This window comes from Ruegeria sp. HKCCA4008, assembly GCF_013033125.1.
Classification (GTDB): Bacteria; Pseudomonadota; Alphaproteobacteria; order Rhodobacterales; family Rhodobacteraceae; genus Ruegeria.
Window position 1 is genome coordinate 225,992 of record NZ_WQDM01000001.1, and the last position, 113,226, is coordinate 339,217.

A 113,226-nucleotide genomic window follows, 5' to 3' on the forward strand; every position below is an offset into this window, starting at 1 on the left:
AAGGTGCCCATCTGGTCGAACCAGGAATACTGGCGATAGGCCGAATAGATGCCGATGGGCAGCGCGATCAGGATGGCGACAACATAGGCGGTGCCGACAACCCACAGGGTCTGCGGGATACGCTGAACGACGATGTCCATGACGGGCGAGCGGGTCTGCCAGGATATCACGCGCAGGTCACCTGCGGAAAAACTGGTGCCGAAGATGTGGTCGATCAGAACCTGCGGTTCGATCCAGAAGAATTGCACGATCCATTTCCAGAACCGGATATGCATCGGCTGGCCAAGGCCAAGCGCCTCGCGCATCTTTTCCTTGACTTCGGGGGGAACGGTGAGAGGAACCTGTGCCATCGGATCGCCGGGTGCGAGTTCGAGGAGCAAGAAGATGACGAGGCTGATGAACAGCAGCGTTGGAACGGCCAGCACCAGTCGTCTGATTGTGAAATTAAGCATTAAGAGGCGCCTTTATATGCGTCTTCTTGTTGGGGTGGGATGCAAATGACCGCGCCCCGATAACGATCGGGGCGCGGTTTTGCAAGGTCAGTGCTTAGGAACCGGTCTTGCGGTACCAGTCCGCAATATTCCACAGCTCGCTGTCCCAAACGTTCAGGACAACGCCACCCAGGGTGTTTGCATGCGCCGACAGGCGACCACGGTGAACCAGCGGGATCATGCCACCATTCTGAACCATGATGTCATTCAGCTGCTTGGCGATTTCCGCACGCGCTTCCAGACCAGCGGTTTCGGCCAATTGAGCGTGCAGCTTGTCGAACTCTTCGTTGCAGAAGCGGCTGATGTTTTCGCCCTGCCACTGCGTCTCGGGACGCGGTGCCTTGTCGCACAGACCGTTGCCCAGATAGGACTGCGGGTCGGTGCCGTTGAAGGTGTTGGCGTACATTTCAACGTCGGCATAGAACTTCTGGAACGTGTCGGGCGAGCCCGGGTCACCACCGAAGAAGACCGATGCGTTTATGTTGCGCAGTTCGGTTTCAATGCCGATCTGGCTCCACCATTCCTTGATCAGCGCCTGGAAGTCCTGACGGACAGCGTTGGTCGAGGTCTGATAGACGATCTTCAGCGGAACGCCGTCCTTCTCGCGGACGCCGTCGCCGTTGGTATCGACGATGCCGGCATCATCCAGCAGTTTCTTGGCGCCTTCGATATCCTGCGTGTCGCAGGTCATCGAGGTCGAGTTGAACGCGGCAGGGGCCGGAACCCAGTTGCAGGTCACTTTACCAGCCTGACCATAGCCGATTTCCACCAGCAGCGGACGGTCGATGGCCATGGACATGGCTTTGTAAACGGCCGGGTCCTTCAGGAATGGGTGCGGATGCTTGGCCGTCGAACGCTCGCCTTCCGGCAACTCGGGCGACGGGTTGGTCTGGTTCAGCATGATGCGCTCGACCAGCGGGCCGAAGCCTGCAACCGGCGTACCTTTGCCACCTTCCTGCATCTGTGCGATCACTTCCGGAGCCAGTTGCAGGTTCCAGGCATAGTCAAATTCACCGGTTTCCATGACGGCACGACCTGCAGCCGTCGCGTCACCGCCGCCTTTGAAGGTCACGGTCGCGAAGGCAGGTTTTGCCGGATCACGATAGTTGTCGTTGGCCTTGAAGGTGATCACGTCGTTCGGTTTGAACTCGGTGACGACAAAGGGGCCGGTGCCGATCGGGTTGAAGTTCTGTTCGGTGCATTCCGGGGCTTTGGCGCCCATGCAGTTTTCGAACTGGGCCTTTTGAAGGATCGGGCTTTCACCGCCGACGAACGGGCCATAGGGGAAGGGGGTCGGTGCGTCGAAAGTGACCTTGACGGTCAGGTCATCAACAGCTTCGACCGAGGTGACGCCTTCGAACTTGGTCACCTGCGCGCAGCCACCTTCCGGGTGCATACAGTAATCGGCGGTGAACTTTACGTCAGCAGCGGTGAACGGAGAGCCGTCAGACCATGTGATTCCCGGTGCGATTTTCCATGTGATCGACGTCAGGTCTTCGCTGACACCGCCATTTTCCACGGTTGGGATTTCTGACGCCAGATATGGCACCATGTTGCCGTCCTGGTCGTAGCGGGCAAGTGGCTCGATCACCAGCGAGGCTGATTCCACGTCTTTCGTACCGCCGGACAGGAACGGGTTCAGGATCGACGGAGCCTGCCAATAGATGATGCTGACATTGCCGTCCGAACCGCGCTCGGCAAAGGCCATCGGGGCCATTGCCGTGCTTGCGATCGCACCAAGCAAAAGGGTTTTGATTTTCATAAGTCACTCCCGAATTGGACACGTTCGTGTCTCGATTATCTCCGCAAGGCCTGCGGGTTTGGCGTTGCCGCTTCGGGGTAAGTTTTTGATCAATAAAGATAATAGCGCTAACGACATAAATCGGCGCTGCCTCCCCAAGGCGGTTACGTTGGGTATCGAAACAGAACTTGAGAAAAATGCAAGTGGTGCCGTCGCGAAAATGTGTAATGGGTTTGACTTTTCCCGGCGGCCCGCCGTAGCGTTCGGCATTCAGAACAAGAATAACCTCGTCAAGGGAGCGCGCACGTGCTGGATCAGCCTATTGCTCAAATCAAAAAACTGCGGGTGGAGTTTCAGACAAAAGACGGTCCCGTTGTTGGTGTTGAGGACGTCTCGTTCGAGGTCAAACCAGGCGAAACCGTTTGTATCGTTGGCGAATCGGGCTCGGGGAAGTCGGTTTCATCGTTGTCCTTGATGCGTCTGGTCGAGTTCGGTGGCGGCGAAATCGCGGGCGGTGAATTGCTGTTTGATCGTCGTGATGGCGAAGAAATGGACTTGGCCAAGGCCGATCAGGATCTGATGAAGCAGATTCGCGGCAACGAGATCGGGATGATCTTTCAAGAGCCGATGACCGCGCTGAACCCCGTTTTCACCGTGGGCCGCCAGTTGACCGAAGGTCTGCGCATCCACAAGGACATGACGAAAGCGCAGGCCGAGGAACGGGCGCTGGAATTGCTGCGTCAGGTTCGTATCCCAGAGCCCGAGCGCCGTTTGAAACAATATCCTCATGAGTTGTCGGGCGGGATGCGCCAACGTGTTGTCATTGCGATGGCGATGGCTTGTGAGCCGCGCCTGTTGATTGCCGACGAACCCACTACGGCGCTGGACGTGACAATTCAGGCCGAGATTCTGGCCTTGATGGACCGCCTCAAGCGGGAAACCGGAACTGCGGTGATGTTCATCACCCACGACATGGCCGTGGTTGCCCAGATGGCTGACCGCGTTGTTGTGATGTTCCGCGGCAACAAGGTCGAAGAAGGCACGGTCAAGGAAATCTTTGAAAACCCGCAGCACGACTATACCAAGGCGCTGCTGGCCGCGGTGCCGAAACTGGGCGAGATGCAGGGTAAATCTGCGCCCGAGCCGATGAAGCTGCTGGGGGTCGAAGGGCAGAGCATTGCGCCAATTCCGGGTACGGAAGAGGTTCTGCTGACCGTCAAGAACCTGACGACACGGTTCCCGGTCAAAGGCGGGCTTTTGCGGCGCACGATTTCGAACGTTCATGCGGTCGAGGATGTCTCGTTCACTCTGAACAAAGGTCAGACGCTCAGTCTTGTCGGGGAATCCGGTTGCGGCAAGTCTTCGGCGGGGCGTTCGATCCTGCGGCTGGTTGAGCCGTTGGCGGGCGAGATTGATCTGGACGGCGTCGACATCATGAAGCTTGATCCATCCGGTTTGCGCAAGGCGCGGCTGGACATGCAGATGATTTTCCAGGACCCGTTCGCCTCGCTGAACCCGCAGATGCAGCTGGTCGACCAGGTCGCCGAGCCGATGCGCAATTATGGTGTGGCGTCGGGATCCGAACTTCAGGATCGTGTGGCACAATTGTTCGACAAGGTGCAATTGCCGCGCAGCTTCATGCGTCGCTTCCCGCATGAAATGTCGGGCGGTCAGCGTCAGCGGATTGCCATTGCCCGCGCTTTGGCCCTGAATCCCAAGCTGATCATTGCGGATGAGGCGGTCTCGGCCCTTGACGTGTCGGTGCAGGCGCAGGTTCTGAACCTGATGATGGAATTGCAGTCCGAGCTGGGCCTGTCGTACCTGTTCATCAGCCACGACATGGCCGTGGTCGAACGGGTCAGCCACTATGTCGGGGTCATGTATCTGGGGCGCATTGTCGAACTTGGGCCCCGGGCGCGGGTGTTCGAGAACCCGCAGCATCCCTATACACAGGCGCTGATGAAGGCGGTTCCGATCGCGGACCCGAACAAGCGGAAATCGGAAAAGGATCTGAATTTCAAACCGATCCCTTCTCCTATTCATCCCACCAACTACACGCCGGAACCTTCGCAATATCAAGAGGTTGAGGCAGGGCACTTCATTCTGACCACGGACAGCGGGTATTGACCCCAATGGCGAAACGCCTGACCCCGCTTGAGATCATGACACAGCTGATCTCATTTCCGACCGTAAGCCGTGATACCAATCTGCCGCTGGTGGATTGGGTTCAGGACTACTTGCAGGGCCACGGAATCGAAAGCCACCGCTGGCCGGATCCGGACCAACCGCACAAGGCCGCGATCTTTGCGCATGTTGGTCCGATGGAACAAGGCGCGGTGGTTCTGTCCGGTCACACGGATGTCGTGCCGGTGGACGGTCAGCCGTGGGACACTGATCCTTTCACGGTGACCGAGAAAGACGGCAGATACTTCGGTCGCGGCACCTGCGACATGAAGGGGTTTGACGCCTTGGCCATCTGGGCCCTGGTCGAAGCACACCATGCCAATATCAGCCGGCCGCTTCAGTTGGCGCTCAGCTTTGACGAAGAGGTCGGATGCACCGGTGCACCGCCGATGATTGAAGCAATGCAACAGGTTCTGCCCAAGGGATCGGCAGTGATAGTGGGTGAGCCGTCGATGATGCAGGCGGTAACGGGGCATAAGGGCGGGTTCGGCATCGATACACATATCGTCGGGTTCGAAGTGCACAGCTCGATTATGCACACTGGCGTGAACGCTATCATGGCGGCGGCGCCTTTGATCGATTGGGCAAATCACAGAAATGCCGAAAGCATGGCTGCTGAGCAGAGCGAAATCGCGGCTGTATTTGATCCGCCTTGGACAACCTGTCATGTCGGCATGATTGAAGGCGGAACCGCCCATAACATCACCGCCAAAGACTGCACTTTCATGATGGATTTCCGCACGGTGCCGGACGAAACGCAGGCTGAATGGCGCGATGCCTATATCGAACAGGTCCGCCAGGTCGAAGCTCGGATGCAGGCCGTTCACCCCGATGCGCGCATCGAACTGTCTGAGCATTTCGCGATCCCGGGGCTGGTGCCCGAACAGGACGGAGAAGCCGAAGCTTTGGTGCGCGCCCTGACCGGGGACAACGCCAGCCACGTCGTCAGCTATGGGACCGAGGCGGGGCAGTTTCAGGCGGCCGGGTACTCAGCGGTGATCTGCGGCCCCGGCGATATCGCGCAGGCTCATCAGCCGAACGAGTTCATATCGATCGCGCAGTTCGAAGCTGGGCATGGGTTCATGCAACGATTGGTTGAAAGGCTGAGCGCGGCGTAACATCCAACGTGGCTTCAGTGGTTCAGGGGAGGGTCTTGAGATGCCTGTCAAAAACAGACTTGCAGAGATGCATGGCGATATTACCAAGTGGCGCCGCCACCTGCACGCACATCCTGAACTGATGTATGACGTGCATGAAACGGCTGCTTTCGTAGTCGAGCGTCTCAGGGAATTTGGTGTGGATGAGATCACGCCGGGAATTGGCAGGACGGGTGTCGTGGCCGTGATCCGGGGACGGCAGGATACGACCGGGCGCGTGATCGGATTGCGCGCCGACATGGACGCATTGCCGATCGAAGAAGCGACGGGGTTGGACTATGCCTCGACCGTATCGGGCAAGATGCACGCCTGCGGGCATGACGGGCATACCTCGATGCTGCTTGGGGCCGCCCAGTACCTGGCTGAAACCCGAAACTTCGATGGCACCGTTGTTCTGATTTTTCAGCCCGCCGAAGAAGGTGGCGCAGGCGGTCTGGCCATGTGTCAGGACGGCCTGATGGATCGCTGGAGCATTGATGAGGTCTATGGCATGCACAATATGCCGGGGTTGCCGGTGGGCGAATTCGCGATCCGACCCGGCGCCTTGCTGGCCTCATCTGATGAGTTTGAAATCACGATCACCGGCAAGGGCGGACATGCCGCTGCACCGCATGATGCGGTAGATACCACGCTGGTGGCCTCGCATATCGTCGTGTCGTTGCAATCCGTCGTGGCGCGCACCGTCGATCCGATCAAACGCGTGGTGCTGACTGTGGGTACGTTTGAAACGGACAGCGTCGCGTCGAACGTGATCGCGCATACCGTCCGCTTGCAGGGGACCGTCCGGACACTCGACCCCGAATACCGCGCCATTGCAGAAGAGCGCGTGCGCAGGATCGCCGAGGATACGGCCTCGGCCTTCGGCGCAAAGGCGGATGTCGTCTGGACGCCCGGCTATCCTGTGACTGTGAACTCCGAGGCCGAAACGGCATACGCTGCCGAGGCGGCCGAGGCCGTGGCGGGCAAGGTCAATGACAGCACTGATCCGATCATGCCGTCGGAAGATTTCGCCTACATGCTTGAAGAACGGCCCGGAGCTTACATCTTTATCGGGAACGGGGACACGGCGATGTGCCATCACCCGGAATACAATTTTGACGACAATGCGATTCCCGCCGGTTGCAGTTGGTTTGCGGAGATCGTGGAACGACGATTGCCTGTGGCATAATTTGAGGGAGAGTGACATGCCGATCAAAAACCGCCTTGCAGAGATGCACGAAGAGATCACAGGCTGGCGGCGTGACATTCACCAACACCCGGAAATTCTGTACGACACGCACCGCACCAGCGCGCTGGTGGCGGAAAAGCTGAAGGAATTCGGCTGTGATGGGGTCGTTACAGGCATCGGTCGTACCGGCGTGGTCGGGGTCATTCGGGGAAAGAGCGACACGCAGGGCCGGGTGATTGGCCTGCGCGCCGACATGGATGCGCTGCCGATGCAGGAACAGACCGGGCTGGACTATGCCTCGAAGACATCAGGCGCGATGCATGCCTGCGGGCATGACGGGCATACCGCCATGGTTTTGGGGGCGGCAAAGTACCTGTCTGAGACGCGCAATTTCGATGGCACTGCAATCGTGATCTTTCAGCCTGCCGAAGAGGGCGGGAATGGTGCCGAGGCCATGTGCAAGGACGGTCTGATGGACCGGTTCGGCATTCAGGAAGTCTATGCGATGCACAACGTACCGGGCCTGCCGACCGGGCAGTTCGCGATCCGTTCGGGCCCTTTGCTGGCCGCAGCGGACGAGTTTGATATCCATCTTGAAGGGCGCGGCGGTCACGCTGCAAAACCCCACGAGACGGTCGATACGACGGTGATGCTGTCGCAAATGATCGTGGCATTGCAGACGATCGTGTCGCGCAATGCCGATCCGATCCTGCAAGCCGTGCTGTCGGTGACGTCTGTCGAGACGTCATCGAAAGCGTTCAACGTGATCCCGCAATCGGCGCAGATACGCGGCACGGTCCGAACCCATTCCAACCAGATGCGAGATCTGATCGAACAGCGCCTCAAAGAGGTCGCCGAAGGGATTGCAGCAACATTCGGTGGTTCCGTGAACGTCAATTACTCGCGCGGCGTTCCGGTGACGATCAATGCCGAAACTCAGACGGGATATGCGGCAGAGGCCGCAGTCTCGGTCGGGGGCAGCTGCATCGAGGCACCGATGGTGATGGGGGGCGAGGATTTCTCGTTCATGCTGGAGGAACGGCCCGGAGCCTTCATCGTTCTGGGCAACGGTGACAGCGCCGGGTTGCACCACCCTGAATACGATTTCAACGACGAGATCATCCCGATCGGATGCTCGTGGTTCGCAGAAATGGTCGAGCGCCGAATGCCGGCGGCTTGAACTGAATTAGGAGAGAATAGACATGCCAGTCAAAAACCGCTTTGCCGAATTGCAGGATGAGATCACCGCCTGGCGACGGGATCTGCACCAAAACCCTGAAATCCTGTTCGAAACGCACCGCACCAGCGCAATTGTGGCCGAGAAGTTGCAGGAGTTTGGTTGCGACGAGGTCGTCACCGGCATCGGGCGTACAGGCGTTGTTGGCGTGATCAAGGGCAAATCGGACAGCAGCGGCAAGGTGATCGGTTTGCGGGCGGATATGGATGCGCTGCCGATCCATGAGGCGACGGGGTTGGACTATGCCTCGAAAACGCCGGGCGCCATGCATGCCTGCGGCCATGATGGCCACACGGCGATGCTGCTTGGTGCGGCGAAGTACCTGTCTGAAACCCGAAATTTCGATGGCACGGTTGTTGTGATCTTCCAGCCTGCCGAAGAGGGCGGCGGCGGTGGTCGTGAAATGTGCGAAGATGGCATGATGGACCGCTGGAATATTCAGGAAGTCTACGGCATGCACAATTGGCCGGGACAACCTGTGGGCAAGTTCGCCATCCGTCCCGGTTCCTTCTTTGCCGCAACCGATCAGTTCGACATCACTTTCGAAGGGCGCGGCGGTCATGCTGCCAAGCCGCATGAAACAGTAGATACCACGGTACTTGCTGCGCAGGCGGTGTTGGCGCTTCAGACGATTTCGTCGCGCAATGCCGATCCGATCGATCAGGTCGTGGTGTCGGTGACGTCGTTCGAGACCTCGTCGAAAGCGTTCAACGTGATCCCGCAGACTGTTCAGATCAAGGGTACCGTGCGCACCATGAGCAAGGATATGCGGGATCTGGCCGAAAAGCGGATCAATGAGATTTGCAACGGTGTGGCGGCAACGTTCGGAGGCACCGCCGATGTGACCTACATCCGCGGGTATCCGGTGATGGTGAACAGTGAAGAGCAGACAGAGTTTGCAGCAGCTGTTGCCCGGTCGGTATCTGGTGATTGTGATGATGCGCCTTTGGTCATGGGCGGCGAGGATTTTGCCTTTATGCTGGAGGAGCGCCCAGGCGCCTATATTCTAGTGGGTAACGGCGATACGGCCATGGTTCACCACCCGGAATACAACTTCAACGATGAGGCGATTCCCGCCGGGTGCAGCTGGTGGGCAGAGATCGTCGAGCAGCGGATGCCGGCGGCCTGATGGGGCGGGTGGGGGCTCTGCCCCCACACCCCCGGGATATTTTTGGCCAGATGAAGAAGGATCCCGCCTACTTACGTCAGGTCGAGCGAACGGCACAGCGTTTCCACGACGGAGTCCAGTGCGTTGCTTTGCGTCTTGACGCAGGATTGGGCGGCGCTGCGGGCCCGGGTCAGGGCTTGGTCGTCTGAAAGCCAATGGTCGACCGCCGCAGAGAGATCTGTTTCGGTTCGAACCTCGATGGCGCCACCGGTTTTGATCAACGGCGCGAAAGTTTCAGCAAAATTGAAGTATCCGGGGCCGGTTATCACGGCGGCTCCGGCCTGGGCGGGTTCGAAAGGGTTGTGGCCGCCGATATTTTTAAGGGAGCCGCCCAGGAACACGATGGGAGACAGAGCGTACCATGTGCCGGTCTCGCCCAGTGTATCAGCGACATATACCTGGGTTTCGGTTTTGATCGGGGAAGTTTCTGATCGGAACGCGGCGTTGAGATCGGAGGCGTCCAGTAGTTTTGCGATATCGCCGCGGCGCTCTGGGTGGCGGGGGATCAGCAACAGCAGCAGATCGGGCCAGCGTTCCAGAAGTGATTTATGCGCGGCCAGAACGATTTCCTCTTCACCGGCATGGCTTGAACTGGCGATCCACACAGGTCTGCCAGAAATCTGAGAACCGATGTCTTCGAGCGTGCCGTGGTCTATGGGAAGAGGGTCTGACATGGCCTTGAGATTGGTGCCGGGCCGGACGCGACCGGCAGGGGCACCCATGGCTGCCAGGTTGGCTGCGGTTTTGTCGTTTTGCGTCAGGAACAGGTTGAACTTGTTCAAAACGAACCGCGCTGTTCTGGGGCGTTTTTTCCAACCGGCAACGGACTTGTCCGACAGTCGTGCATTCAGAAGGGCCAGCGGAACGCCGCGTTTGGCGCTTTCGACGATCAAACGCGGCCAAATCTCACTTTCGACGAAAACCCCGCCCTCTGGTTGCCAATGGTTCAGAAAGCGCCGGACCGGGCCTGCCGTGTCAAGCGGCGGGAATTGATGCCGTGTACGGGGCGGCAGGCGTTTTTCGATCAGAGCCGCTGAGGTCGGGGTGCCCGAGGTGATCAGAAACTCTGCCTCGGGCAGGCGGTCTGCTAGCCGTCTGATCAGGCTGAGAACCGAAAGGCTTTCGCCGACGCTGGCGGCGTGGAACCAGACCAAACGCCCATTTGGTCTGGGCAGGCTGGCATGGCCAAGGCGTTCTTGTTGCCGCTTATCAGGTACGTTTGCTGCCCGCAGCTTGTTCCGAACGACCCGCCATATCAGAGGCGCGGCCAGAGATGTGAGGGCGCAGTACACATGGTACAACGCCGTGGGGCGGCCGTCGTGATCCGGCATATCAGCCGCCTGTATGGCTCATGTGACGGCTCATCCGGCCATCGACGGCTTGGCGGGAATAGTCGAAGTCATGCCCTTTTGGTTTGAGATTGATCGCAGATCGGATCGCGTCTTCAAGTGGCCGTTCGGTATCGGGATGATCGCGCAGGGCGCCGCGCAGGTCGGCCATGTCTTCCTGACCCAGGCACATGTAGAGTTCGCCCGTGCAGGTCAGGCGGACCCTGTTGCAGCTTTCACAGAAATTGTGCGACAGCGGCGTTATGAAACCGATTTTCTGGCCGGTTTCCTCGAGCCGCACGTAACGGGCCGGGCCACCGCTGCGTTCGGCCAGATCGGTGACCGAATAGCGGTTTTCGTATTCTTTCCGCACGTCCTTGAGCGACCAGTACTGATCCAGGCGGTCTTCGTTGCCGATATCGCCCATGGGCATGACTTCGATCCAAGTCAGATCCATATCCCGCTGGGCGCACCATTCCGTGATTTTAGGAAGTTCGGGCTCGTTGAACCCTTTCAGGGCAACGGCGTTTATCTTGATCCGTAGTCCAGCTTTTTGCGCGGCGTCGATTCCGTTCAAAACCTGTTTCAGGCGACCCCAGCGCGTCACCTTGGCAAACTTGTCATCATCCAGAGTGTCCAGCGAGACATTCACCCGACGCACACCGGCCGCATACAGGTCTTCGGAAAATCGGTGCAGTTGCGAACCGTTGGTTGTCAGCGTCAACTCCTTCAATGCACCGCTGTCCAGATGACGTGTCATCGAATTGAAGAACGTCATGATGTTGCGACGCACCAAAGGCTCACCACCCGTAATGCGCAGCTTTTCGACCCCCATTCTGACGAAGGTCGAACACATCCGGTCCAGTTCCTCCAATGTCAGCAGGTCTTTCTTGGGCAGAAAGGTCATGTTCTCGGACATGCAATACACGCAGCGGAAGTCGCAGCGATCCGTGACGGAGACGCGGAGATACGTGATGGCGCGGGCAAACGGGTCGATTAGCGGAGCTGTCATGCCATATAGGTAAAGCTGGAACATGGCCGCGACAAGGGCGAACTGCGCTTTGCGCTGGAACAGGTAGGCGCAGGGTTGTAGGTTTCTGGCATGAAGAAAATACTTGTTTTGACATGCGTAATGACGGCCGGATGCGACGCCGTGCAGTCAACGACGGACCGAGTGTTCGGCGGGGGCGACGCGCCCGCCCAGACGGTGTCTGACACGGAAACGGGCACAGCAGTTGCCGAAGAGGTGTTGCAACCCGAACCGGTTTCCGCGCGCCCGAACTGGGTTGGCGCGAAAACCACCATCGCCGGGCTTGGGGATCCGACCACTCCGGGGCGCTGGATGCAGACGCCGTTGGTGGACAGCGAAGTTACAGCGCGTGTCGTCGTGCCACGGACCGGGGCGCAGGCCTATATCACGTTGGTCCCGGTTTCCGGTCCGGACAGCAGCGGCAGCCGCTTGTCACTGGACGCCATGAGGGCCCTGCTGGTGCCCTTCGACGAACTTGTCGAGCTTGAGGTCTATGTGAACTGATTTTTCAGGTATTTGCCTGCTTCGCGGCGGGCAAACGGCTTCATGGCATCACCGTGCTGTTTCAGAAAGGCGATCACGCGTTCCGGGTCATGTTTGGACAGTTCACGCAGCCACCAGGCGATGGATTTCTGGATGAACCAGTCGCGGTCTGAAACATATCCCGCAGCCCAGCCAAGGATGCGATCACGGCGGTGCAGATCGTCGGGCTTGGGGTGGTTCTGTTTGGTCCAGGGCAGGGTTGCGACCAAGGCCGCGCGCCGGGTCCACATGTGATCGGACCGGGTCCACAGTTCAACCTCGTCCAAGCGCTCGGGATCTGCTGAAAGCCGTTTTTGCATCGCCATGCACGCGTGGTCCGCAACGGCCCATGCATCGAAATCCGGCAGCCAGCTTTGAAGCAAATTCCAAACCGCCGCATCCGGTCGGATGCGTGCCTGAGTCAAAAGCTTGGATGCAGCAAGTCGCCCCTCGTGGATGTTGCTTTGCCATAGCCCGTCCGCCAATGCGGCCCGCGCCGGTACGTCCAGTTCTTTCCGCCACGCCTTGGTCAGGTCGTTGAGAACCGGGTTCGCGACGCCCAGATAGATGCGATCCGCCTTGTGGTAACTGGCCATCTGGGTCGCGCGCTCGGGGTCACCATGCGCTTTGATCTGATCGAGATATCCACTCAGCATTGGGCTCACGTCGGTACGCCGGTTGGCTTTCCATCAATCGTATGGCTGTTCCTTTCCACCCAATACGAGCGGATGTCCTCGTCTGATTTTCCATCCACCCATTTCTGCATTGTATCGCGGTCAGATTGGAACTCCATGAAAGGCACGGCATAGCCGCAAGAGGTCTGCACCATGTCGATCGAATGGTCATAGATCTGCCGTGCGCTTCGGTGATCAGGAAATAGACCGGCAAGGTCGTCCCATCCATCATCCCCGACATGCAGGCAACGTGCCGTGCCATAGGTGCGCAGGATCATCGGACGTGTGGTGAAGGAACACCACATCAGCGTCATCCTGTTGATCTGCAAAAGATGCCCCGCCGTTTCATTGCCACTGCCGGTCAGGTTCATCCAGACGATGCGGTTCGGCCCCAATACCCGCAGCGAATCCATTCCCTTGGGGGAAATATTGACACGACCTTCGGCCCCAGCGGTGCCGACGAAGAACATGTGCTGATCTTCGATGAACTTTTGATGCGCTTCCTCAAGCTGTGGGAACTGCTTGGCCATAATTCACTCCACCGTGACCGACTTTGCCAGATTGCGCGGCTGATCCACATCGGTGCCCTTGGCAACCGCCGTGTGATAGGCCAGCAATTGCGCGGGAACCGAATACAGGATCGGTGCAAGACTGGTGTGAACATGCGGCATGCGGATGGTGCTCCAGACGCCGTCGCCGGCCTCGTCAATGCCGTCATCATCAGAGACCAGGATCACCTTGCCCTTGCGCGCCATCACTTCCTGCATATTCGACACGGTCTTGTCGAACACGGTGTCACGGGGTGCCATGACAACCACGGGCATATGCTTGTCGATCAGGGCGATGGGGCCGTGTTTCAACTCTCCTGACGCATAACCTTCGGCGTGGATATAGCTGATTTCCTTCAGCTTCAGCGCGCCTTCCATTGCCAGCGGATACATCAGGCCACGGCCCAGAAACAGGACGTCGCGCGCCTCGGACAGGCGTTGGGCGGCTTTGCGGATTGCCCGGTTCTGATCGAGTGCGGCGTTCAGCACGGTCGGCAACCCGCGCAGCGCGGCGGCATGATCGGCGATGTCCTCATCCGTCATCGTGCCCCGGTCTGCTGCGGCCTTGAGCGCCAGCATCAGCAGCACGCTCAACTGGCAGGTGAAGGCTTTTGTCGACGCCACTCCGATTTCGACACCGGCATGGATCGGCAAGGCGATATCGCTTTCGCGTGCAATCGAGCTTTCGGGCACGTTGACGACCGAAACGATCTTGTCTGCCTTGCCCTCACAATACCGCAACGCGGCCAGCGTGTCGGCGGTTTCGCCCGACTGGCTGACGAAAAGCGCCAGTGTTCGATCCGTGATCGGAGGTTCGCGATAGCGGAACTCGCTGGCGATATCGACCTCGACCGGCATCTTGGCCAGTTGCTCGAACCAGTATTTCGCGGTCAGGCAGGCGTAAAACGCGGTGCCGCAGGCCACCATGGTCAGACGGTCCAGCTTGCTGAAATCCAGATCGGCGTCGGGCAGTGCAACGCGGTCACCGCCCGTGGGCAGGTAGGACCGGATCGCCTCTGCCACGACGATGGGCTGTTCAGCGATTTCCTTGGCCATGAAATGCTTGTGCTCGCCCTTGTCCGCACGCGCATGATCCAGCTTGATCTTGCGCTTTTCCCGGTTTGCCAGCTCACCGGCTTCGTTGCGGATTTCAAGCGACGTTCGGGTCAGAACCGCGCGGTCGCCTTCTTCCAGATATGTGATCTGGTTGGTCAGAGGCGCCAGGGCGATGGCGTCAGAGCCCACATACATCTCGCCATCCCCATGTCCGATGGCCAGTGGTGATCCCTTGCGGGCCGCCACGATCAGGTCGTCCTCTCCGTCGAACAGAAAGGCCAGCGCAAAGGCGCCTTCCAACTGGTCGATCGTCTTGAACGCGGCCTCAACCGGGGACAGGCCCGAGTTCAGGTGGTGTTCCGTCATGAGGGCAACCGTTTCCGTGTCGGTTTCGGTTTGGAAATCAACGCCATGTTCGGCCAGTTCGGCCCTCAGGTCGCGATAGTTTTCGACGATGCCGTTGTGAACGACGGCCACAGGACCCGCCTTGTGCGGATGTGCATTGTTGACCGACGGGGCGCCATGCGTGGCCCAGCGGGTATGGCCTATGCCGGATTTTCCGGGAAGAGGATCATGCACCAGAAGGTCGCTGAGGTTGACCAGCTTGCCAACCGCGCGCCGCCGGCCCAATACGCCGTCGTTGACGGTTGCTATCCCGGCGCTGTCATAGCCGCGATATTCAAGCCGTTTCAGGGCTTCTACCAGAATAGGGGCGGCCTCGTGCTGCCCCAAAACACCTACTATTCCACACATACCTCAGGCCTTTTTATCGCGGCGAGCCTTTTTCGCCTTCAACATATCAAACAATTTGCGCGCATATCCGGGCTTGTTTTCCTGCTTGGCCCGCGCAACAGCCAGCGCATCAGGGTCCACATCCCTGGTCACGACAGTGCCCGTCGCGGTCATCGCGCCGTCGCCCACTGTGACCGGCGCCACCAGCATGGTGTTCGAGCCGACAAAGACATTCTCACCAATCGTGGTCTTGTGCTTCATCACGCCGTCATAGTTGCAGGTGATCGTGCCCGCACCGATGTTGGTCGCTGCGCCAACCGAAGCGTCCCCGATATAGCTGAGGTGATTGACCTTCGCGCCTTCGGCGATTTCGGCATTCTTGATCTCGACAAAATTGCCCACCCGCGTGTTTTCGGCCAGTTCGGCACCGGGGCGCAGGCGCGCGTAGGGGCCGACGACAGCGCCCCGGCTGACATGGCAGCCCTCAAGATGCGAAAAGGCGCGGATCGTTGCGCCGCTTTCGACCGTGACGCCCGGGCCGAACACCACATTCGGTTCGATCACCGTATCGCGCCCGACCACCGTATCCGCGGCCAGATACACCGTGTCAGGCGCCATCAACGTGACGCCCAGTTCAAGCAGCTCGCCACGGGCGCGTGCCTGAAATACGGCATCGGCGGCCGCCAGATCGGCGCGAGAGTTCACGCCCAGCGTCTGCGCCTCGTCGCACGCGACTGCGGTCACGTTCAGCCCACGGCGGCGCGCAATTTCAACCACGTCGGTCAGATAGTATTCGCCCGAAGCGTTGTCGTTTCCGACCTCGTCGATCAGCGAAAACAGCAGCTGCGCATTGCAGGCCAAAAGTCCTGAATTGCAGAATGTTATGGATCGTTCTTCATTCGACGCATCCTTGAATTCGACAATGCGTTCCAGCACGTCGCCATTCATAACCAGCCGGCCATAACGGGCAGGATCGGCGGCCTCGAAGCCCAGGATCACCAGATCGTTGTCAGCCCGAGCGGCGATCATCCTTTCCAGCGTGTCGGGCTGCAGGAACGGGGTGTCGCCGCAAAGAACAACCACATCACCTTCGAAGCCGCTCAATGCGCTTCGGGCCTGGGCGACCGCATGGGCCGTACCCAACTGGTCTTCCTGCACGGTGATCTGCGCCCCTTCATCCTCGGCCCGTGCAACCTTTGCCACGGCTTCGGACCCGTGGCCGGTGACGATCACGGTATGTTCGGGCGACAAGACAGATCCGGCGCGCATCGCATGGATCAGCATCGGAACCTGAGCGATGGGATGCAGAACTTTGGGAAGGTCCGAATTCATCCTGGTGCCTTTTCCGGCGGCAAGGATGACGAGGGCAGTGGTCATGAATTCGTTTTCTCTTTGTGTTTTGTTGCCGTCCGTTTTATCCGCTGAGGTCAAAGGCGCAAGCCGTTCGGCCATCAAACAAGATTGCCGATTGAAACAGGATACGGCGAAAACCTGCCGAGCAAGGGGGCGAAATGCGCACCGTCATCTTCGATCTGGACGGCACTTTGGCGGACACGTCCGGCGATTTGCTGGCGGCCGCGAACCATTGTTTCCGCAAGATGGGGCACGGGGATGTACTGGTCCACGGGCCGGATTCCGGTGTGGCGCTGCGAGGTGGGCGCATGATGCTGACCCACGGGCTGAAACGAGTTGGGGCCTATGACGAGGATACGGTGCAGGCCTATTACCCGGTTCTTCTTGAGGCCTACGCGCAGGACATCGACACCCACACCAGTTTCTACCCGGGTGCACTACAGGCGGTCGAGATGCTTAGTGACGCGGGGTACGGTGTGGGCATTTGCACGAACAAACCGGAACATCTGGCCGAATTGTTGCTGACTCGCTTGGGGGTGCGGGACCGTTTTGCATCTTTGGTCGGGGCCGATACGCTGCCGGTACGCAAACCGGACCCGGCGCCGTTGCGTGAAGCCGCGCGCCGTGCCGGGGGAGATCCGGACTTGTGCGTACTGGTCGGAGACTCGGATACCGACCGCAATACCGCCAGGGCGGCGGGCGTTCCTTCGGTGCTGGTTACCTTCGGGCCATCGGGGGATGACATGGCGGCGCTGGAACCCGAAGCCCTTCTGCATCATTTTGACGACTTGCCCGGCCTCGTGCCTGATCTGATCGGTGCGGCAGCCTGAAACCTTGACCGGACCCTTTCGGAGCCTCAGAACAAGACCATGACCGACGTATTCTCTGGCAGCTTTACGCAGCAGGAACCCCTTCCGGAAGATGCAATCGAGGCGGCACTGGCCGTTCTGCGCCATGGGCGTCTGCATCGATACAATGTCGTCCCCGGAGAGTTGGGGGAAACGGCCCTGCTGGAGCAGGAATTTGCGGCGCAGATGGGGGCCAAATACTGTCTTGCGGTTTCGTCTGGCGGTTACGCTCTGGCCACGGCCCTGCGTGCGGTTGGCGTGCAGCCAAGCGACCCGGTATTAACCAATGCGTTTACGCTGGCCCCGGTCCCGGGGTCCATCGCCTCGGTCGGAGGGCGGGCAATATTTGTCGGAGTGACGGAAGACCTGACCATTGATCTGGATGATCTTGAGGGCAAGCTGGATCAAGCGCGTGTTCTGATGCTCAGCCATATGCGCGGGCATCTGTGTGATATGGACCGGCTGATGCAGATGTGTGACGCAGCCGGGGTGATCGTGATCGAGGATTGCGCACACACGATGGGTGCAGCCTGGCGCGGTCAGTTGTCAGGACGGCAGGGCGCGATCGGGTGTTATTCCTGTCAGACCTACAAGCATGTCAATTCCGGCGAAGGGGGCTTGCTGGTCACCGATGACGAGGAACTGGCGGCCAAGGCCACGATGTTGTCGGGGTCCTACATGTTGTACGAACGCCATCTGGCGGCGCCGGGGCCTGAGGTGTTCGAGCGGATCAAGTACACCACGCCCAACGTTTCTGGCCGGATGGACAATTTGCGCGCGGCGATCCTGCGCCCGCAATTGCGGGATCTGGACCGACAGGTGGCCCGGTGGAACGAACGTTATCGCGAGATCGAAACCGGGTTGCGGGGTACGCCGGGCCTGACGATCGTCGAACGGCCCGAAGAGGAAACCTATGTCGGGTCTTCGATTCAGTTCCTGCTGCTGGATTGGGCGCCTGAACGGATATCCGAAGTGATCAGCCGTTGCGCGGCGCGTGGGGTTGAGCTGAAGTGGTTCGGCGGTGCCGAACCGACAGGATTCACGTCGCGCTATGACAGTTGGCGATATTTCGATAGCGAGCGGATGCCTAAAAGTGACCGCGTTCTGGCCGGCGTTATGGATATGCGCGTGCCTTTGACGTTTTCCCTGGAGGATTGTCGATTGATCGCCCGGATCATCCGGGCCGAAGTGAGCGCGGTTTATCAGCCTTGACCAATCGGAGTGCGCCTGCGGCGCACGCTCGATCTTTTGAAACGCCGCCCTTTGCGGGGCGGCGTTTTCCATTTCGGACGCGCTGTCACAAAGATTGACCGGCAGCAGATTCGCTGCTAGAGATTTATTGAACACTTGTTCATTAAAGCGGAGGGAAGACGCAGATGTTCATGGCCACGATGAAGTTCGATCTGGGTGAGGATGTGAATGCCCTGCGCGAGATGGTGCATCGCTGGGCGCAGGAGCGTGTCAAGCCGATGGCGGCCGAGATCGACGCCACCAATGCCTTTCCGAACGAGCTGTGGAAAGAGATGGGAGAGCTTGGTCTGCTGGGTGTTACCGTGCCGGAAGAGTACGGCGGTGCAGGCATGTCTTATCTGGCGCATACGATCGCCGTCGAAGAGGTCGCGCGCGCTTCAGCTTCGGTTTCTTTGTCATACGGGGCGCATTCGAACCTGTGCGTGAACCAGATCAAGCTGAACGGCAATGAAGAACAGAAGCAAAAGTACCTGCCGCGGCTGATCTCGGGCGAGCATGTGGGGGCGCTGGCCATGTCGGAGCCTTCGGCCGGGTCGGATGTGGTGTCGATGAAGCTGCGCGCGGAAAAGCGGAACGATCATTACCGTCTGAACGGCAACAAATACTGGATCACCAACGGGCCGGATGCGGATACTCTGGTGGTTTATGCCAAGACGGACCCCGATGCCGGATCGAAGGGTATCACCGCATTTCTGATCGAAAAAGAGATGAAGGGTTTTTCAACCTCGCCCCATTTCGACAAGCTGGGTATGCGCGGGTCGAACACGGCCGAGCTGATCTTTGAAGACGTCGAGGTGCCGTTCGAGAACGTGTTGGGCGAGGAGGGCAAGGGTGTTGCCGTGCTCATGTCGGGTCTGGATTATGAACGGGTCGTGCTGGCAGGCATCGGGACCGGCATCATGGCCGCCTGTCTGGACGAAGTGATGCCTTATCTGGCTGAGCGCAAGCAGTTCGGCAAACCCATCGGCAGCTTTCAGTTGATGCAGGGCAAGATTGCCGACATGTACACCGCGATGAACTCGGCGCGGGCCTATGTCTATGAAGTCGCCAAGGCGTGTGACCGCGGTGACGTGACCCGGCAGGATGCGGCAGCGTGCTGCCTTTACGCGTCGGAACAGGCGATGGTTCAGGCCCATCAGGCGGTTCAGGCGCTGGGCGGGGCGGGCTTCCTGTCGGATGCGCCGGTCAGCCGGATTTTCCGGGATGCCAAGCTGATGGAGATCGGTGCAGGCACCAGCGAGATTCGCCGGATGCTGATCGGCCGCGAAATGATGAATGAAATGCTCTGAAAGAAAGAACGCCCTGCGGACGAGGTAACCGCAGGGCGCTTTGGAAACGGGATCAGAACCGATGGACGTAGGAAACACCGACCAGCCAGGGATCGATTTCCGCGGTGCCGATGGGGGCGCCGTTGAGCGAAACGTCCGAGTCAATGTCGAACCAGCGCACGTTCAGGCGGATCGCCCCGTTGTCGGTGACCATGTAATCCAGACCCGCCTGCAACGAGACGCCGAAGGAGTCATCGACCTTGATGTTGCCCAGGGGCGATTGCTCGTCGAAGAAGATCGTATAGTTGAGACCGGCGCCGACATAGGGTTTCCAGGCGCTGTTGGTCGGGAAGTGATAGTTCAGCGACAAGGTAGGCGGCAGGTGCTTGACCGTTGCCGCGTCCGTACCGCCAAGGGCCACGGTGTGTTTGAACGGGGTCGCCGCCAGAAGCTCGATGCCCAGGTTGTCGCGAATAAAGTACTCTGCGGTGAAAATCGGGCGGGTGTCCGCGTCGATCGTCGCTGCTGCACCGGCCAGCGTGCCGTTGTCGGATTTCGGGTCCAGATAGCCAACACCGATACCCAGCGTCCAGTCCCCTTGCGACTGGGCCAAAGCCGGAGCCGCCAGGGCGACCAATGCGGTAGACAGTGTCAAAGCGGCGAGTTTCTTTGTCATATTCTTGCCTTTGGTTATGTTGATGCTCTTGGTTTCGCAAAGGCGGTGTCCGGCCACTCTGATCTGCATCAAGTTTGCGTGATGTGTCCGCCCAAGGTCAGGTCGCGAAGCATCAGGAAAACAAGGGGAATTCGCCTTGTTGCACGCTGAGCGCATACCGGGTTTGCGCTCAGGAGGAGGCTGGGACATACCGGACTGGCTGAACATGGCGCAGCAATGCCTGGACCATCCGGGTGATCAGGTGGCGCTGATCGATCTAACCGGAACAGGGCAGAGGCTGATAACCTATGGGCAACTGGCGCAAATGGCTGATGGGATCGCCCGCGCGCTGCTGGCCCGCGTCCGGCCCGGTGATCGGGTCGGAGTGCTGCTGAGCCAGTCACCCTGGTGTGCGGCAGCTCATCTGGCGATCTGGAAGATCGGCGCGATTTCGGTGCCCTTGTTCAAGTTGTTCAAGCAGGATGCGCTGCGGTCGCGGGCGGGCGATGCGGGCGTTCAGATCGTGCTGACCGATGCCGAAGGGGCGGATCTGCTGGGCGATCTGGCTGAACCTCTGATCGCATCCGAAATTGGCGTGGCGGGTCCAGCGCTGCCCTATGCCGCGACAGGGCCCGAGGATCCTGCCGTATTGATCTACACCTCTGGTACAACCGGCAGCCCGAAAGGCGCACTGCACGGGCACCGGGTTCTGACCGGGCATGTGCCGGGTGTCTCGATCAGCCACAATCACCTGCGCGAAGGAGACTGCCTGTGGACCCCGGCGGATTGGGCGTGGATCGGCGGGTTGTTCGATGTGCTGATGCCGGGCCTTGCGCTGGGCATTCCGGTTGTCGCGGCGCGGCTTGAGAAGTTCACCCCCGAAGCCTGCGCCGAGATCATTGCGCGGGGCGGGGTGCGGAATGTGTTCTTTCCGCCAACTGCCCTGCGGATGCTCAAGGCGGCGGATCAGGCGATCCCGGGTTTGCGCTCGGTCGCGTCCGGGGGTGAGCCGCTGGGGGCCGAGATGCTGGCCTGGGGCCAAGGTGCGTTTGGTCTGACGATCAACGAATTCTACGGCCAGACCGAATGCAACATGGTCGTATCCTCCTGCGCCGAGGATTTCCCTGTTCAATCCGGTTGTATCGGCAAGCCGGTGCCCGGGCATGAAGTCGCGGTGATCGACGGTGACGGCAACCCGACCAGCGAGGAAGGCGATGTTGCCATCCGGCGGGGTTCGGCCTCGATGCTGCTGGAATACTGGAACAATCCGCAAGCGACGGCCGAGAAGTTCCGGGGTGACTGGCTGATCACCGGAGACCGCGGCGTGTGGGAAGGCGACTATCTGCGCTTTGTCGGACGGGATGATGACGTGATCACCTCGGCCGGATACCGCATTGGCCCGGCCGAGATCGAGGATTGCCTGCTGACCCATCCGGCGGTGGCCACCGTGGGCGTGGTCGGCAAACCTGACAAGCTGCGGACCGAGATCGTGAAGGCGTATGTGGTGTTGAAACCGGGGGCCGAGGCCACGGGTGCCGAGTTGCAGGGTTGGGTCAAGGACCGTCTGGCGCATTATTCCTATCCGCGCGAGGTGGCATTTCTGGAGGAACTGCCGATGACCGTGACGGGGAAGGTGATCCGCAAGGAGTTGAAGGCCCGTGCGGCGGGGGAGGTTCATGAATGAAACAACTTCTGACACTTTGTGTTGTGGCCTTTGGTGCTGTCCCTCTGGTTGCCGCTCAGGAAACGCAAGAAAGACTGGATGTCCCGACTTGGTTCGATAAATGCACGGCGCTTTCTAGCGCCCCCATAGCAAACGAAATGGATACTCGGTGTATGTCTTCGGCATATGATTACTGCGAACTTGGACATCCGCCCGTGGAAAGGCGCGTTTGTATTGAGAAATTGAACGCTCATCTTCTGGCAAAAACCAAAGAAATCGCGGAGGGCTTGCCTGATCAAGTGGCAGGTTTGAGCGGCTTTAAGAAATGGTCTTACCCGCGTCGTTTGGAGGAATTCAGAAACGATGAATTTGATAGGGACTGCTCTCAGATGACAGAGTTTATGTGTGAGACTTTTAATATCGTAGTGCGATGGAGCGCAGCCAGAGAACTTGAACGATTGTCAGATGCGCCAGGAGGATCAGAAGCAGAATGAAACTCACATCCAAAGCCATGCCCACCTCCGAGGGCTTCAAGGCCAACCGCGCAGCCCATCTCGACGCGCTGGCGCAGATCTCTGAGGCCGCCGAGGCCGCGCGCATGGGCGGGGGTGAGAAATCGCGCGACCGCCATGTGTCGCGGGGCAAGATGTTGCCGCGCCGGCGGGTGGCGAACCTGCTGGACCCAGGGTCTCCGTTCCTCGAAATCGGCGCGACGGCGGCTCATGGGATGTATGGCGATGCCGCGCCCTGCGCCGGCGTCATCGCGGGCATTGGACTTGTGCAGGGGCAGCAGGTCATGGTGGTCTGCAACGACGCCACCGTGAAAGGCGGCACCTATTATCCGATGACGGTCAAAAAACACCTGCGGGCGCAGGAGATTGCCGAGGAAAACCATCTGCCCTGCATCTATCTGGTCGATAGTGGCGGCGCGAACCTGCCCAGTCAGGATGAGGTTTTCCCCGATCGCGACCATTTTGGCCGCATTTTCTACAACCAGGCGCGGATGAGCGCGAAGGGTATCCCTCAGATCGCTGTGGTCATGGGCTCCTGCACGGCCGGTGGGGCTTATGTGCCCGCGATGTCCGATGTGACGATCATCGTCAAGGAACAGGGCACGATCTTTCTGGCCGGCCCCCCTCTGGTCAAGGCCGCGACGGGCGAGGTCGTCAGCGCCGAAGATCTGGGCGGCGGCGATGTGCACACGCGCCTGTCCGGCGTCGCCGACTATCTGGCCGAGGATGATGCGCACGCGCTGGCTCTGGCCCGTCGGGCGGTTGGGTCACTCAATCGCCGCAAGCCGCAGACGGTGGACTGGGCCAGCCCCGAAGATCCGGCCTATGACCCCGAGGAAATCCTGGGCGTTGTCCCTGCTGATCTGCGCACGCCCTATGACATCCGTGAAGTGATTGCGCGTCTGGTCGATGGGTCTCGGTTCGACGAATTCAAACCGCGCTTCGGCGAAACGCTGGTCACGGGGTTTGCCCATGTCAAAGGCTGCCCGGTTGGGATCATCGCCAACAACGGCGTGCTGTTTTCCGAGGCGGCGCAGAAGGGTGCCCATTTCGTCGAGCTGTGTTCGCAACGCAAAATCCCGCTTGTGTTCCTGCAAAACATCACCGGGTTCATGGTCGGTCGCAAATACGAAAACGAAGGCATCGCGCGGCATGGGGCCAAGATGGTGACGGCGGTGGCCACGACGTCGGTGCCCAAGATCACGATGCTGGTCGGCGGCTCGTTCGGGGCCGGGAACTATGGCATGGCCGGTCGTGCCTATCAGCCGCGCTTTCTGTGGACTTGGCCGAATTCGCGCATTTCAGTGATGGGCGGGGAACAGGCCGCTGGCGTTCTGGCCACCGTCAAACGCGACGGGATAGAACGGCAGGGTGGAACATGGTCCGCCGAAGAAGAGGCCGAGTTCAAACGCCCGACGCTGGATATGTTCGAGGAACAGTCGCATCCGCTCTACGCCTCGGCGCGGCTGTGGGATGACGGCATCATTGACCCGCGCAAAAGCCGCGATGTGCTGGCCCTGTCGCTCAGCGCCGCTCTGAATGCCCCGATCGAGGAGACACGTTTCGGCGTGTTCAGGATGTGAGATGAGCGAGAGTTTGAAAGACATAATAGCCCGCTATCCCGGTGCACAAACCTTCAAATTCGGCGACAACCCCGTGCTGAGTTCAGAGCTTCTGGCCTTGGTCCGTTCTGGCCGTAAAACAGCGACCTGCGACGCGCTCAGAAACTATCCTGATGACAGCCTTGAGATGCCCAAGTCCGGTCGCTGCGATATTGCGCTGAACTGGGATGACACTCCGGCGTTGGTCATTGAAACCGTTGATGTTTCGATCCAGCGTTACTGCGATGTGACCGAGGAATTCGCCTTGGCGGAAGGTGAAAATGAAACGCTTGAAGGATGGCGGGAAGATCATCGTCGATATTTCCAGCGAAACGGCGGCTTTGATCCCGAGATGAAACTCGTGTGCGAACGGTTCCGTCTCGTCGAAGATCTGGCATTGGAAGGGTGAAGGCCATGTTCAACAAAATTCTGATTGCCAACCGGGGTGAGATCGCCTGCCGCGTCATGGAAACGGCCCAGTCCATGGGCGTGTCCTGCGTTGCTGTTTATTCCGATGCGGATGCAGCCGCAAAACATGTTCAGATGGCGGATGAGGCGGTTCATATTGGCGGCCCCGCCCCGGCGGACAGCTATTTGAAGGGTGATGTGATCATTCAGGCCGCGCTGGACACCGGCGCTCAGGCGATCCATCCGGGGTACGGCTTTCTGTCCGAGAACCCCGATTTCGTGGATGCCGTGCAGGCGGCGGGGCTGACGTTCATCGGCCCCTCGGCGGATGCGATCCGCAAGATGGGTCTCAAGGACGCGGCCAAGGTTCTGATGGAGAAGGCCGGCGTTCCGGTCGTGCCCGGCTATCACGGCGACAATCAGGACCCCGAGCATCTGGCAGGTGCGGCGGATGCCATCGGCTATCCGGTTCTGATCAAGGCCGTTGCGGGCGGCGGCGGCAAGGGGATGCGCCTTGTCGAACGCCCCGAGGATTTCGCGCCCGCTCTCGACAGCGCGCAGGGTGAGGCCCGGACCGCCTTCGGCAATGATGCCGTGCTGGTCGAAAAATTCGTGGCCAAACCCCGCCATATCGAAGTGCAGGTGTTCGGCGATGGTACTCACGCCGTGCATCTGTTCGAAAGGGACTGCTCGTTGCAGCGCCGCCATCAGAAGGTGATCGAAGAAGCCCCCGCCCCAGGCATGACGTCTGAAATGCGCGAGGCTATGGGTCAGGCGGGTGTGCGCGCCGCCGAGGCGATCGGCTATAAAGGCGCGGGCACGGTCGAATTCATCGTCGATGCCTCTGACGGGCTGCGCCCCGACAGGTTCTGGTTCATGGAAATGAACACGCGCCTTCAGGTGGAACACCCGGTGACAGAGGCCATCACGGGGATCGATCTGGTCGAGTGGCAGCTTCGCGTGGCCGCAGGCGAGAGCCTTCCCAAGAAACAGGATGATCTTGCGATCTCTGGCCATGCCTTCGAGGCTCGTCTGTATGCCGAGGATGTGCCGAAAGGGTTCCTGCCCGCGACGGGAACGCTGACGCATCTGGTTTTCCCCGACAATTGTCGCGCCGATAGCGGCGTTCGCGCCGGGGACACGATCAGCCCGTGGTATGACCCGATGATCGCCAAGGTGGTGGTGCATGGATCGACGCGTGCCATTGCACTTGAGACGTTGAACCGGGTGCTGCAACAGACCGAAGTTGCGGGTACCGTTACCAATCTGGCCTTTCTGGGCGCGTTGACGCGTCACGATGGATTTGCCTCGGGCGATGTCGATACGGGGCTGATCGGGCGGGACCTTGAAACGTTGGTGCAGGAACCCGAGCCGTCGGATGTTACCGCAGTCGCGGCTGCGATGACGGCATTGGATTTGGTGGATGTCGATCCGGAAACCGGGTTTTCGCTGTGGGCGCCGCTGCATCGCGCCGTGCAATTGTCCCGTCGCGACGACGTGCTGGATCTGGATGTGCAGGTCGATGGGCCGGATCGCCAGATTTGGCAGGTTGGCGAAAACCGTGTCGTTGCGGACCGCACTGCCGGGCGCTGGGTGTTGAACGGCACTCCGATGCCTCGCGTTGCCGCACATAACGGGACCCTGACGGTTTTCACCGATTACGGTCAGAGCTTCGACGTCATCGATCCGCTGGACCGCGATGCCAGCGCGACCGGCGACACCAATGTGATCGAGGCGCCTATGCCCGGTCTGGTCAAAGCCGTCTTCGCCACGGCGGGGCAAACCGTACGGGAAGGCGATCGTCTGGCCATTTTGGAAGCGATGAAGATGGAACATTCGCTGCTTGCGGCGCGGGACGGGATCGTTGCCGAAGTGCTGGTCGAGGATGGTTCGCAGGTCGAAGCCGGGGCTGCCCTGGTGAGGTTGGAGGACGAAGCTTGATCTGTACCCGCGCAACGCGGCGTGCCAAGGTCAGACGATATTTGCTTGAAACGACGACAATCCAGAAGGGGGGCGGACATGGGTGAGCTGGTCGAAATCTATGAGGTCGGGCCACGCGACGGGCTGCAAAACGAAAAGCGCGAAATACCGGTCGCGGCCAAGATCGCCTTGATCGACTGTCTCAGCCGTGCGGGGTTTCGCCGGATCGAAGTTGCAAGCTTCGTGTCCCCGAAATGGGTGCCGCAGATGGCGGGTTCCGCTCAGGTGCTGGGGGGGATCACGCGTGCGAATGGGGTGCGCTATGCCGCGCTGACGCCGAACATGCATGGCTATGGCGACGCGCTGGCGGCCAAGGCGGACGAGATCGCCGTGTTCGCCTCGGCCTCCGAAGGATTCTCGAAGGCTAATATCAATGCCTCCATCGCCGAGTCGATCGAGCGGTTCACGCCGATTCTGGAGGCGGCGCGCCATATCGACCTGCCGGTTCGTGGCTATGTCTCATGCGTGACGGATTGCCCGTATGACGGTCCGACGCCGCCCGAAAAAGTGGCTGAGGTTGCTGATCGGCTTTTCGCGCTGGGCTGTTACGAGGTTTCGCTGGGCGACACGATCGGGCAGGGAACTCCGGACAAGGTTGCACATATGCTTTTGGCTGTTCGCGAGAGGGTTCCGGTGACGCGGCTGGCGGGGCATTTCCATGACACCAACGGGCGCGCGATCGACAACATTGATGCGGCATTGGCGCTGGGCGTGCGGGTGTTCGATGCAGCCGTGGGCGGGTTGGGCGGTTGCCCCTACGCCCCGGGTGCGGCCGGTAACGTGGCCACCGAGGACGTTGCGGCGCATTTGCAGCGGCTGGGATACGAAACTGGCCTGGATATCGACGTCATTGAAGAGGCCGCGCAGATGGCCAGGGCTTTGAGGGGCTGACATGTTTGAAACGATCACGATCTCGACGGATATGCGCGGTGTCGCGACGCTCACCCTGAACCGGCCGGAAAAACACAATGCCATGTCGGGGCAGATGATCATGGAATTGACCGAGGCCGCATCGCAACTTGGTCAGGATGACGCGGTCCGAGCGGTCGTTCTGGCCGCGGCGGGCAAGACGTTTTGTGCCGGCGGTGATCTGGGGTGGATGCAGGACCAGATGGCGGCTGACAAAAAGACGCGTTTTGTCGAGGCGCGCAAGCTGGCCGAGATGTTGCAGGCTCTGAACACGATGCCAAAGCCTCTGATCGGGGCGTTGCAGGGCAATGCCTTTGGGGGCGGGGTGGGCATGGCGGCCGTGTGCGATGTCGCGATCGGGGTCGGCAGTCTGAAGATGGGGTTGACCGAAACGCGCCTGGGGCTGATCCCCGCAACAATTGGCCCCTATGTCATCGCCCGCATGGGCGAAGCCCGCGCGCGCCGGGTGTTCATGTCTGCCCGTTTGTTTGATGCGTCCGAGGCCGTTGGTCTGGGCCTGCTGGCGAAAACCGTTTCGGCAGATCGGCTTTCGGACGCGGTCGAGGACGAAATTCGCCCTTATTTGTCTTGCGCGCCCGGGGCGGTTGCCTCTGCCAAGGCGCTGGTACGCGCTCTGGGTCCGCGCATCGACGATGCCGTGATCGATCAGACCATAGGCGAGTTGGTCGAGCGCTGGGAAACACAAGAGGCACGCGAAGGGATCGCGGCGTTTTTTGAAAAACGAAAACCTGCATGGAATAAGTAGGTTTTACCAGGTTCCGCCAAGCCAAAGTCAAACGCCGGTGCTGCGATTCTATGCCGCGCTGTCAAACGCAGGTTTGATCGCGAAGGGGGCTGTGTTCGGTTGACCCTCTGACCCCGCAGAGATAGAGAATGTCCAGTCAACACGCCAATTGACGGCGCACCCGACAAGACATGTGCGCAGGAAAGGAGCTATTCGTGGAAGACCTGCTGCGGGAGTACCTCCCGATTCTGGTGTTTCTGGCCGTTGCCGTGGGCCTTGGGATCGTCTTGATTCTGGCCGCCGTCGTACTGGCCGTCCGCAATCCCGACCCCGAAAAGGTCAGCGCATATGAATGTGGTTTCAATGCCTTCGACGATGCGCGGATGAAATTCGACGTCCGATTCTATCTGGTTTCGATTCTGTTCATCATCTTCGATCTAGAGATCGCTTTCCTGTTTCCCTGGGCCGTGGGCTTCAGAGACATCAGCGATGTCGGGTTCTGGTCCATGATGGTGTTCCTGGGTGTTCTGACCATCGGCTTTGCCTATGAATGGAAGAAAGGGGCGCTGGAATGGGAGTGATGACAGGTGCCAACACTGCCGGTGTCGACAAGGAAGTCGCCACCGAGGCCCTGAACGCCGAGTTGCAGGACAAGGGTTTCCTGCTGACCTCGACCGAAGACATCATCAACTGGGCCCGCACCGGCTCGTTGCACTGGATGACCTTTGGACTGGCCTGCTGCGCGGTTGAGATGATGCATACCTCGATGCCACGTTATGATGCGGAACGGTTCGGCATCGCGCCCCGGGCGTCTCCGCGCCAGTCGGACGTGATGATCGTGGCGGGAACGCTGACCAACAAGATGGCGCCCGCGCTGCGGAAGGTCTATGACCAGATGCCCGAGCCGCGCTATGTGATCTCGATGGGCTCCTGCGCGAATGGCGGGGGGTATTACCACTATTCCTATTCCGTCGTGCGTGGCTGTGACCGGGTTGTTCCGGTGGACATCTACGTGCCCGGCTGCCCTCCGACTGCTGAGGCACTGCTTTACGGTCTGATGCAGTTGCAACGCAAAATCCGCCGTACCGGCACAATTGTCCGCTGAGGAGAGAGCTGATGAGCGAAGCACTCAAGGAACTCGGCGCACAGCTGGAAATCAAACGCTCTGATTGCGTTCTGTCATGGGACGTGACCCATGGCGAACTGAACGTGGACGTGGCACCGTCGAATCTTGTGGAATTCGTCGAATTCCTGAAATCCGACCAGAGCTGCAAATTCTCGACGCTGGTGGATATCACTGGCGTGGATTACCCCGAACGCGCCAAACGGTTCGATGTGGTCTATCACTTTCTGTCGATGTACCAGAACCAGCGCATCCGGCTGCGAGTCTCGATCCGTGAAGAAGACATGGTGCCGTCCATCGTTGACGTGCACCCCTCGGCCAACTGGTTCGAGCGTGAGGTGTTCGACATGTTCGGCATCCTGTTCTCGGGTCACCCGGATCTGCGGCGCATCCTGACGGATTATGGATTCCGCGGCTACCCGCTGCGCAAGGATTTCCCGACTACCGGCTATACCGAGGTCCGCTATGACGAGGCGCAAAAGCGCGTAGTCTACGAGCCCGTCAGCTTGGTGCAGGAATACCGTCAGTTCGATTTTATGTCCCCTTGGGAGGGTGCGAACTACATTCTGCCGGGGGATGAGAAACAGGGGACAGAATAATGGGTGGCATCTGGTGGTTGATCCTGTCTGCACTGACCATCATTCCGATGGTAAAGATTTTACCGTTTTTCGGGATCAACAAATACTGGTGTCTGCTGTGTCTGGTTCCCTTTGGCACGATCGCCCTGCTGTGGTGGGTCGGGCTGAAACTGCAAGAGTTGGAGCGCCGCTGAGATGATGGGTGAGTTGATCATTCTGGGCGCGTTGGGGGTTCTTCTGGCCGGGGCCGCAGCCAAAGCGGCCGAGGCGGAAAAGGTTCGGGTTCGGGCCGATGCGAAAAAGAAACGAGGGCGTTGATGGACGGCTCAAGATACGATGACGGCAGCACGGACGCGCTGAGCGGAGAACAGAAGATCCGCAATTTCAACATTAACTTCGGCCCGCAACACCCTGCGGCGCACGGGGTTCTGCGCCTTGTGCTCGAGCTCGACGGTGAGATCGTCGAACGCTGCGATCCGCATATCGGCCTGCTGCACCGCGGCACCGAAAAGCTGATGGAAAGCCGGACCTATCTGCAAAACCTGCCGTATTTCGATCGTCTGGATTACGTGGCGCCGATGAACCAGGAACATGCCTGGTGTCTGGCCATCGAAAAGCTGACCGGGGTCGAGGTGCCGCGCCGGGGTTCGCTGATCCGGGTTCTGTATTCCGAGATCGGCCGCATCCTGAACCACCTGCTGAACGTGACCACGCAGGCGATGGATGTGGGCGCGCTGACCCCGCCGCTCTGGGGTTTTGAAGAGCGTGAAAAGCTGATGGTGTTCTACGAGCGTGCCTGCGGGGCTCGCCTACACGCGGCCTATTTCCGCCCCGGTGGTGTGCATCAGGACCTGCCGCCGGAACTGCTGGACGATATCGAGGCCTGGAGCCACGAATTCCCCGCCGTTCTGGACGACATTGACGGTCTGCTGACCGAAAACCGCATCTTCAAACAGCGCAACGCCGATATTGGTGTCGTGACTGAAGATGACATTCAGAAATACGGTTTCTCGGGCGTGATGGTGCGCGGGTCGGGCCTTGCATGGGACTTGCGCCGCGCTCAGCCCTATGAATGCTATGACGAGTTTGAATTCCAGATCCCCGTCGGCAAAAACGGCGACTGTTATGACCGCTATTTGGTGCGCATGGAAGAGATGCGCCAGTCGCTGTCGATCATCCAGCAGGCCATCGTCAAAATCCGCGAATGCCCCGGTGACGTGCTCGCGCGCGGCAAGATCACCCCGCCGAAACGCTCGGACATGAAGACCTCAATGGAAAGCCTGATCCACCACTTCAAGCTGTATACCGAAGGCTTCCACGTTCCCGCAGGCGAGGTCTATGCCGCGGTCGAAGCCCCCAAGGGCGAGTTCGGCGTCTATCTGGTCGCCGACGGCACCAACAAGCCCTACCGCGCCAAGCTGCGCGCGCCCGGTTTCCTGCACCTGCAAGCCATGGACCACGTCGCCAAAGGCCACCAGCTGGCCGACGTCGCCGCCATCATCGGCACCATGGATGTCGTATTTGGAGAGATTGACCGCTAATGCTCCGCCGTCTTCATCCCGAACAACCCGAAAGCTTTGCCTTCACCGCTGCCAACCAGCAATGGGCCGAAGCGCAGATCACCAAATACCCCGAAGGCCGCCAGGCCAGCGCGGTCATTCCGCTGCTGTGGCGCGCGCAAGAGCAGGAGGGCTGGCTGAGCCGCCCGGCGATTGAATCCATCGCCGACATGCTGGGCATGGCCTATATCCGCGTACTCGAAGTGGCGTCCTTCTACTTCATGTTCCAGCTGCAACCAGTTGGATCTGTGGCGCATATTCAGGTCTGCGGCACGACGTCCTGCATGATCTGCGGGGCCGAAGATCTGATCGCGGTCTGCAAGGAAAAGATCGCCGCGAAGCCGCATGAACTTTCTGCCGATGGCAAGCTGAGCTGGGAAGAGGTCGAATGTCTCGGTTCCTGCACCAACGCGCCAATGGCGCAGATCGGCAAGGATTACTACGAGGATCTGACCGCCGAGAGCTTTGGCAAAATCCTCGACGATCTGGTGGCGGGCAAGGTGCCGACGCCCGGTCCTCAGAACGGGCGTTACGCGGCCGAGCCGTTGAAGGGACTTTCCAGCCTGTCCGAATATGAAGCCGGCAAGCCGAAATACAACGCAAGTGTTGAGCTGGCGACAGAGCTTGGGGACACGGTCAAGCGTATCGACGGAACCGAAGTTCCGATACTGACACCGTGGCTTGGCAAGGATGGCAAAGCCGAAGCTTCCGGTTCCGCTCCTCAACCGCCGAAAAAGCCGGAACCCGGCAAGACGGCGGCACAACAGAGTGGAACCAAAAAATCGACCCATACCGAACCGGCATCTCCCGAGGGCGCTGCGGCAAAGACGGATGGCCAGGACGTTCAGGAGACCCAGCCTAACACTCTAACCGCGGCACGCGACGGCAAGGCCGATGACCTGAAACTGTTGAAAGGCGTCGGCCCCAAGCTGGAAGAAACGCTGAACGAGCTGGGTTTCTACCACTACGACCAGATCGCGGCCTGGACGCCCGAACAGGTGGCCTGGGTTGATGCGCGTTTGAAATTCAAGGGCCGGATCGAACGCGATGGCTGGATCGAGCAGGCGGCCAAGCTTGCTGCGGGTGAGGAAACCGAATTCGCCAAACGTGCCAAAGAAGACGGCACATACGAAGACTAAGAGACGGTGCCCGTTCCGGGCTTCGGGGGAAGATGGACAAGGACAAGGAACAGGCCATAGCCCGCAAGGGTCGACATATCGGGGTGGTCATCGCCGTGACCATGCTGATCTGGCTTGCGATGAACCTGTTCATTGGCCCCGCGCTGGGTTTGACGACCCGGCATGCGCTGCTGTTTGATTTCGCCGCTCTGGCGGGTTTCATCTATGCGGGCGTCAACATTTTTCAACTCTGGCGCATGCGTCAGGACAGCTGAAGGTAACACGCGATGCTGAAGGATCAGGACCGGATCTTTACCAACATCTACGGGATGCATGAACGCACGCTGAAAGGTGCGCAGGCCCGCGGGCATTGGGACGGCACTGCTGGCCTGATTGAAAAAGGGCGCGACTGGATCATCCAGACGATGAAGGATTCCGGGCTGCGCGGACGCGGCGGCGCGGGTTTCCCGACTGGTCTCAAATGGTCGTTCATGCCCAAGGAAAGCGACGGGCGCCCGTCCTACCTGGTGGTCAACGCGGACGAATCCGAACCCGGCACCTGCAAAGACCGCGAGATCATGCGCCATGATCCGCATACGCTGATCGAGGGCTGCCTGATCGCGTCTTTCGCGATGAACGCCCACACCTGCTACATCTATCTGCGCGGTGAGTACATCCGCGAACGCGAGGCGTTGCAAGCCGCGATTGACGAGGCCTATGACGCGGGTCTGCTGGGCAAGAATGCCGCCGGCTCGGGCTGGGATTTCGACCTGTTTCTGCACCACGGCGCCGGCGCCTATATCTGCGGCGAGGAAACCGCGCTGATTGAAAGCCTCGAAGGTAAGAAGGGCATGCCGCGGATGAAGCCGCCGTTCCCCGCGGGTGCGGGTTTGTATGGCTGCCCGACGACCGTGAACAACGTCGAATCCATCGCCGTCGTGCCCACGATCCTGCGCCGTGGCGCGGATTGGTTCGCAGGTTTCGGCCGCCAGAACAACGCGGGCACCAAGCTGTTTGCGATCTCGGGTCACGTCAACAACCCCTGCGTGGTCGAAGAGGCGATGTCAATTTCCTTCGAGGAGCTGATCGAGACCCATTGCGGCGGCATTCGCGGCGGCTGGGACAATCTGCTGGCCGTGATCCCCGGTGGATCCTCGGTTCCGTGTGTGCGCGGTGAGAACATGCGCGACGCGATCATGGATTTCGATTATCTGCGCAACGATCTGGGCTCGGGGCTTGGAACGGCGGCGGTGATCGTAATGGACAAGTCCACCGACATCATCAAGGCGATCTGGCGCCTGTCGAAATTCTACAAACACGAAAGCTGCGGCCAGTGCACGCCCTGCCGCGAAGGCACCGGCTGGATGATGCGGGTCATGGACCGCCTAGTGCGCGGCGAGGCCGAGCTGGAAGAGATCGACATGCTGTTTGATGTGACCAAACAGGTGGAAGGTCACACGATCTGTGCTCTAGGCGATGCGGCCGCTTGGCCGATCCAGGGCCTGATCCGGAATTTCCGCGAAGAAATCGAAGACCGCATCAAGGCTCAGAAATCGGGCCGTATGGGTGCGATGGCGGCGGAGTGATCGGGATGGACATGTTTGCGCAATACAGCCACGCGATTTCATCGGTTGTGCTTTTCACGCTGGTCGTTCTGTTCCTGGCCCCGTTTTCAGCGCTGGCCAAGCAGGGCAAGGGCCTCGCGCCGGGGGCAACCCCTGAGCAGGACTATTCTGACCAGGCTTATCGACTGAACCGGGCCTATCTGAACGGAACGGAAACGCTTCCGGCGTTTGTGGCCGTTGTGATTGCGGCGGTATTGCTGGGCGCCAGCCCGTTCTGGGTCAATCTGCTGGCGTCTGTCGCTTTGCTCGCACGGTTGGTGATGCTGGTGGTGCACATCAAAGGCATAGGCAAGCCGAACAGTGGCCTTCGGTCCGTGCTGTATGTATTGGGCTGGGCCTGCATGTTTGTGATTGGGCTTATGGCATTGGTGGCGGCGTTCTGATGGCGTCCCGGCAGATGAGAACACGAAGAGGGATAGTATGAAGGCCCCAAAAACCCTTGTAGTCCTGCTAGCACTGGCAAGCGTGTCCGCCTGCGGCATCATCAAGCCGTCGGAAGATCGTATTCTGTTCGATGGAAAGGCGTTCAAGGCAAAGGCGAAGGCGGTCGACAAGAAAGCATCACCAACGGACTTTACCGTTGTGGTAAAGGGTGCGTCTGCATCGCTGGACGGCGCGCGTGAGGCCGGCCGTCATGAAGGAACCAAGTTTTGCGTGCAGAATTTCGGGTCTTCGCGGATCGATTGGAAAGTGGGGCCGGATACCGAACCGCAAAACCTGCGCATCAGTGATGATCAATTGACCTTTGCGGGAAAATGCCAACGGCCATGACGCGCGGTTTTGCATATCACGACACGGATTGCCGGCCGCTATTGCCTAGCAAGACCGGACCGGTTCGTTTTGGTGCGTCCAAAACGAAGGGAAGATCCATGTCTTTTGCCAAAACACTCGCGCTGGCTGCCTTGATCACATTGCCTGCCGTCGCAAATGCGAAGCCGCCCTTGAGGGATGTCAAAGAGATCGATAACGAACTCTATTACATCGCCATCGCAAATGAAATTTCGGAATATTGCCCCTCGATCAGCGGGCGTCGATTGAAAGCGATCAGTGTGATGTGGGGGCTGCGGTCCAAGGCGAACAAACTGGGGTATTCGGACACCGAAATCCGCTCTTACGTCGAATCGGATGCTGAAAAGGACCGGATGCGCGCCAAGGGCGAGGCGTATCTGGCTTCGAATGGCGTGACCTATGACAACCCCAACACATTCTGCACTCTGGGGCAGAAGGAAATCCAAAGAAACAGCGCCATTGGCGTTTATTTGAGGGCGAATTGAGAGCCATGTCTGACCTCCGCAAGATCAATATCGACGGACAGGAAATCGAAGTCGATGGCGCGATGACCCTGATCCAGGCTTGTGAACAAGCCGGGGTCGAAGTGCCGCGCTTTTGTTATCACGAGCGTCTGTCGATTGCTGGCAATTGCCGGATGTGCCTGGTCGAGGTCGTCGGCGGACCGCCGAAACCCGCGGCGTCGTGCGCGATGCAGGTGCGTGATCTGCGTCCGGGGCCTGAAGGGCAACCCCCGGAGGTCAAGACGAACTCTCCCATGGTCAAAAAGGCCCGCGAAGGCGTGATGGAGTTCCTGCTGATCAACCACCCTCTGGATTGCCCGATCTGCGATCAGGGTGGTGAATGCGACCTTCAGGATCAGGCGATGGCTTATGGCATGTCCGGATCCCGTTTCAAGGAAGCAAAGCGGGCGGTCGATGACCTGGATCTTGGCCCGCTTGTGGGCACCGCAATGACCCGCTGCATCAGCTGCACACGCTGCGTGCGCTTCACCACCGAAGTTGCCGGGATAACTCAGATGGGTCAGACCGGGCGCGGTGAGGATGCCGAGATCACCTCGTATCTCAACCAGACGCTGGATTCGAACTTGCAGGGCAACATCATCGACCTGTGCCCGGTTGGGGCGCTGACCTCCAAGCCCTACGCCTTTACCGCGCGTCCGTGGGAATTGACCAAAACCGAAAGCATCGATGTGATGGATGCGTTGGGATCGAACATACGCGTGGATACCAAAGGACGTGAAGTCATGCGTTTCCTGCCGCGCAATCATGACGGCGTGAACGAGGAGTGGATCAGCGACAAGACACGTTTCGTCTGGGATGGCCTGCGCCGTCAGCGTTTGGACAAGCCCTATGTCCGTGAAAACGGAAAGCTGCGCCCGGCTTCATGGTCCGAGGCGCTGACCAGGGCAGCAGAGGCGCTGAAGGGCGCCGAGAAACCTGCCGGTATCGTGGGCGATCTGGCTCCGGTCGAGGCGGCGTTTGCGCTGAAACAGATGATCGAAGGGCAGGGTGGTGTTGTCGAATGCCGTACCGATGGCGCAAAGCTTCCGGCGGGCAATCGTGGCGCTTACGCTGGTACCGCCGCGATTGAAGATATCGACACCGCGGAACGCATCCTGCTGATCGGTACCAACCCACGTGACGAAGCGCCTGTCCTGAACGCGCGTATCCGCAAGGCATGGGCGCATGGGGCCGAAGTCGCTTTGGTCGGTCCTGCGGTCGATCTGACATATAACTACCACCATGTTGGCGATGATCGAACAGCGCTGCAAAAAGTTGTCGACATGGGCGGAGATGATGAGATCAAGGGCAAACGTTCGTTGGTCATCATCGGGCAGGGCGCTTTGCAGGAAGCGGACGGCGCCGCCGTGCTGGCTGCTGCGCAAGCCATCGCGGCCAATACTGAAAGTGGTCTGATCGTTTTGCACACTGCGGCGTCGCGCGTCGGTGCGATGGATGTGGGTGCCACGAACGAAGGCGGAATGGACGCGATCAGCGCCGCCGATGTGATCTACAACCTTGGTGCGGATGAGGTCGAGATCGGCGAAGGCGCCTTTGTGATCTATCAGGGCAGCCATGGTGACCGGGGCGCACACCGCGCCGATGTGATCCTGCCAGGCGCGGCCTATACCGAGGAAAACGGCGTGTTCGTAAACACCGAAGGTCGCCCTCAACTGGCGACGCGGGCCGGTTTTGCGCCGGGTGAGGCGAAGGAGAACTGGGCCATCCTGCGCGCCTTGTCGGCCGAACTGGGCGCAACACTGCCCTACGACTCTCTGGCTCAGTTGCGCACGGCCTTGATCGAGGCGGTTCCGCATCTGGCCCGCATCGACGAAGTGATCGAGAACGAAGTGAAAGCTCTCGACACCGGTACTCTGGGCAACGCAACTTTCCGCTATGCGATCAAGGACTTCTACCTGACCAACCCGATTGCACGGGCTTCACAGCTGATGGCCGAGCTGTCGGCACAGGCGCAGGCCCGCAAATCCGAGAAGATCGCGGCGGAATGACCCAGACCTGTTTCATATCGCAGGCAAAAGCGGCTGCCGGGTGGCAGTTCGCCGCGCCAGATTTGCGTGTGAAACCGAATATTAAGGGTGGCGCAATGGCGGCAGATGCTGTTTACACCAACGCGCCGACCCAGCCGCAATTTGCGCAGGCTTCTGGCCTTTGCATCGCGCGCGGAAAACGGAATACCCACGGTGTGAGGACCAATGGCTGAATTCTTTAACACCCCAGGCGGAATAGCCATCATCATTTTGGCGCAAGTGCTTGCCGTTGTTGCCTTTGTGATGATTTCACTGTTGTTCCTTGTTTACGGGGACCGCAAGATCTGGGCCGCTGTCCAGATGCGCCGCGGCCCCAACGTGGTGGGCGTCTATGGCCTGCTGCAATCGGTGGCGGATGCCCTGAAATATGTGGTGAAAGAGGTCGTCATTCCTGCGGGCGCCGACCGGACGGTCTTTATCCTCGCACCGCTGACATCCTTCGTTCTGGCCATGATCGCCTGGGCGGTGATCCCGTTCAACGATGGCTGGGTTCTGTCGGATATCAACGTGGCCATCCTCTATGTATTCGCCGTGTCCTCGCTCGAGGTTTATGGCGTGATCATGGGCGGTTGGGCGTCGAACTCAAAGTATCCGTTCCTGGGCTCGCTGCGCTCGGCCGCGCAGATGATTTCCTATGAGGTTTCGATCGGCCTGATCATCATCGGTGTGATCATCTCGACCGGATCGATGAATTTTGGCGACATCGTGCGCGCTCAGGACGGCTCGTTCGGCTTCTTCAGCTGGTACTGGTTGCCGCATTTCCCGATGGTCTTCTTGTTCTTCATCTCGGCGCTGGCCGAGACCAACCGACCCCCGTTTGACCTGCCCGAGGCGGAATCGGAACTGGTTGCCGGTTATCAGGTCGAATATTCGGCCACGCCTTTCCTGCTGTTCATGGCAGGCGAATACATCGCGATCTTCCTGATGTGCGCGCTGACGTCACTGCTGTTCTTCGGCGGCTGGCTGTCGCCGATCCCGGGCCTGCCCGATGGCGTGCTGTGGATGGTCGCCAAGATGGCGTTCTTCTTCTTCATCTTCGCGATGGTCAAGGCGATCACGCCCCGCTACCGCTATGACCAGTTGATGCGGCTGGGCTGGAAAGTGTTCCTGCCATTCTCGCTGGCTTGGGTGGTTTTCGTGGCCTTCGCGGCAAAATTCGACTGGTTCTGGGGCGCGTTTGCCCGTTGGAGCGTAGGAGGCTGATATGACCCAAATCGACTATACCCGCGCTGCCAAATACTTCCTTCTGCAAGACTTCTGGGTCGGCATGAAACTGGGGCTGAAGTATTTCTTCGCCCCCAAGGCCACGGTGAACTACCCGCACGAAAAGGGGCCTCTGTCGCCGCGTTTCCGGGGAGAACACGCCCTGCGCCGTTATCCCAATGGCGAGGAGCGCTGCATCGCCTGCAAACTGTGCGAGGCGATCTGCCCTGCGCAGGCAATCACCATCGACGCCGAACCGCGCGAAGACGGCAGTCGCCGCACCACGCGCTATGACATCGACATGACCAAGTGCATCTATTGCGGTTTCTGTCAGGAGGCCTGCCCGGTCGATGCCATCGTCGAAGGCCCGAATTTCGAATTCGCGACGGAAACCCGAGAAGAGCTGTTCTATGACAAGCAGAAACTGCTGGATAACGGCGAACGCTGGGAAGCCGAGATCGCCCGCAATCTGGAACTGGACGCGCCTTACCGATGACTGACAGCCCGACAAATCCGTTCGAGCTGATGATGAAGCAGGCTCAGGACATGGCCAAGGCGATGAACCCGGCGATGGAAAGCTTCTCGCCCAAGGGATTCGAGGCGCTGTGGCCGACCATGCCGAAAGAGGTCATGGAGATGATGTTCGGCAACACCGTCAACAAGGACGGTCTGGATGCCAAGACCCGCCTGCTGCTGACGCTGGCCGGGCTGACCTGTCAGGGCGCTCAGGCGGACTCGGCGGTGCGTCAGACCGTGCGCCATGCACTGGAGGCAGGCGCAAAGAAACAAGAGATCGTGGAAACGATCGGTCAGATGTCGGTCTTTGCCGGCATCCCGGCCATGACCCGCGCGCTGGATCTGGCGCAAGAGGTCATGGGCGACAACGAGGATGAGGATCAATGACCGTCTTTGCCTTCTATCTGTTTGCCATCAGCGCGATCACCGGCGGGCTGTTCACGGTGATCAGCCGCCAGCCGGTGCACTCGGTGCTGTGGCTGATCCTGGCGTTTCTATCCTCGGCGGGGCTGTTCGTGCTGCTGGGGGCCGAGTTCGTGGCGATGCTGCTGATCATCGTTTACGTGGGTGCGGTCGCGGTTCTGTTCCTGTTCGTCGTTATGATGCTGGACGTGGACTTTGCCGAGTTGAAGGCCGAGATGGCACGCTATATGCCGCTTGCCTTGCTGATCGGTCTGGTCATCCTGATGCAGTTCGTCATGGCCTTCGGGGCCTGGGACAGCGCGCAGGGCGCAGCGACCAATCTGGCGCAGCCGGTCCCGGCGGACCGTCACAACACCGAGGCGCTTGGCGTCATTCTTTACGATCAATACTTCCTTCTGTTCCAACTGGCGGGCCTGATCCTGCTGGTGGCCATGATCGGCGCCATCGTTCTGACGCTGCGCCACCGTCAGGACATCAAGCGTCAGGACATCGTCGGCCAGATGATGCGCGACCCGGCCAAGGCGATGGAATTGAAGGACGTGAAACCGGGGCAGGGACTTTGAGACCATGATCGGACTTGAACACTATCTTACGGTCGCGGCGACGCTGTTCGTCATCGGCATCTTCGGTCTTTTCCTGAACCGCAAGAACGTCATCATCCTGCTGATGAGCATCGAACTGATGCTGCTGGCGGTGAATATCAACCTCGTGGCGTTTTCCAGCTTTCTCGGCGATCTGGTCGGGCAGGTGTTTACGCTGTTCGTGCTGACCGTGGCGGCGGCCGAGGCGGCGATTGGTCTGGCCATTCTGGTCTGCTTCTTCCGCAACCGCGGCACCATCGCGGTTGAAGACGTCAACATGATGAAGGGGTAAGGGATCATGGAAACCACAATCCTCTTTGCCCCGCTGGTGGGCGCGCTGATCTGCGGCTTTGGCTGGAAGTTCATAGGCGAGAAAGCGGCCATGTGGACGGCCACGGGCCTTCTGTTTCTGGCCTGTCTGCTGTCATGGCTCGTGTTCTTCTCGTTCGATGGGCACACACAACAGATCGAGATCATGCGCTGGATCGAAAGCGGGTCGCTCTCGACCTCGTGGGCCATTCGTCTGGATCGGCTGACCGCCATCATGCTGATCGTGGTCACCACGGTTTCGGCGCTCGTGCATCTCTACAGCTTTGGCTACATGGATCACGACCCGCAATGGCGCGAAGGCGAAAGCTATAAGCCGCGCTTCTTCGCCTATCTGTCCTTCTTTACCTTCGCCATGCTGATGCTGGTGACGGCGGACAACCTTGTGCAGATGTTCTTTGGCTGGGAAGGCGTGGGTGTTGCCTCGTATCTGCTGATCGGTTTCTACTATCGCAAGCCTTCGGCCAATGCGGCGGCGATGAAAGCGTTCATCGTCAACCGTGTGGGCGATTTCGGCTTTGCTCTGGGCATCTTTGCGCTGTTCTTCCTGACCGACAGCATCAACTTTTCGGACATTTTCGCATCGGCACCCGCGCTTGCAGAAGAAAAGCTGCATTTCCTGTGGGGCGAATGGACCGCGGTCGAGGTGATCTGTGTTCTGCTGTTCATCGGTGCGATGGGTAAATCCGCGCAGCTGATCCTGCACACCTGGTTGCCGGACGCGATGGAAGGCCCGACGCCTGTGTCGGCCCTGATCCACGCGGCCACCATGGTGACAGCGGGCGTGTTCCTGGTTTGCCGCATGTCGCCGCTGATGGAGTTCGCGCCGGGCGCGACCGGGTTCATCACCTTCCTTGGGGCCTCGACAGCGTTCTTCGCGGCGACCGTGGGTCTGGTACAGACCGACATCAAGCGCGTCATTGCGTATTCGACCTGTTCCCAGCTGGGATACATGTTCGTGGCCGCGGGCGTCGGCATGTACTCGGCGGCCATGTTCCACTTGCTGACGCACGCTTTCTTCAAGGCGCTGTTGTTCCTCGGTGCGGGATCTGTGATCCACGCCATGCATCACGAGCAGGAGATGACGGAATACGGTGGTCTGCGCAAAAAGATCCCTTACACCTTCTGGGCAATGATGATCGGAACGCTGGCCATCACAGGTGTCGGCATTCCGCTTACCACAATAGGTTTTGCCGGGTTCCTGTCTAAAGACGCAATCATCGAAAGCGCCTATGCGGGCGGAACCGGCTACGCCTTCTGGATGCTGGTGATTGCGGCGATGTTCACCTCGTTCTATAGCTGGCGTCTGATTTTCCTGACCTTCTATGGCAAACCGCGTGGCGACAAGCATACGCATGACCATGCACATGAAAGCCCGATGACCATGCTGGTGCCGCTGGGCGTTCTGTCGCTGGGTGCGGTGTTTGCCGGGATGATCTGGTATGGCAATTTCTTTGGCCATACGGACAAGGTCGGCAAGTTCTACGGTATTCCGGTCGCCGAAGCGTCAGAACATGCCGAGGCCGGTGATCATGCGGCGGCGGATGCTTCGCACGGTGAAGACAGCCACGCGGATGAAAGCCACGCAGCTGACGGCCATGCCGATGAAGGTCATGGTGAGAAGGATGCCAAGGGTGGCGATCATCACTATGTCTTTGCGGGCCAGCCCGGCGAGGGCGCGCTTTACATGGCACCGGACAACCATGTTCTGGACGATGCGCATGCGGCTCCGAAATGGGTCAAGGTTTCACCCTTCGTCGCCATGTTGCTGGGCTTTGTCGTGGCCTACTGGTTCTACATCGTGAACACGTCGCTGCCGGCACGTCTGGCTGCAAATCAGCGTCCGCTGTACCTGTTCCTTCTGAACAAGTGGTATTTCGACGAAATCTACGATGCGGCCTTCGTAAAACCCACCGTGGCGCTTGGCCGCTTACTGTGGAAACGCGGTGACGGCAATACAATCGATGGCTTCCTGAACGGAGTAGCAATGGGCGTTGTTCCCTTCTTCACCCGCCTCGCCGGCAAGGCGCAGACCGGGTACATCTTTACCTATGCCTTCTGGATGGTGCTGGGCATCGCGGCCCTTGTGACCTGGATGTCGATCGGCGGAGGGGCCCAGTAATGGACTATATCCTTTCGATCGTCACGTTTATCCCCGCCATCGCCGCAGGCATTCTGGCGTTGTTCCTGCAGGGTGACGATGCGGCGGCACAGCGGAACGCCAAGTGGATTGCTCTGCTGGCCACCACTGTGACCTTCCTGGTTTCCATCGGCATCTATACAGGCTTTGACCCGTCGAACCCCGGCTTCCAGATGGTGGAAGAGGGTGAGTGGCTGATGGGCCTAAAATACAAGATGGGTGTTGATGGCATCAGTGTCCTGTTCGTTCTGCTGACGACCTTCATCATGCCGCTGACCATTCTGGCCAGCTGGAATGTCACGGACCGCGTCAAGGAATACATGGTCGCCTTCCTGCTGCTGGAAACACTGATGCTGGGCGTCTTCATGGCGCTTGATCTGGTGCTGTTCTACCTGTTCTTCGAGGCAGGTCTTATTCCGATGTTCCTGATCATCGGGATATGGGGCGGCAAGGATCGGATCTACGCCAGCTTCAAGTTCTTCCTCTACACCTTCCTCGGCTCGGTCTTGATGCTGGTCGCCATGGTTGCGATGTATGCGGATGCGGGCACCACGGATATTGCCGCGCTGATGACGCACCAGTTCTCGTCCGAGGGCTTCAGCGTGCTGGGCATCTATGTTGTCGGTGGCATGCAGACCCTGATGTTCTTGGCCTTCTTTGCCTCGTTCGCGGTGAAAATGCCGATGTGGCCGGTGCATACCTGGTTGCCGGACGCCCACGTTCAGGCGCCCACGGCGGGATCGGTCGTACTGGCGGCGATCCTGCTGAAGATGGGCGGCTATGGATTCCTGCGGTTCAGCCTGCCGATGTTCCCGGTGGGGTCGGCCGTGATGACCGATCTGGTGCTGTGGATGTCTGCCATCGCGGTTGTCTATACCTCGCTGGTGGCGCTGGTGCAGGAGGATATGAAGAAGCTAATCGCCTATTCCTCGGTCGCGCATATGGGCTTTGTGACCATGGGTATTTTCGCGGCAAACCAGCAGGGCATCGATGGCGCGATCTTCCAGATGCTCAGCCACGGGTTCATCTCGGCGGCGCTCTTCCTCTGTGTCGGCGTGATCTATGACCGGATGCACACCCGCGATATCGAGGCCTATGGCGGTCTGGTGATCCGGATGCCCGCATACGCGCTGGTCTTCATGCTGTTTACCATGGCCAATGTCGGCCTGCCGGGCACATCGGGCTTCATCGGCGAATTCCTGACCCTGATGGGCGCGTTCCAAGTCAACACCTGGGTAACGGCGGTGGCTGCGACCGGTGTGATCTTCTCGGCGGCTTATGCGCTGTGGCTCTACCGTCGGGTCGTGTTTGGCGATCTGATCAAGGAAAGCCTCAAGGCGATGACCGACATGAGCTCGCGCGAGCGGTTGATCTTCGCCCCTCTGATCGTGATGACCATCCTGCTGGGTGTCTACCCGTCGCTGGTAACCGATGTGATCGGGCAATCCACAGCGGCTCTGATTTCGAACTATGACACGGCTCTGGCCGCGGCTGAGGCTGCGACCCAGACAGCCGCTTCGCATTAAGGGAGCTTTGGGGACATGATCCAGGCTGATCTGACAATCATCCTGCCGGAAATCGTTCTGGCGCTTTATGCGATGGCGGCGCTGCTGGGGGCTGTCTACACGACAAAGGACGGGCTGGCGCCTCTGCTGGTCTGGACCACGGCAGGTCTTATGGCCCTTCTGGCAATCTGGATTGCAACTCAGGGCGGGGGTACAAACGTGGCCTTCAACGGCATGTTCGTCGATGACGGCTTTGCCCGCTTTGCCAAGGTTGCCATCCTGCTGTCGGCGGGTGCTGTACTGGTCATGAGCCAGGAATACATGGCGCGCCGTGATCTGCTGCGATTTGAATACCCGTTGCTGGTGGCACTGGCCGCCGTGGGGATGATGATGATGGTCAGCGCAGGCGATCTGATGTCGCTTTACATGGGGCTCGAGCTGCAATCGCTGTCGCTATATGTCGTGGCTGCTCTGCGCCGTGACAGCGCGAAATCGACCGAGGCAGGCCTTAAGTATTTCGTGCTGGGTGCGCTGAGCTCGGGTCTGCTGCTTTATGGCGCGTCGCTGGTCTATGGCTTCACCGGCACCACGTTGTTCTCGGGCATCATCCAGACAGTTCACCATGGTGATGTTTCGTTGGGGCTGCTGTTTGGCCTGATCTTCCTGATCTCGGGTCTGGCCTTCAAGGTCTCGGCCGTTCCGTTCCATATGTGGACGCCGGACGTTTACGAGGGGTCTCCCACGCCGATTACGGCCTTCTTTGCCACGGCGCCGAAGGTTGCGGCGATGGCGTTGTTCGCGCGCCTGTTGCATGACGCGTTCGGCGGTGTTGTCGAAGACTGGCAGCAAGTGATTGTCCTGCTGTCCGTATTGTCGATGTTGCTGGGGGCCGTGGCCGCAATCGGGCAGCGCGACATCAAGCGTCTGATGGCGTTTTCGTCGATTGCCCATATGGGCTATGCGCTGATTGGTCTGGCCGCCGGTACCGAGCTGGGTATCAAGGCGATGCTGATGTATCTGGCCATCTACGTGACCATGAATATCGGCACCTTCGCCTTCATTCTGATGATGGAGCGTGACGGAAAACCCATCACCGACATTGACGCTCTGCGGCAATACTCCAAGCGTGATCCGGGCAAGGCGCTGGCGGTGCTGATCCTGATGTTCAGCCTTGCGGGCGTGCCTCCGATGCTTGGTTTCTTTGCGAAATTCGGCGTCTGGCAGGCGGGCGTCAGTGCGGATCTGACCGGTCTGGTCGTGGTCTCGGCCATCGCTTCGGTCATCGGTGCCTTCTATTACCTGCGGATCGTGTTCTACATGTATTTCGGGGCCGAGAACGAAGAGCCGATCGAAACCCGGTCGACCCCCGTTCTGTGGGTGGCATTGATGGGGTCTGCGGCCCTGATGCTGGTCGGTATCTTCTATCAGTTCGGCGTCGAGGGCGCGGCGGCAGCCGCGGCGGCCACGCTTGTCAACTGATCGTTTTACACAACCGGAAAGAGGGGCTCGGTCGCGCGACCGGGCCTTTTTGATATGACAAAATGGCCCCAAGGCTATGGCCTGCACGAGGTGCAAGAAGTCGACAGCACGCTGAATGAAGCGGCGCGGATTGCTCCGAATGCGCGTGGTCCCGTCTGGATCATGGCGCATCACCAGACGGCGGCGCGCGGGCGGCGCGGACGAAGCTGGGCCAACCCGATGGGCAACCTGGCGGCGACCTTGCTGATGCGTCCTCAGGGCGCGCCGGAACAGGCGGCTTTGCGCAGTTTCGTGGCGGCGCTGGCCCTTTTTGACGCGTGTGTCGCCGTTACCGGGCGGGCTGCCGGACTGTCGCTGAAATGGCCCAATGACGTGCTGCTGAACGGCGGCAAGCTTGCCGGTATCCTGCTGGAAAGCACGGGGCAGGGGCATGGCGTGGCGCATCTGTCCATCGGCATCGGAGTGAACCTGGCCAATGCCCCGGATGCGGACGCGGTAGAGCCCGGCGCGGTTCGTCCCGTGTCACTTCTTTCGGAAACCGGGGCGCATGTCTCGCCCGAGGATTTTCTTACCGAACTGGCCGCGGCCTACGCCGCGTATGAAACCCAGTTCGTCACCTATGGGTTCGAACCGATCCGCACCGCCTGGCTGTCCCGCGCGGCCCGATTGGGCGAGGTCATCACCGCGCGGACCGGTACGTCGGAAACGGTTGGAACCTTCGAAACGGTGGACGCAAGCGGTAACCTTGTCTTAAACACCGCCAAAGGCCGCGTGAGCATTCCTGCGGCGGATGTCTATTTCTGAGAGGGGCGCGGATGCTTCTGGCCATCGATTGCGGCAATACCAATACCGTCTTTTCGATCTGGGACGGTGAGGAGTTTTTGTGTACCCTGCGCACCTCGACCCACCATGCGCGCACGGCAGACGCTTATTTCACCTGGTATTCGACGCTGGTGAAGCATTACGGGATCGAGGCGGACATCACCGATGTGATCATCGCCTCGACCGTTCCGCGCGTCGTGTTCAACCTGCGTATCTTCGCCGATCGTTTTTTTGGTTGCAGACCATTGGTTGTGGGCAAGCCCGATTGCCTGTTGCCTGTCCCGCCGCGTGTGGATGAAGGCACGGTGCCTGGCCCGGATCGACTGGCCAATGCCGTGGGCGCTTTTGACCGCCATGGTGGCAATGTGGTTGTCGTGGATTTTGGAACCGCAACGAATTTCGACGTTGTCGCCGCCGACGGCGCATATGTGGGGGGCATTATCGCCCCCGGTGTGAACCTGAGCCTTGAGGCCCTGCATCAGGGCGCCGCGGCGCTGCCGCATATCGATGTTTCCCGACCTGACAAGGTGATCGGTACGAATACGGTTGGTTGTATTCAATCGGGCGTGTATTGGGGATATTCCGGTTTGATCGAGGGGCTGATCGCCCGGATCAAGGCTGAATATGGAATGCCGATGAAAGTCGTTGGAACCGGCGGGCTGGCCCCCTTGTTTGATCAGGCCGACGTGGGGTTCGACGCAATCGAAGATGATCTGACGATGCACGGCCTGACCGTGATCCATCGCTACAACAAGGATAATGGCTCCGTATGAGCAGTGAAAGATTGATCTACCTGCCGCTGGGTGGCGCGGGCGAAATTGGCATGAACGCCTATGTGTACGGCTACGGTGAACCGGGAAAGGAACGCCTGATCCTTGTGGATCTGGGCGTCACTTTTCCCGATATGGACACAACGCCGGGCGTTGACCTCATCTATGCCGATATCTCTTGGCTGAAAGAGCGTGCCGACCGGCTGGATGGTGTTTTCATCACGCACGCCCATGAAGACCATGTCGGCGCCGTGGCCCATTGTTATGAAGCCTTGGGTGCGCCGGTCTATGCGCGTGCCTTCACGGCCAATATCGCGCGCCGCAAGATGGAAGAACACGCACACCCGACCGAGGCGGTCACGACCGTTTCCGCCTGGCCTGAACAGGTGTCCGTCGGGCCGTTCACGGTTGGTTTCCTTCCGGTTTCGCACTCGATTCCCGAAAGTGCCGCATTGGTCATCGACACCCCCGCAGGGCGTGTCGTGCATTCGGGCGACTTCAAGCTGGATGCTGCTCCGGTCGTTGGAGAGGCTTTTGACCCTGACCTGTGGGCCGAGGTCGCCAAGCCCGGCATCAAGGCGCTGGTCTGTGACAGTACGAATGTGTTTTCGACCCATCCGGGGCGTTCGGAATCCGAAGTTGGCCCCGAGATTGTCAAGCTGGTCGAAGGCGCGGAAGGTATGGTCGTGGCGACCACTTTTGCGTCAAACGTCGCGCGGGTCAAAACACTGGCCGAGGCGGGTGCGCGGGCCGGGCGTTCCGTCGTCCTGCTTGGGCGCGCGATGCGTCGGATGATCGAAGCCGCGACCGAAACCGGTATTCTTGCGGATTTTCCCAAGGTGATCAGCGCCGAAGAGGCTCTGGACCTTCCGCGCCAGAACCTGATGCTGATCGTGACCGGCAGCCAGGGGGAACGACGGGCCGCAAGCGCCCAACTGGCCCGTGGCAAGTACCGTGGTCTGGAGCTGGCCGAGGGCGATCTGTTCCTGTTTTCCTCGAAAACCATTCCCGGGAACGAGCGGGGCGTGATCTTTATCATGAACCAGCTCAGCGAAAAGGGCGTGGATGTCGTCGATGACAGTTCGGGCCTTTATCATGTCTCGGGCCATGCGAACCGGCCGGAGCTCGAGAAAGTGCACGCACTGACCGATCCGCAATTCGTGATCCCGATGCATGGCGAACACCGGCACCTGCGCGAGCATGTCAAACTGGCAGAGCAGGGCGGCAGAACCGGAGTGCTGGCAGTGAACGGCACCATGCTGGATCTCAGCGGCAATGCGCCTGTGGTCGTCGATTATGTTGAAACCGGCCGCACATATCTGGACGGTACCGTGAAGATCGGCGCCCTTGACGGCGTGGTGCGGGATCGTATCCGCATGGCTTTGAACGGCCATGTTACGGTGACGGTGGTTCTGGACGAAGAAGACGAACCGCTGGGTGAGCCGTGGTGCGACACCATGGGGCTGCCCGAAACCGGCACGTCCCGTGCCGCGTTGGTCGAAGTGCTGGAAGAGGATCTGAACCAGTTCCTGATGCGGGCCGCCGCCAAGACCCTGCGCGATGACGACAAGCTGGAAGAAGAAATGCGCCGCATCGTGCGGCAGACAGCCAAAGCCGAAATTGGCAAAAAGCCCGAAGTGACGGTGGTGGTCAGCCGGATGCGGTGAAACCGATCCGTCAGTCGTGGGTTGGCATCGGATAGCCCCTGAGACGCAGGAACAGGTTGGCTTCTTCGTTGTTTTTGTAGAATGGAACCGACGATGGCGGCTCGGGGGACGTAACCCGGGCCGCTATTTCCGCCAGAACGACCTCGGTGATAAACGGCAGATCCAGATCCCGTGCCCGATCCAGTGGCACCCATTGCAGGTGCGACAGCTCATCCGAGGCGTGGCTGAAATCATCCACATCACCTTGCAGAGCGTCGGCGTCGACCAGAAAGAACCGCGCATCAAACCGGCGGGGCCGGCCAGGCGGAGTTACCGCGCGAAAGACGAACTGAAGCGCAGCCGCGGTTGGCAGGTAACCCAACGCGGCAAAGCTCTGCCAATCGTCAGATACATGACCGGGCCATGTGCCCGGCTGGCCAAGAACAAGACCGGTTTCTTCCCAAAGCTCGCGTATGGCGGCCGCGGCGAGGGCGTGTTGAATCCCCGGCTCGGCCTGTTCGCCCAAACGTTCAAAGCACAGATCCGGCAAATCCGTTGCCAATGGAACATCCGCGTCAGCCGGATCAACCGCGCCACCGGGAAAGACGAACTTGTTCGGCATGAAGGCCGCTTTGGACCCGCGCTGCCCCATAAGGATCGAGGGGTTTGTCCATCTGTCCCGCAGCACGATAACCGTCGCTGCGTCCCGGATGGCTGTTTTGTCGAGTGTCATGTCCAAACTGGTCAACTGGGTCGGGTCACGCGGTTTTTCCAAAGCCATGCATGCGGCGTGCCCACTGATATGCCACCACCGCACCTTTCAGGCGTGGCAACAGGTACAGGGACAGGGCGACGCAGGCGACGGAAAAGCCGATGGCCATGGTCCACGGATCGGGCCGCCAATGCACATAGGACACGTGCAGAGCAGGCGCCAGCAGATGGCCGACCAGCAGGATTGTCAGGTAGGCGGGCCCATCATCTGCGCGATGGTGAAACAATTCCTGCCCGCAGTTCGAGCAGGAGTCATTGACCTTGAGATAGCTGTGCAACAGCTTGCCTTCCCCGCAGTTGGGGCATTTGCAGCGAAACCCCTTGACCAGGGCGGGCCATGTCTCACGCTCATCTTCAGAGGTCGTCTCGATCGTCTGATCTGTCATAATGTAACTCGCGCAGTAATCTTTTGCGGATAATGGGCCTGATCGTGAAAATATAAAAGGGGGGTGCGTCGCTTTGCAACGTCTGCCCGGCACCTCGGCTTGGGCCGGTCCCGAACCTTTCAAAAAATAATATCGATTTCAGCGACGGAATTCCTGGCGCGGCCCGTTTGAATGGGTATGAGCGGCGGCACTCGGGCCGCGTCAACAAAAGGAAACGGAAATGAAAAACGTTACATTCATCTCGGCCATTGTTATGTCGGCGGTTGCGATTACCGGTACTTCTGTTCTGGCCGCTGGCCCGGGTGGCCGCGAGCCGGTGTCCTTTCAGGAACTGGACGCCGATGGCGATGGTCAGGTGACGCAACAAGAGATGGAGGCGCATCGCACCGCTCGTTTCACCGAGGCGGACACCAATGGGGATGGAAAGCTGAGCCAGGAAGAAATGCAGGCAGCAGCCCAGAAGAAAGCCAGCGATCGGGTTGCCAGGATGTTCGAAAACAACGACGCGAACAAAGATGGCTTCCTCAGCCAGGATGAGTTGCCGAAACCGCGCCGGGCTGACAAGATGTTTGATCGGATGGATGCGGACAACAGTGGCGGAATCTCGGAACAGGAATTTGCCGATGCCAAAGATCGGATGGGACGGCACCATAAGAAAAAGCATCAAAAATCGAATGCAAGCGATAACTGATGCAGGATGGAGGATCTGACCTCCCACCCACAAGATGTTCGCGGTGCGGATTGCGCCGCGAACACACTCAGCGACGATGCGTTGCTGAGGCAATTCGCCGACGGCGAGGCGGGGGCGGCACGGATCCTGACCGATCGTTTGGGGCCTCGCTGTTACTCGGTTGCTTTGCGCATGTTGGGCAATCGGGCCGAGGCGGAAGACGTGACGCAGGATGCGATGATGCGGTTGTGGCAGATGGCTCCGAATTGGGTGTCGGGTCAGGCCAAGGTATCGACCTGGTTGTATCGGGTGACGCTGAACCTGTGCGTGGACATCAGGCGCAAGAAGACACCCGACAGGTTGTCGGACGTTCCCGAACCCGAAGATGGCAAGGCCAGCGTTGTTGACCGCATGCAGGACGAGGCGCGCAAGGATGCCTTGCAGTCGGCTTTGGCTGAGCTGCCCGAGCGGCAGCGACAAGCGGTCGTGCTGCGCCATATTGAAGAGCTGCCCAACCCCGAGATTGCCGGGATAATGGGCATTTCGGTAGAAGCAGTTGAAAGCCTGACCGCAAGAGGCAAGCGCAGCCTGACCGCGATCTTGGCCGGACGACGCGAGGAACTGGGGTATGACAATGGCGGATGAAGACCTGGAACTGGATCACTTGTTTGCACAAGCACAGCGGCAGCGACCAGCACTGCCGGACGATCTTGCTGTTCGCATCCAGACGGATGCTGAAACTGTTCGCCTCGGTCGCCTTGCGCCTGCACCGCAGCCGATGCCTTCGATATGGAACAGGTTGATAAGTAATGTAGGAGGATGGCAGGGCCTTGGCGGGCTTGTCGCCGCAAGCGTTGCCGGGGTCTGGATCGGCTTTTCCGCACCGGCCTTTCTGCCGGACCCGGCCAGCCTGTTGACGTCAGAGGAGACACCTTTCCTCGTGGCCGACCTTGGATTTGACTCGAGTTTTCTGGAGAGCACGGAATGAACGCTGATCCCAAGCCCAAACGCAAGTGGGTGCCTGTCGTCCTGGCCCTGTCACTGGCGCTGAACCTTCTGGTTGTCGGTGTCGCTGTGGGCACCGTATTGCGCCTCAAAGGTGGGGATCATGCCAAATCACCGCCCGGCTTCGGCCCCGCGTTGTACCGGGCCCTGCCCAAGGATGATCGAAAGGCGATGCGAGGCGAGCTGACGGGCCTGCACAAAAAGGGGTCCAAGGGTCGTGCTCAGGATTTTGAAGCGCTCAGTCAGGCGTTGCGCGCAACGCCCTTTGACCCGGTCGCGGTTCAGGTTCTGTTGCAACAACAAGCACAGGCCACCGCCGATTTGCAGCAGGCCTTGCAAACGCAATGGCTGGCACGTGTGACCGCCATGAGCGATGATGAGCGGCAGGCCTATGCAGACCGATTGCAGGAGGTCGTCAATCGCGGGCCGCATGGGCACAAGAAAAGAGACTGAACAGATCAGGCGGCACTTTGCCTGATACTCACCTGATTGCGCCCTGCCTTCTTCGCTGCATACAGCGCTTTATCCGCGGATTTGATCAGGTTTTCCACGCTTTCAGCCGCACAGTCTTGCCGGGCGAAACCGACCTGAGACAACTTCAACCCGATACTGACCGTCACATCAACTTGTGCCCCATGGTCCGGTAACAGGAACGGGGACTGGCAGATGCTGTCACAAACGGTTTCGGCCAGGTTCAACGCCTGTTTCGGCGATACATCGGGCACGCCGATCATGAACTCTTCCCCTCCGATGCGGGCGACAAAGCCACGAGATCCCAAGGCATTTTGCATACGTTCCGCCGCTTGCGTCAAAACGTAATCGCCGCTTGCATGGCCATGGCCATCATTGATTGCCTTGAAGTGATCCAGATCGGCCAGCATTATCGCAAAACTGCGCCCCGTTCTGGCGGATTGGCGCGCGATCTGATCCAGCGCGCGCATGGCGTAGCGGCGATTGTGCAGCCCGGTCAACGGGTCGATCCAGGATTCCGCGATGCCTCTTTTGAGAGAGACCCGCATCTGATCCAGTCGCGCTTTGCGGGCAATCTGGTTTTCAAGCCGCAGCAGGATCTCCTGCGCGCAGAACCCGCCCAGACAGACAGCATCGGCCCCTCGGTCCAGAGCTTCCGAAGCCTGTCCGGCGTCTTCATCCTTCAGCACCCCGATCAAAACCGTGTGCCGGGTCACGCCGCGTGATCTGAGGTCGGCAAGGATATTCAGGCCGGCCGGGTTCGAGCCCAGTTCAACCACGATCGCATCAGGAACAGAGCCGGACAAAACACCCCGCAGGTTTGACTGAAGATGCCAGTTCAAATCAAATTGACGTTGATCTTCCAGAGCCTTTTGCCAAAGCGTGCCGTTTCGGGCCGTGTGGGTCAGGATATCAACCCGCGCCGCTTTGGACGGTCTGATTATCGGTTGGGCCGGCTCTGCGAAGCCAATCGGTTGCGATCCGTTGCTGACCTGCAAATCCTGAGTGACCGCACGGGCACGCAAAAGGCTGCGAATGCGCGCCAACAACAAAGTGTCTTTGAACGGGTGCGTCAACACATCATCCAGCCCGTCCTTCAACGCCCGCAGCCGAGCGTCCCGGTCATTTTGCGCGGCAATCGCCACGACCGGAACGTCGTCAAGGCCGGGTTCCTTCACGATCGCCTTCTTCACATCCGCAGCGGTTCCGTCCGGCAACGTCTGAGCCGTCAGGACCAGATCCGGTTGCGTACGCCGCACGAGTGCGGGCAACCCTTCAAGCTTTTCGCCCTGCACCACGTGATACCAGGCCGCCGTCAGCTGTACCTTCAGCATGATGCGATTGGTCGATACCCCGTCGAGGACAAGGATGGTTCCCTGCACAGACATAGTTGTTCACCGTTGATTGCATGCGTGAACAAAGTGTTTATGACTCTGGTTAACAAACCCTTTCCAAGACCGGATCTGACCCAAGTTTATGCCGATATCCTCTGAATCCGCCGAAACTCTTGCGCTGACGGCCCTGGCCTGGCTGGTCAGCAATGACGAGCTTTTGCCTGTTTTTCTGGGCTCTACGGGCGCATCGATCGAGGATGTGCGCGATCGGGCAAGCGATACCGAGTTTCTGGCGTCGGTTCTTGATTTTCTGGTGCTTGACGATTCGTGGGTCATGGCGTTTTGTGACGCCAATTCACTCGCCTATGATCTTCCCGCCCAGGCAAGGGCGGTATTGTCCGGCGGCGCTGAGATACACTGGACATAACCATATTTTTCGCAGGAGCACCGGATGCCGATAGATGCGATCATCTTTGACAAAGATGGCACGCTGTTTGACTTTGCAAATACGTGGGGAGGGTTCGGACGCGCGATGCTGTTGCGCCTGTCCAACGGGGACGAAGATCGCGCGACCGAGCTTGGCCGTGTCATCGGATATGATTTCGAGCAAGGGAAATATACCGAAGACAGCATTGTAATCGCCGCCACGGTCGAGGAAATCGCAGAAGTCTTGATTGCCCATGTCGATGGCGTGACCTTGCAGGAGATCATCGATTTGATGAACTCCGAGGCCGCCTCGGCCCCGCAGGTGCCCGCCGTGCAATTGGTTCCTTTTCTGGAAGGTCTGCAAAATGCCGGAATCAAGCTGGGCGTTGCGACGAATGACAGTGAACATCCCGCTTTGCAGCATCTCGAATCTGTCGGGATAAGGGGGCATTTCGATTTCGTCGCCGGGTATGACAGTGGTCACGGGTTCAAGCCGGGACCGGGCCAGTTGCTGGCCTTTGCCGCCCATATCGGGGTCGAGCCATCTCGTATCGCGATGGTGGGGGACAGTCTTCATGACTTGCAGGCAGGGCGTGCGGCGGGGATGACCACGATCGGTGTTTTGACCGGTTTGGCCGAGGCGGATGCATTGGCTCCGATGGCGGATGTGATTTTGCCGGATATCGGACATATTCCCGAATGGTTGGCCAAAATCTGATTTTCAAATCCGAGATTCGACAAAACGGGATGAAAAACCGACATATTCTGTCGCAGACGGAGCGGCCATAGACGTCTCTTCGGGGCTTGCTTGACGAAAGCAAGAACAGGAGGCACCGATGGCCGAGACCAAGACACGCAAGCGCCGCGGAGGAGGGCGCGCAGGGGCGGCTGCGCGCAGGGGCAGTGCAGCGATTGACCAGATGCCCTGGGACCCGCCGGTCAACATCGATCGACCCACAGAACCTTTGGATCAGGCCGGCATCGAAGCGATCCATGAAGGGGCGATGCGCATCCTCGAAGAGATCGGGATCGAGTTTTACAACGAAGAGGCAATAGGTATCCTGCGCGAGGCGGGTTGCACCATCGACGGCGACAATGTCCGCATGGGGCGGGACTTTGTCATGGAGATGATCGCCAAGGCTCCCAGCCGGTTTTCGATCACCCCTCGCAATCCGGATCGCAAGATCGAAATCGGCGGGAAGAACATCCTGTTCGGCAACGTCTCTTCCCCGCCGAATTACTGGGACATGGAGATCGGGAAAAAAGTACCGGGCAATCGCGAGATGTGCCGAAACCTTCTGAAGCTGACGCAATATTTCAACTGCATCCATTTCGCCGGTGGATACCCGGTCGAGCCGGTCGATATCCACGCCAGCGTGCGCCATCTGGATGTGCTGTACGACAAGCTGACCCTGACCGACAAGGCGATGCATGCCTATTCGCTGGGCAAGGAACGCGTCGAAGATGTAATGGAAATGGTGCGCATCGCAGGCGGTTTGAGCCACGAGGAGTTCGAAGCCGCGCCGCGCATGTACACCAATATCAACTCGACCTCGCCGCTGAAACACGATCACCCGATGATCGACGGGTGCCTGCGCCTGGCGCGGCGTGGTCAGGCGATAGTTGTCACGCCCTTTACGCTGGCGGGTGCGATGGCCCCCGTAACCATGGCGGGTGCCGTGGCGCAGTCCTTGGCCGAGGCGCTGTGTGCCATTGCGCTGTTCCAATACGTGCGCCCCGGTATCCCCTGTGTGATCGGTACATTCACGTCGAATGTGGATATGAAATCCGGCGCGCCCGCCTTTGGAACACCGGAATACATGCGTTCGACCCAGATGACCGGCCAGATGGCGCGGTTCTATGGTTTGCCCATGCGGTCTTCAGGTGTTTGTGCGGCAAACGTGCCTGACGGGCAGTCGGTGTGGGAGACTTCAAACTCGCTTTGGGCCGCCGTGCAATCGGGTACCAATATGGTCTACCACGCAGCCGGTTGGCTTGAGGGCGGCCTGATCGCCAGCCCGGAAAAGTTCGTCATGGATTGCGAAATCCTACAGCAGATTCAACGCTATATGAACCCCGAGTTAACCGCCACAGGGCCGGACGAGATTGCACTGGATGCGATCAGGGCAGTTGGCAATGACGGTCATTTCTTTGGCATTCAGCATACGCAGGATCGCTATACCACGGCCTTCTATCAACCCTTCCTGAGTGATTGGAAAAACTATGAAGGATGGGAGGCCGCCGGCGGTATCTGGACGGCAGAACGCGCGCATCACATGTTCAAGGAGATCATCTCGAGCTTTGAAGCCCCCCTGATCGATGAAGGCATTCGCGAGGAACTGGCCGCTTTTGTCGAACGCCGCAAAGCGGAAGGCGGCGCGCCCACGGATTTCTGACCGGACAGGTGGTATCGCGCTGATACTCGGTTGAATTCGCTACAACTCAGGGTGGATTTTGGCTATTTGTTAAGGTTTTTTCGGCCACAGTGCACAGGACACCAAACTGGGGCATCTGATGCATGGTCTGATCAATCGAGCGATACAGTCCTTTGTCTGTGCGACCTACGGGCGATCCTGCTGGTTGCGCGTGACCGACGCCGCGCGGCTGGGGTTTGTCGAGTTTGAAGCCATGCTCGTCTATGACGATGACATGACGTCCAAGGTAATGGAGGCGCTGAGCGCCGACCTCGATCGGCCGCAAGCCGAAGTCTTTGAGGACCTGGGAACGTATCTCGTGTCTCATCCGAATATGGAAGGGCTGCGCCGCCTTCTCAGGTTCGGCGGCGTCAGCTACGTGGAATTTCTTCACTCGCTCGACGATCTGGCGGACCGCGTGCGGCTGGCCGTGTCTGATTTGACCCTGCCGGCCTTGGAACTGAGAGAGCTGTCAGCCACGGAATTTCAGCTGAGTTGCTCTCCGGGCCTGCCAGGGTATTCCAATGTCATGGTCGGGGTCCTGCGCGCAATGGCGGATGACTATGGTGCGCTGGTGATGCTGTCACACGAGGGGCAGCAGCAAGGCAGTGATGTAATTTCCATCATGTTGGTTGAAAGCGCCTTTGCTGAGGGGCGGCATTTTGATCTGGGGGCTCGGAACGGATGACAGATACCCAAGAACTGGCAGGACTGCTGGAAACGCTTTGCCCGATGTTCCTGTTGGTGGACCAAAACGGGCATATTCAGCAAGCAGGTCCGACCCTGCAAAAGTTGCGACCTGGACTGCCGCTGGTGGGGCAGGGATTTCTGGATGTGTTTGAACTGATCCGCCCCAGAACGATCACCACCATTCCAGCCCTGATGTCAATGGCGGGGGCGAAGCTGCATCTGAGGTTTCATGATGAACCGCGCACAACCCTCAAAGGCCTGGTCGCTCCTTTGCCGCATTCCGGTGGCGCGGTCATCAATCTGTCATTTGGCATCTCGATTTTGGATGCGGTGCGGGACTATGCGCTGACAAGTGCGGATTTCTCGGGGACGGATCTGGCGATTGAGCTGTTGTATCTGGTCGAAGCCAAATCCGCCGCGATGGAGGCATCCCGCTCTCTCAACCTGCGGCTACAGGGTGCGATGCTTGCAGCCGAAGAGCAGGCCTTTACCGACACATTGACCGGACTGAAGAACCGCAGGGCGATGGATCACTTGCTCGAGCATTTGATTTCGGGAAATTCAACTTTCGCGCTCATGCATCTGGATCTGGACTTTTTCAAAGCCGTGAATGACAAGCTGGGTCATGCGGCGGGTGATTTCGTCTTGCAGCAGGCCGCCCGCATCATGCAGCAAGAAACACGAAGCAACGACACCGTGGCCCGGGTCGGCGGGGATGAATTCGTCATTATTTTCAAAGATCTGACTCGGGAAGATACTCTGGCCTGCATTGCCGGTCGTCTGATATCAAGGTTGAATGAGCCGATGACCTTTCAGAATCAGAGTTGTTCGATCTCGGCCAGTATTGGCACCGCCTTGTCCACGCAGTTCGACTGCCCCAACGCCGCCGACATTCTTCACGCAGCAGACTTGGCCCTTTATCAGGCCAAGCGCGACGGCCGGTCTTGCCATCGCATGTATTCAGCGTTGAGCAAGGCGCAAACCTGAATTCGTTCAGAAAACACGATGGGCACGTATCGGGGCTTCAGGCTGAATCGAATGCCGCATTTATCTTTTTGGCAATCTGTTGCCGGATCGGAGGCAACTCTCCCACCACCGGCAGGACCACGCCTGAAAACCCCGCGCGATCCAGCTCTTGCGGGACGTCTTCCTGCACATGCCCTCCGGCACAGGCAAAGAACGGAAGGCACAGCGCCTGACCTTCGGTACCGTTTGCAACGTCAGATATGGAAGGTGGCTCTTCGACGAAACCGACGCGAACGGACTTGAACGCAATCAGTTCCGCAAGCTGTTTCGCAAACTGCAACGCCACGGTCGACGGGTTCCGGCTGCGCCCGGAACCATGCGCGGCAATGACCAGATCGGTGGACAGAGCGGCCCAGTGTTTGTCGGACAATTCCGATCGCAGGGCTTCTGCGGTCAGGTCCGGCAGGTCCGGGTCAATTCCAAGCGGGTCCAAGATCTGCGCCGGATGATCCCCAAGCCGTTTGGGTAGCGCGCTGGTGACAAACCACCCTTTTGCCATGAAAAGTGGATAGATGACCGCGTTTTCGGGCGCGCGGTCCAGCTTCGCCTCCAACGCACCCGGCGCTGCCAGGGTGGCCGAATCCACCGCTACATGCCCGGTAAGCGCGTTGACCTTGGCGGCGAATGCCGCAAGTGCAGCTTCGGCCGGTTCCGGGTCTGACGGTTGGCCATGAGCGACAATTATGGCATGTGACATTCGGATCTCCTGCTGCGTTGCGCGATAGGTGTTTCACATCAAACTGAAGTCAACACCTCAGTTAGCCCAGAAGTGTCAGCCATAGCCACACGGTCAGAATGGACGAGGCTGTTCCGATAAGGACCGCCGACGCTGCGACCCGTTTTGCGCGACCATACATGTTGGCGAAGATATAGGCGTTGAAACCCGGAGCCATGGCCGCATTCAAAACCCCCGACCGAAACAGATCCTGCGGCAGGCCCGTGGATTTGCCGAACACCCACACCAGGCTGGGATGCAGCATCAAAGAGATACAGCAAACATAAGCAATGGTGCGCAGGTCGCCCTCGGGCTTGTATTTGACCAGCACACCGCCCAAGGCAAACAACGCCCCGGGCAGGGCAGCACGGGTGATCAACCCCAGCGCTTCGTCGACCACCGCAGGGATTGCCAGGCCGGACAGGTTGACCAGAAACCCAAGGGCGATACCAAGGATCAGCGCGTTCTTGAACATTGCGGACAAAACAGACCGTGCCATGCGCATGCCACCATGGCCGCGATTTCGCACGACCTCCATCACCGTGATCCCGACGCCGTAACAAAACGGAGAATGGAAGGCGATGATCGCGTAGTTGCCGGTCAGGTTCTCGGGCCCATATGCGCGTTCGGTTATCGGCAAACCCAGCAGGACAGAGTTTGAGAACAGGCAACAAAACCCGATTGCAACGCAATCTTCCCAATCGCGCCCGAAAATAATGCGTGCGCCGAACAGGCCTGCTGTGAAACACAGGGCGGCGGCGGAATAGAAACTGGCCAAAAGCCGGGGGTCGAAACTGGCGCTGAGGTCCAGATGCGCGATGGCCAGGAACAAAAGGCAGGGAATCGCAAAGCCTTGGGTGAACTTCATCAGCCCATCGACATGCGCTTCTTTGAAGTACCCCGTGCGGGTCGCCGTATACCCGGCCCCGATCACAAGGAAAACCGGAAGAATGACGTCGATCAGGCTTTGCAGCATGTGGCCCCCGTGCGACGGGCCTGCTGCGATATCATGCGGGCGACGGGCAGCGGCCTACTGCGACTGATGGATCACCATCCCGTCGAAGGCGGGGGTGATGTAGTCGGGGGTTTCCGCATCGACGGTCGCATAGTCGAGATCGATATGCATGTTGGTCAGAACCGCGCGCTTCGGTTGTAGTTCTTCGATCCATCCAAGCGTCTTTTCCAGATGGGCATGCGTTGGATGAGGTGAACGGCGCAGGGCATCGATGACAAGGCAGTCCAGCCCTTTCATTTCGGGCCAGGCATCGTCGTAGATCTCGGCGACATCCGGAAGATAGGCGAGTTGCCCAATGCGGAATCCAAGGGAATCGATCGAACCGTGATTCACTTTGAAAGGACGAAACGGAATCGGGCCGCCGGGGCCGTCGATTTCAAATGGACCGTCGATGGACTTGAGCTCGAGTATCGGAGGATAAGGAGAGCCTTCCGGCTGAATGAACGCGTATCCAAACCGCCCCAACAAGGCGTTCTGGGTGTCGCCATCCGCCCAAACGGGAACGCGGGTTTTCATGTTGAACACGATCATGCGCAAATCATCGATTCCATGCACATGGTCTGCGTGAGAGTGCGTATAGACGACCCCGTCCAACCGCCCTGTACCTGTATCCAGCAACTGGCTGCGCATATCTGGTGTGGTGTCGATCAGAACCGAGGTTGTCCCATCTGGCCCGTCGCGTTCGACCAGCATCGAACAGCGGCGTCGGATGTTCTTGGGGTTCGCAGGGTCACAATCGCCCCACTGACCGCCCAGCCGCGGCACGCCGCCAGAGGACCCGCAGCCCAGAATTGTAAATCGGAAGCCGGTCATGCGGCGGCCTTGTACGATGCCGCTTTGGTAAACAGCCGGTCGAAGTTCGCCTGTGTCTGGTCGGCAAAGGCGGCATAGTCCATGCCAAAGATTTCGGCCCCCTTTTGGGCCGTGTGCACAGTATAGGCCGGCTCGTTTCGTTTGCCGCGATAGGGCGGCGGGGCCAGATAGGGTGCGTCAGTTTCCACCAGAATCCTGTCCACCGAGGCGTTTGCGAAGATATCGCGCAACTCCTGACTTTTGGGAAAGGCTGCGATGCCGGACATGGACAGATAAAACCCCAGCTCCAGCGCGGCCTTGGCCAATTGAGCCGACGATGAGAAGCAGTGCATGACGCAGGAATAGGGTGCGTTGCGATATTCTTCGGCCAGAATGCGGGCCATATCTTCATCAGCTGCGCGGGCGTGAATGATCAGGGGCAGCCCGGTGCGCTGGGCTGCTTCGATATGAATGCGCAATGACTGTTTCTGCACTTCGGCACTGTCGGCGGTATAGTGGTAGTCCAAGCCGGTTTCACCGATACCGACGAATTTGGGATGCCGTGTCAGGGCGACCAGATCATCGACCGAGGCCAATGGCTCGTCCGCGGCGCTCATCGGGTGTGTGCCGGCGGCATAGAAGACCGGCGCGTGGGCTTCGGCAATCGCACGGACGGCGGGTTCGTTGCGCAGTTTGGTGCAGATCGTCACCATCCGGGTCACGCCAGCCTGGGCAGCACGCGCGATGATGTCGTCCAACTGGCCTTCGAAATCCGGGAAGTCCAGATGGCAATGGCTGTCGGTAATCTGGGGGGTGTCGCTCATCTGTTCTGACCGGCAGTTTCCTGTATCTTGAACACCGTATCTAGGACCAGAGCGGCAGGGTCAAGGTTGACTGCCTGACCATGTCGCGCTCGGGATGTGATCGTTGCGGCGACCTCGGCCCAGCGACGGGCTTGATTTGGCGATGCTGACAGACGCGCCAGTGTTTCACCCTCGTTGGGGGCGGCTTCCGGAAGCGGGGGCGTGCCCGTTGCTCCGGTCAGGGCCAGCCGTGACAGAGCGATGTCGATCAGGGTAAGCAAAAGTTCGAACCGGTCCGCCGCGCCGCGCTGTGCTGCCGCTTCGGCCAGGGCCAGCGCGCGCTGGCGATCCATGCGGGGCAAGGTGCCCAGAATGGCGATCAGTTCGGCATAGATGTCCAGACCACCCAGATTGATCAAACGCACGGCGTCTCCGACTGAACCTGCGGCAAGCGCGGCAAGGTGTTCTGTCTGCGCGGGAATTTTGGTTTCCGTTAGTGACAGGGCGGCTTGCATGTCTTGCGCGTTCAGCGGACCGAGGCGCAGCGTGCGACAGCGCGAACGGATGGTTGGCAACAGGCGTGAGGGTTGATGCGATACCAGCAAAAGGGTGGTGCGGGCAGGCGGCTCTTCCAGCATTTTCAGCAACGCGTTGGCGGCGCTGACGTTCATTTCGTCTGCTGAATCCACGATCACGACGCGGCGGCCGCCGTCCGCAGAGGACAGGCCAAAAAACTTTCCAAGCTTGCGGATGTCATCCACGACGATCTCACCGCGCAGCCGTCCCTGATCGTTCAGCGACCGGGTTATCGCCGCCAAACCCGGTTCTGCCCCGGCCTGAATACGATGGGCCACCGGGTGATCGGGATCGATATCGAGCGTCTCGGGCGGAGGCGGCGCGCCGAACAAGCCGCCATCCTCGGCCGGCGGCGTGGCTAGCAGAAACCTTGCAATTCGCCAGGCAAGGGTCGCCTTGCCGACACCGCGTGGCCCTGTCAGCAGCCAACCGTGATGCAAACGGTCCGACGTGTAGGCGGTCAGGAATGCCTGTTCAGCCGCATCCTGGCCAAAAAGCCGAACGGTTTCGCGCGGATGTGGTGCGCCCGGCACCTGATCCGGAGAAGGGATATCGTCGCTCATCGTCTACCGCAGTGCTGCCTGGACGATTTCTGTCACATCCTGCGCAACGCTGTCCATGTCCCTGTTGCCATCCACGATGTGAAACCTGTCGGGGAACTCATCGGCCAGCGCCAGAAAGCCGGCGCGCATCTTCTTCTGCAATTCCGGGCCAAAATCCTCGAACCGTTCTTCGGTGCCTTGTCTCCCCTTGGCGCGGGCCAGGCCGGTTTCGGGGTCCATGTCGATCAGCAGCGTCATGTCCGGTTCGCGCCCGATCATCAGGCTGTGCAACTGATCCACCAGATTTCGCAGGTCACCCCGGGACAAGCCCTGATACATACGCGTGCTGTCAGCAAAGCGGTCGCAGATCACCACCTTCCCTGCCGCCAAGGCGGGTTCGATTGTACGCTCCAAATGGTCGCGGCGGGCTGCTGTGAACAGCAGGATCTCGGTCTCGGCCGACCAGCGATCCGGGTCGCCCTCCAAAACCAGGCTGCGAATTTCCTCGGCCCCCGCGGAACCGCCGGGTTCGCGCGTCAGTACCACCTCGCGACCCTGCGCACGCAGATGTTCCGCCAGCATCCGCGCCTGCGTTGACTTGCCTGAACCGTCAATGCCTTCGAAGGTCAGAAATAACCCCGCTTTCGTCACATCGACTCCAGCGGGTTGTTGATCACGTCTTTCAATACGATACCGCCGACGGTCAGCATACGCACCACAAACCCGCCAATCGCAACATCTTCGGCTGCCACCAGCGGGCGCCGGATTTCCGGCAGCCCTTCGGGCTTGATAACCAGTTCGGCCAGTTGCTGACCTTTCTTGACGGGCGCGTTGATCGGGCCCTCATAGACCACTTCGGCCTCGACATTCTGAGTGCCCAGAACCGGGAACAGCACATTCAGATCACCTTCGGGAACAAGCCCCACGGTCTTTTTCTCGCCCATCCACAGTTTGGCTTCGGCTATCGGCGTTTCCGCGGTGGCAACTGTCCTCTCGACAAAATTTCGAAACGACCAGTTAACCACGGCCTCAGCCTCCTCTGCCCGTTGGCCGGTGCTGTCGAGCCCCGTCAGCACAAAGATCACACGCCTGTCGCCTTGTTTGGCGGACCCGACAAGGCCATAGCCCGCTTCTTGTGTATGGCCGGTTTTCAGGCCATCTGCGCCGATATCCAGCCGCAGCAGCGGGTTGCGGTTGCGGGCGTTTGACGGCGCGCGGCCATCGAATTCGAAAACTTCTTCGGCGAAAAGGGGATAGTATTCCGGAAAGTCGGTAATCAGCCGGTCTGCAAGAACGGCCAGATCATGAGCCGACATCATATGCCCGGCGGCGGGCCAGCCGTTCGAATTTGCGAAGTTCGAATTGTTCATACCCATCTGCTTGGCCCGCTGGGTCATGTATCGCGCAAATCCCGCTTCGGTTCCATCCGGGCTGAGCGCCTCGGCAATGACGACGCAGGCGTCATTGCCCGACAAAACGATAATGCCGCGCAGCAGATCTTCGACACGAACGCGATCCTGCGTGTTCAGGAACATCGTCGAGCCGCCATAGCTCATCGCGTGTTCCGAAACAGGCAGAGTTTCGTCCAGCGTCAAGCGTCCGTCCCGCAATGCTTCGAACGCAACATAAAGCGTCATGAGCTTGGACATCGACGCAGGCGGCAACGGTTGGTCGGCTTCTTTCGACAGCAGCACGGTACCGGTGGTTTGGTCGATCACGTAAGCCGCGCGGGCGGATGTATCAAAAGCCTGGGCTGGTATCGCCAGAACGGCAAGCCCAAGAGCCAGAACAGATGTTCGTATTGAGGACAGCATGTTACGCCTCCCTGAATTAGTCGGTTACCGTGAACGCATCTTTGAAGCCAAGGTCTTTCACGTCCTTTTGAAAGGCTTTGCGCTCGGCCCGGGTTGTGGCGGGGCCAACCAGCACGCGCCACACTGTACTATTCGCTGTTTTCAGTTCCCGAACAACAGTGGGCATTCCGTTGCGACGCACCTTTTGGGCTGCTGACTTGGCGTTTGCCTCAACGCTGAAAGTTCCAATCTGAACATACGGTTTGCTCAAAGATGTCGCCGACGTTGTGGCTGCTGCAACAGGCGTGGCGTCTGACGCATCAATTGCTGCTGCGGCCCCCTCTACCGGGTCCAGCGGTGTTTCGGTGATCGCGGCGGGGTCTTTCTTTTGCCACCATTTCCGCTTGGCAGGTTTTTCGGCAGGGGGCGTGACCGGTGCATCCGACAAAGAGGGCGACGCCACGACCGCAGCGGCTTCGGCGGCTACCTCTGCGCTGTCGGTTGCTGTGTCTGCCGCAGCCACGGCCGTTCCCGCAGCCGCAGCGGCGGGGGCTTTCTTCTGCCACCATTTCCGCTTGGCAGGTTTTTCGGCAGGTGCGTCGACCTGATCGTCGGCTGATGCGGGCGTCTCGGCATCTTCGCTTGCGGGCTCGACGTCTTCAGCCGTCTCATCGGATGAACTGGCCGCACCGGCTGCAACCGCAGCCGTACCAGCCGCGGCGGCGGCTGGTTCCTTTTTCTGCCACCACTTCCGTTTGACCGGTTTTTCCGGCTCTGCGGACGCTTGCGTGTCGGAAGCACCATCAGCAACCGCAGCCGTGGTTTCAGCGGCCGATTCTTCTGCCTCTGGCGTATCCTCCGACGACGGTTCTTCCAGCTTCTCCCGGCGCAGTGCGACGACACTGACTTTTGTCGGCGCACCCGCGAGCATTCCCAGCTCTTTCGCGGCAGCGGACGAGACCTGAAGCGCAGGCCCGGGCAAGTTGCGCTCGCGCCGGAACAGGGCGCCGGTCACCGATTTGTTGTTGGACGTGTTTTTGATCACGACACGTTCAGGTTGGGACGCATCCGGGTGCGCAACCCATATCCCGCCAAGAGAAGGCCGGCCATCCCAAAGCCCTGCTTCGGTTGTCTGAAAAACCTCAGGGGCCTCGACATCACGCTGAGAGCCGGAAGTCACCTCGGGCAGGAGTTCTGTTTTTCCCGAATTGTCTTCCGGTTTTTCAGTCGATTCAGAAGTTGACAAAACTTCTTCGCATCCGGCCAGTATCGTCAAAGTCAACGCCAGATACGCCAGCCGTTTCGGCCCCGGGCGTGTCTCGATCGCTCGCTTCATCTGCTTTTCCCTTGCCTGAAGGGGTTTCGTTTTCCGAACCCCACTGCCGATCTGCTGGTTCTGTGTGCCAGCCTGTTGCGGTCTTTCGTACGGATCATAACGTGGCTGAAGTGTCATGGAAAGACCGCTGCATGAGCTTCGGCAAGATTTCCCGATTTCGACTTGCCTCTGCGCGAAGTTCGCCTTAGACCCTGCTTTCGACGGGGAGGTGGCAGAGTGGTCGAATGCGGCGGTCTTGAAAACCGTTGGGCGTGAGAGCGTCCCCAGGGTTCGAATCCCTGTCTCCCCGCCACTCATACCTGTCTCACTTCAGTTGTGTTTTCTGATCCGGAATTGAGCCGAAATTCCAGCGATTTGACGCATGCGCTATCCATCAGAGGCGAAGCAGACCGTACCCTCGGCGCACGAGACAGGCCCCGGGCTCAGTGTCGCGTTCTGGGAGGGTCGCTTTGGGTGGGACTTGTTGACAGCCTGATCATTCCTTCTGGCGCAAGCCATGGGTGTGTTTGCCTGACTGCCGGAGAGTTGATCGATTGTTTCACGCCCGGGCGGGACAACTTTCTGTAGGGCGTTTGCCACACGCTCCTGCACCTTTAGCGGGGAGCGTCCTGACGGCTTGAGGCAGGGTATTCTGTTTTCGGTGCAACGGGCAGGGCGGGGGCCATATCATTGCGCCAGAAGTTGGATCGACCAATGGTGACGCCGCAGCTCAGGTCAGGAATTGTGTATCTCGCGGGCCGATCCGATGCCAAGGATCAAGTCGGCACATCGTTCACCCAGCATCATGGCAGGCGCGTTTGTGTTGCCGGCGTTGATGTCCGGCACGGCGGACATGTCGCACACCCGCAAGTTCTCGATCCCGCGCACGCGCATTCTGGCGTCCAGCACGGCCATTCCGTCGCCGTCCCGGCCCATTTTCGCGGTGCCCGCCGGGTGATAGTTGGTTTTCACGAACCGCTTGCAATGTGCTCGCAGCGTCTGATCGTCATCCGCTGTTGGAATGACGATTTCGCGGATCCTTCGCGCAAGCGGGCCGGACGTGAATGCCCGGCGAAAGAACCGCTGCCCCCGGATCATCTCCTGCATGTCGTCTTCATGCTTCAGAAGGTTGGGCGAGACCACCGGCATGGCGAGAGGATCGGCCGAGCGAAGCCAAACCTCTCCGCGTGATTTCGGTTTGACCACCACCGTCGTCACGGTCAGGCCAAAGTCATCCTGCACCTCATCCAGCGCGTCGCGATCCAGATAGACGATAGGCACGCAAAAGGCCTGAATGGTCGGCTCTCCATCGGGGTTCGACGGATTGACGAAGGCGCCGGCTTCGACCCCGGCGGAAGTCACCGGGCCGCTGCCGAACAGTTTGAACTGGATGCCGTTGCGCAGCACCCGCCAGCCCTCACCTTGTTTGAAATATCCGTAAGGACCATTGGCAAAGGCGGTGATAGGAACTTCGGGGTGGTCGATCAGGTTCTGTCCGACGCCGGGCAATGGGCAGATGACGGGAATACCGTGTTCTGCAAGTTTTGCATCCGGTCCGATACCTGACAGCATTAGGATTTTCGGCGTGACCAGAGCGCCCGCAGCAAGGACAACCTCGCCATCGCACCGGACGGTGTTTGCTCCGCGTTTGTCCCGGTACTGCACCCCGACGGCCCTGTCGTTCTCAATGATGACTTTGCTGACCGTTGCGCCAAGCCGGATGGTCAAGTTCGGGTTCATCTCTAGAGGGGCGAGGAAAGCATAGGCCGACGAGCTGCGCTTTCCAGCGCGATTGGTGAACTGATAGAACCCGACACCACGCTGCGTAGCGCCGTTGAAGTCCGTGTTGAATGGTTCGCCAAGGGCCTGAACCGACTGGACGAACCAACGGGACATGTCATCGATATGCCCTGGATCCGAAACCTGCACCGGACCATCGCTTCCATGCAGGTCATTGTGAAGCCTGTTATTGTCTTCCATCCTGCGGAAATAGGGCAGCACATCGTCCCATCCCCAGCCGACCCCGTCATTGGTCGCTCGTAGCAGGTCGTCCCACGCGTTATAATCAGAAGGGCGACCACGCATATAGACCTGTGCATTAACGGAAGACCCGCCGCCCAACACATTGGCCTGCGGAATGTCATGCACACGACCGTCCAGATGGTCTTGCGGTTCAGTTTTGTGATAGGTCATGAACTTTGACCCGTTGATCATCTTGAAGATGCCCGGCGGCATGTCCAGCAACGGATGGCGATGCGAATGACCGGCCTCTAACACCAGAACCCTGCACTTGCCTTGGTTTACCAGTCGCGCTGCAGCTGCGGCGCCGGCAGAGCCGCCGCCGATGACGATGTGATCGAAGGTTTCCGTCATGATTTCGTCTTCAGGTCCGGCGTTTGGGTTCGCTGATCGAGTCGCGCTCGACCAGTTCGCATTCAAGCTTCACGAGAGGGTGCCGCTGACCATCCAACGGTCCGTGGAACAGTTGTTCGACGACCCAGCGTCCCATCGCCCGAGTAGGAAGGATCATCGAGGTCAGGGGCGGCGACAGGTGTCGCGCGGTTTCGTCATCGTCAAATCCGATGACCGAGATGTCCTCGGGGATGGACAGGCCAAGTTCCTTGAGCGCTTCATAGCAGCCGATCGCCATGCGGTCATTTTGGCAGAAAATGGCGGTTGGCGGAGAGTGCAGGTCCATCAATTCACGCGTGGCAGCATAGCCTGCGCTGGGCAGCCAGTTGCCCTCGATGACCAAGTCCTCGTCAAATGGAATGTCGGCAGAAGCCAAAGCGTTTCTATATCCGGTCGTTCGTCCTGCGGCGCATTCCATGAACGGCTCGCCGGTGATGGTGGCGATTCGCTTGTGCCCAGCCTTGATCAGGGCGTTGGTCGCCGTATGTCCAGCAGCGACTTCGCCGGGGATCACCGCAGGAAAAGAGAGGTCGTCACAAAAACAGTTCAGCAGCAGAACCGGGGTAGCGGTCTGCCTGAGGATTTCCGGAACAACCACCCGCCGGGTGAAAACGGTTGCGTAAATGATGCCCGCAACCTGTTGGTCGAGGAAATAACTAAGCGTTCTGGGCTCGACCTCGGGGTCGTTTTGGGTTTCTGCCAGCAATACAAGATTTCCGGTGTCCCGAACGGCCTGTTTCACGCCGTTGAACGCGTTTACCATTTCGGGGCTCGACGCCAGATCATCCACGACAAAAGCGATGGTTCCGTCCAACGCCGCTGGCCGGCGCGCGCTGTCCTGGGGTTTCCTGAGTTGAGAGGGCATGGCGTATCCAAGCGTGTTGGCGGCGTCCAGGACTCGTTGCTTGGTGTCCTCGGAGATTTTGACGGAATCGTTTTTGTTGAGGACCAGCGATACTGTCGTCTGCGAGCATCCGGCGACGCGTGCAATGTCGTGCATCGTTACGCGCTGCCGGCCCGCGACTCGTCCCACACCCCTGTGCTGCCCGGCTTTGTTCGCTTGATTGTTCATCGCTCAACCTTTTTGTTCGCATCCTTTTTATCGACTATGCAGAAGGTGCGCAACTAATATTAGTAACTAATAATTAATATTAGTGTTGACGAAATAATATTATTAGTGTTTTGATCGACGGTGCGGTCGCCACTGTGGCTTGGCCGAGCAAGCGCGGGAGGCGAAATTGCGATCTGTAGTGGGGGAGTTGGGTCAAGTCATTCGCCATTCGATGTTTGTCGATGGCCGCTTTGCCGACTTTGGCGCGGGCACGGTTGATGTCGAGAACCCTGCAAATGAAGAGATCGTTGCGCAAGTTCCAGATGGCACTGCTGCTCATGCGGACGCAGCGGTCGAGGCGGCCCGCCGCGCTTTTGGCGCGTGGTGTTCGCGCCCGGCGATCGAGCGGGCGCGATTGGTTCTGAAGCTCGCCGAGGCTATCCGGGCCGACGCCGGTCGTCTGGCAGCTCTGATCACGGCCGAGCAGGGCAAGCCGATCTCGCAAGCCCGAGGTGAAGTAGATGCCGCCGTCACTTTTCTTTGCCATGCAGCTGAAGAGGCCCGGAGGATTTCGGGTGACATAGTGGCATCGGACAACACGTCCGAGGAAATCCAGATCCGGCGTCATCCTTATGGGGTTGTCGTTGCGTTGACAGCCTGGAACTATCCCTTGGCATTGGCCGCCAGGAAAGTCGGACCCGCGTTGGTCGCGGGCAACACCGTTGTTCTGTTGGGGCATGAAATCACGCCGTTGTCCGGCCTTGCGGTCGCCGAGCTTGCAGACAAGGTCGGGTTTCCGCCCGGTGTTCTGAATGTTCTGACGGGGAAGGGGCCGGTGGTGGGGCAGCGGCTGGTCGAACACCCCGATACGTCACTGATCACGATGACCGGCAGCACACGCGCCGGGAAAGAGATATTTCGCGCCGCGGCCGACCGGATCAAGGTCGTCCGGCTCGAGCTTGGCGGTAAGGCTCCGTTCATAGTGATGGAGGATGCGGATATTGATGCCGCAGTCTCGGCCGCCATTGGCGCCCGGTTTGCCAATTGCGGCCAGATTTGCACCTGCAACGAGCGGATGTATCTGCATCACGACATTGCGGATCAGTTCCTTGAAAAATTCGTGTCCGCAGCCCGTGCTTTGTCGATCGGGGATCCCATGGAAGACTGCGATCTGGGTCCCAAAGTCAGTAAAGTCGAGGTGACCAAGGTCGCTAATATCATCCAACGCAGCATCGCCGAAGGTGCCACGGTCCATCTCGAAGGTGGGCCCTTGACGGACGATGCGCATCGCAAGGGCCACTGGATGTCCCCGACCGTTCTCGAGGTCTCCGACAACGGCAATGCCGCGATGCAAGAGGAGGTCTTTGGTCCCGTCGCGACAGCCATGCGAGTCGAGGATTTTGAACAAGCGATAAGTTTTGCGAATGACACGTCATTCGGGCTGTCTGCCTATCTCTTTACGGCATCGCACCGCCGATTGATGGAGGCCCCGAGCAGTTTGAAGTTCGGCGAATTGTACCTGAACCGCTCGAATGGCGAAGCCGTGCAGGGATTTCACACCGGTTGGGGGCTGTCCGGTGTTGGGGGTGAAGACGGCGCTTATGGCTTCGATGGCTATCTGAGGAAACAGACGACTTACATGAATTGGGCATGACCTGAAAACTTGCGGTCAAAACGGAGGCGACCGCACCAATGGAGGAGGAATCACCATGAAACGCAGAACTCTTTTGATCTCGACTGTTGTCGCGGGTGCGCTCTTGGGCACTACGGCGATGGCACAGGATCTACCACCGCTTGAGCAGAAGGATCGCTACAAGGTCGGCTTTGCGCAGATGGAGTCGAACAATCCGTGGCGCATTGCTGAGACGAAATCGTTCCATGACACGGCCGAGGCCTGTGGCTGGGATCTGATCGCGACGGATGCGGCTGGATCTGCTGCCAAGCAGGTTGCGGATGTGGACAGCATGATCGCGCAAGGTATCGACGTTCTGTTCCTGCCCCCGCGGGAAGAAAAGCCGCTGATCCCGGCCGTTATGAAGGCTCGTGCCGCCGGCATTCCGACCTTTCTGGTGGATCGCTCGGTTGATCCGGCCGTTGCCAAGCCGGGCGAGCATTTCGTGGCATTCCTTGGGTCCGACTTCATTGATCAGGGCAGCCGGGCCGCACAATGGCTGATAGAGAATTTCGACGGCGACAAAGGCATCATTGTACAGTTGGAAGGCACGACAGGGTCTTCACCTGCAAATGACCGCAAAAAAGGTTTCGACGACGCGATTGCAGCGGATGACCGTTTTGAGATCGTGGCCTCTCAGACCGGTGATTTTGCACGCGACCTGGGTCGACAAGTGATGGAAACCCTGCTTCAGGCGCATCCAGACGTGAACGTGGTTTACGCCCATAATGACGAGATGGCGATCGGCGCGATTCAGGCTTTGGAACTCGCTGGCCGCAAGCCCGGCGAGGACGTGACCATCGTTTCGATCGACGGGACACGCGACGCGCTTCAGGCCATTATCGATGGCAAGATGGGGGTAACGGTGGAAAGCTCGCCCTTCTTTGGCCCATTGGCCTGTGAAGTCATGAAGAAATACGCGGCTGGCGAGACGATCCCGGAATGGGTGAAGGTCGAAGACCGCATCTTCACCAAGGACAATGCGGCCGATCACATCGACGAAGCCTATTGATTCTCCCTGGTGGGTGGTGCTGGCCTGTGGTCGGCGCCGCCTGCAAGCAATCGGAGGAAGACATCTCATGAATGCGCTCGTCTCGATGTCGGGAATTGAAAAGTCCTTTGCCGGTGTACCGGCACTCAGCCAAGCCAGCCTTGAGATCGCAACCGGCGAGGTTCATGCGCTGATTGGCCAGAACGGTGCGGGTAAATCGACGATGATAAAGGTTCTGACCGGAGTGTACGACCGGGATGTCGGTGACGTCCATCTGGCCGGTGTGCCAAGCCGCATTTCCACCCCGCGCGAAGCACAGGAATCCGGAATTGCCACAATCTATCAAGAGCTCAACCTGGTGCCTCTGCGGTCAGTGACCGAGAACATCATCATGGGGTACGAGCCCAAACGTCTCGGCTTTCTGGTCGACTGGCGCGAGGGCAACAGGCGCGCACGCGAGGTTCTTGCGCGCTTTGGCATAGATATCGACGTGACCGAGCCGCTGGGAAATTTCTCGACAGCGATCCAGCAGTTGGTTGCGATTGCGCGGGCCGTTTCGCTGGACGCGAAACTGGTCATCATGGACGAACCTACGTCTTCACTGGATGCCAGCGAAGTCGAAGTTCTGTTCGGTGTGGTGCGCGAGTTAAAGAAACAGGGCGTTTCCGTCCTGTATGTCTCGCATTTCCTCGATGAGCTGTTCCATATCTGCGATCGGGTCACTACGATGCGAGACGGGCGCACCGTCAGCACGCGCAACGTCCAGAACACGACTAAACTGGAAATGATCGCGGACATGCTGGGCCGCAACAAGGACGAGATTGCGGCAGACGGGCTGACGGATTTCGCCGGCGCAAAGGCCAAGAAAGGCGATATCGTCTTGCGGGCCGACTCTGTTTCGACAGGCCCGCGGCTGACGCATTTTGACCTCACGCTCCACCGCGGAGAAATCGTTGGGCTGGGCGGGCTTCTGGGCTCGGGTCGGACCGAGGCGGCGCGCGCTTTGTTCGGTGTAGACGGGGCATGCAGCGGCGTAATCGAGCTGCACGGTGCGGTAGGGCAACCGTCCGGTCCGGGTGACGCAATCGCAAACGGGGTTGGCTTTCTGACCGAAGATCGCAAGGCCGAAGGGATCATTCCAGACATGTCCGTGCGCGAGAACATGACGCTGGCCCTGCTGCCGAAACTGGCCAGCCGTGGTCAGATCGACTTTGCCCGCGAGCGCGAGATCGTTCAGGCGTTCATCGACGATCTGGGCATCAAGGCAGCGCATATGGACCAGCCCATTCGCGAGTTGTCCGGCGGCAACCAGCAAAAGGTGTTGCTTGCCCGCTGGCTGGCGACGCAGCCCGACATCTTGATACTGGACGAGCCGACCCGAGGCGTGGATGTCGGCGCCAAGCGAGAGATCCAGTCGTTCATTCGGTCTTATGTCGAAAAGGGGTTCGGCGTTGTCCTCATCAGTTCGGAGTTCGAAGAACTGGTGGAAGGCGCCGACCGCATCGTTGTCATGCACGAGGGGCGTTCGGTCAAGGAACTGACAAACCCCGGGATTACCGAGAACATACTGGTGCGCGCGCTTGCGCATCATGAAGAAGGAACTGGTTCATGGACCGCGCAATGAAGTTGCCGCAACGGGTCGCATCGATGCCCTTCCGCTTTCACGGCGGCATCGCCGCGTTGGTCGCCCTGCTGGTGTTCAACGCGTTTTTCACCCCCAATTTCCTGCAACTGCAAACTTTGTTCGTAAATATCAGCCAGGTTGCCACGATCGCCATCGTGGCCATGGGTATGACGCTGGTCATCGCCACGGGTGGGATTGATCTGTCGGTTGGCGCGGTCATGGCTCTGGCGGGGGCGCTGGCCCCGCTGATATTTCTGTCGGATCTGGGAGCCGCTAATCCAATGCTCGGCGTCACTTTGGCCATTATCCTGCCGCTGTTCATCGCAGGGTTATGCGGGGTGTTCAACGGAGTGATGGTTGCCATATTGAACGTTCAGCCCATTGTGGCAACGCTCATTCTCTTCATCTCTGGTCGCGGTATTGCCCAGGTTTTGACGAACGGGAACCTACAGACATTTTCAAACCCTTCATTCAGTTATCTTGGAACCGGAAAAGTGCTTGGCTTGCCGTTTCAAGGCTGGCTGGCGCTGGCCATTGCCTGTGTGCTGTTCTGGGTGATCACCAGAACCACATGGGGCCGTTACCTGCTGGCGATAGGCGGCAATGAACGCGCGGCATATCTGTCGGGTGGTCCTGTCCGGCGGGTCAAGATCGGGGCTTATGTCATCTGCGCGGTGCTTGCGGGCCTGGCGGGTCTGATCGTGGTTGCGATCAACTCGGCCTCGGACGCCGCGCGCAACGGCAATCTGATGGAACTTGATGCCATCGCGGCCGCGGTTGTCGGCGGGGCGCTTTTGCAAGGCGGCCGGGCGCCGATCTTTGGCGCCATTCTGGGAGCCGTGATCATCCAGTTGGTCAAATATACGTTGCTGGCCAACGGGGTAGAGGACGAAGTTGCGCTAATAGCCAAGGCCGTCATCATTATCCTGGCCGTTTGGGTCCAGCAGTTCCGGAGGGCTTGATCGATGTTGGATGAAACGGCTTTTGACCTGCGAAAATACCTTCGACGTAATTCGGCCTCGGTGACAGTGTGGATCGCACTTCTGGCTTTGATCCTGTTCGGGCTGATGCGCTATGACAACTTTGGCAGCGCCTACAATTTCTCGTCTTTCCTGAATTACAACGCGATGTTCATCGCGATTGCGCTGGGCATGTGTTTTGTGATCATGACCGGCGGGATTGATCTGTCGGTCGGATCCGTGGCGGCCTTTACCTCGGTTGTTGCGGCCTATCTCAGCCCATACGGGATTCAGGTTGCGCTGCCGGGGGCCGTACTTGCCGGGGTGGGCTTCGGAGCGATCAACGCCTTTTGCATTATCATCCTTCGGATTCCGCCCTTCATCGCCACTCTGGCGACGATGCTTGCCGCAAAAGGCGGCGCATTGGTGATTTCGGGCGCCCAGACAATTTCAGTCGATTGGGGGTCGAACTTTACTAAGCTTGGCATGGGGCAGGCGTTCGGTCTGTTTCCATGGGCAATCGTCATCGTGGCCGGACTGACGCTGGCACTTTGGCTGGTGCTGGAAAGAACAACCATCGGGCGGACCGTGTTGGCGATCGGGGGCAGCGAGGATGCCTCGAACCTCATGGGCCTGAAAGTCAACCGGGCCAAGGCTTTCGTTTACCTTCTATCGGGTGGCTGTGCTGGGCTGGCTGGCGTCTTTCTGGCCTCGGGCTTTGGAGCCGGACAACCCCTTGAGGGCGTCGGATGGGAATTGTCGGCCATCGCATCCGTCGTTGTGGGCGGCACTCTGTTGACGGGTGGAATGGGGTCGATCCCCGCGACGGTGGCCGGCGCGCTGCTGCTGGGTCTGGTCTTCAACGTTCTGAACTTTGAAAACGGTCAGGGGACCATCAGTTTCAGTGCCTATTGGCAGATGGTCATACGTGGAGGCTTTCTTTTTGCGGTCATCCTTTTACAGTCTCGGGTTATTGCCAGGCAGCAGAAGGTCTTGGGTTCGTGAATCGCATAGAAAGTGTTTCAGCGCGGCTGTTCAACGTCCCGCTCGCCGAAGTCCTGGTTGACGCCAAACATGGGGATCACACGTTCTTTCAATTGATCACCGTTACCATTCAAACGTCGGATGGGGTTGAGGGGGTTGGGTACACCTATACGGGCGGCAAAGGCGGTCATGCCATTCTGGCGATGATCCAGCATGACCTTGCGCCGTTCCTGGTTGGACAAGACGCCGAACAGATCGAAAGCCTGTACGATGCCATGCAGTGGCATGTGCACTACGTTGCACGGGGCGGGATCGCCTCGTTCGCTATTTCGGCCGTGGATATTGCACTTTGGGACATTCGCGGCAGAACGCAGAATGCACCGCTGTGGCAAATGGCCGGCGGAGCGTCCAAACAGTGCAAGGCCTATGCTGGCGGGATCGACCTGAATTTCTCGTTGGAGAAACTGCTGCGCCAGACCGAAGGCTACCTTGCGCGTGGGTTCAACGCGGTCAAGATCAAGGTTGGGCAACCGGATCTGGCCGACGATCTTGCACGTGCCCGGGCAGTGCGCGAGATGCTGGGGCCGGACCGGTTCTTCATGGTCGATGCGAATTACTCCATGAGCGTCGAACAGGCCATCGAGGCCGCCCGAGGGTTCGCCGACTGCGATATCCTGTGGTTCGAGGAACCGACTATTCCAGATGATTACAAAGGCTATGGCCGAATTGCCGAAGCCACTGGCGTTCCCCTTGCCATGGGTGAAAACCTGCATACCATTCACGAATTCGAGTACGCCTTTGATGACGCGAAGCTGAGTTTCATCCAGCCCGATGCCTCAAATTGCGGCGGGATTACCGGCTGGTTGCGCGTGGCCGCGCTGAGTGCTCAGCATGGCATTCCGGTTTGCAGCCATGGCATGCAGGAATTGCACGTCAGCCTCGTTTCGGCGCAACCCAACGCGGGGTGGCTGGAAGTACACTCATTCCCGATAGACCAGTACACGACCCGTCCGCTGGTTGTGGAAAACTGCCTGGCCGTGGCCCCGGATACGCCGGGAACCGGAGTGGAATTCGACTGGGACAAACTGAATGCGGAACACAAGGAGATGCATACATGACGACCCAGACGATCTCTGCGGCGTATTATCGGGGCAACAAGAGCTTTGCCGTAGTACAAGCCGCGGCGACAGCTCCGGGCCCCGGCGAGGTCGCCATTCGCGTTGCCTATTGCGGGATTTGCGGGACGGATATGCACGTCTACCACGGTAACATGGATGCCCGTGTCGGTCTGAACCGGGTAATCGGGCACGAGATGTCCGGTGTCGTCGAAGCGGTGGGCGAGGGCGTCGACACGATAAAGCCTGGCCAGAAGGTCGTTGTCCGACCGCTTGATCACTGCGGAGAATGCCCAGCCTGCAAACGGGGGCATCAGCATATTTGTCAGAATCTCAAGTTCCTGGGCCTCGACACTGACGGCGCAATGCAAGAGATCTGGACCGTTCCGGCCCATACGCTGCATGTTTTACCGGATGACTTGCGCATGGATCACGCGGCGCTGATCGAGCCGGTCGCCGTTGCCTGCCACGATGTGCGGCTATCCGGCCTGCAACCTGGCGAGGACGTTGTCGTCATCGGCGGCGGCCCGATCGGCATCCTGGTTGCCATGGTCGCGCGGGACGCGGGTGGCAAGGTCGTGATCTCCGAAGTGAATCCGAACCGTCTGGCGATTGCTGAAAAGCTTGGTTTTGACACGATCAACCCAATCGAAACCGATCTGGTGTCCAAAATAAACGCGCGCACGGGCGACAAAGGGGCGGATGTGGTTTTCGAGGTATCGGGAACGCAGCCCGGTGTTGATGCGATGACCGCCGTTGCCGCGACGCGGGCCCGGATCGTGATGGTCGCGATCCATGCCCAAAAGCCCCAGATCGACCTGTTCCAATTCTTCTGGAGAGAGCTGCAACTGATCGGTGCTAGGGTCTATGAGCCTGAGGATTACGAGAAGGCGATCGCAGTTGTCGCTTCGGGCGGAGTGGACGCGGATGTTGTGATTACCGACGTAAGCCCTCTGTCAGACATTCAGGCTGCGTTCGAAGCACTGGATCGCAGCCCAACCGCAATGAAAAGCCTGATCGAAGTAGGACCGCGTTCATGAGTGTTTTGCAAAGTTTCGACCTGACGGGAAAGACTGCGCTTGTGACCGGGTGCAAACGGGGCATCGGGCGCGGCATGGCCGAGGCATTGGCATCGGCCGGAGCTGATATCATCGGAGTGTCGGCCTCGCTTGAGCTGTCCGGGTCTGATGTCGAAAAAGCCGTGACGGCGATGGGACGCAATTTCCGGGCTTACCAATGCGACTTCTCGGATCGCGCTGCGCTGCATGCGTTTATTGATCAGTTGAGGGCAGACGGACAAACTATTGATATCCTTGTCAACAATGCCGGCACGATCAAACGCAAACCCGTCGCCGAACACCCGGACGACTGGTGGGACGAAGTGATCGAGGTGAACCTGTCCTCGCAGTTCGTTCTGTCCCGAGAGATCGGCAAGGACATGCTGGCACGCGGCTCGGGGAAGATCATCTTCACCGCATCGCTGCTGACATTTCAGGGGGGCATCACTGTGCCGGGCTACGCGGCCTCGAAAGGCGGGATTGGACAGCTTACCAAAGCTTTGGCCAACGAATGGGCCGGGCAGGGCGTGAACGTGAATGCGATCGCCCCTGGTTACATCGCGACCGACAATACCCAAGCCCTGCAGGACGATCCGGTCCGGTCGAAGTCGATCCTGGAACGAACACCTCAGGGCCGCTGGGGTACGCCTGGTGATTTTGCCGGACCGGTGGTCTTTCTGGCTTCTGCCGCGTCGGACTACGTCAACGGTGAAATCCTTGTCGTCGACGGGGGCTGGATGGGGCGGTAGCACCGTCAACCCTCCATGGGGCCCAAGGCATCAATCCCCGATATAATGCACCTTCAGCCGGCGGGTTTTAGGTGCCTCGCGATGTTCGAACAGGTACAGGCTTTGCACGCGGCCCAGCGGAAGCTGCCCCTGTTCGACCGGGATCGATACCTGAGTTTGCGTCAACAGCGCCCGCAGATGCGACGGGGCGTTGTCGTCTTCGGTCGGGCGGTGGTGATACTTGCCTGGTGACTTGGGTACGAGTTTCTCGAAGAACGTCTCGATATCCTTGACCACTTCGGGATCGGCATTGGCTTGCACCAACAGCGCGGCACCTGTGTGGACGCACCAAAGGGTCAGCAGACCCGAGCCAAATCTATGTTCGGACACCGCACGCTGAACAATCCCGCTGATGTCGGTGAGGGATTTGCCGGGCGTTTCAATGGACAGCTCAAAAAACTCGTGCTTCATCCATCAGACCCTTTCCTTGATCTTGCGCGAATGCGCCCAGCTTTCCGCACCCCATACGGCATTCAACTTTGAGGCTTAAGTATCTGATTAATAACACTCTATAGCTTTCTTTCATGCAAACAGGCTTTTGAACCTGTCTATGCACAGACGAAACCCATCTTCGAAATTTCCGTTGCCGGGATGATAAACGCTTTCGAATGAAATCACGCCATCATAGCCGTCGGATCGGAGCGCGTCGGCGATGGGTTGGAACAGAGGCGCAAGCTGACCTTCCCCCATGCGGCGCACTTCCAGCGTTGCCCTCGGTGTGTCGACCTTTACGTCCTTAATGTGAATGTGACCCAGATAGCCGCCGCGCAATTCTTCATAACCGTCCGGATATGCCAGTTCATGGCACCAGCAGTTGTTTCCGGGGTCCCACAGCACTTTCAAAGTGTCTAATGCGTCCAAATCGTCAATCAGCTTGCGGGCTGTATAGTTGGAGTTGACCAGGGTGCCGTTTCCGGTTTCTACGACAAGCGTCACCCCCTCAGCTCTTGCCAGTTCAACCGCTGGCGCGATTAACGGAGTCATCGAGTCCCATACCCCATGCGCGACGTTCCACTTCTCGGCGCCGTTTTTTCCCCACAGTATCTGCTCTTTTCGTTGGGTCATGATCCGAACCAGCGGAGACCCAACAACATGCGCCATATCGATTACGCGTTTCAAGGCGTCCATGTGCCCGGTGTGCAGGTCGTCACCGGGCCTGTTTGCAGCTGTCATCCCGGCAAAGATATGGCGCGACAGACAGGACACAGGCTTGCCCCGGTCACGCAAGAGCGCGTCGATCTCGGCAATTTGCTGCGGGGAATGGTCCCCAACCTCCGTATCACCAACGAACTGAAGCTCTGCATAGTCCAGACCGAATTCGTCCATCACGTCAACGGCATGCCGCAAATCGCGGGAAATGCCGTCGCAAATCACACCTAGTTTCATGTTCAGCCCCCTCAGCGATGCAATTCTGCGCCAACGATCTCTTCGATGACGCGGGTACACACCCAATTGTCGCCGTTCGGGTATTTGGTTTTTCCGGCGTGAAAGATCTGCATTGCGGACGAGGCTGTATGCATCGGAACGCCCAACGTACCGGCCAGTGCCAGAGAGATCGTCAGGTCCTTGTGCATGGTTGCGATGTGGCTGCCGGTAGCTTCGAACTTGCGATCAATGATGTTTTCAAGGGCGGTATTCACCACACCGCACCCCGCGCTGGAGGATGAGAACACGTCAAGCAATGCCTGACCGCTGACACCGGCTTTGGCCGCTAGGGCCGCAGCCTCGAATGTGGCGGAAAAGATCGATCCGATAAGGGATTGCAGGCAGGCTTTCACGGTTTGGCCGTCGCCGGCGTTTTCTCCGACCCGATGAATGGTTGCTGACACTGCCTGCATTACTTCGGCGTTTCGGTCCAGCACATCCGCTGCGGCGGCAGCCATCATCGTCAATGTGCCGTTTTGCGCGCCGGGAAACCCACCCGAGACCGGCGTGTCGATCAGATGAATTCCCGAGCCCTCCATGTCTTGCCCGATAGCGCGGGCTTCGGCCGGGGTAATGGTCGCCGACAGGATGACCGTTCCGCCTTTGGCCATATTCGCAACCAGCCCGTCTTCACCCAGAATGACATCGCGTGCCTGATCTCCGTTCATAACCATGACAAATACGCTGTCGGCGTGACGACCAACCTGTCCAACGCTGTTCTTGGGCAGGCCGCCCATGTCGGCAAATGCCGTCATGCGTGTCTCGCTCAGGTCGAAACCTGATGTTTCAAAGCCATTCTTGATCAGGTTCTTGGCAAGGCCGCTGCCCATGTCGCCAAGACCGATTACGCCTGCAGTTTTCATTTGGAGTCCTCCCGTTTTTCCGCCATTTCCGTATGGCAGACGTTTCGAAAAATGATGCCCAATCGCATCGGATTTCGCGGGAGTTTCACGCGTCTTGAACAGACGTCGGGCGAGTCCGGAAGACACCCCGCTGCCCGTTTACGTGCCGTAAGTAAACGAAGAATGCGGCGTTCAGGCAAGCAAAGAAGTGTTCCGGGCGGGAAGAAACCGCCTGACCGGACGCGTTATGAGAACGCCGCCATAATGCCGCGCAGTTCCGCCAGCCCGCGCATACGCCCGATCAGCGGATAGCCCGGAGTGCTGTGTCCGCCCAGATCGCTCAGCAGTTCTTGTCCGTGGTCAGGCCGCATCGGAATTTGCCAGTCGCTGCGTCCTTGGGATTTGCGGCGGCGCTGTTCGTTCATCAACTCGCGAATTGTGCCGACGATGTCGGTGTCGCCCTCCAGATGCGGAGCCTCATAGAAATCCGGCTTATGTCTGTCCGACCCCGCGATGCGTCGGGTATTTCGCAAGTGAACAAAGTGAATCCGGCCGCCATGCCGGCGCACGAAATCCGGCCCATCGAATTCCGGGGAAACACCCAGGGACCCGGTACACAACGTTGCGCCATTCGACGGTATATCAACGGCATCCAAAACGGCGCCGTAGTCATCGGAGCTGGACATGATCCGCGGCAGGCCAAGCAACGAGAATGGCGGGTCATCAGGATGACAGCACAAGCGCAGCCCCAGTTCTTGGGCCACCGGAGCGACCTCGGACAGGAAATCGACAAGGTTTGCGCGCAGCCGGTCACGGTCGATATGTGCATAGGTCTGCAACAAAGCGCGCACGTCCTGCACGCTCCACTGATCGTTGGCGCCGGGCAATCCCGCAGTGACATTGTGCTGTAACTGGGCTTTGGATTCATCCAACATGTGCAAGAAGCGATCCTTGGCCGTTTGCTGGACGGCGCTGGAATAGTCTTCGGGCGCGCCCGGACGTTCGAGAATATGTATGTCAAATACAGCAAAGTCGGTCAGGTCGAACAGCATGGCCGTTCCGCCATGCGGCTGCGGGGCGCGAAGGGCGGTGCGCGTCCAATCCAGGATCGGCATGAAGTTGTAGCAAACGACTTTGACGCCACGGGCGGACAGGGCCCGAAGGCTGGATTTGTACGCCTTCAGATGTTCGGCCATGTCTTCGGACTGTGTCTTTATCGCCTCGGAGACGGGCAGGCTTTCGACAACGTCCCAACTGTACCCGGCCGCGGCCAGAACGGCCTGCCGGTCGGCTATGCTTGGTTCATCCCAGGGCTGTCCCGGAGGGATGTGATGCAGCGCGGTGACGATGCCCTGAACCCCGACCTGATGGAGATCGGCCAGGGCGATCGGATCATCGGGTCCGAACCAACGCCAGCATTGTTTCATGGCAGCCATCCTTCATACAGCGGGTGATCAGGCCTGATAGGAAGAGCAACGCGCTGCCCGGTGCGCGCCGCGTGATAAATCGCCGTCACAAGGCCGATGGACGCAGCGCCATCCTTCAACGTAACGGCCGAATTTGCCTCGGACCGCAGCGCCTTGCCGATTTCAGTAAAGTACCCTTCGAACCCCGTTGGTTCGGCAGCGGCGGCTGCAAGGGCCTCGTCGATAGCGGATTGATCCACAGGGTCCCGCGCGACGAATGTCCAGGGCGTTTGACCCGGAGCGTAAGGTTCGGTGCCAGAAGTGGCAGTCACCTTTTCAAAGACGAACCGCAGGCGGGTTTCGTCCGTGGCTGCGCCCAAGGTGATATTGCTTGTGCACAAAGCGCCGGAAGTCATGCCAAAGCAGATTGCGGCGCAGTCTTCCGTCTCGATCGGGTTGACCCGCGTTGTGGTCATTGCAGACACCCAGGCGATATCGCCCGCGATATGAGTCAGCAGATCATGGTTGTGGATGGCGTGGCCCAGCACTGCGCCGCCGCGTTCTCCGGCCCATGTTCCCCGCCACGGCACCGCGTAATAGTCCGCCCCTCGGGACCAATGGGTTTCAAGCGCGGCAGTTTGGACCGCTCCGGTCAGGCCTGCGCGTTGCAGGTGGCGCAATTGGGCCAGTGACTGGCCCCACCGGTATTGAAAAACCGGAAACACCTCCTTGCCCGCGTCGCGTGCGGCTGCCGTGATCCGATCCACATCCCGCATCGAATTCGCAAGAGGCTTTTCGCAGACAACGTGTTTTCCTGCGGCCAGTGCTGCAAGGGTAGTCGGTACATGAAGGTGGGGCGGCAGGCAAATGTCGATGACATCAATCGCCGGATCATCCAGCGCGTCCTGAATATTGGTCAGTGCTCGAAAATCCGAGTTCTGCCGGATCTGTTCGATCCGGTCCTTATTCTGGTCGACCACGGCGGTTACCCGGAAAGTACGGTCAAGCCGTTCCAGTGCGCTCAGATGTTGCGCACCGATACCTGCGCCAAGGATCGCAACGTTGATCATCTGCGTTCCGCCATTTCCTGCGCGTACAGTGCCAGTTCCATGACCGTAAAGCAGTGGGCCTGCGACATCGCGGTTTCGGTCCGGTTGCGGATGTCATCGGCCAGTCGCGCAAAGTATGGAAGGCCGGCGTCGGATGCGTCGATCTTTTGGCAGGTTTCGCCGTTGACGAGGATCAGATGATCTGTCCCCGGTGCTCCACCCACGTCGACGTATTTCCGCAACTCGATATATCCTTCGGTGCCCAGGATCGTCAGACGACCATCCCCCCAGTTCGGCAAGGCCTCCGGCGTGAACCAGTCAACCCGGATGTATCCGGTGCCATTCTCGCTGCGCAGATTGACCTCGCCGAAATCCTGCAATCCGGGATCGTTGGGATTTGCATAGTTCGCCACATAGGCGTTCGTGATTTCTGCGGTTTTCGAACCCGTGTAGTGCAGGAACTGATCAATCTGATGAGAGGCGATGTCGGTCAGAATGCCGCCATAGCGGTCACGCTGAAAAAACCATTCTGGCCGGGTCGCCCGGTTCAATCGGTGTGGGCCAAGCCCGACCGTCTGGACCACGCGCCCGATGGCACCGGCCTCGACCAGCTCGGTCGCCCGGGTGCTGACGGGCGTTTCGAACCGTTCGGAGAAGTTCACCGACCAGATGCGACCGGTGTCCGCGACCGCTCTCTTGATCTGGTTGAGATGTTCGAACGTCGTGCAGCCCGGCTTGTCGCTCATGACATCCATGCCATTCTGCATGGCGCGGATCGTCAACGCGGCCCTATCTGCCGGTATTGCCGAAATCAGAGCGAGATCCGCCCCGCAGGTCAGGGCGTCTTCCAGTCGGGCCAGCCGCGGAATATCGGGAAACCTTTTGACGTAGCCCGCCAGCGTTTCCGGATCGCCTTGTGTCCAATAGCCAACGCAGTCCACGCCGATTTTGCGTATGTTTTCTGTCATGCCATAGATATGGCGGTGGTTCAGGCCAAGGGCGACGCAAGTCAGGCTCATGAGATGACTCGTGTTTTCTGGCCGGTTCGATTGGCGATCTGCATCGCGTCTATGACGGCGTGTGTCAAAAGGGCACTGTGTCCGGTGGCCATGGGCAGCGTTCCACTGGAAACGGCCTTGGCAAAATCCTCGATGACCGTCTGATGCCACGCATGCGTGAACGCCATGGGATCGGCCCCTCCGCCTGTGGTGGCGGTTTCGCCAATGGTGGATTTCTGACCGTCGAAAGTGGTCAGGGTCAGGACACCTGACTCCAGATGCGCCTTGGCGCGCGTGCCCTGGATGGTGATTGATTCAGCGGCCCCGGGGAATTCGGCGGTGGTTGCCATCAACGTGCCCACCGCGCCGCTGTCCATTTCAAAGACTGCACCTGCCCAATCCTCGGCCTCGAGATCGTGCAGTGGAGTTTTCCTCATCACGGCCTGAATGTCCGAGATCGGCCCCAGCATCCACATCGCTAAGTCAAGCGTGTGGATTGCCTGCGAGATCATGACGCCGCCACCGTCGCGTGCAAAAGTGCCGCGACCCGGTTCGTCGTAGTAGCTTTGATCGCGCCACCAGGGGACACGGATCTCGACCGTGGCGATCGCGCCCAACTCGTCCTGTTCGATGGCTGCTTTCAGCGCCTGCGAGGCGGCGCGGGCGCGGTGCTGAAAGACGATGCCTAGCGGCACGCCAGACACCTCGCACTGCTCGACAATGGCTTTCGCGGCGCCCAGCGTTCTTTCAATGGGTTTTTCCATCAGGATCGGTTTCGAAGCGGTCGAAAGAACCCGCACCAACTCTCTGCGCTGATCGGGCGGGGTTGCGATGATCGCAAAGTCAACGTTTGGGTCGTTTGCGATTTCCTCGACCGAGCCGAATGCGCGAGTATCGTTTCGCCGCGCGAACTCAGCTGTTTTTTCAGTATTGCGCCCGAGGACGCCGGCAAGACTGAGGCCTTGTTCCGATGCCCGAATGGCGGCGACATGCGTGCCAGAAACCATCCCCAAACCAATCAGCGCAATATTCATTCAATCCCCCGGATCACCCGGTCAGTCTGCGGGTTCGAACGGGAAAGATGCAACCATTAAAAACTGTGTTAACAATTGCGGGCGGCAGTATCGGAGGCAGAATTGACTGGTAATTTGAATGGGATGGCAGAAGACCTGTATCTGGGCATCAAAGACCTGCCGATCGTGTCTCCGCATGGTCACTGCGATCCGGGTTGGTTTGCAACCGATGCGCCGTTTCCCAACCCCGCAGAACTGCTGGTGGTTCCCGACCATTACGTGTTCCGTATGCTCTATTCGCAGGGCGTTCCCTTGTCAGAACTCGGCGTTGGGGAAGAGGGGCGAAAGAAGGATCCTCGCGCCGTGTTCCGCACCTTTGCCGAGCACTGGCATCTGTTTCTGGGAACGCCATCCCGGATCTGGATGAACTACGTGCTGCATGAAACGCTGGGCGTGTCTGACGAGTTGTCTTCGCGCACGGCAGACCTGATCTATGACAAGATCTCAGAAAAGCTCGCGCAACCCGAATTTCGCCCGAGGGCTTTGTTCGACAGGTTTGGGATCGAGGTTCTGGCTACCACGGATTCCGCTCTCGACGGCCTCGTGGAGCATCAGGAGATCCGTGCAAGCGGTTGGGGCGGGCGGGTTGTTCCGACGTTCCGCCCAGACGGGGTTTTGGATGGGGCGGATCCGGAGTTCGTACAGAACCTGAACAAGTTGGGTGAACTGACAGGTTGCGATCTGGGCAGCTATGATGGCTACCTCAACGCGCTGCGGATGCGGCGGGCTTATTTCATACAGCTGGGCTGTACCGCCACCGACCACGGTATCGAACGCGTACAGACCGAGTGGCTGGAAAACCCGGATGCGATGTACCAGCGGCTGAGACGGAGGGAAAGTACCGAACAGGACGCCCGTCGGTTCTATGGGCATATGCTGATCGAAATGGCGCAGATGTCTGTCGATGATGGTCTTACCATGCAGATACATGCTGGCAGCAAGCGCAACATGAACCATGCAGTAATGCGGGATTTCGGACGGGATAAGGGGGCCGACATTCCAATAGCGATGGACTGGGTCACGGGCCTTGAGGCACTGTTGAACCGGGTCGGAAACACGGCGGAACTGCGCATCATTCTGTTTACACTGGACGAAAGCACCTATGCCCGTGAACTGGCCCCGATGGCGGGACATTGGCCATGCCTTCGGATAGGGCCGCCTTGGTGGTTCCATGACAGCCCAGCCGGGATTGCGCGGTATTTCGATCAGGTTGTTGAAACGGCCGGATATTTCAATTTGGCCGGATTCAATGACGACACGCGAGCCTTTCTGTCCATTCCTGCACGACACGACCTTTGGCGGCGGGGCGTAGCGATTCATCTGGCCGAGCAGGTTGCGCGCGGTTACTTCGGTCGGGACAGTGCCGAGCATCTTGCGCGGTTGCTGGCGGTTGATCTGGCGAAACAGGTTTACGGGTTGCAAAGCTAGATGGGTACAATTCTTCATTTCGGCCTTGGAAACTTTTCCCGGGCGCATTTGCTGGACTACACCGATCAAGCGGGCGGATGGGACGTTGTCGGCGTCAGCCTGCGTTCATCCTCGGTTCGAGATGGATTGGCCCGTCAGGGTTTCGAGTACGACCTGTGCGTACAGGGGCAGGGCGTCCGGCGCATCAAGGCTCTGCGGGACGTTCTGGTCGCGCCCGAGGATCGTGCAGCGGTATTAGACGCGATGGCGGATGCCGAGATTATCTCGGCGACCGTGACCGAGAAAGGTTATCATTTGGATGCCGCGGGCAAGCTGAACCTTCAAGATTCGGCGATTGCCGCCGATCTGGCGGGGCAAGGGCCTGCGACGCTGATCGGGTTTCTGGCTTTTGGCCTTGCGGAACGGCGCAAGCCAGTGACGGTGCTGAGTTGCGACAACCGCATGGAAAACGGAAAAACGCTCGAGATGGCCGTTTCCGATTTTGCGAATGCAGCCGGTCTGGACGTCAATTGGGATGCCGTTCGCTTTCCCAACGCGATGGTCGACCGGATCACCCCAGCCACTACGGACGCCGTTCGCGCAATCAGCGGCGATCCGATGGCCGTTCCGACCGAAGCGTTCTCGGAGTGGGTGATCGAAGACAATTTCGCCGGTCCGCACCCGGATTGGCCGGGCGTGCAACTGGTCGATGATGTGGCACCGCACGAGATGCGAAAGCTGCGCATGTTGAACGGTGCCCATTCCCTGTTGGCTTATGCAGGTTTGGAGCGGGGCCTGACCTACGTTCACGAAGCGGTTCGAGACCCGGTTTTGCGCCCGCTGGTTTCCGGGTTGATGAAGGATGCGGGCGCAACGCTGCCCGCTGCGCTGCAAGCGCAGGTCATGGACTATGCCGAGGCTCTGTTGCGCCGGTTTGAAAACCCCGAGCTGGCGCACCGTTTGGACCAAATAGCGATGGATGGCAGCCAAAAGCTGCCCTATCGGTTTATTCCCACACTCCGTGAAACCGGGTCTCAGGCGGCGATCACGGGGGTGCGGGCCTGGATTTCCTATTGCACGTCCGAGACCGCCAAGGGCAGGGCGCTGAACGATCCTTGCGCGTCGGAAATCGCTTTGGCTGCCAAGCAGCCAGATCCGCTAGTGCCGCTTTTGCGTCTTGTCGGCGCCGAAGACCTCGCGCCACTTATCCGGGAATGATGGCGCCGCGGAACTGAACAACGGTGGATGCCAGATTGTGTCCAGCCATCAGGGCCTCGGCCTGTGATTTCCCGGTCAGCAAGGCCGCGAGGTACCCACCGTTGAAACTGTCGCCCGCTGCTGTGGTATCCAGTACGCTCTTGGCAGGTTCATAGGTTTGTTCAATGTTCTGACCGATGGACAGAGGGCCATTCTCTCCGCGTTTCAACGCACCGATGCCGTGATGGACGGCAAAGCGTGCTGCCACCTGATCCGCGCTTTCCCCGAACAGTGCCATCTCGTCGTCGATGGATGGCAGGGCAATGTCAGCACGCCGCCAAAGCCGCTGGTTGATCTGCCGGGCGTGTTCAACGCTGTCCCAAAGACGCGGACGAAAGTTGCTGTCATAGACCAACCGGACGGAAGAGCCTTCGAGCCAGTCCAGAAGTGCAAGCCGAACCGCATGCGGAAGAATGGCCACGGAAATACCTGACAAGTAGAGCACGTCGTAACCATTTAGCGGGCTGAAATTGTGATCGGCAAAAAGCTGACGGGCGGCCGCCTCACTGCGCCAATAGGTAAAGCTGCGTTCACCGTCCGCGGATGTAGTGATTGCATATAATCCAGGAGAGGCGTTCGGAATGATGCGGATGCCGGATGTCCCGATGCGATGGCTGTCGATGAAGTCCGCGATGCGCCCCGAAAACGGGTCGTCACCCAGACATGTCACATACTCCACCTGCAGGTCAGGCGCAGCGCGGCGCATGTAGATGGCCGTGTTCAGCGTATCCCCCGCGACGCCGACCTTTGCGCCGGTTTCCAGCATGGACAATTCAATCATTGCTTCGCCGATGCAGGCAATTCGCGTCATTTCTTTTCTCTTTTCCAGATGATTAGCCCGGCGACCATGATCAGCGCAGCTCCTGCCAACGTGAATGCATCCGGTACCGTGTTAAAGAACAGATAACCCCAAATCGCAACATAGACTAGGAACGAATAGGTGAATGGCATCAACTGGTTTGCCGTTCCGAACCGATGCGCGTTCGTCAGCAGTTGATGCCCGCCCCAGCCAAAGACGCCAAGGCCGATCAGGACAATCAGGCTCCAGGTGTTTTCCGGCTGGACCCAGAACCAGAGGGCGAAGGGCAACAGAACCACAGTCCCGGTAAGTCCGAGGTAGAATTGCATGGTGTCCACGGCAACAACTCCGGACAGCCTGCGCGTCATGATCGAGTACAGGGCCAACGCGGTGGCGTTGTAGACGATCAGCAGCATGGTTGGATGAAAGGCCGAACCAAACGGCCGCACGACAACCAACACCCCCAGAAAGCCCAGGATGATGGCCGCCCAACGCCATGGGCCCACGCTTTCTTTCAATACAAAGACGGACAGAAAACACACGATGACCGGGCTGGAAAACATGATTGCCGATACGACGGTCAGAGGCAAAAACCGCAGGGCATAGAAATTGAAAACAGTCGCCGAGATCAGCAACAAGGCCCGGCTTATGACTTGCCATGGATGGTCCGTTTTGAACCGGCCAGCCTCAATCCCACCTTTGGCGATCACACCCACCGAGATCACGAAGTGCCCCGCATAGCGCATGAACGCCAACTGAAATGCCGGCACGCCGGCCAACGCCAGCCACTTGGCCCCAAGGTCCACCAGCGAAAAGAACAGCCACGCCATCAGCATCAGCACGATGCCAAGGCGCGGCAGGTCCGCAGTGGGGTTGGCGGTGACGCCCATCGATCAGGTGTTGAAACGCTTGACGTAGTAGTCAACCATCTGGCTGACCATGTCATCTGCCTGACCGTGGTCGCGCGCGTCGTTCAGCGCCGAAAGCGCCCCCTGCGACATCACGCTTGTAACGCCTGCCTCGCGCGCCATTCGATCATAGTAACCAAGGTCTTTTGCAGCGTTCTTGATGGCAAAGGCCAGCTGGTTTGGGTCATTCTCGACACCGTAGGCCTTCACGAAATCCATCATTCCGGAATGCAGCGGCCCTGCGGCCATTACGTCATACAGCTGCTTGCGGTCAACACCGGTGATGTCGGCCATGGCAAAGGCTTCGGCCATCGCGTTCGCGACCGTCATGCCGAAGAAGTTGTTGATCAGTTTGATCGTGTGTCCCGATCCGACCGGGCCAAGGAAAAAGACGTTCTCGCCCAGGTCCTTCAGTGTCGGCTCGGCCTTGTCGAAGGCAGCCTTGTCGCCGGACGTCATGATGTTGAGCTTGCCTTCCAGCGCGTGCGAGGGCGTCCGGCCAAGCGGCGCATCAAGATAGCTTCCGCCGGCTGCGGCAACCTCCTTTGCCAGGGCGCGCGTGCTGCCCGGAAGCGAGGTGCCAAAGTCGATGACGATCGCCCCGGGTTTCAATCCCGCGATCACTCCATCAGCGCCGCGCATACGGCCTTCGACCTGTTCAGAGGTTCCCATGCACAGCATCACAATGTCGCTGGCCTGAGCCAGCTCCAGGGCGTTTTGCGCCTCGCGGGCGCCCCGGTCAATCGCGGCGTCCAGATGTGTGCGGTCTCGATTTCCCAACACGGTGACCGAGTATCCCTGGTCCAACAGCCGGCTCACCATGGCTCCGCCCATGAGACCCAGGCCGATAAACCCGATTGATGGTTTGCTCATTGGTTTCCCTTTCCGTAAATGTGTCTGGTTTTCATTCTTGTGTCTGGCGTGTGCGGTTTCGCGGTTTGGATGCTAATTCGCCCGGCGGACAATCGTTGGTTCTTGAGTGGCAGGTATATTGCCGGACCGCATGTCCATCAGGCCGGCGCCCGCACTCGAGCTGATCGCGCCTTTAGCCCCATTTCGATCCGTGATGTGACTTCGAGCGTCCGGGCCGCATCCTCGACGTCGATCAGTGGAGACGCGCCGTCGATCACGTCAAGGAAGTGATCCAGTTGCGCCTCCAGCGGTGCGCGTTGCTGTTCCGGTCGTGTAAGTTGGTTTTTTTGGGCCGCAGTGCTCCAATCATTTCCGCGCCACAGGGTCATGGAGGGAAAACTGACAGCGCCGCTGGTTCCCGTGATCCACATCATGTCCTGGCGGGTCGTGCCGATGTTCGGATTTTCGCCGGTTCCGGCTTCAAACCCCCAGGGACTGGGCGCGGTGTCAGCAAAGCTGATGGCGCCCGTCGCGCCGTTTTCGAACGCAATCGCGACCGCGCCGCTTTCTATCCGATCCGATCCGCGGATCGACGCGCCGGGCAGGGCGACGACTTCCGAGATTTCTCCGATCACAAAGCGCAGGACATCGATATCATGCACCAGGTTGATCATGACCGGGCTGCCATCCGAAGTCCGCCAGTTCTGTTCAAAATAGCTTTCGGGCTTGCGCATGGCCCACAACAACGAGACGTTGATGACTTGTCCGATCGTACCGTTCTCGATCACTTTTTTCAGGTGCTGCAAGGTGCTGTGATACCGCCGGTGGTGCCCCACCAGGCTGCGGATCTCGGCTTGACGAACGGCCGTCTTCAGGCGCAGGGCATCCTCCACCGACGCGGCAACCGGCTTTTCGATCAGCATGTGCCAACCGCGGGATGCCGCCAGAATGCCATGTTCGGCATGCAGGCGGGTCGGCGTTGCAATGATGACGCCATCCACCGGGTCCCGCACCTCATCCATGCTGACAAAACGCGGCGCGTCGATCTGGATCGAGCCGTCCGGATCGGCCAACCCGACCAACATGCAGCCGGGATGCTCAATCACGGCGCGCACGTGGCGGATACCTATCAATCCGCCGCCGGCTACAAGGATCCGTTTCACATCACCGCTCCGATCTGCCATGGAACGAATTCGTAATCACCCAAGCCCTGCGCCTCGGACTTGGTTCGCGCGCCCGAGGCGACTTGGAGCAGTCGTCGGTATATTTCCTGTCCTTTTTCTTCGACGCTGACGCCTTTGGTCAGGATGTCGCCTGCATCCACGTCCATGTCTTCGGGCATGCGCGCTGCCAATTCCGAATTGGTGGCGATTTTAAGCGTGGGCGCCGGTTTCGATCCAAATGCAGAGCCGCGCCCCGTGGTGAAGCACACAAGGTTGCACCCAGCCGCGATCTGGCCTGTCACCGAGGCTGGGTCATATCCGGGGCTGTCCATAAAGGTGAAGCCCTTTGCGGTGATGGGTTCGGCGTATTTGAACACACCGGTCAAAGGGCTGGTTCCGCCCTTCGCCGCCGCCCCCAGCGATTTCTCAAGGATGGTCGTCAAACCCCCTTGTTTGTTGCCGGGGCTTGGGTTGTTGTCCATCGAACCGTGATTGCGGGCGGTGTAGTCCTGCCACCAATCGATCAGTCCGATCAGCCTTTCCCCGGTTGCGCGATCAAGGGCACGGCGGGTCAAAAGGTGTTCGGCTCCGTAAATTTCGGGCGTCTCCGCCAAGACACCCGTGCCGCCTTGGGCGACCAACAGATCGCAGGCGCGTCCAAGCGCCGGGTTCGCGGTCACTCCGGACCAGGCGTCCGATCCACCGCATTGCAGCGCAACCATCAATTCGGACGCAGGGGCTTCGCTGCGCCGTGCCTCATTGGCAATGGGAAGCATCTGATTAATCTTGGTAATGCCCATTTCCACGGTCCGGCGCAGTCCGGCGATGTTCTGGATGTTCATCGTCTGGAAAGTGGGGCTCTGTTTCAACCCATATGCATTCAACAGCCAGTCGATCTGGTTCATCTCGCAGCCCAGACCGACCATCAGAACGGCAGCGTGATTGGGATGTTTGGCAAACCCCCACATGACCCGTTGGAGAGCTTCGAAACCGTCGCCTGAATCGGCCATTCCGCAGCCTGTTCCGTGGACAAAAGCCACCACGCCGTCGACGTTCGGAAACTCGGCCAGCTTGTTCGGCGTGAAGTGATTGGCGATCATGCGGGCCGCTGTGGCAGAACAGTTCACGGTGGTCAGAACCGCAATGTAATTGCGCGTGCCGACCCGACCACTGTCCCGATGGTAGCCCATGAATGTATCGACCGATGCGGCGGGTCTCATAGGCCTGTGATCAGTCGCATACTCGTAGTCCACGCTGGTGTTGCGGAACTCGACATTGTGGGTGTGCACATGATCGCCGGGGTGGATCATTTGGGTCGCGTAACCGATGATCTGGGCATATTTTCTTACCGGATCGCCCGGTACAATCATCTGCGTGGCGACCTTGTGGCCCGAGGGGACGCGCGCATTGGTCGTGACATCCTCGACCACACTGCCGACCTCCAGGGGCCGAGTGGCAACCACCACGCTATCCGTTCGATCTAAACGTACAAAAGTCATAATCAGCGTTCCTGGCAGCCGAATCTAAGCGCAAAAGGGCGAGTCCGATGTCCACCGGTGAATATCTATGTGCGGCTGCCCGGACAGCCTTGCCCGCGCCGCCTCCCAATTTGACTTGCAGACACGCCAATCCCGCAGCTCGGTTTCGGGGCGCGATCTGGACCTCGCGATGAAGCTTGGGAAATGGTCTCGACCGGTGGGTTGGCCTGCTGCACTGAAGCGGATGTCGAACGACCAGCGGAACCGGTCCGTTTCATTGACCAGCGACGCATGTGGCGTCAGAGGGTGAAACAGGATGATCCCGCCCGCCTTGACAGGCAGGGGCAGGGCGCGGTCTTCGTCGATGAACCCGTCGGCAATGCCTGTCTGCGTCCGCGCACAATGCGGCAGGATAGATTGGTCCTGTGTCATTGGCAGCACTTGCAGGCAGCCGTTTTCGACCGTTGCATCGTTGACGGCGATCCAAACCGTGACCATGTCGGTCTGGTCTGCATCCTCCAACGCAACTGCCCGGTCCTGATGCCAGTCCGTTGCGGTGATATGCGCCCGCACCTCGTCCTTGGACAGCTTGAGGGCAGGGGGCTTCAGCCGAACATGCTGGATCGGATTGCTGACCAACTCTGGCCCGATCAACTGCTCGACGATGTCCAGCATGGGTTGGGCCGTCAGCAAGTCGAACACGGCGGGCCCAATATGGAAAGGTGTGTCCGCCATGATCCGGTCGCCGGGCAATGAGATGTCCAGCGGCTGGAAATAGTCGCAACCGGCCTGATAGGCGGACAGGAGTTTGTCCCAGAAGGACATTCCGGATGGTTCGTCCTTGACCAGCCCTTTATCGTACCAACCGTCATATAGCCGGTTCAGGACATTCGAGTATTCGGACTGCACCCGATCCAGGACATCGCCGGGAATTACATCCTCGACCACGAGGTATCCATCGGTCTGGAACTTGCCAATCTGTTTCTGTGTCAGCATGTGTGCAACCTCACAAAAGCAGCGCGATGATGCCCGGCCAGATCAGAAGAACGGAAAGCGCCAGCAACTGGATCCCGATGAACGGCAGGAAGCCGCGGAAGATATCCGTCAGGCTGATATGCGGCGGAGCTACAGATTTCAGATAAAACGCAGCCGGACCGAACGGGGGGGACAGGAAGCTGACCTGCATGTTCATACAGAACACGACGCCAAACCAGATCGCGACATGACTCGGTTGCAACTCGCCAATGAGACCGATTTCCTCGATAGGAAGGCGCAGGACGATCGGCAGAAAGACCGGAATGATTAACAGCACGATGCCGACCCAATCCATGAACGCGCCCATGAACAGCAGGATCAGCATCATTACCAGAATGACCAGCATCGTCGGCAGGTCCTGCCCGACGATCAGATCGGCAACGTATTGGGGTCCGCCGGCAATGGTGTAGGCACCCGCCAGCGCGGCGGCCCCGATGGTGACCCATATGATGGTGCCTGTGGATTTGAGCGTCCGCATCAAGCTGTCCCAAACCAGCTCGAACGATCCTTCGCCCCGCAGGATGGCGATGATCAGAACGGCGAAGGCGCCCATGCCTGCAGCCTCGGTGATGCCGGTGATCCCGCCATAGATCGAGCCGAGTACGACGCCGATGACGACCAGCGGCGCGACGAGACCTTTGCCCATTTCCCACCCGATTTTGGCGCGCTGTCTGCCAAAGACGAAGAAGATCAGCAGTAGCGCGATGATCGTGATGCCGGCAAACCAGGGCAGGTAGTCAGCCGTACCCAGCCGTGCGGGCTCGCCCTGGCTGGCAGCGTTCGAGCCGGAAAGCTCGAAAAACGCGGCCCGGATAAAAAGAACAGTAGAAAACCCAGCGACGACGATGCTCATGAAGGCCGCAAACAGTTTGCGCTTTTCGGCCGGTTCGGGGTCGCTCGGGTCCGGTTCCGGCAGCGGCGCGTGGTGAGGATTCAGCCGCGTGCGAATGATGATGTACAGGATGATCATCGAGGCCAGCATGAAGCCGGGAATGAAAGATGCGGTGAACAGCGACTTGATCGAGGTTTCGGTGATCAGCCCATAGATGATCAGAACGATCGAAGGCGGGATCATTGTACCCAGCGACCCCGAGGCGCAGATGACGCCGATCGCGAGGTTCTGATCATAACCGAGGCGCAGCATCTGGGGCAGGGCGATCAGGCCCAGCAGGACAACCTCACCGCCGATGATGCCGGACATGGCCGCCATGATCACTGCCATGATCGAGGTCACGATCGCGATACCGCCACGCGTTCTGGACAGCCAGACATTCAGCGACGAATACATGTCGCGCGCGATCCCGGACCGCTCTAGCAGCGACGCCATGAAGATGAACAAAGGCACGGAAATAAGCACGTAGTCCGTTAAGAGCCCGTATATCTTTTGCGCCAGGATATAGAGCGGCCCAGTGCCTGGCCGCCCGGTGAGAATCCCGTCGCCGAATGAAAACGGGTTCAAAAGGAGTGTCGGTTCGAACTTCAGGACAAGAACCAGAACCGCAAGCGAAGCCGAGGCCAGACCCAGGGGCATCCCGATCGCCAGGAGAATGATCAGGGCGACCATCAGGATGAGTGAGATTGTTCCAATATCCATCAGTCTTGTCCCACCGCCCTTTTGATCATTTCAATTTCGTCTTCGTCCGGTTCATCTGTGTGGATTTCCGGTTCTTTGTTCCAATCCGCGACCAAGTTCAAAATTGCCTGCATTGCGACGAGCGTAATCACGATCAGTACCATCGGCTGCAACGTCGCCGGGATCGGAGGATTGAAGGCGGAGCCGTAAAGCTCCCATTTATAGAGCTTGTTGACGAACACCTGTTTGTAACTGCCGTAGACCAGAAAGAAGGCAAACAGGACGATCAGTATTGTTGAAACCGTGTCAAAAACGCGCTGAAGCCAACGTGGAACTGCGTCGTAAAGCAGGAATATTCGTATGTGACTGCGTTGCTGCATGGCATAGTAGCCAGACATCAAAAACACAAAGCTGGCGAACCACAGTGTCATTTCGTTGGCCCACTCGGTCGGCTTCTCAAGGATATAGCGCATGAAGACTTCGTAGAGCATGACGACAGTCATGATTGCTATCATCATCATCGTAACTCGGCCGATGAACAGGGCGAAACGATCCATAACCGTCGAGCCTTCGAACTCCATCGTCGCCGGGCGCACGGTCTTTGTACCAATCACTGCAAGAAACGGCAGAAGGACGAGCGCGGCCACGTCGATGATGTCGACAAACCCCCCGAACACACCAGGCAATTCGGGCGTGACGTCGCTGCGTAGATATATTTCCGTTACCTGACTTTTGAGGGATTCAGAGGTGTAAGGCAGCCAATCCAATAGGAATGCTGGAAGATGCCAAACAAGCCAACTGGCAGTCGCGACGAAGGCCAACGGTATGAGCCATTCAATTGGTCCGCCTGAATTCTTGTGCATCGCGTAACCCTCGTCCCTATCCTTCGATCCTGTAATGATCGATAAAGTCTCGATCCGGCTCGACACCCAGTCCGGGGCCAGTCGGGATCATGACACGGCCATTATTGGCCTTGACCTGATTTTGAATTTCCAGCGGTACGGTCAGCAGATCGTCCCGAAACTTGTTGTCCGTTGTGTCGAACTCCAGCATCGGCTCCCAAGGATGCAAACCGCCTGGAATTGCTGGCATGGCCGCCAGTAGGTGCAGATTAGTTGCGACGGCGATGGCGCTGCCCCAGACGTGATTTACGACCGGAGTGAAATGTGCGTGGCATAGGGCCAGTACCCTGAGATACTCTGAAACACCGCCCAAAGCGCATACTTCTGGCTGCGCTATGTCTATACCTCGATTTTCAAGAAGACTGCGCCAGGCCCAGCGATTGAATACCGCCTCTCCGCCCGAGATGTTGACTTTAAGCGAAGCGCGCAATTCTCGGTATCCTTCCATGTCTTCTGGCGCGACGGGTTCTTCGAACCAATATGCGTCCAGCTCTTCCAGCGCCCGACCGACAAAAAACGCGTCCGAAGTCGTATAGGCATGGTTCGCATCGACCATAAAAGGAAAGTCGTCACCAACTCCGCGTCGAACTGCTTCGCACAGCTTCACATCAGGCTTCGGGCCAAAGCCCGTTTTCATTTTGGTGGCGGTAAATCCCATTGCCTTGATCTTAGCGGCTTCATCCTCAAAACGGCTGGCCAGATGAGAAATCGGTTCATCCCGGAGCATCATTCCGTAGCCGTAGCAAGGAACGCTTTTGCGATGCGCGCCCCCGACAAGTTTATGGAGGGGGAGGCCAGAGATTTTTCCGGTGATGTCCCAAAGTGCGATGTCCACCCCGGACAAAGCCTGTATTGGCATTCCGCCTTGGCCATGGTCTCGCAAAAGGTTGTACACCTTGTGCCAAATCACGTCTTTGTCCAAAGGGTCCAAGCCGAGGACCATTGGTTGGATGACCTTTTCCACGATGGACTTGTTGGCTATGGCTACGTTTCCGGGACCAAAGCACTCGCCCCAACCGGTTACCCCTTCATCTGTCTGAATCTCGACCAGATGGGTTGTGCGCCTGTCATAATACTGTTGCGAGTAGCCCAGAACTTCCGGCATGTCGTACTGCAGTACATGACTTATAATTCTGGTAATTTTCATGAAGTTCTGAACCCTGGCGCAGATGCGGAGAGGCCGCTGATGCGGCCTTTCCGAGTGTCCTAATTCGGTCGAAGCCTGATTACTGCATTGCGCCCAGGTCACGCAGGAAGTTGATGTGGCTTTCCAAAAGCGCCTGTGCCTCAGGAGTCGTTGCGAACTCAGTCCAACCAACCTGAACGGCCGCGCGATACGCTGCCAGGTCTTCAGGCGACCATTCGTACAACTGAACACCTTTTGCCTTCAGGTCTTTTGCAGTCTGAGCGTTCTGCACTTCATTGATTGTCGCATTGTGCAATGCCAGGCTATCCATTGCGACTTCCATGATCTTCTTGTGGTGCGCAGGCATCGCTTCCCAGACGTCTTTGCGACAGGCTAGGTGATCTGCGGGCATCGAGTGGAAACCGGGATAGTTTGTATGACCTGCGATCTCGTACAGACCGAGGCCCACGTTGTTAGTCAGGTTCGCAGCATCCGCACCATCAATGATGCCGGTTTCCAAAGCCGTAAAGATTTCGTTGAAGTCCATCACGATCGGAGAAGCCCCAAGTTCCGCGAACACTTTGGTTGCAAGGCCCGGAGGCGAGCGGAATTTCCAATCCTTGAAGTCTTCCACTTTTGCAATCGGCTTGGTCGAAGAAAGCGACTCCGGCCCGGGAATCCACCATCCGATGAACTCCATGTCGTAGCCGTTGTATAGATCGTTTACAGCTTCTCTTCCGCCGCCATGAAGAAGCCAAGCCATTTGCTGGTATGGGTTCTGATATCCGCCGAGCAGGTCACCCGCAAACTGGAAGGCCGGGTTTTTCCCGGTCTGATAGCCGCCGCCAGTCATGTCGCAATCCAGAATTCCCGTGGCTGCGGCATCGAAGGTTTCAACTGATTTGACCACCGAAGAGGAATAGAACATTTCAACTTCGATTTCGCCGTTCGACATTTCCTGAATGTCTTCAACGAATTTTGCAGCCATCTGGCCAGACAGAGTTTCGGGCGAAAAATGGGTTTGAATTCTAAGCTTCGTTGTTTCGGCCATCGCGAAACCGGCTGCCATTGTCGTGGCTACGGCCGCCACGGCCGCTGTCTTGACTATTTTCATATTGTCCTCCCAGACGTTGTGCGTTGCGCGGTGTGGAAGATCTTGCCGCCTCCTTTGCTGTCACGCAGGTAAACGTTAAGCCGACGAATCGAATGCAACAAGAAAAAATTGAAATTTCTAAAAATTTCGAGATTCTTGCGATAATTCGAAAATAAGGTTAGGACGCTACTTGGACAAAACTTTAAGGTGCATGCTGGGATGAACGAAGAAATAGATATTTATCAAGACCTTAAAATGCGCCTGATCTCTAATGGATTCGTGCATGGAGCCAAGGTGCGGGCCGAAGAACTACGTAAAGTGTATGGCTGTTCCGCAAGTGCGGTTCGTGAAGTCCTTTTTCGTTTGGCTGCTGTTGGTTTGGTGGACTTTCAGGAACAAAAAGGTTTCCGCGTACCAATGCGTTCACCGCAGAAGCTTATCGAATTGACACATGTCCGTGTTCTGTTGGAGGCCGAAGGCACCGCAATGTCGATCCGAAATGGCGGGGTGGATTGGGAAGCAAGACTTACGGCTGCACATCACAAACTCAGCCATATCGAAAAACGCATTCACGCCACGGACGACCCAAGCGACCTTGTCGAGATCTGGTTTGCCTCGGAGAAGGAGTTTCACCAGACGCTTATTTCTGCCTGTGGCTCGGAAACCTTAAAACAATTGCATAGCCGGATTTACGCGCAATTCAGACAGCAGTTGATGGTGGCAGACCGGAACTTTGAGTTCATTTCTCAGAACATAAGGCATCATGCAGATATACTTGAAGCGGCGTTATCAGGGGATGAGCAGTTAACACGGGAGAAAATCCACAATCATCTGAAACGCCATCTAACCGGAAAGACGATGGGCGACTAAGGCCGAAAATCGTCTTCCAAATACACTTGAATGATTTCATCAAAACTTGATTCCGCTTTGAACCCCAACTTCAGAGCGCGATCTGTTTGAAAGTCGCGCGGCCAATTCTTGACAATTCCTTCAATTGCCTTGTCTGGTTTTCGCCTGATTAGGCCAACTGCGTCTTGACCGGCGACATTGCGCAGAGCTTCGATTTGTTCGGCGACGGTGCAACTGACACCTGGCATGTTCAAGGCGCGTCGGTCATTCAAAAGCTGCGTGTCCAATGTTGCGGCGTGGGTCAAAAAAGTCGCAGCGGCGCGGGGGCTAGCGTGCCAGTGTCGAACAGTTTCGGCAACTGGCAAGACAGCCTCATCCCCATTCAATGGCTCGCGGATTATTCCTGAAAAGAAGGACGAAGCGGCAGCGTTGGCCTTGCCCGGGCGCACACACAATGTGGGTAAGCGCAAGGAAATACCGTCGATATATCCTTTCCTGCTGAAATCCGTGATCATCAGTTCAGACGCCGCTTTCTGCGCTCCGTAACTGGTCAAAGGTACCGAAAGGAACTCATCGCTTATCTTTTCGGGGAACGGTGACCCGAACACCGCTATGGATGAGGCAAAAACCAGGCGAGGAGTGTACTCCCTTCCTGATGCCTCGTGTTCATCCTTAAGTGCGTTCAGCAGTGCCCACGTCGCCATAAGGTTTACATCCCAGCCCAACGCAAAGTCTGTCTCGGCTTGGCCAGAAACGATCGCTGCAAGATGGAAAATTACATCCGGTCGCTGCGCGGCAAAAGACTTAGCTATTCCTGACGCGGTGAAGTCCCCTACAATTTGATTACCTGCCGCACTATCGGGTGGGAACGAGAGATCGAACAGTGAAACTTGGGCATCCGCTCCAAAAGTTTCATGGGTCGAAATGCGATGGGCCAGTTTCTGACCCAGCATTCCTCCACCGCCTATGACAAGGATCCGCGTCATAGCAATCCGTTCCGTTTTTTGAGTTCCAGATACAAAGCTGAATGATCCATTTCGGCCCCATCCATTTCGTCTATCAGATATTCGAAACGGTCGCGCACAGATTGGGTGCTAGGTAGCTCAACGCCAAGGCTTCGCGCTTCCTCCAGCGTGTTGTCCAAATCCTTCAACTGAAACTTGGACAAACCTCCGGGTACAAAATTTCCGTCAGACATGCGTTCGCCATGTTGTTGCAAGATAATGCTATCAGCAAATCCCCCCTTCAGTGCGGCCCTCAACGCGGCAGGGTGAGCCCCGCCTCGCTGAGCCAGTAAAGTCGCTTCGGCGACAGCCGATATAGTCACAGCGACAATCGTCTGATTGGCCAATTTGCACAATTGACCAGAACCACTTGGGCCTACATGCACAGGGCGGCCCATTGCTGACAGAACCGGTCGCACGCGCTCCATAACGTCCTGATCACCACCGACCATGATCGCAAGCGTGGCAGCTTCGGCACCTTTGGTGCCGCCGGAAACCGGGGCATCCAGATGCTGCAACCCCATCGAAGACAATTGCGCGGATTGTTCACGGGCGTGTTCGGGTTTGGCGCTGGACATATCAATCCAGATCATCCCGGGTTTGAGTTGTTTGCAGAAAGCCTCGTCAGAAAGTAGCGCGCCGGTCGCGTATCCATCCGACAGCATGGTTACTATTACGTCTGCACCCGAAACCGCCAGCGGGGCAGTTTCCGCCAATGTCGCGCCTTCCGCCGTCAACGGTTTTGCCTTATCCAAGCTGCGGTTCCATACAGTTAACGGAAATTCGGCGCGCAAAATATTCCTCGCCATAGGAGCGCCCATCAGGCCGGTTCCCAATAGAGCTACTTTGAACTGCTTGCTCATAATCCTCTGTCCTTCCGAAGATGCGCCACGCATGGTTATGGCCAAACCAAAATCTCTGTCATACGCTAACGGCTCTGGGCCCACATGCCAGAAGTCGTTGCAAATCCACCAAGGTTTCTTTGCTTCTCGGTTGATCTGTGGGACGAAGCAACACTTGTCCAGTCGCCACTTTTAGGGTCGGAAAATATATATGTCAGAGAGACTTACGGGAAAAAACGTGCTGGTTACAGCCGCCGCACAAGGGATCGGACTTGCAAGCGCAATCGCAATGGCAAGAGAGGGTGCGAAAGTCTATGCGACGGATATTAACCCTGAAAAACTAAATTTGATTCGCGATCGGAATCTCGAAAATCTCGAAATTTTCGAGATGGATGTGACAAATAATGACAGTATTCATGATGGGGTCGCGCGAGCGAAGCCGGATGTTTTGTTCAACTGCGCCGGGTTTGTGCATCACGGAACTGTTCTGGATGCAACCGACGAAGAATGGGACTTCGCCATGGACCTGAATGTGCGCTCAATGGTGCGCACAACAAAGGCTGTATTGCCGGGGATGCTAGAGCGCGGAGGAGGCTCGATTATCAACATGTCCTCCGCACTGAGTTCGATAATCGGTGCGCCAAATCGTTTTGTATATGGAACGACTAAGGCTGCCGTTGTTGGGCTGACGAAATCGGTAGCCGTGGACTTCATAACACGAGGAATTCGGTGCAATTGTATTTGTCCGGGAACAGTCGACAGTCCCAGTTGGCGTGACCGCGTAGATGCGTTGGGCGAGCATCTGGGCAGCAGAGAAGAAGCCCTTGCACAATTTGTGGCGCGTCAGCCCATGGGGCGTGTAGCGAAGGCAGAAGAGATTGCTGCATTGGTCGTCTATTTGGCGAGCGATGAAAGTGCATTCACCACGGGACACACGCACATAATTGATGGGGGATGGTCAGGCCAATGACTAAAATATCAAAAAATGATCTGCGATCTCGCAAGTGGTTCATGAATTCTGAGAACCTTGAGATGACGGCATTGTATCTAGAGAGATACCTGAATTACGGGTTGACCCGCGCAGAACTGCAATCGGGCAAGCCGATCATTGGGATTGCTCAGACCGGGAGTGATTTGAGCCCCTGCAACCGGCATCATATCGAGTTGTCCAAACGCGTTCGCGACGGGATCATCGCCGCCGGGGGAACGTGCATCGAAATACCGGTCCACCCGATACAAGAGACCGGTAAACGGCCAACGGCCTCTCTCGATCGCAATCTGGCTTATCTGTCCCTGGTTGAGAGTCTATTCGGGTATCCGATTGATGGCGTTGTTCTGAACATTGGTTGCGACAAGACCACGCCCGCACTTCTTATGGCCGCTGCGACCGTCAACATCCCAGCGATTGCCCTGTCGGTCGGCCCAATGCTCAACGGCTGGTGGAAAGGTGAGCGCGCCGGATCAGGAACGGTTATTTGGAAAGCGCGCGAAGACCTTGCGGCTGATGAAATCGACACCGATGAGTTCATGGAGATCGCAGCCGCCGCGGCACCTTCGGTGGGTTATTGCAATACGATGGGAACAGCAACGACCATGAATTCGCTTGCTGAAGCCTTGGGTATGCAATTGCCAGGATCAGCAGCCATACCAGCCCCGTACAGAGAGCGCGGTCAAATCAGTTATGAAACGGGTAAACGCATTGTGGACATGGTCTGGGAGGATTTACGCCCCAGTGATGTGATGACACGTCAGGCTTTTGAGAATGCGATTGTCATAAACTCGGCGATCGGTGGATCGACGAATGCGCCGATCCACCTGAATGCGATCGCTCGGCATCTTGGTGTTCCATTGAACAACGATGATTGGCAGAAACTTGGCCACGACGTTCCTCTGTTGGTTAACATGCAGCCTGCGGGAAAATATCTGGGCGAAGATTACCAACAGGCCGGGGGTGTTCCCGCCGTTGTCGGAGAGCTTCTTGATGCTGGATTGCTGCCGCATCCCGATGCGATAACGGTGAACGATAAGACGATAGGCAAAAATTGCTCGACGCGCCGGTCTCAGAATAGCGACGTAATCAAGCCTGTCAGTAGCCCGGTTAAGCCACAGGCGGGGTTCATCAATCTCTCGGGCAACTTGTTCGAGAGTGCGATTATGAAGACATCTGTGATTTCGCAGGCATTTCGAGAGACCTACTTGTCGAACCCGGATGATCCTAATGCATTTGAGGGCAGGGCGGTTGTGTTTGATGGGCCCGAGGATTTTCACCATCGGATCGATGATCCCGCCGAAAAAATCGATGCAAACTGTATTCTGATTATGCGCGGAGCAGGACCAAAAGGGTACCCGGGTGCCGCAGAGGTCGTGAACATGCGTCCGCCTGCATATTTGTTGAAACAAGGCATCGAAGCCCTTCCTTGCATCGGTGATGGCCGGCAATCCGGCACCTCAGGAAGCCCGTCTATCCTGAATGCTTCACCAGAAGCTGCAGAGGGCGGTGGGTTGGCCTTGGTGCGAACTGGCGACCGACTGCGCATCGATCTTGGCAAAGGCACAGCAGATATGCTGGTTTCGCTTGAAGAACTGCATGAACGCGCCCGCGATCTGGAGGCAAAGGGTGGGTATAAAGTGCCGCCCAATCAATCCCCATGGCAGGAAGTATTCCGCGAAAAAGTAGATCGGTTGGATCGCGGTATGACGCTCAAGGGTGCCGAAAACTACCGCGATATCGCGCGAGGCTTCATTCCACGCGACAATCACTAAAAGGAACAGAAATGAAACTTGTTCGTTACGGAGCCGAGGGCTCGGAAAAGCCTGCTTTGGTCGATTCTCAGGGTCAATTGCGGGATTTGTCCGCCCACATCAATGATGTTACGGGCGATGTTCTGGATGACGGAACACTTGATAGTCTGCGCTCATTGGATCCGAATAACCTGCCAATTGTCGAGGGGGATCCTCGTATTGCACCGTGTGTCGGTGGCATCGGAAAATTTCTTTGCATCGGTTTGAATTACTCGGACCATGCCGCAGAAACCGGCGCAGATATTCCAGAGCATCCGATTCTTTTTTTCAAGGCAAACTCAGCCGTCATTGGTGCCTATGATGATGTTGTCATGCCGCGCGGATCTACTCACACCGACTGGGAATGCGAACTGGGCGTCGTGATCGGTAAAACGGCCAAATACGTGTCCAAGGCCGACGCGCTCGAACACGTTGCGGGCTATTGCATCGTGAACGATGTGTCAGAACGGCATTTTCAGACTCAACTGACCGGTCAATGGACCAAAGGCAAGTCTTGCGACACATTTGGCCCCACAGGTCCTTGGCTAGTGACCCGGGATGAGGTGCCGGATCCTCAAAGTCTTGGTATGTCACTGGATGTAAACGATCAGCGCATGCAAACCGGGAATACTTCTACGATGATCTTTTCCGTTGCCGAGATCATTGAACATCTAAGCCAACTTTTCACACTGTACCCCGGTGACGTCATTTCAACTGGAACACCGCCCGGCGTCGGAATGGGGATCAAACCGGAACCAGTTTACCTGAAAAAAGGCGACGTCATGGAGCTTCGCATCGATGGGCTTGGTGTTCAGCGGCAAAAGGTCGGCCAAGATGACTGACTTATTGCAAATCGGCGGGATCACTGAACGGATGCGAGAACGCCTGTCCGCAGCGTTCGACATTCATCAATTGGACGATTTCAACGCGGATAGTATTACGCATATCGTAACGAACGGGCACGATGGTGTTCCGCATGACCTGATGACATCACTCAGCAATCTGAAGATGATCAGCGTCTATGGAGTCGGTTACGACGCCGTCGACGCAAATGCCGCGGCAGAGCGTGGAATTGTTGTGACGCACACACCCGATGTTTTGAACAAAGAAGTCGCAACCACCGCCGTTCTGCTATTGCTGTCATGTTACCGAGAGCTTGTACGTGACGACAATTACGTTCGGTCCGGACGCTGGGAGGTTGAAGGCAATGCCCCTTTGACCCGATCAGCAGACAATCAAAAGATAGGGATTCTTGGTCTTGGTCGCATTGGTCAGGCGATCGTTGATAAGTTAGAGCCGTGGGCCCCCGAAATCTCTTATCACACCCGCAATCAAAAGGATGTCCCGTACCGTTATTTCGACAATTTGGTTGAAATGGCAGAACATGTTGACGTCCTCATATGCATCACGCCCGGCGGTCCGTCGACCAATAGGCTGGTCAACGCTGAGGTGCTTCGCGCGTTGGGGGCGGGCGGCACTCTGATAAACGTTAGTCGAGGTTCGGTCGTCGACGAAACTGCCCTTACCAACGCATTGCAAAACGGCGAGCTTGGGTGGGCGGGGCTTGATGTTTTCGAGGACGAACCGCGTGTTCCAAAAGCGTTGCGCGAGATGTCCAATGTCGTTCTGCTACCTCACGCTGGTAGCGCGACTATTGAGACGCGTGCAGCTATGGGTGACCTAACCGTCGACAATCTTCTGCAACACCTTAAGGACGGATCGGTGATCACAGCTGTGCCAGAATGCAGAGATCTGTAATAGGCCAATCTGAAGAGTGTTTGAGTTTGCTGTCGCGGTTTTCTTTCTGCTGATTACGCCGGGCCCAGGCGTTCTAACAACTGCGGGTATTGGATCAGCATTTGGTTTTCGAGCTGGTCTCGCCTTCGTGGCTGGTTTGATGCTGGGCGGGTTCATCAACATGATGTTGGTTGTCTCTGGAGTCGCTGCGGTAGCTTTGGCTATACCGGCGCTCAGAACTTTGCTGCTATTCGCCTCAGTCGGGTATTTGGTATTTCTGGCCTGGCGAATTGCCAGCGCTGGCTCAAAGGTCGGGTTTTCTCCAGCGGTTTCGCCACTTGGTTTTGCGAATGGGCTGACACTTCAGTTCATTAATCCCAAGGCTTACGTGGTCAGCACAGCATTGTTTTCAGGGTTTGCCTTTTTGCCCGATGCGCCCGTTTGGGAGGTCGTCATAAAAATCCTTGTTTTCAATATGATATGGGTGCCAGTGCACATGATCTGGCTGGGTGCTGGCGCAAAACTGGGCAGCCTTGATATAAGCCAAAGATCGCATCGAAGGATCAACTTTGCGATGGCGGCTTCCTTGATTGTTGTTGTGGTGATTGCTTTGGCGTCGGCGCTTTAAACGATATCTTCGGTCAGTCGCATTCAGCAGAGGATTGAAAGCCACAAATCAAAGTGACGCCGTTATTCCACCATCGACATAGAGAGTATGTCCATTGACGAAACTGGATGCAGGGGACGCAAGGAATATGGCGGCACCGACAAGTTCTTCTACATTTCCCCAGCGACCGGCTGGAGTACGTTTCTCGAGCCATGCACTAAACGCTGGGTCGGCAACCAAGGCGGCGTTCAAAGGTGTATCGAAATATCCGGGCGCAATGGCATTGCAGTTCAGACCATACTTGGCCCAATCAGTTGCCATGCCTTTTGTAAGGTTGGTCACGGCACCTTTTGTTGCCGTATAAGGCGCAATGCCCGGTCTTGCCAATGCGGATTGAACCGACGCAATGTTAATGATCTTGCCAGACTTTCTTTCAATCATGTGTCGTGCCACTGCCTGACCGACGTGAAAGACGGACGCGACATTTGTCTGTAGTAGGCGCTCGAAGGCATCAGCGGGGAAATCCTGTAACTCCGTCCTGTGTTGCATTCCGGCGTTGTTTATCAGGATGTCTATCGGGCCAATCTTTTCTTCAAAGTCGTCCACAGCAGATCGGACGCCTTCATGATCGGTCGCATCGAACGCAAGTTCCCGTACCGAGGCGCCTGTTTCACTTAGTTCGGAGGCTGCTGCCGCCAGTTTTGTGGTGTCGCGCCCGTTCAAAACGACCTGCGCACCGGCAGCAGCCAAGCCACGAGCCAACGCAAATCCAATGCCTTGGCTAGAGCCTGTTATCATCGCCCGAGTTCCATTTAGGCTGAACATTTCAAGCGTCATGCAAAAATCCCTTGGTTGTCGGCACCGACTATCCGTATCTTTTGGCGATGTGTATAGGGAGTCCGCGCAATGTCTTCGGCCAGTGTTGCTGTTGTTATCCATGCTGCGAAAGATCTGAGGTTGGAAAACCGGGATGTACGCGACCTGGGACAAGACGAAGTTTTAATTGCATTGCGCGTGGGTGGGATTTGCGGCTCTGACCTGCATTATTACAACCACGGTGGCTTCGGCGCCATCAAGCTGCTTCAACCGATGGTGCTTGGACACGAAGTCGCCGGCGAAATCGTAGAATTCGGGTCAAGTGTGCAGGGGCTGAACCTAGGTCAATTGGTTGCAGTTTCTCCATCCCGCCCCTGCCAAGCCTGCTACTATTGTCTGAACGGGCAGCAAAACCACTGTCTTGATATGAAGTTCTATGGCAGCGCAATGCCGTTCCCGCATATCCAAGGCGCTTTTCGGAGCAAACTCGTGGCGAAAGCCAGTCAATGTGTTCCGGCAGACGGGTTGAGCCCTGCACAGGCCGCTATGGCAGAACCGCTGGCGGTTTGTTTGCACGCGGTTAAACAAGCTGGAAGCCTGGTGGGTAAAACGGTGCTTATCACCGGATGCGGCCCGATCGGCTGCCTTACGATCTTGGTGGCACGTCGTTCTGGGGCGGCCAGAATAGTCGCGACAGATATCTCGGACCAGACCCTAGCCATAGCGCGTGAATGCGGGGCAGACGATGTCATCAACACCTACACTGATCCGCAAATGTTGGAACGGTTTGAAAAGGACAAGGGCCAGATTGACGTCCAACTGGAATGTTCCGGGGCTCAATCGGCCCTGGCTTCTGGCGTCGCATGCTTGCGCCCGCGTGGAACTTTGGTTCAGCTTGGCCTGGGCGGAGACATGACAGTGCCGATGCAGGCGTTGACTGCAAAAGAGATTGCACTTCGCGGATCTTTCCGTTTCCATTCCGAGTTCGCGGTCGCTGTCGAAATGATGCGAAACGGACTACTAAACGTCGACCATCTGGTGACGCATTCCTTCGAAGTTGGGGAGGCTGTCACTGCTTTCGAGGTTGCGTCTGATCGAAGCCGATCAATGAAGGTGCAGTTAACATTTCCGGATAATGACAATGGTTAAACGAATGCCTGATATAGCGACGACTTATGAAAGAGATGGTTTCGTGGCTCCGCTGGATATCCTGACAGTTTCCGAGGTTCAAACGCTGCGCGATGATTTTGAGAAAGCAGAGCGCACCCTCAGAGATGACCCAGAGAAACTCAAGCTTCTATACTCGTATCCGGACAGGCTGATACCATCATTCGATGCACTTCTCCGCCATCCGAAGCTGATTGAGGCTGCTTCAACGGTGTTGGGGCCGGACCTCATGGTTTGGAGCGGTGCACTTTTCGTAAAAGAGGCGCGATCATCGAAAATCGTCTCGTGGCACCAGGACTTGACCTATTGGGGATTGGATGATGCAGAAGAGGTTACTTGTTGGGTTGCGATTTCAGAAGCGTCTGAGCAAAGCGGGTGTATGAAGTTTGTTCCCGGCAGTCATAAAAACCGTATCGTGCCTCACGTAGACACTTTCAGCAAAAACAATCTGTTATCACGCGGACAGGAAATCGCAGTCGATGTGAACGAACAAGATGCAGTGGCTGCGGAATTGCGTGCAGGGCAGGCATCCATGCATCACGGGCATCTCTTTCACGCATCGGGACCCAATAACACAGACGACAGACGCATTGGCGCGGCGTTGCGTTTCATAAAACCCTCAATGAAACAGAAAAACGGCGTGAAAACTTTGGTTGCGCTTGTCGCAGGGCAAGATGATTTTGGGCATTTCTTAGTTGCGCCTTCCCCTCAGGGCTTTTTGCATGAGAGCGATTTCGATTTGTGTCAAAGGGATGCAGACCGCAAGAAACAAATACTTTTCGCTGGAGTGCAGTGATTTCCTTCGCAAGCTCTGAACCATTATTACACCAACCCTAAAGCAGACCTGAATTGCGAAAACAGGTGAACAAATAAAACAGTCTTGTCAGAAGAACTCGGATTGAAACGGGCAGGGGCTTTCGAAGCCTCCACCTATGACCAACTCAAGCCCATTCAAGGAATTCAAGGCCAACCCCAGGATCATTCGTCGGGCCGTGATACTGTACCTTCTGTTTCCTGTGCCTTTTACAATGTCGAAGACCTGATGAATGAGCGTAGGATAAACGAACACGCACCTTCGCTCTTGCCGGGCCGCGCGAACTTGGTGCGGCAAAAAGGGCATCTGTACTGGCTTAGCAGAGACTGGTTCCAATTTGTCTTACAGCACCGCCATTTGTATCCGTTTCGCATCATTTCCATTCGACGATCTGGATTCATGCTGCAATTTTCGCGAGTTGCATTGCGTGAGTCCGAGCACAGGTTGATCTGATCACGTCCGATGAATGTCAAAAGAACTCCGGCGACGTGTAAGTGTCAGATCAATTGGGCCACTTATTCCTGCGGGCATTTTCCTTTTTGGCCAGCAAAGAGGGTGCCGCCATCCAGCACTTCTACGTAAACCCCCATATCCATATGGCCCAGATGGGTTCGAAGTAAGAACGGAATGTTCAAGTCTCGAAGGGCCGTCACAGGATTCACCTCGGTAGCGGCGCATCGTTTCGTCCGCGAGAGTATCCGCAGCCTGACATCGCCGAACACAAAGCTGGAACCGACAGAGCTCAGCTCGGAAAACGGTGGCAATCCGTCAATTTCGATATTCGCCCGAAATCTGGCCGGGTGAATGTCTGTGCGCAACTTTCTGCTTAACGCATCAACAGAGCTTAAGTTGAGAACCGATATCGCATTCATCATCTTCGGTGAAACGACTGAAACATCTGTGAAACGATGCGGGTGCGAAGACACGAATCTAGGCGGTTCAGGATCCTGTAGTTCCAGCGTATCATATAGGAGTCTGGCGGCATCCGTTTTTCCTTGTGGCTCGCTCATGCGGAAGCAGTGGGTGCGGCCGTCCACATCAATTTCCAACTGCTGAGTTGTTGCGTCGAAACGTGTCCTGAGACCCGCAAGCCCAGCTTCTTTCAGCAAAACAACAAAGCGGTCTTTAGGAAGTGGCTTTGGGTCAGTCGGGTCAAAGCCGGAATTGTAGCGAGCAAAGCCGAAAAGGCGGTCACCAGGTACACCCTCACCCGCGCTCAGGTTGACTGTGTTCAGCGGCTCCGGACTCAGACCCTTGATAGGGTAACGCTTCATTCTGACAATGGTGAGTTCGCTCATGCGTTGGTTTCCGATCCGTCGTGAACAGCCGAATTTGGCTCGTCTTGCGTCTTCTGGGCCATCGATTTCCACGCGTTCGGGCGGGGGGCGGAAAGCCGAAAATCCAGCAATGCAGGGCCTGTGAGAACTGGCTATCCAAAGCTGCCTGCAGGTCAGTTTCAAAGAACTGTTTTGAGACTAGCGGTTTTTCCAGGGGATTGTTGCAAAGTATGCAGAAGGAAATGGTGCGGTGTAAATTTTTCAAAAACAACGAATTAGTAGCGTAAATTTAAGTTACATGGGGCGTTTTGAGGTACGAACCTCAAAATTATCTAGACTTGAGGTGCGTACCTCAAATAGCCTTGGAAGTATGCCGCGATTCGCACATCCTCGATTGACGGCGTTAAAAAGGGAGGAATGGATGACTTACTCAAAACTGGCGTCTGCCAGCGCAATAGTCCTTGCCGCTACTACTCTTTCTACCAAGGCAAATGCTGAAGACCTGACACTGTGTTGGGCGGCATGGGACCCGGCCAACGCGCTGGTTGAGCTATCCAAAGAATTCGAGGCCGAGTCTGGCCACACAATGAACTTCGAGTTTGTGCCCTGGCCGAACTTTGCGGACCGCATGCTGAATGAGCTGAACTCCGGAGGGAAGCTTTGTGACCTGCTGATCGGGGACAGCCAATGGATTGGCGGAGGAGCTGAGAACGGTCACTATGTAAAGCTGAATGACTTCTTTGATGCTGAAGGCATCAGTATGGATGATTTCGCGCCGGCAACTGTGTACGCTTATTCGACTTGGCCAAAGGGCACGCCAAATTACTATGCGCTGCCTGCAATGGGTGATGCGAACGGTTGGTTCTATCGCAAGGACTGGTTCGAAGATCCCGATATCCAAGCCGCCTATAAAGAAGCAACCGGTCAAGATTTGCGTGAACCGGAATCCCAGAAAGAGTTGTTGCAGATTGCGCAATTTTTCCAAGGTCGCGAGATCGACGGAAAAACTGTGTACGGCGCTGCGATCTTTACAGAGCGCGGTTCGGAAGGGATAACGATGGGCGTGACGAGTGCGCTTTACCCATGGGGGTTCAAGTATGAAAATACGCCGGGCTCGTATGACATGGAAGGCGCTGTGAATTCACCCGAAGCCGTCGAAGCGCTGGAATTCTACAAAGAGTTCTACAAATCAGCGACACCTCCGGGGTACACAAACTCTTACATGGGTGAAAGCCTGGACGCCTTTAAGTCAGGTCAGGTCGCCATGGCCATGAATTGGTTTGCATTCTTCCCAGGCCTCTATGCCGATCCCAATACCGGTGGCGACAAGATCGACTTCTTCGTGAATCCGCCGCAAAATCAGGCAGGTTCAACGTTGGGCGGGCAAGGGATTTCTGTCGTCAGCTATTCTGACAAACAGGATGCCGCGCTTGAGTACATCAAGTGGTTCGCGCAACCCGAAGTTCAGGCCAAATGGTGGGAACTGGGCGGTTATTCAGCACATAATTCCGTGCTGGAAGACCCAGGCTTCGTGGACAGCCAGCCCTTTGCCGGTGACTTTCTGGAAGCCATGGCAGGTGTGCAGGACTTCTGGCAGGAGCCTGCCTATGCGGAATTGCTGTTGGCCATGCAGAAACGTATCCATGACTACGTTGTCGCCGATCAAGGCACCGCACAAGAAGCGCTTGATCTTTTGATCGAGGATTGGACCGAAGTCTTCGAAGACGAAGGCAAGCTTTAATCCGGAAGCAGGGCAGGAGCGGGTTCAATCCCGCTCCACCATGACCCGTGTGTCCCAAACCGACAAGAACTGGCAAAGAAATGTCTGACCGGACCATAGATCGCGTTGCGCAGGCAACGCCCACGCGAGTTACGCGCAAAATCAGAGGGTTATCCGATCGAGCAATTGCTTGGATATTCATTTCCCCGACGATCTTCCTGCTGCTTGCAATCAACATTTTTCCGTTGATTTGGACAATCCAGCTTAGCTTTACCAACTACAAAGCCAATCGGATAGGGCGCGAGGTCAAGAATGTCGGGTTCAGGAATTACGAGCGTATCCTGACGGATTCCGACACCTGGTTGAATATGCAGGCGACGGCGCATTTTCTCTTCTGGACGATCTTTTTTCAGGTTCTGATCGGGTTCACCTTGGCGTGGCTAATCAACAAGAAGTTTAAAGGAAATGACCTGTGGACCACGATTATTGTCTTGCCAATGATGCTGTCCCCTGCTGTCGTCGGGAACTTTTGGAAGTTTCTCTATCAGCCTCAGATCGGACTGTTCAACTATATCGTTTCGTGGTTCACCGGCAAAGACCCGTCAAGTTTTGAGATGCTGGGCTCGGTGACGTTGGCGCCCTGGGCCATCGTCATCGTCGACACATGGATGTGGACGCCGTTTGTGATGCTGATCTGCCTGGCCGGGCTGCGCAGTATTCCCGATTACATCTACGAGGCGGCCGAGATCGACAGGGCCAGCAAGCTGCGGCAGTTCTTTACAATTACGATCCCGATGGTGCTGCCATTCCTGATGCTGGCGGTGCTGTTTCGAGGGATCGAGAA

General features: G+C 58.2%; 112 protein-coding genes, 1 tRNA gene and 1 pseudogene (2 of these 114 only partly in view). 71 read left to right on the plus strand and 43 right to left on the minus strand.

Annotation, left to right across the window (positions count from 1 at the left end; genetic code table 11):
- Window positions 1–452, minus strand: partial view of an ABC transporter permease gene (locus GOW60_RS01115; RefSeq protein WP_171114986.1) — the beginning only. 556 nt of this gene lie to the left of the window's left edge; the window shows 452 of its 1,008 coding nt (coding positions 1–452); its start codon is at window positions 450–452; the stop codon falls past the left edge of the window.
- A 94-nt stretch (window positions 453–546) separates the two neighbouring features.
- Entirely contained in the window at window positions 547–2,253 is a 1,707-nt protein-coding gene (locus tag GOW60_RS01120) for a peptide ABC transporter substrate-binding protein (RefSeq protein ID WP_171114988.1), read from the minus strand.
- Window positions 2,254–2,538: 285 nt separating this feature from the next.
- Between GOW60_RS01120 and GOW60_RS01125 the strand changes: the two genes are divergently transcribed.
- From GOW60_RS01125 to GOW60_RS01145, 5 genes are read left to right on the plus strand one after another with little or no spacing between them, the layout of a single operon-like run.
- Entirely contained in the window at window positions 2,539–4,359 is a 1,821-nt protein-coding gene (locus tag GOW60_RS01125; RefSeq protein WP_171227932.1) for an ABC transporter ATP-binding protein, read from the plus strand.
- A gap of 5 nt (window positions 4,360–4,364) precedes the next feature.
- Window positions 4,365–5,534: an acetylornithine deacetylase gene (gene argE / locus GOW60_RS01130; RefSeq protein WP_171227933.1), complete on the plus strand. Its 1,170-nt coding sequence runs from the start codon at window positions 4,365–4,367 to the stop codon at window positions 5,532–5,534.
- Window positions 5,535–5,574: 40 nt separating this feature from the next.
- A complete protein-coding gene (locus tag GOW60_RS01135; protein ID WP_171227934.1) occupies window positions 5,575–6,741 on the plus strand; it encodes a M20 aminoacylase family protein in 1,167 nt (388 codons plus the stop codon).
- 16 nt (window positions 6,742–6,757) lie between these two features.
- Window positions 6,758–7,921 (plus strand): M20 aminoacylase family protein, encoded by a 1,164-nt coding sequence (locus tag GOW60_RS01140; RefSeq protein WP_171227935.1) that lies wholly within the window; start codon window positions 6,758–6,760, stop codon window positions 7,919–7,921.
- Window positions 7,922–7,943: 22 nt separating this feature from the next.
- Window positions 7,944–9,107, plus strand: coding sequence for a M20 aminoacylase family protein (locus GOW60_RS01145; protein ID WP_171227936.1), 1,164 nt, complete (start codon window positions 7,944–7,946; stop codon window positions 9,105–9,107).
- Window positions 9,108–9,178: 71 nt separating this feature from the next.
- On the opposite strand, the gene GOW60_RS01150 is transcribed toward GOW60_RS01145, so the two are convergent.
- Together GOW60_RS01150 and moaA are read right to left on the minus strand one after the other, a co-directional pair.
- The gene (locus tag GOW60_RS01150; RefSeq protein ID WP_171227937.1) at window positions 9,179–10,477 is read right to left on the minus strand and encodes a 3-deoxy-D-manno-octulosonic acid transferase; all 1,299 of its coding nucleotides are present in this window, start codon (window positions 10,475–10,477) and stop codon (window positions 9,179–9,181) included.
- 1 nt (window position 10,478) lies between these two features.
- A complete protein-coding gene (gene moaA, locus GOW60_RS01155) occupies window positions 10,479–11,486 on the minus strand; it encodes a GTP 3',8-cyclase MoaA (protein WP_171227938.1) in 1,008 nt (335 codons plus the stop codon).
- Window positions 11,487–11,576: 90 nt separating this feature from the next.
- On the opposite strand from moaA, the gene GOW60_RS01160 reads away from it, so the two are divergent.
- On the plus strand, window positions 11,577–12,008 hold the full coding sequence (locus GOW60_RS01160; protein ID WP_152458607.1) for a hypothetical protein: 432 nt from the start codon (window positions 11,577–11,579) through the stop codon (window positions 12,006–12,008).
- On the opposite strand, the gene GOW60_RS01165 is transcribed toward GOW60_RS01160, so the two are convergent.
- From GOW60_RS01165 to glmU, 4 genes are read right to left on the minus strand one after another with little or no spacing between them, the layout of a single operon-like run.
- Window positions 11,996–12,682 carry a DNA alkylation repair protein gene (locus GOW60_RS01165; RefSeq protein WP_171227939.1) on the minus strand — a complete coding sequence of 229 codons (687 nt, stop codon included), beginning with the start codon at window positions 12,680–12,682 and terminating at the stop codon, window positions 11,996–11,998. The genes GOW60_RS01160 and GOW60_RS01165 overlap by 13 nt on opposite strands.
- A gap of 5 nt (window positions 12,683–12,687) precedes the next feature.
- Window positions 12,688–13,230 (minus strand): pyridoxamine 5'-phosphate oxidase family protein, encoded by a 543-nt coding sequence (locus GOW60_RS01170; RefSeq protein WP_171227940.1) that lies wholly within the window; start codon window positions 13,228–13,230, stop codon window positions 12,688–12,690.
- A gap of 3 nt (window positions 13,231–13,233) precedes the next feature.
- A complete protein-coding gene (gene glmS / locus GOW60_RS01175; RefSeq protein WP_171227941.1) occupies window positions 13,234–15,057 on the minus strand; it encodes a glutamine--fructose-6-phosphate transaminase (isomerizing) in 1,824 nt (607 codons plus the stop codon).
- A 3-nt stretch (window positions 15,058–15,060) separates the two neighbouring features.
- A complete protein-coding gene (glmU, locus tag GOW60_RS01180) occupies window positions 15,061–16,413 on the minus strand; it encodes a bifunctional UDP-N-acetylglucosamine diphosphorylase/glucosamine-1-phosphate N-acetyltransferase GlmU (RefSeq protein WP_171227942.1) in 1,353 nt (450 codons plus the stop codon).
- Window positions 16,414–16,547: 134 nt separating this feature from the next.
- Between glmU and GOW60_RS01185 the strand changes: the two genes are divergently transcribed.
- The 3 genes from GOW60_RS01185 to GOW60_RS01195 all read left to right on the plus strand — a co-directional run bounded on the left by GOW60_RS01185 (window position 16,548) and on the right by GOW60_RS01195 (window position 19,777).
- Complete coding sequence (locus GOW60_RS01185) at window positions 16,548–17,219, plus strand: HAD-IA family hydrolase (protein ID WP_171227943.1); 672 nt, start codon at window positions 16,548–16,550, stop codon at window positions 17,217–17,219.
- A 39-nt stretch (window positions 17,220–17,258) separates the two neighbouring features.
- Window positions 17,259–18,449, plus strand: a complete 1,191-nt coding sequence (locus GOW60_RS01190) for a DegT/DnrJ/EryC1/StrS aminotransferase family protein (RefSeq protein WP_171227944.1) — start codon at window positions 17,259–17,261, stop codon at window positions 18,447–18,449.
- A gap of 164 nt (window positions 18,450–18,613) precedes the next feature.
- A complete protein-coding gene (locus GOW60_RS01195; protein ID WP_171115013.1) occupies window positions 18,614–19,777 on the plus strand; it encodes an isovaleryl-CoA dehydrogenase in 1,164 nt (387 codons plus the stop codon).
- 52 nt (window positions 19,778–19,829) lie between these two features.
- On the opposite strand, the gene GOW60_RS01200 is transcribed toward GOW60_RS01195, so the two are convergent.
- On the minus strand, window positions 19,830–20,432 hold the full coding sequence (locus tag GOW60_RS01200; protein ID WP_171227945.1) for an OmpW family protein: 603 nt from the start codon (window positions 20,430–20,432) through the stop codon (window positions 19,830–19,832).
- Window positions 20,433–20,568: 136 nt separating this feature from the next.
- On the opposite strand from GOW60_RS01200, the gene GOW60_RS01205 reads away from it, so the two are divergent.
- The 31 genes from GOW60_RS01205 to GOW60_RS01350 all read left to right on the plus strand — a co-directional run bounded on the left by GOW60_RS01205 (window position 20,569) and on the right by GOW60_RS01350 (window position 49,005).
- A complete protein-coding gene (locus tag GOW60_RS01205) occupies window positions 20,569–22,095 on the plus strand; it encodes an AMP-binding protein (RefSeq protein ID WP_171227946.1) in 1,527 nt (508 codons plus the stop codon).
- Window positions 22,092–22,568: a hypothetical protein gene (locus GOW60_RS01210; RefSeq protein WP_171227947.1), complete on the plus strand. Its 477-nt coding sequence runs from the start codon at window positions 22,092–22,094 to the stop codon at window positions 22,566–22,568. Before GOW60_RS01205 ends, GOW60_RS01210 begins: the two co-directional genes overlap by 4 nt.
- Window positions 22,565–24,169 carry a carboxyl transferase domain-containing protein gene (locus GOW60_RS01215; RefSeq protein ID WP_171227948.1) on the plus strand — a complete coding sequence of 535 codons (1,605 nt, stop codon included), beginning with the start codon at window positions 22,565–22,567 and terminating at the stop codon, window positions 24,167–24,169. Before GOW60_RS01210 ends, GOW60_RS01215 begins: the two co-directional genes overlap by 4 nt.
- Window position 24,170: 1 nt before the next feature.
- Window positions 24,171–24,596, plus strand: a complete 426-nt coding sequence (locus GOW60_RS01220; protein WP_171227949.1) for an ASCH domain-containing protein — start codon at window positions 24,171–24,173, stop codon at window positions 24,594–24,596.
- Between the two features lie 5 nt (window positions 24,597–24,601).
- Window positions 24,602–26,536: an acetyl/propionyl/methylcrotonyl-CoA carboxylase subunit alpha gene (locus tag GOW60_RS01225; RefSeq protein ID WP_171227950.1), complete on the plus strand. Its 1,935-nt coding sequence runs from the start codon at window positions 24,602–24,604 to the stop codon at window positions 26,534–26,536.
- Between the two features lie 78 nt (window positions 26,537–26,614).
- Window positions 26,615–27,466, plus strand: coding sequence for a hydroxymethylglutaryl-CoA lyase (locus GOW60_RS01230; RefSeq protein WP_171227951.1), 852 nt, complete (start codon window positions 26,615–26,617; stop codon window positions 27,464–27,466).
- A gap of 1 nt (window position 27,467) precedes the next feature.
- Window positions 27,468–28,250: a crotonase/enoyl-CoA hydratase family protein gene (locus tag GOW60_RS01235; RefSeq protein ID WP_171227952.1), complete on the plus strand. Its 783-nt coding sequence runs from the start codon at window positions 27,468–27,470 to the stop codon at window positions 28,248–28,250.
- Between the two features lie 194 nt (window positions 28,251–28,444).
- On the plus strand, window positions 28,445–28,810 hold the full coding sequence (locus GOW60_RS01240; RefSeq protein WP_068335558.1) for an NADH-quinone oxidoreductase subunit A: 366 nt from the start codon (window positions 28,445–28,447) through the stop codon (window positions 28,808–28,810).
- Complete coding sequence (locus GOW60_RS01245; RefSeq protein ID WP_171227953.1) at window positions 28,801–29,334, plus strand: NADH-quinone oxidoreductase subunit B family protein; 534 nt, start codon at window positions 28,801–28,803, stop codon at window positions 29,332–29,334. Before GOW60_RS01240 ends, GOW60_RS01245 begins: the two co-directional genes overlap by 10 nt.
- 11 nt (window positions 29,335–29,345) lie before the next feature.
- On the plus strand, window positions 29,346–29,951 hold the full coding sequence (locus GOW60_RS01250) for an NADH-quinone oxidoreductase subunit C (RefSeq protein ID WP_171227954.1): 606 nt from the start codon (window positions 29,346–29,348) through the stop codon (window positions 29,949–29,951).
- Complete coding sequence (locus tag GOW60_RS01255) at window positions 29,951–30,124, plus strand: hypothetical protein (RefSeq protein ID WP_010442775.1); 174 nt, start codon at window positions 29,951–29,953, stop codon at window positions 30,122–30,124. Before GOW60_RS01250 ends, GOW60_RS01255 begins: the two co-directional genes overlap by 1 nt.
- Window position 30,125: 1 nt before the next feature.
- Window positions 30,126–30,248, plus strand: a complete 123-nt coding sequence (locus tag GOW60_RS21300; protein WP_256367742.1) for a hypothetical protein — start codon at window positions 30,126–30,128, stop codon at window positions 30,246–30,248.
- Window positions 30,248–31,471 (plus strand): NADH-quinone oxidoreductase subunit D, encoded by a 1,224-nt coding sequence (locus GOW60_RS01260; protein ID WP_171115034.1) that lies wholly within the window; start codon window positions 30,248–30,250, stop codon window positions 31,469–31,471. The genes GOW60_RS21300 and GOW60_RS01260 overlap by 1 nt, the downstream gene beginning before the upstream one ends.
- A complete protein-coding gene (locus GOW60_RS01265; RefSeq protein WP_171227955.1) occupies window positions 31,471–32,628 on the plus strand; it encodes an NADH-quinone oxidoreductase subunit E in 1,158 nt (385 codons plus the stop codon). The genes GOW60_RS01260 and GOW60_RS01265 overlap by 1 nt, the downstream gene beginning before the upstream one ends.
- 32 nt (window positions 32,629–32,660) lie before the next feature.
- Window positions 32,661–32,882 carry a DUF5337 domain-containing protein gene (locus GOW60_RS01270; protein WP_171115038.1) on the plus strand — a complete coding sequence of 74 codons (222 nt, stop codon included), beginning with the start codon at window positions 32,661–32,663 and terminating at the stop codon, window positions 32,880–32,882.
- 12 nt (window positions 32,883–32,894) lie between these two features.
- Window positions 32,895–34,193, plus strand: coding sequence for an NADH-quinone oxidoreductase subunit NuoF (nuoF, locus tag GOW60_RS01275; protein WP_152458587.1), 1,299 nt, complete (start codon window positions 32,895–32,897; stop codon window positions 34,191–34,193).
- A 5-nt stretch (window positions 34,194–34,198) separates the two neighbouring features.
- Window positions 34,199–34,615 (plus strand): MAPEG family protein, encoded by a 417-nt coding sequence (locus GOW60_RS01280; protein WP_171227956.1) that lies wholly within the window; start codon window positions 34,199–34,201, stop codon window positions 34,613–34,615.
- 37 nt (window positions 34,616–34,652) lie between these two features.
- Window positions 34,653–35,003 (plus strand): hypothetical protein, encoded by a 351-nt coding sequence (locus GOW60_RS01285; RefSeq protein ID WP_152458585.1) that lies wholly within the window; start codon window positions 34,653–34,655, stop codon window positions 35,001–35,003.
- A 98-nt stretch (window positions 35,004–35,101) separates the two neighbouring features.
- Entirely contained in the window at window positions 35,102–35,506 is a 405-nt protein-coding gene (locus GOW60_RS01290; RefSeq protein ID WP_171227957.1) for a DUF5333 domain-containing protein, read from the plus strand.
- A gap of 5 nt (window positions 35,507–35,511) precedes the next feature.
- Window positions 35,512–37,533: an NADH-quinone oxidoreductase subunit NuoG gene (gene nuoG, locus GOW60_RS01295; protein ID WP_171227958.1), complete on the plus strand. Its 2,022-nt coding sequence runs from the start codon at window positions 35,512–35,514 to the stop codon at window positions 37,531–37,533.
- Between the two features lie 204 nt (window positions 37,534–37,737).
- Window positions 37,738–38,775: an NADH-quinone oxidoreductase subunit NuoH gene (gene nuoH / locus GOW60_RS01300; protein ID WP_152458581.1), complete on the plus strand. Its 1,038-nt coding sequence runs from the start codon at window positions 37,738–37,740 to the stop codon at window positions 38,773–38,775.
- A gap of 1 nt (window position 38,776) precedes the next feature.
- On the plus strand, window positions 38,777–39,271 hold the full coding sequence (gene nuoI, locus GOW60_RS01305) for an NADH-quinone oxidoreductase subunit NuoI (RefSeq protein WP_152458580.1): 495 nt from the start codon (window positions 38,777–38,779) through the stop codon (window positions 39,269–39,271).
- Window positions 39,268–39,678 carry a carboxymuconolactone decarboxylase family protein gene (locus GOW60_RS01310; RefSeq protein WP_152458579.1) on the plus strand — a complete coding sequence of 137 codons (411 nt, stop codon included), beginning with the start codon at window positions 39,268–39,270 and terminating at the stop codon, window positions 39,676–39,678. The genes nuoI and GOW60_RS01310 overlap by 4 nt, the downstream gene beginning before the upstream one ends.
- The gene (locus GOW60_RS01315) at window positions 39,675–40,277 is read left to right on the plus strand and encodes an NADH-quinone oxidoreductase subunit J (protein WP_171227959.1); all 603 of its coding nucleotides are present in this window, start codon (window positions 39,675–39,677) and stop codon (window positions 40,275–40,277) included. The genes GOW60_RS01310 and GOW60_RS01315 overlap by 4 nt, the downstream gene beginning before the upstream one ends.
- A gap of 4 nt (window positions 40,278–40,281) precedes the next feature.
- Entirely contained in the window at window positions 40,282–40,587 is a 306-nt protein-coding gene (gene nuoK, locus GOW60_RS01320; RefSeq protein ID WP_005984024.1) for an NADH-quinone oxidoreductase subunit NuoK, read from the plus strand.
- Window positions 40,588–40,593: 6 nt separating this feature from the next.
- A complete protein-coding gene (gene nuoL, locus GOW60_RS01325; protein WP_171227960.1) occupies window positions 40,594–42,744 on the plus strand; it encodes an NADH-quinone oxidoreductase subunit L in 2,151 nt (716 codons plus the stop codon).
- Window positions 42,744–44,288 carry an NADH-quinone oxidoreductase subunit M gene (locus GOW60_RS01330; RefSeq protein WP_171167325.1) on the plus strand — a complete coding sequence of 515 codons (1,545 nt, stop codon included), beginning with the start codon at window positions 42,744–42,746 and terminating at the stop codon, window positions 44,286–44,288. Before nuoL ends, GOW60_RS01330 begins: the two co-directional genes overlap by 1 nt.
- A gap of 15 nt (window positions 44,289–44,303) precedes the next feature.
- A complete protein-coding gene (gene nuoN / locus GOW60_RS01335; protein WP_171227961.1) occupies window positions 44,304–45,746 on the plus strand; it encodes an NADH-quinone oxidoreductase subunit NuoN in 1,443 nt (480 codons plus the stop codon).
- A 54-nt stretch (window positions 45,747–45,800) separates the two neighbouring features.
- Complete coding sequence (locus GOW60_RS01340) at window positions 45,801–46,550, plus strand: biotin--[acetyl-CoA-carboxylase] ligase (protein WP_171227962.1); 750 nt, start codon at window positions 45,801–45,803, stop codon at window positions 46,548–46,550.
- 11 nt (window positions 46,551–46,561) lie between these two features.
- Window positions 46,562–47,341 carry a type III pantothenate kinase gene (locus GOW60_RS01345; protein ID WP_152458573.1) on the plus strand — a complete coding sequence of 260 codons (780 nt, stop codon included), beginning with the start codon at window positions 46,562–46,564 and terminating at the stop codon, window positions 47,339–47,341.
- Window positions 47,338–49,005: a ribonuclease J gene (locus GOW60_RS01350; protein ID WP_171227963.1), complete on the plus strand. Its 1,668-nt coding sequence runs from the start codon at window positions 47,338–47,340 to the stop codon at window positions 49,003–49,005. The genes GOW60_RS01345 and GOW60_RS01350 overlap by 4 nt, the downstream gene beginning before the upstream one ends.
- 10 nt (window positions 49,006–49,015) lie before the next feature.
- Here GOW60_RS01350 and GOW60_RS01355 read toward each other — a convergent pair whose 3' ends face one another.
- Together GOW60_RS01355 and GOW60_RS01360 are read right to left on the minus strand one after the other, a co-directional pair.
- Window positions 49,016–49,717 carry an NUDIX hydrolase gene (locus tag GOW60_RS01355; RefSeq protein ID WP_171228341.1) on the minus strand — a complete coding sequence of 234 codons (702 nt, stop codon included), beginning with the start codon at window positions 49,715–49,717 and terminating at the stop codon, window positions 49,016–49,018.
- 25 nt (window positions 49,718–49,742) lie between these two features.
- A complete protein-coding gene (locus GOW60_RS01360; RefSeq protein ID WP_171115058.1) occupies window positions 49,743–50,141 on the minus strand; it encodes a DUF983 domain-containing protein in 399 nt (132 codons plus the stop codon).
- Window positions 50,142–50,361: 220 nt separating this feature from the next.
- Between GOW60_RS01360 and GOW60_RS01365 the strand changes: the two genes are divergently transcribed.
- Genes GOW60_RS01365 through GOW60_RS01380 form a run of 4 tightly spaced genes read left to right on the plus strand, consistent with a single transcriptional unit; the run spans window position 50,362 to window position 52,269 of the window.
- Window positions 50,362–50,832, plus strand: a complete 471-nt coding sequence (locus tag GOW60_RS01365) for an EF-hand domain-containing protein (RefSeq protein ID WP_171205470.1) — start codon at window positions 50,362–50,364, stop codon at window positions 50,830–50,832.
- 6 nt (window positions 50,833–50,838) lie between these two features.
- Window positions 50,839–51,456 (plus strand): RNA polymerase sigma factor, encoded by a 618-nt coding sequence (locus GOW60_RS01370; protein ID WP_152458569.1) that lies wholly within the window; start codon window positions 50,839–50,841, stop codon window positions 51,454–51,456.
- Window positions 51,446–51,799 carry a hypothetical protein gene (locus GOW60_RS01375; protein WP_171227964.1) on the plus strand — a complete coding sequence of 118 codons (354 nt, stop codon included), beginning with the start codon at window positions 51,446–51,448 and terminating at the stop codon, window positions 51,797–51,799. The genes GOW60_RS01370 and GOW60_RS01375 overlap by 11 nt, the downstream gene beginning before the upstream one ends.
- Window positions 51,796–52,269: a periplasmic heavy metal sensor gene (locus GOW60_RS01380; protein WP_171227965.1), complete on the plus strand. Its 474-nt coding sequence runs from the start codon at window positions 51,796–51,798 to the stop codon at window positions 52,267–52,269. Before GOW60_RS01375 ends, GOW60_RS01380 begins: the two co-directional genes overlap by 4 nt.
- A gap of 5 nt (window positions 52,270–52,274) precedes the next feature.
- Here GOW60_RS01380 and GOW60_RS01385 read toward each other — a convergent pair whose 3' ends face one another.
- The gene (locus GOW60_RS01385) at window positions 52,275–53,675 is read right to left on the minus strand and encodes a diguanylate cyclase (protein WP_171227966.1); all 1,401 of its coding nucleotides are present in this window, start codon (window positions 53,673–53,675) and stop codon (window positions 52,275–52,277) included.
- Between the two features lie 88 nt (window positions 53,676–53,763).
- On the opposite strand from GOW60_RS01385, the gene GOW60_RS01390 reads away from it, so the two are divergent.
- From GOW60_RS01390 to GOW60_RS01410, 5 genes are all read left to right on the plus strand, one after another.
- Window positions 53,764–54,048, plus strand: coding sequence for a DUF3572 domain-containing protein (locus tag GOW60_RS01390; RefSeq protein ID WP_171227967.1), 285 nt, complete (start codon window positions 53,764–53,766; stop codon window positions 54,046–54,048).
- A 24-nt stretch (window positions 54,049–54,072) separates the two neighbouring features.
- Window positions 54,073–54,765, plus strand: coding sequence for an HAD family hydrolase (locus GOW60_RS01395; RefSeq protein WP_171227968.1), 693 nt, complete (start codon window positions 54,073–54,075; stop codon window positions 54,763–54,765).
- Window positions 54,766–54,883: 118 nt separating this feature from the next.
- Window positions 54,884–56,443, plus strand: coding sequence for a trimethylamine methyltransferase family protein (locus GOW60_RS01400; RefSeq protein WP_171227969.1), 1,560 nt, complete (start codon window positions 54,884–54,886; stop codon window positions 56,441–56,443).
- 118 nt (window positions 56,444–56,561) lie between these two features.
- Window positions 56,562–57,149 (plus strand): heme NO-binding domain-containing protein, encoded by a 588-nt coding sequence (locus tag GOW60_RS01405; RefSeq protein ID WP_171227970.1) that lies wholly within the window; start codon window positions 56,562–56,564, stop codon window positions 57,147–57,149.
- Entirely contained in the window at window positions 57,146–58,138 is a 993-nt protein-coding gene (locus GOW60_RS01410) for a GGDEF domain-containing protein (protein WP_171227971.1), read from the plus strand. Before GOW60_RS01405 ends, GOW60_RS01410 begins: the two co-directional genes overlap by 4 nt.
- A gap of 37 nt (window positions 58,139–58,175) precedes the next feature.
- Here the strand turns inward: GOW60_RS01410 and GOW60_RS01415 are convergent, their stop codons facing one another.
- The 8 genes from GOW60_RS01415 to GOW60_RS21390 all read right to left on the minus strand — a co-directional run bounded on the left by GOW60_RS01415 (window position 58,176) and on the right by GOW60_RS21390 (window position 65,749).
- Complete coding sequence (locus GOW60_RS01415; protein ID WP_171227972.1) at window positions 58,176–58,874, minus strand: CbiX/SirB N-terminal domain-containing protein; 699 nt, start codon at window positions 58,872–58,874, stop codon at window positions 58,176–58,178.
- A 61-nt stretch (window positions 58,875–58,935) separates the two neighbouring features.
- Entirely contained in the window at window positions 58,936–59,868 is a 933-nt protein-coding gene (locus GOW60_RS01420; RefSeq protein WP_171227973.1) for an AEC family transporter, read from the minus strand.
- Window positions 59,869–59,922: 54 nt separating this feature from the next.
- A complete protein-coding gene (locus GOW60_RS01425; RefSeq protein ID WP_171227974.1) occupies window positions 59,923–60,720 on the minus strand; it encodes an MBL fold metallo-hydrolase in 798 nt (265 codons plus the stop codon).
- Window positions 60,717–61,523 carry a TatD family hydrolase gene (locus GOW60_RS01430; RefSeq protein ID WP_171227975.1) on the minus strand — a complete coding sequence of 269 codons (807 nt, stop codon included), beginning with the start codon at window positions 61,521–61,523 and terminating at the stop codon, window positions 60,717–60,719. The genes GOW60_RS01425 and GOW60_RS01430 overlap by 4 nt, the downstream gene beginning before the upstream one ends.
- Window positions 61,520–62,641 (minus strand): DNA polymerase III subunit delta', encoded by a 1,122-nt coding sequence (locus GOW60_RS01435; RefSeq protein WP_171227976.1) that lies wholly within the window; start codon window positions 62,639–62,641, stop codon window positions 61,520–61,522. Before GOW60_RS01435 ends, GOW60_RS01430 begins: the two co-directional genes overlap by 4 nt.
- A gap of 3 nt (window positions 62,642–62,644) precedes the next feature.
- A complete protein-coding gene (tmk, locus tag GOW60_RS01440) occupies window positions 62,645–63,271 on the minus strand; it encodes a dTMP kinase (RefSeq protein ID WP_171227977.1) in 627 nt (208 codons plus the stop codon).
- A complete protein-coding gene (locus tag GOW60_RS01445; protein WP_152458554.1) occupies window positions 63,268–64,434 on the minus strand; it encodes a D-alanyl-D-alanine carboxypeptidase family protein in 1,167 nt (388 codons plus the stop codon). Before GOW60_RS01445 ends, tmk begins: the two co-directional genes overlap by 4 nt.
- Before the next feature lie 16 nt (window positions 64,435–64,450).
- Complete coding sequence (locus GOW60_RS21390) at window positions 64,451–65,749, minus strand: SPOR domain-containing protein (RefSeq protein WP_171227978.1); 1,299 nt, start codon at window positions 65,747–65,749, stop codon at window positions 64,451–64,453.
- A gap of 202 nt (window positions 65,750–65,951) precedes the next feature.
- Here GOW60_RS21390 and GOW60_RS01455 point away from each other — a divergent pair.
- Window positions 65,952–66,041, plus strand: a tRNA-Ser gene (locus tag GOW60_RS01455).
- A gap of 422 nt (window positions 66,042–66,463) precedes the next feature.
- On the opposite strand, the gene GOW60_RS01460 is transcribed toward GOW60_RS01455, so the two are convergent.
- Both GOW60_RS01460 and GOW60_RS01465 read right to left on the minus strand, forming a co-directional pair.
- Window positions 66,464–68,101, minus strand: coding sequence for a GMC family oxidoreductase (locus GOW60_RS01460; RefSeq protein WP_171227979.1), 1,638 nt, complete (start codon window positions 68,099–68,101; stop codon window positions 66,464–66,466).
- A gap of 10 nt (window positions 68,102–68,111) precedes the next feature.
- Window positions 68,112–69,140: a LacI family DNA-binding transcriptional regulator gene (locus GOW60_RS01465; protein WP_171228342.1), complete on the minus strand. Its 1,029-nt coding sequence runs from the start codon at window positions 69,138–69,140 to the stop codon at window positions 68,112–68,114.
- A 238-nt stretch (window positions 69,141–69,378) separates the two neighbouring features.
- Between GOW60_RS01465 and GOW60_RS01470 the strand changes: the two genes are divergently transcribed.
- From GOW60_RS01470 to GOW60_RS01505, 8 genes are all read left to right on the plus strand, one after another.
- Window positions 69,379–70,845, plus strand: a complete 1,467-nt coding sequence (locus tag GOW60_RS01470) for an aldehyde dehydrogenase family protein (protein WP_217355439.1) — start codon at window positions 69,379–69,381, stop codon at window positions 70,843–70,845.
- Window positions 70,846–70,900: 55 nt separating this feature from the next.
- On the plus strand, window positions 70,901–71,875 hold the full coding sequence (locus tag GOW60_RS01475; RefSeq protein WP_171227980.1) for an ABC transporter substrate-binding protein: 975 nt from the start codon (window positions 70,901–70,903) through the stop codon (window positions 71,873–71,875).
- A 67-nt stretch (window positions 71,876–71,942) separates the two neighbouring features.
- The gene (locus tag GOW60_RS01480) at window positions 71,943–73,478 is read left to right on the plus strand and encodes a sugar ABC transporter ATP-binding protein (protein WP_254443807.1); all 1,536 of its coding nucleotides are present in this window, start codon (window positions 71,943–71,945) and stop codon (window positions 73,476–73,478) included.
- Complete coding sequence (locus GOW60_RS01485) at window positions 73,463–74,440, plus strand: ABC transporter permease (RefSeq protein WP_152458550.1); 978 nt, start codon at window positions 73,463–73,465, stop codon at window positions 74,438–74,440. The genes GOW60_RS01480 and GOW60_RS01485 overlap by 16 nt, the downstream gene beginning before the upstream one ends.
- 3 nt (window positions 74,441–74,443) lie before the next feature.
- On the plus strand, window positions 74,444–75,442 hold the full coding sequence (locus GOW60_RS01490) for an ABC transporter permease (protein WP_171227981.1): 999 nt from the start codon (window positions 74,444–74,446) through the stop codon (window positions 75,440–75,442).
- Window positions 75,439–76,539 carry a mandelate racemase/muconate lactonizing enzyme family protein gene (locus tag GOW60_RS01495; protein WP_171227982.1) on the plus strand — a complete coding sequence of 367 codons (1,101 nt, stop codon included), beginning with the start codon at window positions 75,439–75,441 and terminating at the stop codon, window positions 76,537–76,539. The genes GOW60_RS01490 and GOW60_RS01495 overlap by 4 nt, the downstream gene beginning before the upstream one ends.
- A complete protein-coding gene (locus GOW60_RS01500) occupies window positions 76,536–77,576 on the plus strand; it encodes a zinc-binding dehydrogenase (RefSeq protein ID WP_171227983.1) in 1,041 nt (346 codons plus the stop codon). The genes GOW60_RS01495 and GOW60_RS01500 overlap by 4 nt, the downstream gene beginning before the upstream one ends.
- A complete protein-coding gene (locus GOW60_RS01505; RefSeq protein ID WP_171227984.1) occupies window positions 77,573–78,343 on the plus strand; it encodes an SDR family oxidoreductase in 771 nt (256 codons plus the stop codon). The genes GOW60_RS01500 and GOW60_RS01505 overlap by 4 nt, the downstream gene beginning before the upstream one ends.
- Before the next feature lie 30 nt (window positions 78,344–78,373).
- On the opposite strand, the gene GOW60_RS01510 is transcribed toward GOW60_RS01505, so the two are convergent.
- The 7 genes from GOW60_RS01510 to GOW60_RS01540 form a co-directional block, all read right to left on the minus strand.
- Entirely contained in the window at window positions 78,374–78,793 is a 420-nt protein-coding gene (locus GOW60_RS01510) for a secondary thiamine-phosphate synthase enzyme YjbQ (RefSeq protein ID WP_171227985.1), read from the minus strand.
- 111 nt (window positions 78,794–78,904) lie between these two features.
- Window positions 78,905–79,768, minus strand: coding sequence for a sugar phosphate isomerase/epimerase (locus GOW60_RS01515; protein WP_171227986.1), 864 nt, complete (start codon window positions 79,766–79,768; stop codon window positions 78,905–78,907).
- 11 nt (window positions 79,769–79,779) lie between these two features.
- A complete protein-coding gene (locus tag GOW60_RS01520) occupies window positions 79,780–80,670 on the minus strand; it encodes an NAD(P)-dependent oxidoreductase (RefSeq protein WP_171167389.1) in 891 nt (296 codons plus the stop codon).
- Window positions 80,671–80,894: 224 nt separating this feature from the next.
- Complete coding sequence (uxuA, locus tag GOW60_RS01525; RefSeq protein ID WP_171227987.1) at window positions 80,895–82,076, minus strand: mannonate dehydratase; 1,182 nt, start codon at window positions 82,074–82,076, stop codon at window positions 80,895–80,897.
- A complete protein-coding gene (locus tag GOW60_RS01530; RefSeq protein WP_171227988.1) occupies window positions 82,073–83,125 on the minus strand; it encodes a Gfo/Idh/MocA family protein in 1,053 nt (350 codons plus the stop codon). The genes uxuA and GOW60_RS01530 overlap by 4 nt, the downstream gene beginning before the upstream one ends.
- Window positions 83,122–84,123 carry a Gfo/Idh/MocA family protein gene (locus GOW60_RS01535; protein WP_171227989.1) on the minus strand — a complete coding sequence of 334 codons (1,002 nt, stop codon included), beginning with the start codon at window positions 84,121–84,123 and terminating at the stop codon, window positions 83,122–83,124. Before GOW60_RS01535 ends, GOW60_RS01530 begins: the two co-directional genes overlap by 4 nt.
- Window positions 84,120–85,136, minus strand: a complete 1,017-nt coding sequence (locus GOW60_RS01540; RefSeq protein WP_171227990.1) for a Gfo/Idh/MocA family protein — start codon at window positions 85,134–85,136, stop codon at window positions 84,120–84,122. The genes GOW60_RS01535 and GOW60_RS01540 overlap by 4 nt, the downstream gene beginning before the upstream one ends.
- Before the next feature lie 123 nt (window positions 85,137–85,259).
- Between GOW60_RS01540 and uxaC the strand changes: the two genes are divergently transcribed.
- Entirely contained in the window at window positions 85,260–86,603 is a 1,344-nt protein-coding gene (uxaC, locus tag GOW60_RS01545; RefSeq protein WP_171228345.1) for a glucuronate isomerase, read from the plus strand.
- Window positions 86,604–87,800: a mannitol dehydrogenase family protein gene (locus tag GOW60_RS01550; RefSeq protein WP_171227991.1), complete on the plus strand. Its 1,197-nt coding sequence runs from the start codon at window positions 86,604–86,606 to the stop codon at window positions 87,798–87,800. It begins immediately after the preceding gene.
- On the opposite strand, the gene GOW60_RS01555 is transcribed toward GOW60_RS01550, so the two are convergent.
- The 10 genes and pseudogenes from GOW60_RS01555 to GOW60_RS01600 form a co-directional block, all read right to left on the minus strand.
- Window positions 87,787–88,650, minus strand: coding sequence for a sugar kinase (locus GOW60_RS01555; RefSeq protein ID WP_171227992.1), 864 nt, complete (start codon window positions 88,648–88,650; stop codon window positions 87,787–87,789). The genes GOW60_RS01550 and GOW60_RS01555 overlap by 14 nt on opposite strands.
- A complete protein-coding gene (locus GOW60_RS01560; protein ID WP_171227993.1) occupies window positions 88,647–89,528 on the minus strand; it encodes a DMT family transporter in 882 nt (293 codons plus the stop codon). Before GOW60_RS01560 ends, GOW60_RS01555 begins: the two co-directional genes overlap by 4 nt.
- A gap of 3 nt (window positions 89,529–89,531) precedes the next feature.
- Window positions 89,532–90,452, minus strand: a pseudogene (locus GOW60_RS01565) (NAD(P)-dependent oxidoreductase); the annotation flags it as partial.
- A gap of 104 nt (window positions 90,453–90,556) precedes the next feature.
- Complete coding sequence (locus tag GOW60_RS01570; protein WP_171227995.1) at window positions 90,557–91,561, minus strand: Gfo/Idh/MocA family protein; 1,005 nt, start codon at window positions 91,559–91,561, stop codon at window positions 90,557–90,559.
- Window positions 91,558–93,060 carry a UxaA family hydrolase gene (locus GOW60_RS01575; protein ID WP_171227996.1) on the minus strand — a complete coding sequence of 501 codons (1,503 nt, stop codon included), beginning with the start codon at window positions 93,058–93,060 and terminating at the stop codon, window positions 91,558–91,560. The genes GOW60_RS01570 and GOW60_RS01575 overlap by 4 nt, the downstream gene beginning before the upstream one ends.
- A gap of 24 nt (window positions 93,061–93,084) precedes the next feature.
- The gene (locus GOW60_RS01580; RefSeq protein WP_171227997.1) at window positions 93,085–94,035 is read right to left on the minus strand and encodes a phytanoyl-CoA dioxygenase family protein; all 951 of its coding nucleotides are present in this window, start codon (window positions 94,033–94,035) and stop codon (window positions 93,085–93,087) included.
- 10 nt (window positions 94,036–94,045) lie between these two features.
- The gene (locus GOW60_RS01585) at window positions 94,046–95,668 is read right to left on the minus strand and encodes a TRAP transporter large permease subunit (RefSeq protein WP_171227998.1); all 1,623 of its coding nucleotides are present in this window, start codon (window positions 95,666–95,668) and stop codon (window positions 94,046–94,048) included.
- Window positions 95,668–96,576, minus strand: coding sequence for a TRAP transporter small permease subunit (locus GOW60_RS01590; RefSeq protein WP_371808007.1), 909 nt, complete (start codon window positions 96,574–96,576; stop codon window positions 95,668–95,670). The genes GOW60_RS01585 and GOW60_RS01590 overlap by 1 nt, the downstream gene beginning before the upstream one ends.
- Window positions 96,527–97,696, minus strand: coding sequence for a mandelate racemase/muconate lactonizing enzyme family protein (locus GOW60_RS01595; protein WP_171228346.1), 1,170 nt, complete (start codon window positions 97,694–97,696; stop codon window positions 96,527–96,529). Before GOW60_RS01595 ends, GOW60_RS01590 begins: the two co-directional genes overlap by 50 nt.
- Window positions 97,697–97,775: 79 nt before the next feature.
- Window positions 97,776–98,789 (minus strand): TRAP transporter substrate-binding protein, encoded by a 1,014-nt coding sequence (locus GOW60_RS01600; protein WP_152458529.1) that lies wholly within the window; start codon window positions 98,787–98,789, stop codon window positions 97,776–97,778.
- Window positions 98,790–98,987: 198 nt separating this feature from the next.
- Between GOW60_RS01600 and GOW60_RS01605 the strand changes: the two genes are divergently transcribed.
- Window positions 98,988–99,638, plus strand: a complete 651-nt coding sequence (locus GOW60_RS01605; RefSeq protein ID WP_171227999.1) for a GntR family transcriptional regulator — start codon at window positions 98,988–98,990, stop codon at window positions 99,636–99,638.
- Here GOW60_RS01605 and denD read toward each other — a convergent pair.
- Both denD and GOW60_RS01615 read right to left on the minus strand, forming a co-directional pair.
- Complete coding sequence (gene denD, locus GOW60_RS01610; RefSeq protein WP_171228000.1) at window positions 99,635–100,603, minus strand: D-erythronate dehydrogenase; 969 nt, start codon at window positions 100,601–100,603, stop codon at window positions 99,635–99,637. The genes GOW60_RS01605 and denD overlap by 4 nt on opposite strands.
- Entirely contained in the window at window positions 100,600–101,568 is a 969-nt protein-coding gene (locus tag GOW60_RS01615) for an NAD(P)-dependent oxidoreductase (protein WP_371813316.1), read from the minus strand. Before GOW60_RS01615 ends, denD begins: the two co-directional genes overlap by 4 nt.
- Window positions 101,569–101,674: 106 nt before the next feature.
- Here GOW60_RS01615 and GOW60_RS01620 point away from each other — a divergent pair, with 106 nt between their 5' ends.
- From GOW60_RS01620 to GOW60_RS01640, 5 genes are read left to right on the plus strand one after another with little or no spacing between them, the layout of a single operon-like run.
- Entirely contained in the window at window positions 101,675–102,433 is a 759-nt protein-coding gene (locus tag GOW60_RS01620) for an SDR family oxidoreductase (RefSeq protein WP_171228001.1), read from the plus strand.
- Window positions 102,430–104,226, plus strand: a complete 1,797-nt coding sequence (locus GOW60_RS01625) for an IlvD/Edd family dehydratase (protein WP_171228002.1) — start codon at window positions 102,430–102,432, stop codon at window positions 104,224–104,226. Before GOW60_RS01620 ends, GOW60_RS01625 begins: the two co-directional genes overlap by 4 nt.
- A gap of 11 nt (window positions 104,227–104,237) precedes the next feature.
- Window positions 104,238–105,086, plus strand: a complete 849-nt coding sequence (locus GOW60_RS01630) for a fumarylacetoacetate hydrolase family protein (RefSeq protein WP_171228003.1) — start codon at window positions 104,238–104,240, stop codon at window positions 105,084–105,086.
- Window positions 105,052–106,002 (plus strand): 2-hydroxyacid dehydrogenase, encoded by a 951-nt coding sequence (locus GOW60_RS01635; RefSeq protein ID WP_371813324.1) that lies wholly within the window; start codon window positions 105,052–105,054, stop codon window positions 106,000–106,002. Before GOW60_RS01630 ends, GOW60_RS01635 begins: the two co-directional genes overlap by 35 nt.
- A gap of 16 nt (window positions 106,003–106,018) precedes the next feature.
- The gene (locus GOW60_RS01640; RefSeq protein WP_171228004.1) at window positions 106,019–106,609 is read left to right on the plus strand and encodes a LysE family translocator; all 591 of its coding nucleotides are present in this window, start codon (window positions 106,019–106,021) and stop codon (window positions 106,607–106,609) included.
- A gap of 48 nt (window positions 106,610–106,657) precedes the next feature.
- On the opposite strand, the gene GOW60_RS01645 is transcribed toward GOW60_RS01640, so the two are convergent.
- Complete coding sequence (locus GOW60_RS01645; RefSeq protein ID WP_171228005.1) at window positions 106,658–107,425, minus strand: SDR family oxidoreductase; 768 nt, start codon at window positions 107,423–107,425, stop codon at window positions 106,658–106,660.
- A gap of 69 nt (window positions 107,426–107,494) precedes the next feature.
- Here GOW60_RS01645 and GOW60_RS01650 point away from each other — a divergent pair, with 69 nt between their 5' ends.
- From GOW60_RS01650 to GOW60_RS01660, 3 genes are all read left to right on the plus strand, one after another.
- Window positions 107,495–108,553, plus strand: coding sequence for an L-idonate 5-dehydrogenase (locus tag GOW60_RS01650; protein WP_171228006.1), 1,059 nt, complete (start codon window positions 107,495–107,497; stop codon window positions 108,551–108,553).
- The gene (locus GOW60_RS01655; RefSeq protein ID WP_254443810.1) at window positions 108,546–109,367 is read left to right on the plus strand and encodes a phytanoyl-CoA dioxygenase family protein; all 822 of its coding nucleotides are present in this window, start codon (window positions 108,546–108,548) and stop codon (window positions 109,365–109,367) included. Before GOW60_RS01650 ends, GOW60_RS01655 begins: the two co-directional genes overlap by 8 nt.
- 84 nt (window positions 109,368–109,451) lie before the next feature.
- Window positions 109,452–109,838, plus strand: coding sequence for a hypothetical protein (locus tag GOW60_RS01660; RefSeq protein WP_171228008.1), 387 nt, complete (start codon window positions 109,452–109,454; stop codon window positions 109,836–109,838).
- A 62-nt stretch (window positions 109,839–109,900) separates the two neighbouring features.
- Here the strand turns inward: GOW60_RS01660 and GOW60_RS01665 are convergent, their stop codons facing one another.
- A complete protein-coding gene (locus GOW60_RS01665; protein WP_171228009.1) occupies window positions 109,901–110,683 on the minus strand; it encodes an MOSC domain-containing protein in 783 nt (260 codons plus the stop codon).
- 400 nt (window positions 110,684–111,083) lie between these two features.
- On the opposite strand from GOW60_RS01665, the gene GOW60_RS01670 reads away from it, so the two are divergent.
- Window positions 111,084–112,403 (plus strand): ABC transporter substrate-binding protein, encoded by a 1,320-nt coding sequence (locus GOW60_RS01670; RefSeq protein WP_171228349.1) that lies wholly within the window; start codon window positions 111,084–111,086, stop codon window positions 112,401–112,403.
- 80 nt (window positions 112,404–112,483) lie between these two features.
- Window positions 112,484–113,226 carry the 5' portion of a carbohydrate ABC transporter permease gene (locus tag GOW60_RS01675; protein ID WP_171228010.1) on the plus strand. It continues 205 nt past the right edge of the window, so the window shows 743 of its 948 coding nt (coding positions 1–743); it begins with the start codon at window positions 112,484–112,486; its stop codon lies off the right edge, out of view.

What these genes read in the sequence shown, in the direction of transcription:
- GOW60_RS01120 (WP_171114988.1), bottom strand. Translation starts at nt 2,253, where the DNA reads ATGAAAATCAAAACCCTTTTGCTTGGTGCGATCGCAAGCACGGCAATG.
- argE (WP_171227933.1), top strand. Translation starts at nt 4,365, where the DNA reads ATGGCGAAACGCCTGACCCCGCTTGAGATCATGACACAGCTGATCTCA.
- GOW60_RS01135 (WP_171227934.1), top strand. Translation starts at nt 5,575, where the DNA reads ATGCCTGTCAAAAACAGACTTGCAGAGATGCATGGCGATATTACCAAG.
- GOW60_RS01140 (WP_171227935.1), top strand. Translation starts at nt 6,758, where the DNA reads ATGCCGATCAAAAACCGCCTTGCAGAGATGCACGAAGAGATCACAGGC.
- GOW60_RS01145 (WP_171227936.1), top strand. Translation starts at nt 7,944, where the DNA reads ATGCCAGTCAAAAACCGCTTTGCCGAATTGCAGGATGAGATCACCGCC.
- GOW60_RS01150 (WP_171227937.1), bottom strand. Translation starts at nt 10,477, where the DNA reads ATGCCGGATCACGACGGCCGCCCCACGGCGTTGTACCATGTGTACTGC.
- moaA (WP_171227938.1), bottom strand. Translation starts at nt 11,486, where the DNA reads ATGACAGCTCCGCTAATCGACCCGTTTGCCCGCGCCATCACGTATCTC.
- GOW60_RS01160 (WP_152458607.1), top strand. Translation starts at nt 11,577, where the DNA reads ATGAAGAAAATACTTGTTTTGACATGCGTAATGACGGCCGGATGCGAC.
- GOW60_RS01165 (WP_171227939.1), bottom strand. Translation starts at nt 12,682, where the DNA reads ATGCTGAGTGGATATCTCGATCAGATCAAAGCGCATGGTGACCCCGAG.
- GOW60_RS01170 (WP_171227940.1), bottom strand. Translation starts at nt 13,230, where the DNA reads ATGGCCAAGCAGTTCCCACAGCTTGAGGAAGCGCATCAAAAGTTCATC.
- glmS (WP_171227941.1), bottom strand. Translation starts at nt 15,057, where the DNA reads ATGTGTGGAATAGTAGGTGTTTTGGGGCAGCACGAGGCCGCCCCTATT.
- glmU (WP_171227942.1), bottom strand. Translation starts at nt 16,413, where the DNA reads ATGACCACTGCCCTCGTCATCCTTGCCGCCGGAAAAGGCACCAGGATG.
- GOW60_RS01185 (WP_171227943.1), top strand. Translation starts at nt 16,548, where the DNA reads ATGCGCACCGTCATCTTCGATCTGGACGGCACTTTGGCGGACACGTCC.
- GOW60_RS01190 (WP_171227944.1), top strand. Translation starts at nt 17,259, where the DNA reads ATGACCGACGTATTCTCTGGCAGCTTTACGCAGCAGGAACCCCTTCCG.
- GOW60_RS01195 (WP_171115013.1), top strand. Translation starts at nt 18,614, where the DNA reads ATGTTCATGGCCACGATGAAGTTCGATCTGGGTGAGGATGTGAATGCC.
- GOW60_RS01200 (WP_171227945.1), bottom strand. Translation starts at nt 20,432, where the DNA reads ATGACAAAGAAACTCGCCGCTTTGACACTGTCTACCGCATTGGTCGCC.
- GOW60_RS01210 (WP_171227947.1), top strand. Translation starts at nt 22,092, where the DNA reads ATGAAACAACTTCTGACACTTTGTGTTGTGGCCTTTGGTGCTGTCCCT.
- GOW60_RS01215 (WP_171227948.1), top strand. Translation starts at nt 22,565, where the DNA reads ATGAAACTCACATCCAAAGCCATGCCCACCTCCGAGGGCTTCAAGGCC.
- GOW60_RS01220 (WP_171227949.1), top strand. Translation starts at nt 24,171, where the DNA reads ATGAGCGAGAGTTTGAAAGACATAATAGCCCGCTATCCCGGTGCACAA.
- GOW60_RS01225 (WP_171227950.1), top strand. Translation starts at nt 24,602, where the DNA reads ATGTTCAACAAAATTCTGATTGCCAACCGGGGTGAGATCGCCTGCCGC.
- GOW60_RS01230 (WP_171227951.1), top strand. Translation starts at nt 26,615, where the DNA reads ATGGGTGAGCTGGTCGAAATCTATGAGGTCGGGCCACGCGACGGGCTG.
- GOW60_RS01235 (WP_171227952.1), top strand. Translation starts at nt 27,468, where the DNA reads ATGTTTGAAACGATCACGATCTCGACGGATATGCGCGGTGTCGCGACG.
- GOW60_RS01245 (WP_171227953.1), top strand. Translation starts at nt 28,801, where the DNA reads ATGGGAGTGATGACAGGTGCCAACACTGCCGGTGTCGACAAGGAAGTC.
- GOW60_RS01250 (WP_171227954.1), top strand. Translation starts at nt 29,346, where the DNA reads ATGAGCGAAGCACTCAAGGAACTCGGCGCACAGCTGGAAATCAAACGC.
- GOW60_RS01255 (WP_010442775.1), top strand. Translation starts at nt 29,951, where the DNA reads ATGGGTGGCATCTGGTGGTTGATCCTGTCTGCACTGACCATCATTCCG.
- GOW60_RS21300 (WP_256367742.1), top strand. Translation starts at nt 30,126, where the DNA reads ATGATGGGTGAGTTGATCATTCTGGGCGCGTTGGGGGTTCTTCTGGCC.
- GOW60_RS01260 (WP_171115034.1), top strand. Translation starts at nt 30,248, where the DNA reads ATGGACGGCTCAAGATACGATGACGGCAGCACGGACGCGCTGAGCGGA.
- GOW60_RS01265 (WP_171227955.1), top strand. Translation starts at nt 31,471, where the DNA reads ATGCTCCGCCGTCTTCATCCCGAACAACCCGAAAGCTTTGCCTTCACC.
- GOW60_RS01270 (WP_171115038.1), top strand. Translation starts at nt 32,661, where the DNA reads ATGGACAAGGACAAGGAACAGGCCATAGCCCGCAAGGGTCGACATATC.
- nuoF (WP_152458587.1), top strand. Translation starts at nt 32,895, where the DNA reads ATGCTGAAGGATCAGGACCGGATCTTTACCAACATCTACGGGATGCAT.
- GOW60_RS01280 (WP_171227956.1), top strand. Translation starts at nt 34,199, where the DNA reads ATGGACATGTTTGCGCAATACAGCCACGCGATTTCATCGGTTGTGCTT.
- GOW60_RS01285 (WP_152458585.1), top strand. Translation starts at nt 34,653, where the DNA reads ATGAAGGCCCCAAAAACCCTTGTAGTCCTGCTAGCACTGGCAAGCGTG.
- GOW60_RS01290 (WP_171227957.1), top strand. Translation starts at nt 35,102, where the DNA reads ATGTCTTTTGCCAAAACACTCGCGCTGGCTGCCTTGATCACATTGCCT.
- nuoG (WP_171227958.1), top strand. Translation starts at nt 35,512, where the DNA reads ATGTCTGACCTCCGCAAGATCAATATCGACGGACAGGAAATCGAAGTC.
- nuoH (WP_152458581.1), top strand. Translation starts at nt 37,738, where the DNA reads ATGGCTGAATTCTTTAACACCCCAGGCGGAATAGCCATCATCATTTTG.
- nuoI (WP_152458580.1), top strand. Translation starts at nt 38,777, where the DNA reads ATGACCCAAATCGACTATACCCGCGCTGCCAAATACTTCCTTCTGCAA.
- GOW60_RS01310 (WP_152458579.1), top strand. Translation starts at nt 39,268, where the DNA reads ATGACTGACAGCCCGACAAATCCGTTCGAGCTGATGATGAAGCAGGCT.
- GOW60_RS01315 (WP_171227959.1), top strand. Translation starts at nt 39,675, where the DNA reads ATGACCGTCTTTGCCTTCTATCTGTTTGCCATCAGCGCGATCACCGGC.
- nuoK (WP_005984024.1), top strand. Translation starts at nt 40,282, where the DNA reads ATGATCGGACTTGAACACTATCTTACGGTCGCGGCGACGCTGTTCGTC.
- nuoL (WP_171227960.1), top strand. Translation starts at nt 40,594, where the DNA reads ATGGAAACCACAATCCTCTTTGCCCCGCTGGTGGGCGCGCTGATCTGC.
- GOW60_RS01330 (WP_171167325.1), top strand. Translation starts at nt 42,744, where the DNA reads ATGGACTATATCCTTTCGATCGTCACGTTTATCCCCGCCATCGCCGCA.
- nuoN (WP_171227961.1), top strand. Translation starts at nt 44,304, where the DNA reads ATGATCCAGGCTGATCTGACAATCATCCTGCCGGAAATCGTTCTGGCG.
- GOW60_RS01340 (WP_171227962.1), top strand. Translation starts at nt 45,801, where the DNA reads ATGACAAAATGGCCCCAAGGCTATGGCCTGCACGAGGTGCAAGAAGTC.
- GOW60_RS01345 (WP_152458573.1), top strand. Translation starts at nt 46,562, where the DNA reads ATGCTTCTGGCCATCGATTGCGGCAATACCAATACCGTCTTTTCGATC.
- GOW60_RS01350 (WP_171227963.1), top strand. Translation starts at nt 47,338, where the DNA reads ATGAGCAGTGAAAGATTGATCTACCTGCCGCTGGGTGGCGCGGGCGAA.
- GOW60_RS01355 (WP_171228341.1), bottom strand. Translation starts at nt 49,717, where the DNA reads ATGACACTCGACAAAACAGCCATCCGGGACGCAGCGACGGTTATCGTG.
- GOW60_RS01360 (WP_171115058.1), bottom strand. Translation starts at nt 50,141, where the DNA reads ATGACAGATCAGACGATCGAGACGACCTCTGAAGATGAGCGTGAGACA.
- GOW60_RS01365 (WP_171205470.1), top strand. Translation starts at nt 50,362, where the DNA reads ATGAAAAACGTTACATTCATCTCGGCCATTGTTATGTCGGCGGTTGCG.
- GOW60_RS01370 (WP_152458569.1), top strand. Translation starts at nt 50,839, where the DNA reads ATGGAGGATCTGACCTCCCACCCACAAGATGTTCGCGGTGCGGATTGC.
- GOW60_RS01375 (WP_171227964.1), top strand. Translation starts at nt 51,446, where the DNA reads ATGGCGGATGAAGACCTGGAACTGGATCACTTGTTTGCACAAGCACAG.
- GOW60_RS01380 (WP_171227965.1), top strand. Translation starts at nt 51,796, where the DNA reads ATGAACGCTGATCCCAAGCCCAAACGCAAGTGGGTGCCTGTCGTCCTG.
- GOW60_RS01385 (WP_171227966.1), bottom strand. Translation starts at nt 53,675, where the DNA reads ATGTCTGTGCAGGGAACCATCCTTGTCCTCGACGGGGTATCGACCAAT.
- GOW60_RS01390 (WP_171227967.1), top strand. Translation starts at nt 53,764, where the DNA reads ATGCCGATATCCTCTGAATCCGCCGAAACTCTTGCGCTGACGGCCCTG.
- GOW60_RS01395 (WP_171227968.1), top strand. Translation starts at nt 54,073, where the DNA reads ATGCCGATAGATGCGATCATCTTTGACAAAGATGGCACGCTGTTTGAC.
- GOW60_RS01400 (WP_171227969.1), top strand. Translation starts at nt 54,884, where the DNA reads ATGGCCGAGACCAAGACACGCAAGCGCCGCGGAGGAGGGCGCGCAGGG.
- GOW60_RS01405 (WP_171227970.1), top strand. Translation starts at nt 56,562, where the DNA reads ATGCATGGTCTGATCAATCGAGCGATACAGTCCTTTGTCTGTGCGACC.
- GOW60_RS01410 (WP_171227971.1), top strand. Translation starts at nt 57,146, where the DNA reads ATGACAGATACCCAAGAACTGGCAGGACTGCTGGAAACGCTTTGCCCG.
- GOW60_RS01415 (WP_171227972.1), bottom strand. Translation starts at nt 58,874, where the DNA reads ATGTCACATGCCATAATTGTCGCTCATGGCCAACCGTCAGACCCGGAA.
- GOW60_RS01420 (WP_171227973.1), bottom strand. Translation starts at nt 59,868, where the DNA reads ATGCTGCAAAGCCTGATCGACGTCATTCTTCCGGTTTTCCTTGTGATC.
- GOW60_RS01425 (WP_171227974.1), bottom strand. Translation starts at nt 60,720, where the DNA reads ATGACCGGCTTCCGATTTACAATTCTGGGCTGCGGGTCCTCTGGCGGC.
- GOW60_RS01430 (WP_171227975.1), bottom strand. Translation starts at nt 61,523, where the DNA reads ATGAGCGACACCCCCCAGATTACCGACAGCCATTGCCATCTGGACTTC.
- GOW60_RS01435 (WP_171227976.1), bottom strand. Translation starts at nt 62,641, where the DNA reads ATGAGCGACGATATCCCTTCTCCGGATCAGGTGCCGGGCGCACCACAT.
- GOW60_RS01445 (WP_152458554.1), bottom strand. Translation starts at nt 64,434, where the DNA reads ATGCTGTCCTCAATACGAACATCTGTTCTGGCTCTTGGGCTTGCCGTT.
- GOW60_RS21390 (WP_171227978.1), bottom strand. Translation starts at nt 65,749, where the DNA reads ATGAAGCGAGCGATCGAGACACGCCCGGGGCCGAAACGGCTGGCGTAT.
- GOW60_RS01460 (WP_171227979.1), bottom strand. Translation starts at nt 68,101, where the DNA reads ATGACGGAAACCTTCGATCACATCGTCATCGGCGGCGGCTCTGCCGGC.
- GOW60_RS01465 (WP_171228342.1), bottom strand. Translation starts at nt 69,140, where the DNA reads ATGCACGACATTGCACGCGTCGCCGGATGCTCGCAGACGACAGTATCG.
- GOW60_RS01475 (WP_171227980.1), top strand. Translation starts at nt 70,901, where the DNA reads ATGAAACGCAGAACTCTTTTGATCTCGACTGTTGTCGCGGGTGCGCTC.
- GOW60_RS01480 (WP_254443807.1), top strand. Translation starts at nt 71,943, where the DNA reads ATGAATGCGCTCGTCTCGATGTCGGGAATTGAAAAGTCCTTTGCCGGT.
- GOW60_RS01485 (WP_152458550.1), top strand. Translation starts at nt 73,463, where the DNA reads ATGGACCGCGCAATGAAGTTGCCGCAACGGGTCGCATCGATGCCCTTC.
- GOW60_RS01490 (WP_171227981.1), top strand. Translation starts at nt 74,444, where the DNA reads ATGTTGGATGAAACGGCTTTTGACCTGCGAAAATACCTTCGACGTAAT.
- GOW60_RS01500 (WP_171227983.1), top strand. Translation starts at nt 76,536, where the DNA reads ATGACGACCCAGACGATCTCTGCGGCGTATTATCGGGGCAACAAGAGC.
- GOW60_RS01505 (WP_171227984.1), top strand. Translation starts at nt 77,573, where the DNA reads ATGAGTGTTTTGCAAAGTTTCGACCTGACGGGAAAGACTGCGCTTGTG.
- GOW60_RS01510 (WP_171227985.1), bottom strand. Translation starts at nt 78,793, where the DNA reads ATGAAGCACGAGTTTTTTGAGCTGTCCATTGAAACGCCCGGCAAATCC.
- GOW60_RS01515 (WP_171227986.1), bottom strand. Translation starts at nt 79,768, where the DNA reads ATGAAACTAGGTGTGATTTGCGACGGCATTTCCCGCGATTTGCGGCAT.
- GOW60_RS01520 (WP_171167389.1), bottom strand. Translation starts at nt 80,670, where the DNA reads ATGAAAACTGCAGGCGTAATCGGTCTTGGCGACATGGGCAGCGGCCTT.
- uxuA (WP_171227987.1), bottom strand. Translation starts at nt 82,076, where the DNA reads ATGAAACAATGCTGGCGTTGGTTCGGACCCGATGATCCGATCGCCCTG.
- GOW60_RS01530 (WP_171227988.1), bottom strand. Translation starts at nt 83,125, where the DNA reads ATGATCAACGTTGCGATCCTTGGCGCAGGTATCGGTGCGCAACATCTG.
- GOW60_RS01535 (WP_171227989.1), bottom strand. Translation starts at nt 84,123, where the DNA reads ATGAGCCTGACTTGCGTCGCCCTTGGCCTGAACCACCGCCATATCTAT.
- GOW60_RS01540 (WP_171227990.1), bottom strand. Translation starts at nt 85,136, where the DNA reads ATGAATATTGCGCTGATTGGTTTGGGGATGGTTTCTGGCACGCATGTC.
- uxaC (WP_171228345.1), top strand. Translation starts at nt 85,260, where the DNA reads ATGGCAGAAGACCTGTATCTGGGCATCAAAGACCTGCCGATCGTGTCT.
- GOW60_RS01550 (WP_171227991.1), top strand. Translation starts at nt 86,604, where the DNA reads ATGGGTACAATTCTTCATTTCGGCCTTGGAAACTTTTCCCGGGCGCAT.
- GOW60_RS01555 (WP_171227992.1), bottom strand. Translation starts at nt 88,650, where the DNA reads ATGACGCGAATTGCCTGCATCGGCGAAGCAATGATTGAATTGTCCATG.
- GOW60_RS01560 (WP_171227993.1), bottom strand. Translation starts at nt 89,528, where the DNA reads ATGGGCGTCACCGCCAACCCCACTGCGGACCTGCCGCGCCTTGGCATC.
- GOW60_RS01575 (WP_171227996.1), bottom strand. Translation starts at nt 93,060, where the DNA reads ATGACTTTTGTACGTTTAGATCGAACGGATAGCGTGGTGGTTGCCACT.
- GOW60_RS01580 (WP_171227997.1), bottom strand. Translation starts at nt 94,035, where the DNA reads ATGCTGACACAGAAACAGATTGGCAAGTTCCAGACCGATGGATACCTC.
- GOW60_RS01585 (WP_171227998.1), bottom strand. Translation starts at nt 95,668, where the DNA reads ATGGATATTGGAACAATCTCACTCATCCTGATGGTCGCCCTGATCATT.
- GOW60_RS01595 (WP_171228346.1), bottom strand. Translation starts at nt 97,696, where the DNA reads ATGAAAATTACCAGAATTATAAGTCATGTACTGCAGTACGACATGCCG.
- GOW60_RS01600 (WP_152458529.1), bottom strand. Translation starts at nt 98,789, where the DNA reads ATGAAAATAGTCAAGACAGCGGCCGTGGCGGCCGTAGCCACGACAATG.
- GOW60_RS01605 (WP_171227999.1), top strand. Translation starts at nt 98,988, where the DNA reads ATGAACGAAGAAATAGATATTTATCAAGACCTTAAAATGCGCCTGATC.
- denD (WP_171228000.1), bottom strand. Translation starts at nt 100,603, where the DNA reads ATGACGCGGATCCTTGTCATAGGCGGTGGAGGAATGCTGGGTCAGAAA.
- GOW60_RS01620 (WP_171228001.1), top strand. Translation starts at nt 101,675, where the DNA reads ATGTCAGAGAGACTTACGGGAAAAAACGTGCTGGTTACAGCCGCCGCA.
- GOW60_RS01625 (WP_171228002.1), top strand. Translation starts at nt 102,430, where the DNA reads ATGACTAAAATATCAAAAAATGATCTGCGATCTCGCAAGTGGTTCATG.
- GOW60_RS01630 (WP_171228003.1), top strand. Translation starts at nt 104,238, where the DNA reads ATGAAACTTGTTCGTTACGGAGCCGAGGGCTCGGAAAAGCCTGCTTTG.
- GOW60_RS01645 (WP_171228005.1), bottom strand. Translation starts at nt 107,425, where the DNA reads ATGACGCTTGAAATGTTCAGCCTAAATGGAACTCGGGCGATGATAACA.
- GOW60_RS01650 (WP_171228006.1), top strand. Translation starts at nt 107,495, where the DNA reads ATGTCTTCGGCCAGTGTTGCTGTTGTTATCCATGCTGCGAAAGATCTG.
- GOW60_RS01655 (WP_254443810.1), top strand. Translation starts at nt 108,546, where the DNA reads ATGGTTAAACGAATGCCTGATATAGCGACGACTTATGAAAGAGATGGT.
- GOW60_RS01665 (WP_171228009.1), bottom strand. Translation starts at nt 110,683, where the DNA reads ATGAGCGAACTCACCATTGTCAGAATGAAGCGTTACCCTATCAAGGGT.
- GOW60_RS01670 (WP_171228349.1), top strand. Translation starts at nt 111,084, where the DNA reads ATGACTTACTCAAAACTGGCGTCTGCCAGCGCAATAGTCCTTGCCGCT.